116 protein-coding genes and 3 pseudogenes are annotated in these 115,343 nt (G+C 43.4%); 23 read left to right on the top strand and 96 right to left on the bottom strand.

Annotated elements, in window-relative coordinates; translation table 11 throughout:
• Positions 1 to 235: 235 nt before the first annotated feature.
• From H9659_RS07185 to H9659_RS07200, 4 genes are all read right to left on the bottom strand, one after another.
• On the bottom strand, positions 236 to 823 hold the full coding sequence (locus tag H9659_RS07185; RefSeq protein WP_191689261.1) for a histidine phosphatase family protein: 588 nt from the start codon (positions 821 to 823) through the stop codon (positions 236 to 238).
• Positions 824 to 909: 86 nt separating this feature from the next.
• On the bottom strand, positions 910 to 2,154 hold the full coding sequence (locus H9659_RS07190; protein WP_191689262.1) for an amidohydrolase family protein: 1,245 nt from the start codon (positions 2,152 to 2,154) through the stop codon (positions 910 to 912).
• A gap of 16 nt (positions 2,155 to 2,170) precedes the next feature.
• Positions 2,171 to 2,905 carry a peptide-methionine (S)-S-oxide reductase MsrA gene (msrA, locus tag H9659_RS07195; RefSeq protein WP_191689263.1) on the bottom strand — a complete coding sequence of 245 codons (735 nt, stop codon included), beginning with the start codon at positions 2,903 to 2,905 and terminating at the stop codon, positions 2,171 to 2,173.
• A 115-nt stretch (positions 2,906 to 3,020) separates the two neighbouring features.
• The gene (locus H9659_RS07200) at positions 3,021 to 3,995 is read right to left on the bottom strand and encodes an aromatic ring-hydroxylating oxygenase subunit alpha (protein WP_191689264.1); all 975 of its coding nucleotides are present in this window, start codon (positions 3,993 to 3,995) and stop codon (positions 3,021 to 3,023) included.
• Positions 3,996 to 4,177: 182 nt separating this feature from the next.
• Here H9659_RS07200 and H9659_RS07205 point away from each other — a divergent pair, with 182 nt between their 5' ends.
• Positions 4,178 to 5,533 (top strand): uracil-xanthine permease family protein, encoded by a 1,356-nt coding sequence (locus H9659_RS07205; protein WP_191689265.1) that lies wholly within the window; start codon positions 4,178 to 4,180, stop codon positions 5,531 to 5,533.
• Between the two features lie 140 nt (positions 5,534 to 5,673).
• On the opposite strand, the gene H9659_RS07210 is transcribed toward H9659_RS07205, so the two are convergent.
• The 27 genes from H9659_RS07210 to H9659_RS07340 all read right to left on the bottom strand — a co-directional run bounded on the left by H9659_RS07210 (position 5,674) and on the right by H9659_RS07340 (position 25,834).
• Positions 5,674 to 6,204: a hypothetical protein gene (locus H9659_RS07210; RefSeq protein WP_191689266.1), complete on the bottom strand. Its 531-nt coding sequence runs from the start codon at positions 6,202 to 6,204 to the stop codon at positions 5,674 to 5,676.
• Between the two features lie 11 nt (positions 6,205 to 6,215).
• The gene (locus tag H9659_RS07215; protein WP_225217714.1) at positions 6,216 to 7,685 is read right to left on the bottom strand and encodes an FAD-binding oxidoreductase; all 1,470 of its coding nucleotides are present in this window, start codon (positions 7,683 to 7,685) and stop codon (positions 6,216 to 6,218) included.
• 218 nt (positions 7,686 to 7,903) lie between these two features.
• Complete coding sequence (locus H9659_RS07220) at positions 7,904 to 8,323, bottom strand: GNAT family N-acetyltransferase (RefSeq protein WP_191689267.1); 420 nt, start codon at positions 8,321 to 8,323, stop codon at positions 7,904 to 7,906.
• 72 nt (positions 8,324 to 8,395) lie between these two features.
• Positions 8,396 to 8,851 (bottom strand): hypothetical protein, encoded by a 456-nt coding sequence (locus H9659_RS07225; RefSeq protein WP_191689268.1) that lies wholly within the window; start codon positions 8,849 to 8,851, stop codon positions 8,396 to 8,398.
• A 316-nt stretch (positions 8,852 to 9,167) separates the two neighbouring features.
• Positions 9,168 to 9,452, bottom strand: coding sequence for a hypothetical protein (locus H9659_RS07230; RefSeq protein ID WP_191689269.1), 285 nt, complete (start codon positions 9,450 to 9,452; stop codon positions 9,168 to 9,170).
• Positions 9,453 to 9,657: 205 nt separating this feature from the next.
• Positions 9,658 to 10,170, bottom strand: coding sequence for a GNAT family N-acetyltransferase (locus H9659_RS07235; RefSeq protein WP_191689270.1), 513 nt, complete (start codon positions 10,168 to 10,170; stop codon positions 9,658 to 9,660).
• A gap of 467 nt (positions 10,171 to 10,637) precedes the next feature.
• Entirely contained in the window at positions 10,638 to 11,288 is a 651-nt protein-coding gene (locus H9659_RS07240) for a DUF3885 domain-containing protein (protein WP_191689271.1), read from the bottom strand.
• Between the two features lie 29 nt (positions 11,289 to 11,317).
• Positions 11,318 to 11,863, bottom strand: coding sequence for a hypothetical protein (locus tag H9659_RS07245; RefSeq protein WP_191689272.1), 546 nt, complete (start codon positions 11,861 to 11,863; stop codon positions 11,318 to 11,320).
• A gap of 215 nt (positions 11,864 to 12,078) precedes the next feature.
• Positions 12,079 to 12,303, bottom strand: coding sequence for a hypothetical protein (locus tag H9659_RS07250; RefSeq protein WP_191689273.1), 225 nt, complete (start codon positions 12,301 to 12,303; stop codon positions 12,079 to 12,081).
• A 94-nt stretch (positions 12,304 to 12,397) separates the two neighbouring features.
• Positions 12,398 to 12,805 (bottom strand): hypothetical protein, encoded by a 408-nt coding sequence (locus H9659_RS07255; RefSeq protein ID WP_191689274.1) that lies wholly within the window; start codon positions 12,803 to 12,805, stop codon positions 12,398 to 12,400.
• 427 nt (positions 12,806 to 13,232) lie between these two features.
• Positions 13,233 to 13,577, bottom strand: coding sequence for a hypothetical protein (locus H9659_RS07260; protein WP_191689275.1), 345 nt, complete (start codon positions 13,575 to 13,577; stop codon positions 13,233 to 13,235).
• 54 nt (positions 13,578 to 13,631) lie between these two features.
• Positions 13,632 to 13,907, bottom strand: a complete 276-nt coding sequence (locus tag H9659_RS07265; RefSeq protein ID WP_191689276.1) for a hypothetical protein — start codon at positions 13,905 to 13,907, stop codon at positions 13,632 to 13,634.
• A gap of 66 nt (positions 13,908 to 13,973) precedes the next feature.
• On the bottom strand, positions 13,974 to 14,402 hold the full coding sequence (locus tag H9659_RS07270; protein ID WP_191689277.1) for a hypothetical protein: 429 nt from the start codon (positions 14,400 to 14,402) through the stop codon (positions 13,974 to 13,976).
• A gap of 173 nt (positions 14,403 to 14,575) precedes the next feature.
• A complete protein-coding gene (locus tag H9659_RS07275) occupies positions 14,576 to 14,941 on the bottom strand; it encodes a DUF5071 domain-containing protein (RefSeq protein WP_225217715.1) in 366 nt (121 codons plus the stop codon).
• 275 nt (positions 14,942 to 15,216) lie between these two features.
• On the bottom strand, positions 15,217 to 15,780 hold the full coding sequence (locus H9659_RS07280) for a GNAT family N-acetyltransferase (RefSeq protein WP_191689278.1): 564 nt from the start codon (positions 15,778 to 15,780) through the stop codon (positions 15,217 to 15,219).
• Between the two features lie 769 nt (positions 15,781 to 16,549).
• Positions 16,550 to 18,109, bottom strand: coding sequence for an AMP-binding protein (locus H9659_RS07285; protein WP_191689279.1), 1,560 nt, complete (start codon positions 18,107 to 18,109; stop codon positions 16,550 to 16,552).
• Entirely contained in the window at positions 18,096 to 18,980 is an 885-nt protein-coding gene (locus H9659_RS07290) for an SDR family NAD(P)-dependent oxidoreductase (RefSeq protein ID WP_191689280.1), read from the bottom strand. The genes H9659_RS07285 and H9659_RS07290 overlap by 14 nt, the downstream gene beginning before the upstream one ends.
• Before the next feature lie 152 nt (positions 18,981 to 19,132).
• Positions 19,133 to 20,002 carry a hypothetical protein gene (locus H9659_RS07295; RefSeq protein ID WP_225217716.1) on the bottom strand — a complete coding sequence of 290 codons (870 nt, stop codon included), beginning with the start codon at positions 20,000 to 20,002 and terminating at the stop codon, positions 19,133 to 19,135.
• A gap of 104 nt (positions 20,003 to 20,106) precedes the next feature.
• Positions 20,107 to 20,304 carry a hypothetical protein gene (locus H9659_RS07300; RefSeq protein WP_191689282.1) on the bottom strand — a complete coding sequence of 66 codons (198 nt, stop codon included), beginning with the start codon at positions 20,302 to 20,304 and terminating at the stop codon, positions 20,107 to 20,109.
• A 66-nt stretch (positions 20,305 to 20,370) separates the two neighbouring features.
• Positions 20,371 to 21,012, bottom strand: coding sequence for a hypothetical protein (locus H9659_RS07305; protein WP_191689283.1), 642 nt, complete (start codon positions 21,010 to 21,012; stop codon positions 20,371 to 20,373).
• Between the two features lie 332 nt (positions 21,013 to 21,344).
• Positions 21,345 to 21,551 carry a hypothetical protein gene (locus H9659_RS07310; RefSeq protein WP_191689284.1) on the bottom strand — a complete coding sequence of 69 codons (207 nt, stop codon included), beginning with the start codon at positions 21,549 to 21,551 and terminating at the stop codon, positions 21,345 to 21,347.
• 73 nt (positions 21,552 to 21,624) lie between these two features.
• Positions 21,625 to 22,065, bottom strand: a complete 441-nt coding sequence (locus H9659_RS07315; RefSeq protein ID WP_191689285.1) for an N-acetyltransferase — start codon at positions 22,063 to 22,065, stop codon at positions 21,625 to 21,627.
• Between the two features lie 248 nt (positions 22,066 to 22,313).
• On the bottom strand, positions 22,314 to 22,934 hold the full coding sequence (locus H9659_RS07320; RefSeq protein WP_191689286.1) for a hypothetical protein: 621 nt from the start codon (positions 22,932 to 22,934) through the stop codon (positions 22,314 to 22,316).
• Positions 22,912 to 23,427, bottom strand: a complete 516-nt coding sequence (locus H9659_RS07325) for an RNA polymerase sigma factor (protein ID WP_191689287.1) — start codon at positions 23,425 to 23,427, stop codon at positions 22,912 to 22,914. Before H9659_RS07325 ends, H9659_RS07320 begins: the two co-directional genes overlap by 23 nt.
• 185 nt (positions 23,428 to 23,612) lie before the next feature.
• Positions 23,613 to 24,578, bottom strand: coding sequence for a S66 family peptidase (locus tag H9659_RS07330; RefSeq protein ID WP_191689288.1), 966 nt, complete (start codon positions 24,576 to 24,578; stop codon positions 23,613 to 23,615).
• 111 nt (positions 24,579 to 24,689) lie between these two features.
• Entirely contained in the window at positions 24,690 to 25,421 is a 732-nt protein-coding gene (locus H9659_RS07335; RefSeq protein ID WP_191689289.1) for a MerR family transcriptional regulator, read from the bottom strand.
• A 95-nt stretch (positions 25,422 to 25,516) separates the two neighbouring features.
• Positions 25,517 to 25,834 (bottom strand): hypothetical protein, encoded by a 318-nt coding sequence (locus tag H9659_RS07340; protein WP_191689290.1) that lies wholly within the window; start codon positions 25,832 to 25,834, stop codon positions 25,517 to 25,519.
• 284 nt (positions 25,835 to 26,118) lie between these two features.
• On the opposite strand from H9659_RS07340, the gene H9659_RS07345 reads away from it, so the two are divergent.
• From H9659_RS07345 to H9659_RS07355, 3 genes are all read left to right on the top strand, one after another.
• Entirely contained in the window at positions 26,119 to 27,627 is a 1,509-nt protein-coding gene (locus H9659_RS07345; protein WP_318240706.1) for a diguanylate cyclase domain-containing protein, read from the top strand.
• 146 nt (positions 27,628 to 27,773) lie between these two features.
• Positions 27,774 to 28,769: a glycosyl hydrolase family 8 gene (locus tag H9659_RS07350; RefSeq protein WP_191689291.1), complete on the top strand. Its 996-nt coding sequence runs from the start codon at positions 27,774 to 27,776 to the stop codon at positions 28,767 to 28,769.
• A 95-nt stretch (positions 28,770 to 28,864) separates the two neighbouring features.
• Positions 28,865 to 30,460 carry an aspartate:alanine exchanger family transporter gene (locus tag H9659_RS07355; protein WP_191689292.1) on the top strand — a complete coding sequence of 532 codons (1,596 nt, stop codon included), beginning with the start codon at positions 28,865 to 28,867 and terminating at the stop codon, positions 30,458 to 30,460.
• 24 nt (positions 30,461 to 30,484) lie between these two features.
• Here H9659_RS07355 and H9659_RS07360 read toward each other — a convergent pair whose 3' ends face one another.
• From H9659_RS07360 to H9659_RS07385, 6 genes are all read right to left on the bottom strand, one after another.
• Positions 30,485 to 31,666, bottom strand: coding sequence for an MFS transporter (locus tag H9659_RS07360; protein WP_191689293.1), 1,182 nt, complete (start codon positions 31,664 to 31,666; stop codon positions 30,485 to 30,487).
• 129 nt (positions 31,667 to 31,795) lie between these two features.
• Positions 31,796 to 33,484 carry a DUF2207 domain-containing protein gene (locus tag H9659_RS07365; RefSeq protein WP_191689294.1) on the bottom strand — a complete coding sequence of 563 codons (1,689 nt, stop codon included), beginning with the start codon at positions 33,482 to 33,484 and terminating at the stop codon, positions 31,796 to 31,798.
• A 130-nt stretch (positions 33,485 to 33,614) separates the two neighbouring features.
• Entirely contained in the window at positions 33,615 to 34,985 is a 1,371-nt protein-coding gene (locus H9659_RS07370) for an MATE family efflux transporter (protein ID WP_191689295.1), read from the bottom strand.
• 68 nt (positions 34,986 to 35,053) lie between these two features.
• Entirely contained in the window at positions 35,054 to 35,710 is a 657-nt protein-coding gene (locus tag H9659_RS07375; RefSeq protein ID WP_191689296.1) for a helix-turn-helix transcriptional regulator, read from the bottom strand.
• A gap of 16 nt (positions 35,711 to 35,726) precedes the next feature.
• A complete protein-coding gene (locus H9659_RS07380; protein ID WP_191689297.1) occupies positions 35,727 to 36,389 on the bottom strand; it encodes an HAD family hydrolase in 663 nt (220 codons plus the stop codon).
• Between the two features lie 94 nt (positions 36,390 to 36,483).
• Positions 36,484 to 37,617, bottom strand: a complete 1,134-nt coding sequence (locus H9659_RS07385; protein ID WP_191689298.1) for an alcohol dehydrogenase catalytic domain-containing protein — start codon at positions 37,615 to 37,617, stop codon at positions 36,484 to 36,486.
• A gap of 151 nt (positions 37,618 to 37,768) precedes the next feature.
• Here H9659_RS07385 and H9659_RS07390 point away from each other — a divergent pair, with 151 nt between their 5' ends.
• On the top strand, positions 37,769 to 38,428 hold the full coding sequence (locus tag H9659_RS07390; protein WP_225217717.1) for an MOSC domain-containing protein: 660 nt from the start codon (positions 37,769 to 37,771) through the stop codon (positions 38,426 to 38,428).
• Positions 38,429 to 38,856: 428 nt separating this feature from the next.
• Here the strand turns inward: H9659_RS07390 and H9659_RS07395 are convergent, their stop codons facing one another.
• The 4 genes from H9659_RS07395 to H9659_RS07410 form a co-directional block, all read right to left on the bottom strand.
• Entirely contained in the window at positions 38,857 to 40,170 is a 1,314-nt protein-coding gene (locus H9659_RS07395) for an acetyl-CoA hydrolase/transferase family protein (protein ID WP_191689299.1), read from the bottom strand.
• A 114-nt stretch (positions 40,171 to 40,284) separates the two neighbouring features.
• Positions 40,285 to 42,903, bottom strand: a complete 2,619-nt coding sequence (locus H9659_RS07400) for a YfhO family protein (RefSeq protein ID WP_191689300.1) — start codon at positions 42,901 to 42,903, stop codon at positions 40,285 to 40,287.
• Positions 42,900 to 43,280: a GtrA family protein gene (locus H9659_RS07405; protein WP_191689301.1), complete on the bottom strand. Its 381-nt coding sequence runs from the start codon at positions 43,278 to 43,280 to the stop codon at positions 42,900 to 42,902. The genes H9659_RS07400 and H9659_RS07405 overlap by 4 nt, the downstream gene beginning before the upstream one ends.
• Complete coding sequence (locus tag H9659_RS07410) at positions 43,258 to 44,229, bottom strand: glycosyltransferase family 2 protein (RefSeq protein WP_225217718.1); 972 nt, start codon at positions 44,227 to 44,229, stop codon at positions 43,258 to 43,260. Before H9659_RS07410 ends, H9659_RS07405 begins: the two co-directional genes overlap by 23 nt.
• A 265-nt stretch (positions 44,230 to 44,494) precedes the next feature.
• Here H9659_RS07410 and yfkAB point away from each other — a divergent pair, with 265 nt between their 5' ends.
• The gene (gene yfkAB, locus H9659_RS07415; protein ID WP_191689302.1) at positions 44,495 to 45,607 is read left to right on the top strand and encodes a radical SAM/CxCxxxxC motif protein YfkAB; all 1,113 of its coding nucleotides are present in this window, start codon (positions 44,495 to 44,497) and stop codon (positions 45,605 to 45,607) included.
• 37 nt (positions 45,608 to 45,644) lie between these two features.
• Positions 45,645 to 47,006 (top strand): guanine deaminase, encoded by a 1,362-nt coding sequence (guaD, locus tag H9659_RS07420; RefSeq protein WP_191689303.1) that lies wholly within the window; start codon positions 45,645 to 45,647, stop codon positions 47,004 to 47,006.
• Between the two features lie 223 nt (positions 47,007 to 47,229).
• Here guaD and H9659_RS07425 read toward each other — a convergent pair whose 3' ends face one another.
• Positions 47,230 to 49,182, bottom strand: a complete 1,953-nt coding sequence (locus tag H9659_RS07425; protein ID WP_191689304.1) for a cation:proton antiporter — start codon at positions 49,180 to 49,182, stop codon at positions 47,230 to 47,232.
• Positions 49,183 to 49,451: 269 nt separating this feature from the next.
• Between H9659_RS07425 and H9659_RS07430 the strand changes: the two genes are divergently transcribed.
• The gene (locus H9659_RS07430) at positions 49,452 to 49,946 is read left to right on the top strand and encodes a DinB family protein (protein WP_191689305.1); all 495 of its coding nucleotides are present in this window, start codon (positions 49,452 to 49,454) and stop codon (positions 49,944 to 49,946) included.
• A 75-nt stretch (positions 49,947 to 50,021) separates the two neighbouring features.
• Here H9659_RS07430 and H9659_RS07435 read toward each other — a convergent pair whose 3' ends face one another.
• From H9659_RS07435 to H9659_RS07475, 11 genes and pseudogenes are all read right to left on the bottom strand, one after another.
• On the bottom strand, positions 50,022 to 51,146 hold the full coding sequence (locus H9659_RS07435; protein WP_191689306.1) for a DHHW family protein: 1,125 nt from the start codon (positions 51,144 to 51,146) through the stop codon (positions 50,022 to 50,024).
• 39 nt (positions 51,147 to 51,185) lie between these two features.
• Positions 51,186 to 52,610, bottom strand: coding sequence for an MBOAT family O-acyltransferase (locus tag H9659_RS07440; RefSeq protein WP_191689307.1), 1,425 nt, complete (start codon positions 52,608 to 52,610; stop codon positions 51,186 to 51,188).
• A gap of 110 nt (positions 52,611 to 52,720) precedes the next feature.
• Positions 52,721 to 53,072 (bottom strand): annotated as a pseudogene (locus tag H9659_RS15725) (transposase); the annotation flags it as partial.
• A 45-nt stretch (positions 53,073 to 53,117) separates the two neighbouring features.
• A pseudogene (locus H9659_RS15400) lies at positions 53,118 to 53,278 on the bottom strand (IS5/IS1182 family transposase); the annotation flags it as partial.
• Between the two features lie 181 nt (positions 53,279 to 53,459).
• Positions 53,460 to 54,005: a DUF4358 domain-containing protein gene (locus H9659_RS07445; RefSeq protein WP_191689308.1), complete on the bottom strand. Its 546-nt coding sequence runs from the start codon at positions 54,003 to 54,005 to the stop codon at positions 53,460 to 53,462.
• Between the two features lie 192 nt (positions 54,006 to 54,197).
• On the bottom strand, positions 54,198 to 55,037 hold the full coding sequence (locus tag H9659_RS07450; protein WP_191689309.1) for a MurR/RpiR family transcriptional regulator: 840 nt from the start codon (positions 55,035 to 55,037) through the stop codon (positions 54,198 to 54,200).
• Between the two features lie 20 nt (positions 55,038 to 55,057).
• A complete protein-coding gene (locus H9659_RS07455; protein WP_191689310.1) occupies positions 55,058 to 55,969 on the bottom strand; it encodes an ROK family protein in 912 nt (303 codons plus the stop codon).
• Positions 55,970 to 56,065: 96 nt separating this feature from the next.
• Entirely contained in the window at positions 56,066 to 57,565 is a 1,500-nt protein-coding gene (locus tag H9659_RS07460) for a sodium:solute symporter (protein WP_191689311.1), read from the bottom strand.
• Between the two features lie 81 nt (positions 57,566 to 57,646).
• Positions 57,647 to 58,519 carry an N-acetylneuraminate lyase gene (locus H9659_RS07465; protein WP_191689312.1) on the bottom strand — a complete coding sequence of 291 codons (873 nt, stop codon included), beginning with the start codon at positions 58,517 to 58,519 and terminating at the stop codon, positions 57,647 to 57,649.
• Between the two features lie 41 nt (positions 58,520 to 58,560).
• Positions 58,561 to 59,247, bottom strand: a complete 687-nt coding sequence (locus H9659_RS07470) for an N-acetylmannosamine-6-phosphate 2-epimerase (protein WP_191689313.1) — start codon at positions 59,245 to 59,247, stop codon at positions 58,561 to 58,563.
• 256 nt (positions 59,248 to 59,503) lie between these two features.
• Entirely contained in the window at positions 59,504 to 59,869 is a 366-nt protein-coding gene (locus H9659_RS07475; RefSeq protein ID WP_191689314.1) for a winged helix-turn-helix transcriptional regulator, read from the bottom strand.
• Between the two features lie 187 nt (positions 59,870 to 60,056).
• On the opposite strand from H9659_RS07475, the gene H9659_RS07480 reads away from it, so the two are divergent.
• The gene (locus H9659_RS07480; RefSeq protein WP_191689413.1) at positions 60,057 to 61,043 is read left to right on the top strand and encodes a Gfo/Idh/MocA family protein; all 987 of its coding nucleotides are present in this window, start codon (positions 60,057 to 60,059) and stop codon (positions 61,041 to 61,043) included.
• Positions 61,044 to 61,105: 62 nt separating this feature from the next.
• Here the strand turns inward: H9659_RS07480 and H9659_RS07485 are convergent, their stop codons facing one another.
• The 4 genes from H9659_RS07485 to hxlA form a co-directional block, all read right to left on the bottom strand.
• Complete coding sequence (locus H9659_RS07485; RefSeq protein ID WP_191689315.1) at positions 61,106 to 61,918, bottom strand: Cof-type HAD-IIB family hydrolase; 813 nt, start codon at positions 61,916 to 61,918, stop codon at positions 61,106 to 61,108.
• Between the two features lie 48 nt (positions 61,919 to 61,966).
• Entirely contained in the window at positions 61,967 to 62,584 is a 618-nt protein-coding gene (locus tag H9659_RS07490) for a cyclase family protein (protein WP_191689414.1), read from the bottom strand.
• A gap of 148 nt (positions 62,585 to 62,732) precedes the next feature.
• On the bottom strand, positions 62,733 to 63,287 hold the full coding sequence (gene hxlB, locus H9659_RS07495) for a 6-phospho-3-hexuloisomerase (protein ID WP_191689316.1): 555 nt from the start codon (positions 63,285 to 63,287) through the stop codon (positions 62,733 to 62,735).
• A gap of 1 nt (position 63,288) precedes the next feature.
• Positions 63,289 to 63,930, bottom strand: a complete 642-nt coding sequence (hxlA, locus tag H9659_RS07500; RefSeq protein ID WP_191689317.1) for a 3-hexulose-6-phosphate synthase — start codon at positions 63,928 to 63,930, stop codon at positions 63,289 to 63,291.
• 412 nt (positions 63,931 to 64,342) lie between these two features.
• Here hxlA and zwf point away from each other — a divergent pair, with 412 nt between their 5' ends.
• From zwf to gndA, 3 genes are read left to right on the top strand one after another with little or no spacing between them, the layout of a single operon-like run.
• A complete protein-coding gene (gene zwf / locus H9659_RS07505; protein ID WP_191689318.1) occupies positions 64,343 to 65,845 on the top strand; it encodes a glucose-6-phosphate dehydrogenase in 1,503 nt (500 codons plus the stop codon).
• Positions 65,846 to 65,880: 35 nt separating this feature from the next.
• The gene (locus H9659_RS07510) at positions 65,881 to 67,230 is read left to right on the top strand and encodes a glucose-6-phosphate isomerase (protein ID WP_191689319.1); all 1,350 of its coding nucleotides are present in this window, start codon (positions 65,881 to 65,883) and stop codon (positions 67,228 to 67,230) included.
• 20 nt (positions 67,231 to 67,250) lie between these two features.
• On the top strand, positions 67,251 to 68,666 hold the full coding sequence (gene gndA, locus H9659_RS07515) for an NADP-dependent phosphogluconate dehydrogenase (protein ID WP_191689320.1): 1,416 nt from the start codon (positions 67,251 to 67,253) through the stop codon (positions 68,664 to 68,666).
• 62 nt (positions 68,667 to 68,728) lie between these two features.
• Here gndA and H9659_RS07520 read toward each other — a convergent pair whose 3' ends face one another.
• From H9659_RS07520 to H9659_RS07540, 5 genes are all read right to left on the bottom strand, one after another.
• A complete protein-coding gene (locus H9659_RS07520; RefSeq protein ID WP_191689321.1) occupies positions 68,729 to 70,090 on the bottom strand; it encodes a dihydrolipoyl dehydrogenase family protein in 1,362 nt (453 codons plus the stop codon).
• Between the two features lie 251 nt (positions 70,091 to 70,341).
• Positions 70,342 to 71,730, bottom strand: coding sequence for a DHA2 family efflux MFS transporter permease subunit (locus tag H9659_RS07525; protein WP_191689322.1), 1,389 nt, complete (start codon positions 71,728 to 71,730; stop codon positions 70,342 to 70,344).
• Between the two features lie 5 nt (positions 71,731 to 71,735).
• Entirely contained in the window at positions 71,736 to 72,296 is a 561-nt protein-coding gene (locus H9659_RS07530) for a TetR/AcrR family transcriptional regulator (protein WP_191689323.1), read from the bottom strand.
• 156 nt (positions 72,297 to 72,452) lie between these two features.
• Complete coding sequence (locus H9659_RS07535) at positions 72,453 to 73,046, bottom strand: NADPH-dependent FMN reductase (protein ID WP_191689324.1); 594 nt, start codon at positions 73,044 to 73,046, stop codon at positions 72,453 to 72,455.
• A gap of 42 nt (positions 73,047 to 73,088) precedes the next feature.
• Positions 73,089 to 73,940: a VOC family protein gene (locus H9659_RS07540; protein WP_191689325.1), complete on the bottom strand. Its 852-nt coding sequence runs from the start codon at positions 73,938 to 73,940 to the stop codon at positions 73,089 to 73,091.
• Positions 73,941 to 74,139: 199 nt separating this feature from the next.
• On the opposite strand from H9659_RS07540, the gene H9659_RS07545 reads away from it, so the two are divergent.
• A complete protein-coding gene (locus H9659_RS07545; RefSeq protein WP_191689326.1) occupies positions 74,140 to 74,478 on the top strand; it encodes a winged helix-turn-helix transcriptional regulator in 339 nt (112 codons plus the stop codon).
• A 637-nt stretch (positions 74,479 to 75,115) separates the two neighbouring features.
• Here H9659_RS07545 and H9659_RS15405 read toward each other — a convergent pair.
• From H9659_RS15405 to H9659_RS07570, 6 genes and pseudogenes are all read right to left on the bottom strand, one after another.
• Positions 75,116 to 75,298 (bottom strand): annotated as a pseudogene (locus H9659_RS15405) (IS5/IS1182 family transposase); the annotation flags it as partial.
• Between the two features lie 422 nt (positions 75,299 to 75,720).
• Entirely contained in the window at positions 75,721 to 77,262 is a 1,542-nt protein-coding gene (locus H9659_RS07550; protein WP_191689327.1) for a BCCT family transporter, read from the bottom strand.
• A 323-nt stretch (positions 77,263 to 77,585) separates the two neighbouring features.
• Complete coding sequence (locus H9659_RS07555; RefSeq protein ID WP_191689328.1) at positions 77,586 to 78,326, bottom strand: class I SAM-dependent methyltransferase; 741 nt, start codon at positions 78,324 to 78,326, stop codon at positions 77,586 to 77,588.
• Positions 78,327 to 78,467: 141 nt separating this feature from the next.
• Positions 78,468 to 79,262 carry a YqhG family protein gene (locus H9659_RS07560; RefSeq protein ID WP_191689329.1) on the bottom strand — a complete coding sequence of 265 codons (795 nt, stop codon included), beginning with the start codon at positions 79,260 to 79,262 and terminating at the stop codon, positions 78,468 to 78,470.
• 25 nt (positions 79,263 to 79,287) lie between these two features.
• The gene (locus tag H9659_RS07565) at positions 79,288 to 80,808 is read right to left on the bottom strand and encodes a DEAD/DEAH box helicase (RefSeq protein WP_191689330.1); all 1,521 of its coding nucleotides are present in this window, start codon (positions 80,806 to 80,808) and stop codon (positions 79,288 to 79,290) included.
• A gap of 151 nt (positions 80,809 to 80,959) precedes the next feature.
• The gene (locus H9659_RS07570) at positions 80,960 to 82,627 is read right to left on the bottom strand and encodes a ribonuclease J (protein WP_191689331.1); all 1,668 of its coding nucleotides are present in this window, start codon (positions 82,625 to 82,627) and stop codon (positions 80,960 to 80,962) included.
• Positions 82,628 to 82,867: 240 nt separating this feature from the next.
• Here H9659_RS07570 and H9659_RS07575 point away from each other — a divergent pair, with 240 nt between their 5' ends.
• The gene (locus H9659_RS07575) at positions 82,868 to 84,382 is read left to right on the top strand and encodes an MDR family MFS transporter (protein ID WP_191689332.1); all 1,515 of its coding nucleotides are present in this window, start codon (positions 82,868 to 82,870) and stop codon (positions 84,380 to 84,382) included.
• Positions 84,383 to 84,503: 121 nt separating this feature from the next.
• Here the strand turns inward: H9659_RS07575 and H9659_RS07580 are convergent, their stop codons facing one another.
• From H9659_RS07580 to H9659_RS07615, 8 genes are all read right to left on the bottom strand, one after another.
• A complete protein-coding gene (locus H9659_RS07580) occupies positions 84,504 to 84,878 on the bottom strand; it encodes a hypothetical protein (RefSeq protein ID WP_191689333.1) in 375 nt (124 codons plus the stop codon).
• 102 nt (positions 84,879 to 84,980) lie between these two features.
• Positions 84,981 to 85,739 (bottom strand): DUF817 domain-containing protein, encoded by a 759-nt coding sequence (locus H9659_RS07585; protein ID WP_191689415.1) that lies wholly within the window; start codon positions 85,737 to 85,739, stop codon positions 84,981 to 84,983.
• A gap of 58 nt (positions 85,740 to 85,797) precedes the next feature.
• Complete coding sequence (locus H9659_RS07590; RefSeq protein ID WP_191689334.1) at positions 85,798 to 86,013, bottom strand: helix-turn-helix domain-containing protein; 216 nt, start codon at positions 86,011 to 86,013, stop codon at positions 85,798 to 85,800.
• A gap of 10 nt (positions 86,014 to 86,023) precedes the next feature.
• On the bottom strand, positions 86,024 to 86,503 hold the full coding sequence (locus tag H9659_RS07595; RefSeq protein ID WP_191689335.1) for a DUF2975 domain-containing protein: 480 nt from the start codon (positions 86,501 to 86,503) through the stop codon (positions 86,024 to 86,026).
• Between the two features lie 207 nt (positions 86,504 to 86,710).
• The gene (glpK, locus tag H9659_RS07600) at positions 86,711 to 88,204 is read right to left on the bottom strand and encodes a glycerol kinase GlpK (protein ID WP_191689336.1); all 1,494 of its coding nucleotides are present in this window, start codon (positions 88,202 to 88,204) and stop codon (positions 86,711 to 86,713) included.
• A gap of 27 nt (positions 88,205 to 88,231) precedes the next feature.
• On the bottom strand, positions 88,232 to 89,074 hold the full coding sequence (locus tag H9659_RS07605; RefSeq protein WP_191689337.1) for an MIP/aquaporin family protein: 843 nt from the start codon (positions 89,072 to 89,074) through the stop codon (positions 88,232 to 88,234).
• A 178-nt stretch (positions 89,075 to 89,252) separates the two neighbouring features.
• Positions 89,253 to 89,822, bottom strand: coding sequence for a glycerol-3-phosphate responsive antiterminator (locus H9659_RS07610; RefSeq protein ID WP_191689338.1), 570 nt, complete (start codon positions 89,820 to 89,822; stop codon positions 89,253 to 89,255).
• 45 nt (positions 89,823 to 89,867) lie between these two features.
• A complete protein-coding gene (locus tag H9659_RS07615) occupies positions 89,868 to 91,511 on the bottom strand; it encodes a glycerol-3-phosphate dehydrogenase/oxidase (protein WP_191689339.1) in 1,644 nt (547 codons plus the stop codon).
• A 380-nt stretch (positions 91,512 to 91,891) separates the two neighbouring features.
• Here H9659_RS07615 and H9659_RS07620 point away from each other — a divergent pair, with 380 nt between their 5' ends.
• The gene (locus H9659_RS07620; RefSeq protein WP_191689340.1) at positions 91,892 to 92,533 is read left to right on the top strand and encodes a metal-dependent hydrolase; all 642 of its coding nucleotides are present in this window, start codon (positions 91,892 to 91,894) and stop codon (positions 92,531 to 92,533) included.
• A gap of 62 nt (positions 92,534 to 92,595) precedes the next feature.
• Here H9659_RS07620 and H9659_RS07625 read toward each other — a convergent pair whose 3' ends face one another.
• From H9659_RS07625 to H9659_RS07670, 10 genes are all read right to left on the bottom strand, one after another.
• Positions 92,596 to 93,090 carry a hypothetical protein gene (locus H9659_RS07625; protein WP_191689341.1) on the bottom strand — a complete coding sequence of 165 codons (495 nt, stop codon included), beginning with the start codon at positions 93,088 to 93,090 and terminating at the stop codon, positions 92,596 to 92,598.
• Complete coding sequence (locus H9659_RS07630) at positions 93,080 to 93,295, bottom strand: helix-turn-helix transcriptional regulator (protein ID WP_191689342.1); 216 nt, start codon at positions 93,293 to 93,295, stop codon at positions 93,080 to 93,082. Before H9659_RS07630 ends, H9659_RS07625 begins: the two co-directional genes overlap by 11 nt.
• 134 nt (positions 93,296 to 93,429) lie before the next feature.
• Positions 93,430 to 93,780: a DoxX family protein gene (locus H9659_RS07635; protein ID WP_191689343.1), complete on the bottom strand. Its 351-nt coding sequence runs from the start codon at positions 93,778 to 93,780 to the stop codon at positions 93,430 to 93,432.
• Between the two features lie 152 nt (positions 93,781 to 93,932).
• Entirely contained in the window at positions 93,933 to 94,418 is a 486-nt protein-coding gene (locus H9659_RS07640) for a hypothetical protein (RefSeq protein WP_191689344.1), read from the bottom strand.
• 270 nt (positions 94,419 to 94,688) lie between these two features.
• Positions 94,689 to 95,375, bottom strand: coding sequence for a hypothetical protein (locus tag H9659_RS07645; protein ID WP_191689345.1), 687 nt, complete (start codon positions 95,373 to 95,375; stop codon positions 94,689 to 94,691).
• A 137-nt stretch (positions 95,376 to 95,512) separates the two neighbouring features.
• Positions 95,513 to 96,454: a phosphotransferase enzyme family protein gene (locus H9659_RS07650; RefSeq protein WP_191689346.1), complete on the bottom strand. Its 942-nt coding sequence runs from the start codon at positions 96,452 to 96,454 to the stop codon at positions 95,513 to 95,515.
• 30 nt (positions 96,455 to 96,484) lie between these two features.
• On the bottom strand, positions 96,485 to 97,234 hold the full coding sequence (locus tag H9659_RS07655) for a hypothetical protein (RefSeq protein ID WP_191689347.1): 750 nt from the start codon (positions 97,232 to 97,234) through the stop codon (positions 96,485 to 96,487).
• Positions 97,231 to 97,956: a hypothetical protein gene (locus H9659_RS07660; RefSeq protein WP_191689348.1), complete on the bottom strand. Its 726-nt coding sequence runs from the start codon at positions 97,954 to 97,956 to the stop codon at positions 97,231 to 97,233. Before H9659_RS07660 ends, H9659_RS07655 begins: the two co-directional genes overlap by 4 nt.
• 181 nt (positions 97,957 to 98,137) lie before the next feature.
• The gene (locus H9659_RS07665) at positions 98,138 to 98,533 is read right to left on the bottom strand and encodes an SET domain-containing protein (protein WP_191689349.1); all 396 of its coding nucleotides are present in this window, start codon (positions 98,531 to 98,533) and stop codon (positions 98,138 to 98,140) included.
• 119 nt (positions 98,534 to 98,652) lie between these two features.
• Positions 98,653 to 99,381, bottom strand: a complete 729-nt coding sequence (locus H9659_RS07670; RefSeq protein WP_191689350.1) for a DsbA family oxidoreductase — start codon at positions 99,379 to 99,381, stop codon at positions 98,653 to 98,655.
• Between the two features lie 211 nt (positions 99,382 to 99,592).
• Here H9659_RS07670 and H9659_RS07675 point away from each other — a divergent pair, with 211 nt between their 5' ends.
• Positions 99,593 to 100,246 carry an SDR family oxidoreductase gene (locus H9659_RS07675; RefSeq protein ID WP_191689351.1) on the top strand — a complete coding sequence of 218 codons (654 nt, stop codon included), beginning with the start codon at positions 99,593 to 99,595 and terminating at the stop codon, positions 100,244 to 100,246.
• 189 nt (positions 100,247 to 100,435) lie between these two features.
• On the opposite strand, the gene H9659_RS07680 is transcribed toward H9659_RS07675, so the two are convergent.
• Both H9659_RS07680 and H9659_RS07685 read right to left on the bottom strand, forming a co-directional pair.
• Entirely contained in the window at positions 100,436 to 101,197 is a 762-nt protein-coding gene (locus tag H9659_RS07680; RefSeq protein WP_191689352.1) for a glucose 1-dehydrogenase, read from the bottom strand.
• Between the two features lie 168 nt (positions 101,198 to 101,365).
• The gene (locus tag H9659_RS07685) at positions 101,366 to 102,274 is read right to left on the bottom strand and encodes a hypothetical protein (protein WP_191689353.1); all 909 of its coding nucleotides are present in this window, start codon (positions 102,272 to 102,274) and stop codon (positions 101,366 to 101,368) included.
• Between the two features lie 322 nt (positions 102,275 to 102,596).
• Here H9659_RS07685 and H9659_RS07690 point away from each other — a divergent pair, with 322 nt between their 5' ends.
• On the top strand, positions 102,597 to 102,899 hold the full coding sequence (locus H9659_RS07690) for a hypothetical protein (protein WP_191689354.1): 303 nt from the start codon (positions 102,597 to 102,599) through the stop codon (positions 102,897 to 102,899).
• A gap of 54 nt (positions 102,900 to 102,953) precedes the next feature.
• On the opposite strand, the gene H9659_RS07695 is transcribed toward H9659_RS07690, so the two are convergent.
• A complete protein-coding gene (locus tag H9659_RS07695) occupies positions 102,954 to 103,562 on the bottom strand; it encodes a nitroreductase family protein (RefSeq protein ID WP_191689416.1) in 609 nt (202 codons plus the stop codon).
• A 108-nt stretch (positions 103,563 to 103,670) separates the two neighbouring features.
• Positions 103,671 to 104,042: a hypothetical protein gene (locus tag H9659_RS07700; protein ID WP_191689355.1), complete on the bottom strand. Its 372-nt coding sequence runs from the start codon at positions 104,040 to 104,042 to the stop codon at positions 103,671 to 103,673.
• A 183-nt stretch (positions 104,043 to 104,225) separates the two neighbouring features.
• On the opposite strand from H9659_RS07700, the gene H9659_RS07705 reads away from it, so the two are divergent.
• Both H9659_RS07705 and H9659_RS07710 read left to right on the top strand, forming a co-directional pair.
• Entirely contained in the window at positions 104,226 to 104,894 is a 669-nt protein-coding gene (locus H9659_RS07705; protein ID WP_191689356.1) for a YoaK family protein, read from the top strand.
• A 133-nt stretch (positions 104,895 to 105,027) separates the two neighbouring features.
• Positions 105,028 to 105,912: a fructose bisphosphate aldolase gene (locus tag H9659_RS07710; protein ID WP_191689357.1), complete on the top strand. Its 885-nt coding sequence runs from the start codon at positions 105,028 to 105,030 to the stop codon at positions 105,910 to 105,912.
• A 138-nt stretch (positions 105,913 to 106,050) separates the two neighbouring features.
• Here H9659_RS07710 and H9659_RS07715 read toward each other — a convergent pair whose 3' ends face one another.
• The 5 genes from H9659_RS07715 to H9659_RS07735 form a co-directional block, all read right to left on the bottom strand.
• Positions 106,051 to 106,353, bottom strand: a complete 303-nt coding sequence (locus H9659_RS07715; RefSeq protein ID WP_191689358.1) for a DUF3784 domain-containing protein — start codon at positions 106,351 to 106,353, stop codon at positions 106,051 to 106,053.
• Between the two features lie 333 nt (positions 106,354 to 106,686).
• On the bottom strand, positions 106,687 to 106,989 hold the full coding sequence (locus H9659_RS07720) for a PTS sugar transporter subunit IIB (RefSeq protein WP_191689359.1): 303 nt from the start codon (positions 106,987 to 106,989) through the stop codon (positions 106,687 to 106,689).
• Positions 106,986 to 107,324 carry a PTS lactose/cellobiose transporter subunit IIA gene (locus tag H9659_RS07725; RefSeq protein ID WP_191689360.1) on the bottom strand — a complete coding sequence of 113 codons (339 nt, stop codon included), beginning with the start codon at positions 107,322 to 107,324 and terminating at the stop codon, positions 106,986 to 106,988. The genes H9659_RS07720 and H9659_RS07725 overlap by 4 nt, the downstream gene beginning before the upstream one ends.
• Positions 107,325 to 107,326: 2 nt before the next feature.
• The gene (locus tag H9659_RS07730; protein ID WP_191689361.1) at positions 107,327 to 108,616 is read right to left on the bottom strand and encodes a PTS sugar transporter subunit IIC; all 1,290 of its coding nucleotides are present in this window, start codon (positions 108,614 to 108,616) and stop codon (positions 107,327 to 107,329) included.
• A gap of 12 nt (positions 108,617 to 108,628) precedes the next feature.
• Complete coding sequence (locus tag H9659_RS07735; protein WP_191689362.1) at positions 108,629 to 109,930, bottom strand: 6-phospho-beta-glucosidase; 1,302 nt, start codon at positions 109,928 to 109,930, stop codon at positions 108,629 to 108,631.
• 278 nt (positions 109,931 to 110,208) lie between these two features.
• Between H9659_RS07735 and H9659_RS07740 the strand changes: the two genes are divergently transcribed.
• Both H9659_RS07740 and chbG read left to right on the top strand, forming a co-directional pair.
• Positions 110,209 to 110,937 (top strand): GntR family transcriptional regulator, encoded by a 729-nt coding sequence (locus H9659_RS07740; protein ID WP_191689363.1) that lies wholly within the window; start codon positions 110,209 to 110,211, stop codon positions 110,935 to 110,937.
• Between the two features lie 28 nt (positions 110,938 to 110,965).
• On the top strand, positions 110,966 to 111,673 hold the full coding sequence (gene chbG / locus H9659_RS07745) for a chitin disaccharide deacetylase (protein ID WP_191689364.1): 708 nt from the start codon (positions 110,966 to 110,968) through the stop codon (positions 111,671 to 111,673).
• A 136-nt stretch (positions 111,674 to 111,809) separates the two neighbouring features.
• Here the strand turns inward: chbG and H9659_RS07750 are convergent, their stop codons facing one another.
• On the bottom strand, positions 111,810 to 112,790 hold the full coding sequence (locus H9659_RS07750) for an NAD-dependent epimerase/dehydratase family protein (RefSeq protein ID WP_191689365.1): 981 nt from the start codon (positions 112,788 to 112,790) through the stop codon (positions 111,810 to 111,812).
• Between the two features lie 401 nt (positions 112,791 to 113,191).
• On the opposite strand from H9659_RS07750, the gene H9659_RS07755 reads away from it, so the two are divergent.
• Together H9659_RS07755 and H9659_RS07760 are read left to right on the top strand one after the other, a co-directional pair.
• Positions 113,192 to 114,088, top strand: a complete 897-nt coding sequence (locus tag H9659_RS07755) for a PucR family transcriptional regulator (protein WP_191689366.1) — start codon at positions 113,192 to 113,194, stop codon at positions 114,086 to 114,088.
• 109 nt (positions 114,089 to 114,197) lie between these two features.
• A complete protein-coding gene (locus H9659_RS07760; RefSeq protein WP_191689367.1) occupies positions 114,198 to 115,295 on the top strand; it encodes an ABC transporter ATP-binding protein in 1,098 nt (365 codons plus the stop codon).
• The last annotated feature ends 48 nt before the right edge of the window (positions 115,296 to 115,343 follow it).

The raw sequence follows: 115,343 nt of genomic DNA on the forward strand, positions 1-115,343 counted from the left end.
CCTCCCTTGAATTGTGTCCCGTTATCGAGAAATCCCGCTAGGTGTCGGACAAATCCCTCTGGGTGATGGAGAAACGCTGCCCAGTGTCTGGGAAATCTCTCTGCATGACCGACAAATCCCGCTGCTTGTCGGACAAATTTCACTTAACGACAAACAAACACTCCCTACTGATCGAGAACACCTCCCATAGTATCCACGCACACAAAAAAACCGGCTGCCCGAAGGCATGCCGGTTTCAAGATTTCATCTCATGTAAATGATTTATACAATTGAACAACTCGCAAACGTTTTCGTCCTCACCGATTTTCACAATCGTCAACGACGTATTCCCGAGCGGTTCTTCGTACGTCGTTCCAGGCAATAACTCAGACAATAACCGTTTGATGAAACCGCCATGACTGACTGCAAGCACTCGGCCATCGGGATAACGCCGCTGCATCTCTTGTATGAACGACATTCCTCGGGTGATCACACTATCATGCGACTCCCCTTGTAAATCCAGCTGCTTCCAATCGGGACCCCACTTCGCCAAACGATCGGCTTCCGTCGTCCCTTCGATTAATCCGCCAGCACGTTCACGCAGCCGCGTGTCTTCAATCACTTCGGCATGTGTCATCTGCCGACCGATCAGTTCTGCCGTCCGTTTCGCACGCTGCCAAGGGCTCGTATAAATGGCATCCCACGTATCTGCAGCGAATCGCTCTGCTGCACGTTCCGCCATCATAATTCCTTCTTCGTCCAACGGAATATCCGTACTCCCTTGTGCTCGTCCTTGTTTGTTCCAGGCAGTCACCCCATGGCGTACAAATCCAACTGTCGTCATCCAAGCAGCCTCCTTTTCAAACATTGTAATGGTATTACTTTACCACATATACGGCAGCTTTCAAAACAATCTAACAATATACCCTTCTATTCGACAGTGCGGTTCATGGATTGTTCGACAATCACTCTGCCTGCTTTAATCACGTAGTTCGCAATCGGCTGGTCTTGAATCACATCACTCAATTTCAGCGAATCGAACACAACCAAGTCCGCCTTCTTCCCCTCAGCAATCCCGTAAGTCTCTTCAATACCTAGACACTTCGCTGCATTGTACGTAATCATGTCGAGGACGGCCCGCTGCTGTTCTGCAGATCCCATGAATTGTGTCTCCGCAAGCAGATACCCGATCAGCAGTAAGTTCGCATTGCCGAACGGCGTAAAAGCATTGCGGATATTATTCGAAGCAAACGCCACATTCACCCCATGCTCCAGCATCTGCCGCACGGGCGCCATCCCACGCCGTACATTCTTCTCATCATTCCGGCCATTCAAATACACGTCCGTTGCAGGAAGCGGCATGATTGTAATTCCCGCATGTGCAATCTTTGCAAATAACAGAGACGCCTCTTCAAGGTCAAGCGATCCAAGTGTCGTCACATGACCGAGCGTCACACGACCTTGCATCCCCCGTTCTATCGTCAGGTCGCAAATCCGATCCGTCAGCAAGTATCGAGGATCTTCCGTATGATCGGCGAAATCCACGTGCAAGTCGAGCGGCAACTCATGCTTTTTCGCTAAGTCAAAGACCAATTCCAAATGGCGAATGGAATCTTCCAGCGTCTTTTCATTGTAAGGGCAGCCTCCGACAACATCTGCCCCCATAAGAATGCCCTCTTCCATCCGTTCGAGCGTCCCTTCGGATTTCAAGATGCCTTCTTGGGGGAAGACAACAATTTGCAAATCGATTTTATCCTTATAGACTTCTTTCAATTCAAGCAACACTTCCACGCCCATCAGTTTTTCAATATGATCGACGTCGGGATGAGCACGCATCACCGTTGTTCCTTTAGCAATCGCCCACTTCAGCACTTTCTCAGAACGCGCATACACGTCTTCATACGTGTATTCCGCTTTCAGTTCACCGGTATTTTTAATCGCCTCTTCAAGAGTTCCAGAAACATTCGGTTTCCGTTCCTCTAAAAATGCTTTGTCCGGATGGATATGCCCTTCAACCAAGCCTGGCAGTACAACCCTGCCCTTACAGTCAATTTCGCGATCCGCGCCAGCAGATAATCCCGATCCGATTTTTCGGATGACCCCTTCCTCCATCCAAATATCCTGCAAATCCTGATCATCCCGGATCCTAGCATTTCTAATCAGCAACGTCTTCATCCTGCATTCCCCTCCATCAGTTCGTCTCTTCATCTTCTTTCGGCTCGCTCAACCGCTTCACAACCTCTTCATCCCGGATAATCGGTTGGATCTTAATATCATCCAACACATGTAAATTGATATGACAATACCCGTTCGGATTCTTCACTAAATAGTCTTGGTGGAACTCTTCCGCTTCATAGAAATTATCTAGAGGTGCTGCTTCCGTTGCAATAGCCTTTTTATAGAACTGCTGTTCATCTTTCACAGCTTCTTTCACAACTTCCGCATCCGCTTCATTTGTATAATAAATCCCGGAACGATAATGGACGCCAACATCATTCCCTTGCTTATCTTTCGTTGTCGGATCAATCACTTGAAACAGATGATCAATGAGTGTTTCCAACGAAATCCGGTCCGGATCATACGTGACTTCCACGGTTTCCGCGAATTTCTCATCGCCTTTGATAACCTCTTCATACGTCGGATGTTCTCCTGTTCCGTTCGCATACCCGGAAACTGTATCCTGCACTCCGTAAAGCCTTGCAAAATACGCTTCCACGCCCCAGAAACAGCCGCCTGCAAAGTAAATTTTGTGTAACTCGCTATCGTCATAATTCAAGTGTTCGTTAATATTGGTCACATCATCTTTCAATACGTAGCCATCTTCCGGTTCGGGCTGAGTACTCGGTCTACCCGCATTGGCACCGCAAGAAGCTAGCAAGAAAACTGCACAGACCCATGAAACCAATACCGACTGTCGTTTCAGCATAACATCCCTCCTTTTCTATCGTTCTCCTTTGGTATATCATAGCGGATATTCTTTCTATCAGTTTATCACACAACTCAAAAAAGCTATCCAGAACGGATAGCTTTTCACAAACCTATTAAGCTGTACCTAGAGTGACTCCGCATTTTTTTAAATATTGACGATACGCGATGCTCACACGATCCGAAACAAGTGACAATTCCACTTGCAAATCGAGTGGCAGTTCTTCAGGTTTCTGGTTTTGGACGATTGGTTTATCTTGAGCGAATATCAAGTCCTGGAACTCGATAATCTCTTCATCCGTCTGCCCCGTATCGTAGTTGAATGACAATATACCATATGCGACAGAATGCGTCTCTGACATCGGACGCACCGTCAGCAGGATTGTCATCAATGTATCATTCTCAGCATCCCGTTTCGTAAATCGTACCGTGAGCGGACGTACAATCTCATACGTATAGTAGACGTATTTTGCCACTCCCGTTCCGTCTGCATCCGGTTGGAAAATCCGGATTTCATCGGAATACATTCTTCCATCCACTTCATTCATCTTGTACGGTTCAATTTCACGATGTGCCTCTTCACCGAGAAAGCCTTGGTGAACGACAGCTAGATGACCGACATCCAAGAAGTTTTCTATGATCCTTGGAGGAAGGGCCTCCACTTCCTGTGGACCCCAGATGACATTTCTCCATTCATCCGACTCCATTTCTGGATACTTAAAGAACTCCGGTTCATTTCCAGCAAGATTCACCCAGATGAGTCCATATTTTTCGACACAAGAATAGGTGATGGCCTTCGCTTTTTTCGGAATCGATTTTCCTTCAGGTAACTGAGGGATTTTCACACAATCCCCTTCATCTTCATATTCCCACCCATGATATGGGCACACAAGACAATCGTTTTTCACTTCACCGAGTGATAGTGCAGCTCCTCTATGTATACACAAGTCCTTAAATGCATGGACGCCTTTACTATTGCGGAAAATTGCCAGTCTTTCTCCCATTAGAACAATTTGAATCGGCGCTTCTTGGACATCTTGAGATCGACAAGCAACGAGCCACTCTTCTTGTAACGCAGTATCTTTCAACATGGGTAGATCCCCTTCCATTCTCTTGGTTACCCTAATTGTACGAAAGGATTCTGCTTTGGTCAACCCAAAACACGAACCAATGTAAAACAAAATTTTAAAACGTTCGCATTTTGACTGTACAAAAACAATTTAATTCTTTATACTCCTTCTATACCTTAACAAAAACGAACTAAGGAGTGTTCATGTTGTCCAAGAAACGCCCAGATGGTCTGCTCATCGGTGTTGATGAGAAAGTTAGTTATCCAAAAGCGATTGCACTAGGATTACAGCACGTACTCGCGATGGATTTGTATATTGCGCCCATTATCGTAGCGGGCTTGCTCTCGTTGAGTACTGAAAATACTTCATTCTTTGTTCAGATGTGTTTCCTCGCAACTGGACTTGCAACGCTCATACAAACCGGCTTCGGTTTGAAACTGCCAGTTGTTCAAGGTCCTTCATATGTACCGATTGGTGCAATTGCCGCAATTGGCGGTAAACTGGGACTTGGAGCCATTGCAGGAAGCCTCATTCCTGGCGCGATCATGATTGCACTCCTCGGTTATCCTTTGAAAGTATTCGCAAAAACCGTCCGTAAAATTGTTCCGCCAATCGTTGGAGGAACGGTCATCATCATCGTAGGTATCGCGTTAATGCCTGTTGGCTTGAATAACATCTACTTTGCCGAAGGGACTATTGGTCAAAACGTAGCCATCGCTTCAGTCTCTGCAGGTGTCCTTGTAACATGTATGGTTCTAGGTAAGCGTTTGCCACGATTCGGCTCATTTTTCCGACTCGTCTCTGTCATTCTAGCGATCGTTGCCGGATCGATTGCCGCAAGTTTCTTCTATCCGATTGACTTCACGCCGGTTAAAGAAGCTGCCTGGTTCTCACTTCCGACATTATTACCATTCGGAAAACCCGTATTCGATATGGGCGCCATCCTCACGATGATGCTTGTGTACTTGATCATCCTGCTTGAAACAACTGGAACGTGGTTCGTTGTTTCGACGATTACAGAAGAGGAATTGGATGAAAAACGTTTGAACCGAGCATCGTTCGGTGAAGGGCTTGGCTGTTTCGTCGGATCCCTATTCGGAAGTACGCCACTCACTGGTTATTCATCGAACGCAGGACTCCTCGCAATTACTGGAGTCGGAAGCCGCATGGTGATCATGGCGAGCGGTTTCATCCTTGTATTACTTGGGTTCATCCCCAAATTGTCTGCAATCATTATTTGTATCCCGGAATCCGTCATTAACGGGATTTTCGGTATCGTCTGTGTGGCAATCGTCACGAATGGGATGAAAATCATCCAGCCGATCATTATCGACGATCGCAACATGATTGTCATCGGCGTTCCGATCTTGCTGACGATCGCGGTTACCGTGCTTCCAAAAGAAGTACTCGCAACTGTCCCGAACTGGGCGAACTATCTCCTCTCTTCAGGAATTTCAGTAGGTGCATTGGCGACCGTGATTTTGAACTTGGTCATTCCTGTGGATAAAAACTTAGGACAAAATCCGCCGTTATCCAGATCGGTGGAAGAAGTAAAATAAAAATGCTATAAACAATTCCCCATAGAAAAAGACCGCTAATGAGACTATTAGCGGTCTTTTGCACGTACTTATGAGATTCCATTTAAGAAACTTTCAGTTCCATCATGCAGAAAGAGTCGAATGCGGCATTCAACAGGCCGTTACACTTTTTTTGTCAAACTCCACTTCCCTCTTCTGATGAATTCCCACAAGCTGCACATCAACAACAAGAAACCAAAAATAGTGAGAAAGACAACTGGCGAAATGATTTTAAGAAAACTAAAGCCGATCATCATGAAACCGACAATCAAATAATGATGAACCGCGTGTAAATGGTACGTTTCCTGCTCAGTATGCCATGCACGAAAGTAACCTTGTAATAAGCCAAGGATTACTTGCAAGGGCAGCACCATATAAGGAAGACTTTCATATGAATTCTTGATACAGCCAATCAGTACGTATGCCATTCCCATGCCTGCATACACAACGAATATATATGAGCGTTCCTTATTCTTTTTCGACTGAAATGTCCGATACCCCCAAGCCGCCGCGAAAGAGAATGCCGCAAAGAACCAGGCAAATAACGTAAACGTCAAAGAGACTTGCTTCAGCCAAATAATATAGTACGGGAAAATGACAACCTGTCCCACCGTGACAACAAGCGGCAGATACCGTGCACTTTTGGAATTCATGCTGTGCTCCTTCACTTTACGTAATACTCGTAGAACATATTTTGAAAGATGTTATTTGGATCTCTTCGTAATTTTTCTTCCTTAAACTTTTCCCACTCAGGGTACGAACTCCTGAATTGATCTTTTGTTTGATAACGGTAGTAAGGCAAGTAATAGGTCCCGCCATGCTCAAGAGTTAAGTCAGTCCAAGTCCGGATGAGTGATTCTGCGTTGGCAACCTGTTCTTCCTTTACTCCATGCTGGATCAATACAACCAAACCTAACATGTCCTCTTTGGCATAATTCAGTGTGGTGAAGTCGTCTTTGGCCGCATATCGCACCGTTATATTATGAAGTTTGAAATCATCTTTGCTGTCGTTGGCTGGAATCACTTGCCTTAAATCATGCAGATAGGCTTCAAAGGCATCCACCGGAACAAAAAACTCTTGCAACACTTCCACCCGCCCCGGCTTTGTGTACTCCATAAATGTCGACTCGGAGCGCATCACATTATTCCGGGTAATTTCGTTTCCTTCAAGAGAAGCAAGATAGTGCTTTTGAGTTCCCCAAAACACATTTTCAAAAGCCCCACCGAGTCGGCCCACATCTAGTGCCAGCTTACTCAGTTTGACGCCTTGCTCTTTTTTGAGCGCCGTATTAGGATCCTGTTTATCTGTAGAGTCGTAATTGACAACTACCATTTCGTCGAGGAAAGATGCGGGCGCAACGCTCACTCTGGCATAGTGCATCGCTGTATTTCGCTGTTTCAATAACCGTTTGAAATAGGATGCATACTCATTTGATTTCAACTGTTCTGTATGGATCGTGTAGAGGTCATTTTCCGTCAATTCCAACGTCACATCTAAAATCACGCCAAACAATCCGTATCCGCCAAACACATACTTCATCCATTCATCGGGGTCTTCCCTCGTTATGGTCTTCATGTCACCTGAAGGGGTTAGTAGCGTCATTTCCTTTACGGTTTCCGCCATTGGGCCAAAACGGATATCCCGCCCGTGCGCATTAACCGACAGGGAACCGCCTATCGTAAAAATGGATTGCGATTGAGTCACTTTCAAAGCGAATCCATGCGGTTGAATGGCCTCTTGGACGTCCTCCCACGTTGCTCCTGCCTCTACACGAATCGTCTTCTGCCGTTCATCTATCTCAAGTATCCGGTTGAAAGTTCGCATATCCAGTACGACACCATCTTTATAATACGTATGGCCACCTTGCGAATGCTGTAATCCAGCAACCGAGATCTTCTGTCCATTCCGATTTGCTTCTTTAACAATCCTCTGCAAATCATTTCGGTTTTCCGCTTTGACAACTCGTTCCACGCGCTCAGGAAGAAGCCCGGGATAATCGGTAACTAAACTGCCTTGAGAGAGCCCATATTTCCTTTTCTCAATCGGAATATTCCATAAGACGATGGCTACAAAAACAACAACTAGACTCCCCAAAAACCATGGTTTTTTGAGCAGTTCCGATATGATTTGCATAGTAGCCCCCTTTATAGACAACTTGTAGATTTGAGTGGTTTTAATTTCATTATACATTGCAGCAACAGAAAGGAAGCTACTATTCTTTGTGCAGTAAAAAAGGACACCACTACTTTAAAGGCATGGTGTCTTTGGTTTATATGTAAAGTGTACAGACTATATAGTTCTATTTATTGAACAAATAATTTTTCTTAAAAAATCCCACTCACTAACTTAAATCATTCCTGATATGTTTTTCTAAACCCGTAAAAAGGACGATAGCCCAAGTTTTCGTAGTAAGTCTGTGAGCCGCTGGTGGCCAGTAGTTCTACGCGTGTGTCCGGGTACATGTCATGGACATATTGAAGTAATGTCGTGCCGATTCCTAACCCCCGGTATCTTTTATCAATCAGCAGTTCACAAATAAAAAGGCTGACAGCCGTATCCGTATGCCCTCTAATAAATCCTACTATTTCGTTATGCTGCGCTCTAACTATAAACGCGATAGTTGAGTTCTCCCACGCAATTCTTGTCTTCCTGCAATTTCGGGATAGTGTGTGCCACCCTTCCACTTCGTTCAATTTTTGTATATCGGTAAAATCACTATGTACATATGGCTCAATGGACATTATGGTGCCGTCTCTTAAGGTAACTTCCATGCTTACTTCCCCCTTAGCACTCAGCGTCCCGACCTATCTCCAGAACTTTCTCCTTGATGAAACATAAAGATTTCAATACCGATAAAAACTCGTGCCATTTGGCAACACTTTCTTGATAACTGCAATGTCTCGATCCATAACATTTGGTAGGAAAACTTCTGTCCCCCAATGTCCCGAGTGAAATACAGCCAGCTGATCCTTAAATAAATTAACTGTAAACCACTTAAGATGTCCATCACTATTAATATGGTAAGTCACTAGATAATCTGCTATAGCTGGCGTTAGCTCAGTTTGAAAAATTGTCAAATTCGGTTCTTTTCTCATGTTAGAAAGATGAGCAGCACAAGACGTAAGCCCATCAATCGTTTCAACTTCATCATCCCAGCAATGGATTTCTACCTTGTTAGATTGCTTTAGAAAGAATGACACTAACGATGTCCAGTAGTCATAATTTTTCTCAGGTGGTTCAGGAAAATCTGAATCGAGATCCGTATAAGTCGGTACATTAATGATCACATTACGATTCATGTCAATCCTCCAGTCAGTCTGCTTGTTTGACAACTTTTTAAATGGCAATTAAAATCTCCCTATTTTCATCGTGGCCACTTCTCGGTAACTCCCTAATAACGGGCAAAAAGAGGAGTATCAGTAGAGCCCCTATGTAGATCAATATCTCGGCTATTTGCTGTTCGCCGCTCCCTAACCAGCTAACAGAAGAAAGACTATATAACTAACTACATTCGTAATGATGTTCAGTTTTGTATTTATCAAAATGAGCTCCCTTCAACGAGTAGCTGTTGACTTTCTAATACGTGAATTCTGTGATATGCACACTTCAGGGCGTTTAACCGCCAAACTCAAATCCGAACGCAACAAACAAGAACATGGCTAGTTCAATGGCCCCCAAGACAAGCACTATGAGCGGAATCACTTTTTTAGATTCGTCTTCAAATACGGCACCTAGCGTCCCGGTCACTAAAAAGATCGGCCCAACAAGTATGCTTGAGATTAGTATGACCACGATTCCCAAAAGAGGGCTCGTGAAGATTAGAGTGATAACCGTAATGATTTGAATGATGAAGATTATAAACATGGCAAATGCGATTCTACCGGCTATTGTGCTGGGCATGAAATCCTCCTCGATTTTCTAATTGTTTTCCTGAGTTCTTGAGAAAGCAGAATCCTTCTTCTCTTATGATGAGCAAGTTGTGCTTAACAGTAAAATCACATTAAGAAATTACGGTACAACAGGCACTCTTTCTTCATTTAAGATAAAGAACAAACTCAGGATGTGTATGCGATGCTCAAGTAAAAATACATAGAAAGCTCCCTATCTACAAAGACACTCTATACTGGATTAACGCTGTATCAGCGCCTAAATAATACTCGCTACCCATCCTGCTGACTTCAAGAAAGCCCAGATTTTCCAACATTTTTCGTGATCGCCTATTGGTTTCGTGGGTTTCCGCAGTGAAAACTGTGATCCCTAAATGCATGGACGCATACTCCATCATCCGTCTGCTTGCGCTATATCCAATTCCCATGCCCCATAATTCACTGTCACCAATGGCAATGCCGAGTTCCGCTGAATGATTTTCAATATGGGCCAAGTCTGCATATCCAATCAGTTGATGATCCAGTTCGATTCCCATGCGAAGGAAATCATCAGCTGTCTGATTGACACAACGTAACCACCAGGAATGCAATTCTGGCTCCTTCCGATTTCGCTTCCATTCGTTAGCAGTGCAAAAAGTAACGTCCTTGCTCCATTTTAGAACATATGCAAAGTCTTCTTTCGTTATTGGTCTGATTTGTACACGGTCATCAACTTCAGTTGCAGGAATCATCGTTTACCTCCGTCTGCTCTGTTGTTCATCATATCTTGTAACCGTTTCTTCTAGAATTGGCCGCGTTTGAAGCAAATTACCATAACGGTTCGTCCTTGCCGCTCAATTTGATTTTTGAAAGGAGAAACGGAACAAATAGAAGACTCAAGTATCCTAACGTAAATAGTCTTTGTGTCTCGGCAGATACGTATTGTCGGTGACCGCAGTTACCACATTCTTTTCCCCTCTTTGAAAAACCAAGTGCAAGAACGTCTTTAACCTTCCACTTGTAATTACAATTTGCGCAGCGTGCCATATAATCCCCTTCCTACTTTTAAAGCATCTGTGTATGAAACAATTGAACAGTCTACTATGTTCAGCTGAAGACAACCGACTTGTAGTGGCGTAACAATCAGCATTGCCTGTTACACACTTTTACGTATCTTTCTGTAAAAGAAATAGTTCAACAAACGCGATTGTCCAATCATCTATCCCGAACAAGAGAACACTTTATCAATCTCCGCACGATCATAATCCAAAATCCAGTCATTGAACTCCTCATACACCGAGTGTATTACCCCCGGTTCCGTTCCAAGCACATCACAGCCTCTATCGTCGTAGACATAGTAGATCGTCCCTTTCGTTTCATTCACAAAATAGACGGGATAGTGGATAGAGGGTCTTTTACCCATATCCTGATTGCAGATCGCCTTCAGCAGTGCAGCATACCGAAAATCCGAACGACGGCATCTAAGACTGAACCGGTGGGTCCGGTAGATGCCGTCTTCATCATCTTCAGGATAGACGAAAGGACGGTTCTCGTGCTGCAGATGGCGCAAGACCGAGGTCGTATTTACATACTTCGTAAAGACATTCAACTTCCGCTGCAACGCATACCCTTTTCCTAAATCGTGGGCGTCAGCTACAAGATAGAGCACATCTTGAGGCGCATGCAGCGCTTCGAATAAATCGATTGCACGCCGATACACTCCTTGTAAATACCGTGGATTTTCATGAATACTGACAGTGCTCTCATCCACACCGAGTTCGAACCGGATGCTCGCATCCCAAGAGTAAAACAGAGGCGAACGGAGCTCCAATCCCGGAAAATTCTTCAACATAAAATCATTCAGCTTCATTCATCGCACCTCTTTCAAGAATTAGCCTCTCAGACCACTCGTACCCTTGCAGAAAAACTGGCGACAAACACCAATTCCGCCGCCAGTAGGACAATCATCAAAAAGCTTGCAGCAGACGGTACGGTAAAGAAGAGAACGCAGGTTATAACCATCAGGATAAGCAACAGTCCAGGCACCTTTTCAAGACTCCCCACTTCCGGAAAAGCGGCATTCTCCTTACTTCGTACCGCCTCGAGCACTTCATGGAGAATATAAAAAACCATTGCCATTCCTACAACAGCAAGCAGAGTAAGAATTAGCGCTGTCATCGTGTTCACGCCGCCTGACAGCGGAATCGTCCGAATCGAATGTCCGGTGCCATTGAGTACAGCGAATCCGACACTATGGAGCACCATCACCAGTACGTAAGCCAATAACCATCGCAATCCAGGAATCTCCGCCTTCAACTGATGGATCCCAATATAGATCAGCAAATATCCTGCAGCATTCGTGACATAGTAAAACACACCCGTGTCCAACAGCTGCAGATTCGTCTTCACAAAAACGAGCACTATTCCGAGAATGAACAGATTCATTGGCTCTCCCCCTATTCCTCCACCCAATACTCCGTGCAGTCCTGACTGCGTTGCGTAAACCGATAATCGATCCAAGCCTGCGGATCAATGCAAACGTTCCATAGACAATCTGTAGGATTGCATTCACTTAGTTCTCTGAATACCACTATTTGCAACAAAAAAATCCACAGGCGCTTACAGAATAATCAGCTACCATTTCTCCTAAGTTGAAAACACTATCCGCGTAATTGGTAGCTCTCGACCAACTTTTTCATACTGAACAGCACCATTCCGATAAGAAGAGCAGCAAACAGCAGCGCCGATATGCTTCCTTCCCCGAACATGGAATAGAGTACGACATCGAACGAAGGGAGGGCTGTTGCATTTAAGACAGGCAACCCTATGGCAGTTGCTAAAAGGCCGATTACAAACAGAGACATATTACGAAATCTTTTTATCATATGAACACATCCTTTCCACAATTTCACCATAATATCTCAGGTTAAATAACACTATTTTCAGACATTTGTTAATAGATTGAACGGCAGACATGTGTTATTGATTGAATCTCCATTTGAATTTCCTGAACAGCCAGCTGCATAGACCGAAAATGATGCCGGCGGCTGTGAAGAATGCAGTAACAAGTGCGGATTGTTCCGAAAACAGCGCATGACTGCCGAAAGGTGCGAAGATTAGAAGTACTGGCAGGAATGAGACCAGAAGACATGCAACGGGAAAGAGAAAGAGTGCATTATGCTTGAAGCGGCGCGCAAGAAGGTAGACCACGGTAAAATAGACAGGAATCATGATCGAAAAAAACGCACTGCCCCAAAAGACAACCGTTCCTAATTCAGCTCCAATCGATTCGCGCCACAACAGCCGCAGCATCATGCTATACGACAGCAGTCCGCCGAGAAACGCCAGAATAGGCGTCAAAACTATGTAAATTGCTGTAATTGCCATGCTCTTCCCTCCTCTATTGTTTAAAAGCCTCCCTATAGTCAAAGACTTCTGTTATTACTGCCATCTGAATGCTGTCCATTCTTTTTCAACGTTGTATTGATGTTTATCAGAGCCATTAGAATGAACCCCAACATAATAAACGTAACGATTTCTCCAGTAAAAAAAGAGACAATTCCTAAAATCAAAGCATAAACCGAGTACCATTTATTCTCCATATATCTTTCTCTCCTTGCTCTATGGATATTTGAAAAAATTATCTCATCACTAACTAAAAATTTACTTTTATTAGGTTTTTCTAAAGCAGAATAGTTTGGAGTTACCAACGTGCTGCTAACTTCTCTTTAGTTCGGTTAGCGCATTTAAAATAGACTGTGATGATCTTTTGCTAAAACTCGTTCCCCACGAGACACTATATATCCACTATTCTTCACTTCCCGACATACTTTCCTGCATTCACAGCTTTCCGATATTTCCCGTCTTCCTCGACAGCAATCACTTCCTCGGACACTAATCCAGGTATGGCATAATACTTCGTCCCTTTCCGATACTTGTTCGAAAAGTTCCCTTGGTACTTCCCTTCTCGATCAGAGAAGGCTGTTACCTCTCCAACCTCTTCTCCGACGTCCGTCACATACTCATCGACAACTTCGTACTGATCGCCTTTCCAGACAACAAAATGGCTGTTCCAGTCAGCACTGGAAGCTGAACAGGCTGCTAGCAGGAGAAGACCTGAGAAAAGAATCATTGAGTAAAAAGTACACTTCGATTTCATTACATTCCCTCCAGTTCGAATCCGGCTCCTCAATCGCAGACCATAGGATACTAGTCAAGAAATTATTGCAAAAAGAAAATACAGAATCGCGACCACCATATACAGATGCCACATCTTCACATGCAGAGATGCGAGCTTTGCAGCCAGCCACTCATGTCTGATCAGTCGTCTTGCAGAAAACAGCAGACAGATAACAACTAGCAGAATTCCCACTTTCAAAGGTGTGCTACCGTCCATTCGCTTGATCCAAGGAACAGCCAGCAGAATCCAAAGAGAGGCGAGCAGGAATGTGTAGTCTTTCAGCCCCTTGTATTCGTCAGAAGAGTTCATACCGCACCTCCTTGTCTTGCCAGTTACTTCACTGATCTTCCTGATTTTCAGTACAGGCTGTTTACGTCATCTAAATAGCTTTTTTACCAGTTCCACTACTACGAAATGCACAAGGGCACCGACTGCACCGTAGAGAGCCATAACAGGGATGGAGAACATATCACCGAACAGGACGGCACTAAGAAGACCGGCGATACTACCAGCCCCCGTGTAAAGAAGGCTCTTGATCCACCGGGGGCTTTGTTTTGTTCTGACACTAGAATCGATATACAAGGAAACTGGAAAGGCTCCGAGAGCAAAAAACGGCAGCGAATAAAGCGCTGTTACGAAGACGGTCGGACCGAATCCCCAGGAGTCGTCATACATTGCCATTGAATATAACGCCAGACAAGCACCGAAAAGAACGGGGGAGAGAAAGACCGCAAGCACATAGATCGCTAAGCGGTCGAAAACTCGTTTATAGGCTGTTGGAGATTCGTGATTGTGCAAGCTCACTAAATTCCACCTCCCAAGAGTTTCAATGTTTTTTTAAAAATTAGGTAGCAGTTTCTATCTCCGCTCTTCTTTTATGAAGTTAATATCCTTACAGCATAGTTAAATAATAACAACCCTATTCTTTCACAATCTTGTTCCATTAATGCGCCCGCTGGTTGAAGAAATAGCTTATATTACAGCGTCTCTAAAATCTCTTTGGCAATTTCATCAAGTTCTTCCCCGTGCTCATTTTGTGTAGGATTTTCGACAACTCTTGCTAAATACTCTTTAAACTGAATTTTTGACTCTGCCGGCAATTCAATTACTAAAAAGTGTAGAATATACCACTTCCAATTATCATCATCAGAATATAAAACATCTTGCACATGGGGAACAATCTCTTCTGGGAAGGTCAAAAGTATTTTCAACACACTTGGTGCCACTGGCCAATTTATATCTTGAATCCACTCGAGTAAACCTGGCAACAATTGTACTATTTTATCTCTACTCATTTTGCTAATCATTTCCACACGCTCAGTATCATGCTTATGTCTAGGCAAAAGATCTTTAACACCTTCGATATGTATCACTTCCTCAGATTTTCATGTATGTCTCAAAACTTTTTCTTGATTTTTATAGCACCAACTTAGCCAATAATTAAAGGGATCGCTAATCCTTGTTAAAGAACTTGTACGCATGTTGATGTGGAAGCAATCTTCAAACTTGTCACTATTTAATATCCATTTTCAATACTTACTTGGAATTCACTCTAACTAAATGGCCTTTATGTAGATCATGCTAATACCTTCTTTTAGAATCGCGCCTTTTTAATCAATTAGCTTTTGCATTCTGTTTGTAAATACCATTTTAAGAAGACTTCTTTTTTTACAACGTTTAATATACAAGGGGAACCAACATCAGATTCTAGTTTCTTATGTTCATCTAAATACTCATTTTGGACTTCAATCTTCATAAATGGGAGCTTTTCTTGGGATTTAATAGATCGTATATTAGAAATTTTAGCGCCCGCAAACACATAGTCCAAATTCAATTCCGTAAATGCTTTATATAAGATTTCTTTTTTTGCTAATAAATTATAGCCTTGTCCCCAATATGGACGCCCTAACCAAGTACCGATATGACTAGTTTTATTGGTATTATCAATGTCCTTTAGTGTTATTACCCCAATTAAATTTCCGCTTTCATCAAGGATAACTCTTGAATACTGCTTTCCCAGTTTCTCTTGTTCCTGAATAAACTTGATAAAACCTACAGTTCCTTCAAGTGAAGTTTGATCATCAGTAAGCCCTAATGCGTCTTTTACTTGAGGTGCTGACGAAAGTAATGACATTGATTTCGCAAAAAACTCACTATGTGGAACTAATGAAATTCCGGACATACATATCCCCCCAAAACACTATTAATAATTGAATCCCTATCAAACACATTGGCCTATCGAAGAGTAAATCTTATTCCAAGACTGCACTCTTCCAAAGCCTAAAGGGCTTTTCAATATTCAACTACATTTAACCATTGGCCATCAGGACCAATAGTTATATGAGAAATCTGATTTGATTCAAATACTTTATAAATATCTATATTTTTCTTATTTATGTCATTTAATAGCTTGGAGACGTCAGTTTCAGAGAATATTAAGAAATCTATTGTTGAAGATTTTAAGTAAAAATCAAAAATATAATGTTTATTTACATCTTTCATATACCCTAAAAAACCTATAGTTCTAGGGAAAATATGTAATAAAGGTAAGGGGAATTTCTTTAAAGTAATAAAATCGTTAGACAATCGATTAAGAAGCTCATTATCCCATTCAGGATGATTGCATAAATAAAGCATTCTTTCTTGAAAACCCTATTAAATACATCAATGAACTCTTGCTCACCGATTTCCTAGTCAAGTAATATTTGTCTTACTTTTGGAATGCTATCCATAAGACTCATCCCCTTGTCAGCTAAAGATATTTGTATAAGTTCGTTTACATCGTAGCACTTATTCAACAACTGCTCCCAATTGCATTAATCATTTCTATCTGGTCTCATTACCAGCACGATACCTGCTATTGCACTTAATGTACAGCGCATGCGTAAGAAACAAACATGAACGTTTAAACAATCATGTTTGTTTGTTGCATACCTCTTTCTAAAACTACTTTACAAACTGACACAGCCAGTCGTCATTGCTCGTAACCTTTTCTTATCCGTTTTCCCTAAGGAGGTGTACGGAATGCTACTAAGGATTATCACTTTTTTAGGCATTTGATATCGGGCAGCCCTGCCAGTTAACCAATTGTTGAAGGATTCACTTGTTAACTCATCGTTGACCGGCTCTATAAATGCACATAACCGTTGGCCGAATCTATCGTCTTCTATCCCGATGACCGCCACGTCTTTTACTAAGGGATGGATCCTTATGAGTTGCTCCAGCTCAATTGGATAGACATTTTCTCCAGCCGATACAATCATGTCATCTGTCCTACCGCACAAATACCACAAGCCATGCTGGTCTTTGTACCCCAAGTCTCCAGTGCTGATCCAACGTGATTCCTTATTTTTCATCGACCATTTGTTCTTCACATAAAACTGCCCGATTTTTCCAACCACTACTTCCTTTTTCTTTTCATCCAGTATCTTCAGCCGACTGCCCTGAATCACCCTGCCGATTGTACACCTAGATATTGATAATTCCTCTGGAGTCGCAATACAGTTCAGACCCGATTCCGAAGTCCCATATAGATTGAACAGAACCTGACCAAGTTTCTCTTCGATGCATTGAACAAGCTTTGGATGCAATGTTGCTCCCCCGGATGCAATACATTTCAACGAAGTTAAACCACCATCGCATTGTGTTAAGAGTTTTTCAATCATCAAAGGAACCACCGTAATCACTTCTATTTCGTGTGTACGAATAAGAGTACACACTTTTTCTGCTGAGAACCCTTTACTCAGAATTACTGTCTTCCCTAACGCTAAAAAGGAAAGCAGAATGGCGATTCCATATCCGTGATAAACGGGAGTGGCAATCATTACATTTTTGCGTTCTGTAAGCTTCAGTTTCGTCACCATAGTCAAAAATGGTTGGACATAATTGAAAAGCGATGGTTGATGAATCACTTTTTTCGGTTTCCCGGTTGTGCCGCTGGTCAAAAGTACAATTTTTCCGGCTGACGTTCTTTTCACTTTACTGGCGACGAAGGATTCGCTACATGTCATATGATTGATGGCATGCAAGTCATCATGAAAGCTCAAAATCTTCGGATTCCGATAAACAGAATTATCCACTAGCCCACTTACTACCTGATCATAAATGAGTAGGTCGAATGCATGGTGTTTCAGTAATTCATCAAAATGGCTGCTGCCCATTTCCGTATTCAATAAATAGATATCTGCCCCTAAACGGGCTACAGAAAAGATGGCTTTGACGACGGAGGATTGATTTTGACAAAGGAACGCAACCTTTTTGGTTTTATCGATCGCGTAAGTTTGTTGTAGATGAAATGCGAGAATATCGCATTGCTTGCAGAGTTGCGAGTAACTGATCGACTCCTGATCATCTACTATCGCAATTTTGTCTCCATGGAACTTTTCTGCGAGTTCCAATAAAGTCATAATATTTACCCCATGCTTCGCAACCGACGAGGCGAATCCAACAGCCCCCATCGGCGACAGCAATTTCATCTCTTTCAACAGGTGAGTTAAATTACGAACCTGCATGTCGATCCCTTCTTCCGCTCATCTTCTGCATTCCAATTTCTATTGTTCTCCGGAAAAGTACGGAGGACAATTGTCCGAATGGCAGCCACCAAGGCCTATACAGTTTGCGTTTCGTATACATGGACTTGCAAATGATTATTGCTACATGTTTCGGACACATCGCCGGCATCCGGTCATATGCCGCTGTCGGTCGGATCATGTCCGTCTTTACTAATGGAAGATAGATTGAAGTTGTCGATACACCATTTCGCTGCAATTCAATTGCGACGGAACGCAACCAGTTGTCGAACGCCGCTTTAGAAGCTTGATATGCAGCCCATCCGGGAAAAGGGATTAACAAGGAATTGATGGTAGATACGTTGATGACCTGCCCATTGTTTTTCTCTAATAATGGAATGAACGACAATACCATTTTGACAGGCGCAAAGTAGTTGATCGCCATGGTTCTTTCAAAATCATGATACCTGTCCAGTGACTCATAAATTGACCGATGGATGGACAATCCCGCGTTACTGACCATGATATCCAGCCCGCCAGGCAGCGATTGAATCAGGTCTATCAGCCCTCCCAACTCATCATCCACTCGCAGGTCGGCTGTAAAGACCGTAACAGTCGCCCTGTTCTTTTCAATTTCCTCTTGGATACGCAGCAGGTTTTCTTTGCGCCGAGCGACCAATATCAAATGGACAGGAAGATCTTGCAACAGATACGCAACTTGCTCGCCTATCCCCGAACTCGCTCCTGTAATCAGAATCGTCTTCCCACGTAACTCCTGCGCCAGTTTAGTAAAGTTGAAACGAACAGGCTTAAATAAAAGCTTCTCGATGAAACTATAGCGATGAACTGAACGCGTTTCTTTCTCTCCAATCATGGGGTTCCTTCCTTTTTAGATACGGTGATAAGTGATATAGATATTAGGGGGATTCTGACATAAGGGATACCAACTATTCATCTCATAGCCTATCCCGTTACTAAGTAGATGCCGAGTGAGCTATTCTTGTTCACTGCTCCGTAAACTTCTCGTCAATCAGCATATCCTGCTTTATACAAGTACAGCTCATTGCCATCTAAAAACAGTAGCTGGTTCTCTCGGTTGCTCACTTCTAGAGGAATGACCGGTGTTCCATCCGGTTTGATCAGTTCCAGTTTCCGGACAGTTTCATAGCGGTTGCCTCGTCGCTCCAGTTCCATAAGAATACTTCCTTCCCTCCTGTGATGGACGACCATCTTGTCACGATTCACAGCGAATGAAGTGAAATCGAGGTCATCCAGTTCATAATACGAGGATGCTTCGTCTTTTCGTATCCCCACCATGCCTTCTATGCTGAAGAAAAAATATATGTCATCGTCTGGATTACTATTTAGGGCTAGGCACTCGAAAATGTAATAAGTCGTATCTCCTTCAAGGGAATCCAACTTGTTGCCTTCTGCATCCCATCCAACAAGACCGCTGCTGCCAATCGGCTCATCCCAACCGTAGTTGCCGCATGTTCCCTCGTCAAAGTATCCTGTCCAAATCTCCTGGTTCTTGGTTACATGGACATGCATAATTCCATCACCTAAACAAAAGGAACGAACCAGTCGGCCATTTCTATCATACACGCGTGCATTTTCTTCTATATTCTCTGCGCTATGGTAATAGGAACGGGCACCGACGAGCAATATATGATCTTCATCAATAGGCTGGACAAAATGATAATTCCACGTTTCTCCTGGCAACTCGATCACCGTTTTCTGTCCATCTTTCAAGTGAATCACATGGTAGTTATAGGGTTCTTCCGTGATAGTTGCAGGAAATCGATCATTTATTAGCGGAGGCTGTTCTTCCATCAGCAGAACGAACACGTCATTATCATGACCGATGGCAATGGAAAGCGGTATGGCGTTCTTCAATTCCTCCTGCAAATTACCAATCGGTGTTACGGGAATTTTATGTAGAAGATTCAAATTCAATGCACCAACTTTCGTATAAAAAATTTAAAAGCATACTTCAAGCACTAGCACACCTTTTCTTTCTTTTCTTCGATTTTCATTTTAACTTTTACAAATATCCCCATGATTAAAATAATAATGCCTATGATTCCCCCTATGAACTCAGTAATATAAAAATCCGAATCTCGTATAAAGCGAATAATAAATCCTCCACCAAAGATTATTGTCATTGAAATGCCAAGGCTAATTAATAAACTCTTCATCGTTTCGCTCCCTCAAACACTACCCAATATAAGGGTCCGATTTCTGAAATTAAGTTCTCTTTTCATTTAAAAATCTTTCCACCATTCATCATCTAAAATCACTCCATTTTCTGCGATATACTCCATAACAACAGAACCATGTTGTAATTCAGCTTCACTTTTCAACAAAGTCACGAACTCATTAATAATTTTTTCGTCTTCATCACTCTTTTTTCTAGGCACTCTAATACGGATAGTAGGCTCAACATCGAAATCTTTGTAATTTCTAGGATTATTAGGATCGATACCAAATTCATTTCCTATTTTGTCATCAAAGAAAACGTAGAGATCAGTTGAATCTTCAAGGTTCTCCTCGATAAAAAGGCTTATTTCCTTCTCTAAATCCTTGGCCCATTTTTCCGCAATATAAGTATCAACCATGTGATTCTTTTCATCATCATAATAAACTAAAAATTGCGTTTCAGTAACTGTATCCCTGACTTTGGCGGCATATTCAAATCCAAAGTTCCCCATATTATCAAACAACGTGTCATATATCACAAAATTGCTATTAAAATTATCCTTTAAATATTTTTCAGCTTGAACTTTTACCTCTTCCTCTTTGTCCTTATCCGGTTTCATACTTTGAATAAAGGAAAATACAAGTACAGCAATACCAAATATAATTACTCCCAAAACAATAAGTGTAATTTTAAAAAATTTGTACACATAACCCCTCTTCCCGTATTTCTTGAATGCTCATCTGCTATTTAGATTTATAATAATCATTTAAGACATCCATAATTCGCTTAATATGTCATCCAATTAGATGGCCCGATTGAAACGCACCCCTAATTCATTAAATGTACCAGTTGGTTAATAGGCACCTTACTTGAAAGTATTTCTGAAACTTCATTAAAGCCCTCCGTGAGTTCATTTGAGTGGATGTTATGGATACTCATCTTGAGATTGAACTCTTGACTCTACCGGCAATTCTATTACTATAGCTTCTCAACATCTCTTAATGGACTTTGCCTATCAATCGTGTTTAACCTAAATACTCAGGCAACAGACTGCTCTTTTCTCTTGTACCAGTAAAACCAAGAAAAAAAGATGAGTAAAGAAATTGCAGGGAGACACGCAGGGATAATTCTTGGCACTTCAGTGAACTGGGTAAGACAAATTTGCACAAAGACGTTGGGCACCATAAGAATCAGCCACATTTTGACTGCCTTGTTCTTAAAACTCAATTCAATCTGATTACTCATCTTTTAGACCCCTTTATATGTCAATAAGTCCTATGTTAACAATTCAGCAGGAACGTGCTCCCAATCCTGAATATTAAGAAATATAAGATGAACCGTTCCACTCCATCAAGTACTCTCTCTGCTCAGTTTGCTCATCCGTTAACTCTTCTTTGATTACAAAGCTGTTCTTCTTGTAAAAGCGTATGGCGGATAGATTCTCTTTATACACTTTCAATTGAATCGTGCTTTTTCGTTCCTTTTCAAAATCCAGTAACTGCTTACCCGCCCCCTTGTTCTGGCATTCTGTATCAATGAAGAGGGCAGCCAAATAATTGTCAACCATTGAAATGAAACCGATAACTTTTGAGTGGGTAGTTAGGACATGCGTTTCTGACATCGGGATATACTTTTCTCTCATATCCATGATTTGCGACTCCCAATAATCGGCATCGATGAAATGGTGAGCTTGCAACGATCCTTCATACCAAATGGCAACCAAGGCATCCATATCAGATTCTTCAAAAACTCTTATCATAGTAGACCTTCTTTCCATAGAAGCGTTTTCAGTATGCTAGATCTTTTCAAAAACACCGTTGACCAGTAATTCACTTTCAACATTAAACTTCATGTAAAGGCCATCTAAAAGCCTAAATATCCTTTCTAAATTATAACACTTATTTGTCAATTATCTATCTTTTCCCATAAATTAAAATCATTCTATTGCCGAGACAAACAGGAAAAAGACGGAATTCTCCATATACCGGAAATTCCGTCTGACATGACTTATTCAATATATTGACCCGTGCTATAGCGAATGCCGTCTTCCCCCGTATATTTCCGTGGAGCCGTTTTTTCCATTGTGTACGTGAAGCCGTTTTTCCCTGGTACCTTGATTTCATAGAAGTTTTTCTTCTTTTTGACGGTGTAGTTCTGGTATTCGCCTTCTTGCAATGTCATCTTTGCTAGTTTTGCTTGATGGTCTGCTGCAGCTTCTCTGATTTCTGATTCGCTCATACCGGAACCCATGAACGATAATCCTATATCCATGTTTTGAAAAACATGCAGGGTACCTCCATCGAAATACAGGTAATAGGAAGTCAGGTCATTTGAACTTTCCTGCTTCATCGCCACGTGGTTCCATGATTTGGTGACATCTTTTGCGAAAAAGCCCAAGCTGTGAGAGTCCGGCTTGCTAATCATAATGGTGACACCTGACATGACGGTGATAAGTAGGAGTAGGGAGATGAGTGCAGGTTTCCATTGCAGTGGGGATCGCTTTTTCCGCTTGTTTTTTTGTTGGAATATCGTTGCATGCATGCTTTCTTTTTGTTCATGGGTCGGGTGGAACGGCTCACTGAGTGTTTCCAGTTTTTCGATCATCTCATCGTCGGTATAGGGTTTCATGGCTCATGCCTCCTTTCTCCAGTTCTTTTTTGAACGCGGCTATCGCCCGTTTGAGACTCATTTTCACTTTTCCTTCCGAGCTGTCCAGGATTGCAGCTGCGTCTTTCGTGGAGAATCCATGTATATGCCTTAGCAGGATCACTTGCTGGTAGCTTTTTTTCAGCTTACGAAGCGCTTCGTAGAACTGTGTTTCCTGCGCATTGAGCAGTGCCGTCTCTTGCGTGGACGGGTGACTGCCGAAGATGTGGAACTCCTTGTCGAGATAGTGTGTCAGGGGATGCTTTTTTCTATAGTGATTCAGCGTTGTCGTGTAAGCAATCCGGAAGATCCACGTTTTCACTGCTGACCGGCCGTCGAACTGATGGCCTTTCTCTACAACTTTCACAAATGTTTCTTGAGTCAGCTCCTCTGCGATATGCCGATTGCGCACTTGCATCAGAATGTAGCTATACACTGCGTCGGCATAGTCCTCAAACCATTGTTCTGCAGACATCCTATCACCTCTCTTCTATCTACTTAGACACCGACTGTTGGAATCGGTAACGGTTTTGTCAGTCATTATTTCACACAGCGCTGAAAGATTTCCCGGGAAGTTGAAAAGTCCGCGCTTCCTATCTATATAAATGAAAACCACGCAAAAAAAGCACTGCTTTAAGCAATGCCAGGTTGAACGAGAGATTAGAACACTTTCAATTCAATGGTACAATCTCTACTATCTAAAACTGCCTCTCCACCAATCGGGAAGGTGAACATCGGCTGAGTATGACCGAAATCCACGTCATAGAGAACGGGAATGTGTTGGAGCATCGGATGTTTTCCTAGGATATAGCGGATGTGCTCATCAGAAACATTGGATTCCCGTTGAAAACGTCCGATTACGAGTCCGCGGATGCTGCCCGCCACTTGCAGTAAGGAAGTCAAATCCCGCGCAAACGTCTCAGGTATGGTCATATCATCATCTTCTATAAATAAAATTGAATCCCTCAATTCAGGCATGTACTCAGTTCCCTGCAACAAATTAAGCGTACATAAATTCGCTCCAAAGACGCGACCTGTTGCCATTCCCTCGTTATAGACTTTCCATTTTGTCGGTTCAAACGTTCGATTTTCCTGATCCATATACCACGAATCATCACTCCACTGCTCAGAAGGTGTGAGCCCAAAACGTACATCTTGCATGAGACATCTTTTGAAGAACTCCGTCTGCCATTCTCGGCCAATGTCCATCGAAAAACTTGAAAAATGAGGTCCGGAATACGTGACCATCCCTGTTTTGGTAGTAATTGCTGTTGCAATCGCGGTGATGTCACTGTATCCACAAAACACTTTCGGATTCTTTCCGATCAAATCATAATCCAAATACGGCAGCAGCTCATTACTATTAAACCCGCCAATGACGGTCAAAATCCCTTTGACAGCGGAATCTCTGAACGCCTCATGAATATCCTCGACTCGGTGTTCAATGGAAGCGGAGTGGTGAAGATCCGATTCAAACGTATACTTACCGAACGTCACTTTGAATCCAAGGGTTTCCAGTCGTTCTGTAGCGCTCTTCACTCCAACTTCAGACAATATCGCACCACTCCGACTCGGTGCGACAATACGAATCTCATCACCCATCTGTAATTTTGCAGGGACGTTCATCAGATCACTACCTTTCCATCCAGTGTCGAACTATTTAGATTCATTAATCATAAGACAACGAATTGAAGAGGTCAATCTAAAAAAGGCGCCTTTTAAAAGCACCTGTTTTAGTTAGTTTTTTGTTTGCGTGAACTCTTTCATCGCATCGCGCATGAAACAAGCTAATCCCTGACCAAACTGGTCGATGTTCGTTTTGAAACGTTCATCTGCCATATACATCTCCCCGAGTCCTGCGAATGCATCCAGTGAGTACGTGCCAATCGTGTTCAAGAACTGATACCATTCACCGATCGTTGCTTGAGCTTCCTCAGAATCCGCTGGGAGATGTCGTACTTCGGCAAGCCGTCTGTAGATCTCATTCATCTTTTCCTGATTTTCACTTCCGAACTGGTTCATTTTCTTTGTTGTTTCATCGACAATCTCTTCTCCCCATCGATCTTTTGCTTCCTGTTCGTAAGGATTTCCGCTAAAATCGAATCCTTTGAATCGTTCTTCGTGTGACATTGTCACTTCACCCTTTCCTTCCTTTATCGTTCGTTCAATCGTCTTAATCATGTCGTCAAGTTGCGTTCGCTTCCGATGGAGCATCTGTCGTTGACTTTCCAATGCTTCCAGTCGATTGAATGACGGATTCCTCAGTATTTCCTTGATTTGTTTCAGTGAAAAACCGATGGCCCTGTAATACAGGATCTGCTGGAGCTCAGAAAGATTTCCATCCGAATATATGCGATATCCCGCTTCAGTTGTTACTGCTGGCTTCAATAATCCTATCTCATCGTAGTGATGCAGCGTTCGGACACTCACACCTGATAGTGCTGCTACTTCTTTCACTCTCATGACCATCCTCCTTTCATATCTTCAGTGTAAGGCCTGACGTAACGTAAGAGTCAACAAAAAATAGACTGCTTCTTGAATAGAAGCAGCCAGCCTAATCCGATTCACATACCTACGTACAAAAAGCCAAGTCCCACTAAAACGGATAGAGTTAAAAGTAACCTGCCGACGAGCGCCTTCCGTTGCATAAGACTGATTGCTAAACCAACCACAGCGCTGATTCCTAGTGCGGCAGCGATTGACTTTCTTATCGTTTCACCTTCAGGGAACGAAGTGAACGTTATGTAAGCAATGATAAGCCCAAGCACAGTATTCAGAACGCGGATCCCTAAATTCAAGTTGAATTGCTTCGTATACATCAGTCCTTGAAGAAGTAGACCCGCTGCACCGAGAGCGATGAAAATGATCAATAAAATTCCCACGTGAACACTCCTTTCCTTGTGTAGCTAGCTGACTCTCTCTTATCCTTCTTTCCCGATAGCGTCAGATGACTAACATTATCACCCTATTTCACTAATTGTCCTTAAAATAAACTGACAACCTCTGTCTCGACATGGTAATATAGTCTTAATTCTACCACTTGGAGGGGTTCGTTATCGCCCGTATTCATAGTCTTCGGACCCGTCTTTCTATTATATTTGTAATCTTCTCGTTTCTCGCCATCTCTTTGCTCAGTTTGATAATTGGACAACGTGCTGTTAAACAGGTGGAACAGGAAATTGGGGGATCTCTCGGTGAAACTGCTCATCTGATGGCGGACAAACTCGATCATTATATGTGGTCCCGTTATGGGGAAACACAAATTCTTGCCAATTTGAACGAACTTCAGCATCCCGAGAAGCCCGAAAAAATCAGCATCCTGATCAATCAGCTAAAAGATACATTTCCAACCTTCTCCTGGATTGGGTATACCGATCCAAAAGGGACTGTTTTAGCATCCTCAAACGATATTTTAAAAGGTGTTGATATTTCAGAACGTCCTGTCTACAAAAACGCACTGGAACAACCTTTCATCGGGGATGTACACGAAGCTGTATTACTTGCTGACCTGCTCCCTAATCCGTCTGGTGAGCAGATGAAATTCGTCGATATCAGTACCCCCGTCAAAAATAGCGATGGAGATTTAGTAGGGGTATTGGCTGCGCATCTTAGTTGGGACTGGTTAAAAGAAGTGAGAACTTCAATGGAGGAAACACTAAGCAATCGGAAAGAAGTTGAATTTTTCATCGTCAGTCCTTTGAAATCCGATATTGTGTTAGGGCCTGAACAAATGCTTGGAATGGAACTCCAAACAACTAGCATAGAGCTTGCGGGTCAAGGACAGAATGGCTGGACACGCGAAAAATGGGCAGATGGCAAAGAATATTTAACAGGCTACGTCACAGCTGCCGGCTACGAAGAATACCCTGGTCTGGGGTGGACCATTCTCGTACGGCAACCTGTGGAAGAGGCATACGCACCGGTTCGGGAGCTTATGCGCTACTTCATTCTCACAGGTGTGATTTTAGTCATTCTTGCCGCTTTCGTCGGTCGGATCCTCGCAGGCTGGATGACCCGCCCACTGAAACGTATTACTCAAGTTGCTGACCGGCTGCGTGCAGGTGAAAACGTGGAAATCCCGGAGTACAAGGGGATCTCCGAAATCGAAATCCTGTCCGATTCCCTTCAGAAACTCGTTACAGATCTCACTACAACGGAATCCGCTTTGCATATGGCCCAGAACAAAGCTCAGCACGATCGGCTCACTGGACTTCCCAACCGTTATGGGCTTGACGTCTTTTTGGAAGAAACAGAGACGGAAAAGCAAGTTGTCACCATTCTGTTTTTAGACTTGGATGGTTTCAAAAACGTGAACGATACTTTCGGACATGCTGCAGGAGATCAGCTGCTGAAGCTCGTTGCAGAACGATTGCAAACACTTGTCTCCCCTGGTGAACTGGTCGCGAGAATCGGCGGCGATGAGTTTGTCGTTGTATTATCAGAAGAACGAGATCCCGTAACGAACGGACTCTCAGTTGGAAATCGCGTCATTCAAACCATCAACGAACCATTCCAACTGAAGGAAGGAGTCGTTTCAGTTGGCTGCAGCGTCGGCTCGGCTGTGTGGCGCTCGGGAGAAGATGATATCCGTGACGTGATCCGCCAAGCAGACGAAGCGCTCTACCAAGCGAAACGATCCGGTAAAAATCGCGTCGTCACGAATGATTCTGTTTAACTACTCACTCGAGCAGGGCAGCAAGAGCTGTCCTGCTCTTTGCACATTAGAAGCCGGATGAAGGAGATGGGACGTTGAAGCGAATGGGAACTTGGAAGCTTACCGGAGCTATATTGCTATTCATGATCGGAGGAGGTTTGTATTGGATGTGGACAGTATATGATTCCCCAGAACGCCCAGCTACAGAATCTTTCGTCCGGTCCCATTTACTGCAGCAGGACGGTTTCATCAGAACCAACATCACTGATCGTGCTGATGAATACTTGTCGGAATCGATGGGTCTCTGGATGCTTTATGTTGTCGTGGCCAACGAAAAAAAGTCATTTGAAACTCAAGTCACAACGTTACGTAACGAATTTCTAACTGACGACCATCTCGTCACCTGGCAAATCATCAGAGGTAACCACGCTTCTGCAAACGCGCTGATCGATGATATCCGGATCATCCAAGCCCTTTATATGGCTGCAGAAAAATGGGATGAACCCGCGTATGAATTACTAGCCGATCAAATGAGTGATTCCATTTCACGTCATCAAACAAGTCAAGGAATTCTCACGGATTTCGTTGAAACAGATAGCAAGAAAGCAGGTACGGAGTTAACACTGAGCTATATTGTTCCTCAAGCTCTCGACCTTATGGCTCTGCGTGGTGAATTGCCACAATCCATCTATCAAAATACGCGAAAAGTGTTAATGGAAGCCCCTCTTTCACCCGAGGGGTTTTTCCCGAAGCAGTATTCGATACGAACCGATAGCTATATATATGATGCAGACGTGAATCTGATCGATCAATTATATACGGGGTATCATCGGGCGGTCTGGAATGGCGATGTGTCTGCACTCGTTTCGTTTACTAAACGTGCTTTTAAAGAAGGTGATAACAAGCTTTACGGTCGTTATGACAGCAAAACAGGAAAACCGTCCGTCTCCTATGAAAGTGCATCTGTCTATGCGCTCGCTGTCATGATGTCTCGTGAAGCAAATGAGCACGAGTTTGCCGATCAGCTTCTCAAACACATGGAACAGCTCGCTGTCCAAAATCGTGAGTCCCCTTATTATGGGGGGTATATCGACCTGGACACGAAGGATACTCATTCGTTCGATAACTTACTTGCGTTGTTGGCGAAGCAGCAATCGGAATAGCCCGTGCTATTGAAGAGAATATCCGAGTAAAATCACTGCACTCATCAGGTTCATTGCCTTATACTTAGGGTAGATTGTTTCATAGAGGTGATTGGATGGAATTATTGCGCTCGTTACTCGACGAACCCCTGATCTTATTATTCGTTATTTTATTTTTAGGCTCCTGGTTCGGTTCGTGGTCGATTAAAGGTCTGAACTTAGGCGCTGCCGGAGTTTTGCTCGTGGCTATGGTGTTTGGACATTTCGGTTTTGCGATTTCTCCGGTCATCCAGAATTTCGGACTGAGTTTATTCATCGTAGGAATCGGATTGCAAGCTGGCCCTAAGTTCTTTCGCATGTTGCGCTCCAGCGGCTTGATCTTTGGCATTTTATCGTTTCTGATCATCCTCTTTGCCGTCGCAACGACGATTCTTGTTGCGAAAGGGCTCCATCTCGATCCAGCATTGAGCGTCGGATTAATGACAGGAGCGCTTACGAGTACACCAGGCTTGGCTGCAGCCTTGCAGGCAACGCATGATCCTCTTGCATCAGTCGGTTATGGGATTGCCTATCCATTCGGTGTTCTAGCTGTCGTTCTATTCGTCCAGTTGCTGCCACGTATCGGGAAGATCGACTTGCAAAAAGACTTGGATGAGACGGCTAATCCAATCCGGACGGCAGGTTCTCCCGTGCTCGCTACGCTTGAAGTGACGAACCCCATGCTTCACAAAAGCAGTTTGAGCGAGTTGAATTTCGCACCCTATGACGCAGTTGTCAGTCGGGTCATCCGTGACGGTCATACGATGATTGCGCTTGGTGATACGATTTTACTGAATGGAGACTATTTAGTTGTCGTCGGGAACGAAACGAAGCTCGATGGGCTGATTGCCTACATCGGCAAGCCTGTGGATACGGAACTGGAAAATCCGGATAATGTCCATCTTCGCAAAGTGGCCGTGGATTCCGATGAGGTCATCGGGAAAACGCTGAAAGAACTCCGATTACGTAAAGATCACGGGACGACAGTAACCCGCATCACACGTGAAGGAATTGAACTGACTCAAAATCCGAATTTGCCATTGATCCGCGGAGACGTGTTGACAATTGTCAGTACGGAACAGCGGCTCGACGAAGTCGAAGAACTTTTCACCCGCAAGAAACTCACTATTACGAACTTGGATATCTTCTCAATTAGTGTGACGCTGCTGCTTGGCGTATTGCTCGGAATGGTGCCGATACCTCTTCCTGGGCTCGGCACCATTCAGTTAGGCACGGCGGGAGGACCGCTTTTTGTTGCGCTGATCATCGGGCATTTCGGGAAGCTCGGCCCAATTCACGTCCGCTATTACGGCCCGTCCAATCACGTCATCCGTGAGCTCGGTCTAGTGCTGTTCCTCGCCGGAGCTGGGACAACAGCCGGTTCCGGAATTGTCGAAGTCATTCAGACCGAAGGCGTGAAGCTGATATTTGGCGGTGTTCTGATAACTCTGGTCCCGATATTCGTCGGCTATTTCGCGGCACGGAAACTGTTGAAACTAAGTGTCGTCCACTCTCTAGGCGGACTATCAGGAGGTATGACGAGCACACCTGCACTTGGTGCTTTGAATCAGCTCATCGACTCAGAAGACCCTGCGATCGCCTATGCAGCAGCGTATCCATTCGCGCTGATACTCGTTGCGATTGCCTCACAATTGATTGTATTCTTTTTATAGAAAAAGACCCTGTACATCAGCCGCTTACAACGGCTGGTGTATAGGGTCTTTTGTTGCGTCAGGTCTGCGCATCCATACGAATGCAAGTACCGCTCCTCCGATGAGTACAATCGTTGCGAAGTAAAATGGATAGTCCAGGTCAATATCGAACAGAATACCTCCGACTATCGGGCCGATCATATTCCCAATGCTCGTGAACATGGAGTTCATCCCGCCGACAAACCCTTGTTCATTCCCCGCGATTTTAGACAAGTACGAAGTCGCCGCCGGACGGATCAAGTCAAATCCTACAAACACGACAATCGTAACTGCTAACACAGCAAAGTAGGAACTCACTATGGTCATCATACCAACTAAGACAGCAGACAAAACGAGACACAGGTAAATGAGCTTCTTTTCGCCCATCCGTTTTGCGAGTCGGTCAAATAGGACAACTTGTGCAATTGCACCGACAATCCCGCTTCCTGTAATCACGATGGCAATATCAGCTGGTGTGAATGCGAATTTGTGATCGACAAACAGACTGAAAATGGACTCAAACGATGCAAGTCCGAATGACAACACAAAAATCAGGACGAATGCGATGAAGTATATCGGTGCAAAAATCCTTTTGAATCCTGGTTTTTGCGTGTTCATCGTCTCTTCATATTGACGTTCAGGTTCACGTAACATGATCAGAGAAAAGATAGCGGCAAAGAGAGCCAGACCCGCTGCGAAGAAAAATGGGACCCGAGTACCGAGTGTCGCGAGAAATCCTCCGATTCCCGGTCCGAGGATGAACCCGGTGGAAATCGCTGCCGACATGTAACCAAGCGCCTTCGCACGGGTTTCGTTCGTAGTAATATCTGCGATGAAAGCCGTGACTGCCGGCATGATGAAGGCTGCACTCACCCCTCCGACAATCCGGGATGCAAACAGGACAGACAGTGATTGGCCGACAGCAAACAGCAGTTCCGAGGCACTGAACATGACCAGTCCGATGACAATCATTTTTTTCCGTCCAATGGAATCCACCCAACGCCCCGACAATGGAGATGCGACAAGCTGTGCAACTGCAAAGAATGCAACTAAATAGCCGACTATTTTCCCAGACAAGTGCAATTCATTCATTAACGTGGGCATGACGGGAATCACGAGTCCAATACCTAAGAACGCAATGAGTAAATTTGTTAATAACAACCATAGTGTAATAGATGATTTCTTCATATATTCCGCTCCTACAACCAGTATCGACCTTAAAATAAGTTATTTCCTCATCTTATCATGGTTGTTTGGGGTTACAAAGCGAATTGTCTAAAAGAATCTTGCGAGTGTGACCATTCCTTGTCGCAAGGGTTAAAACGCTCCTGCACCTCCGCCACCGCCACCGACTCCACCTCCGCCGGACGATGCAGAGGACGAGGATGTATTGGAGGCCGCGACTGCACTATCCGCACGGTTCAATTGCGAATAGGCGTATGTTCCAATCGGGAAATAATACATGATTGGAGGCACGTACCCGCGTTCATAGGACGATTCCGGTTCAACCAATTGTTTTTCATCCATAGTTTTTGTCCCAATCCCGAAAATCACAGCACGCTTTTGCTCGTCATCCAGCTGGTCACTCAAATCAGCAGCTGATACCTCAGGCAGCCGTTTCCGGAAAGCATCCCATTGGTGCTGGATTCCATGTCCTTTCACTGTTTTTGGAGCGTATAACAACCCAAACAGGACAAGTAGTAAGCTTGGGAAAACGGAAAACAATAGCCACATCGGCTGATCGTAGATTCCGAAAATAATCATCGGTGGAACGAGCAAGAAACCTATTAGCACAGATAGGATACGCACTCCCTTTGCTCCTCCTTTCAAATCATGTCCATCGATTTCTTCCTTGATGGATTTCTCCCAAGCACTTTGCAGCGTATTATACTTTTCAACTTCTTGCCGAACTGATAATTTATCTCCTTCTAATGTATTCAAATCTTTATAGGAAAACGTTTCGCCATCACCAAACCCATCGAATAGCCACTCGATGAGCAAGCGCTCGTGCTCATGTTGCGTATCCCGGCTTATGACGCGGAATGCCTCTTCTCCTTGTTTTTCAATATTCCCTTTTCGAAGTAGATCCAATAACGCCGTTGTTTGGACTTGTGTACTTTGCACATGAGGCACAGCATATCTCAGCGTTGCCGGCAGACTCATAACTTCTTCAGGAACGAAATAGGCTTCCGGATAGTGAAGATCGGCTTGCATTTTCCGTTGACGTTGTAAACGTAACGCATACCCACCAATCAGCAGCAGCAACGCGACTGCCCCTCCCACAATATATGGCGCTGCCAGCCCGGACAAGTTGTGCATTTTGTCGTAACGGGCTTGAGCGGTTGCGAGATTTTCTTTCTCTCTCTTCAATTCGGGGCGGATTTCTTTGTCATTTGCGACAGCAGCACTGCCAAACAAGGATGCAGGATATCCAACCCTGACGTCCGCATTCGTCCCAGCAGACACTTCTCCGAGCTTAAACACGACATTTCCCTCTTCATCGGTCTTTCCAACTCCACGAGCTGCATTGTATCCCATAGCAATTACATCATCCGTCGCTTGTGGAGGGCGAACGGTAATCATTACGTTTTCAAAATCAGTTTCGTTGCGATCGTCGAAAAATGGCCAGTAAAATTGAGCCATGTCTGTATACTTCTCTACCCCGTCTACTATCGTGTAGGTTAGTTCGATAACAACAGTCTCGTCTTTTGACTTCCTATGAATTTTATAACTGCCATCTTCACCTTCGATTTTCAAGGACTTACCATTTTCTTCAGCACGGAGATCACGGATGTCGCTTCCTTCTTTCGGGTATAGATCTCGGCTGATTCCATTGAAAGTACCATCAAATTCATACGTAAACTGTTCCTTCACCTGGACATTCCCGTCATTTTCAAGTTGGGCATCAATCTTAAACTCTTTAATCGTAAAGTCATCTGCAAATGCTGGAACCGGATAGGCAAGTAATAATACGAACATCACCATGCTTATCAACACTTTTTTCACGTCCATCACTCCCTTCATTCTATTACGAAATACCCCCGTTATAGTTTCAAATTTCGCTATATTGTTTCCTCTTCCCTAAAATACGCCAATTTAAAAGCGTCCCATCCATTTCAGGATAGAACGCTCAACATTATTCACCAACTTGAATGACCTGTCTGGAAACTCTTCTTCCTAGAAACCATGCAAGCATCAGAGTAAGCGTGTCCGCTACCGGAATCGCCATGATGACAGCTAACGCCGGAGCCACCGGTATGGAAAGCCATTGAACTAGAAATGGCATGGCAAAAACAAGCGGTATGATGACAAGCACTTGTCGGAATCCTGCAATGAGAAGCGATTGACCTTCTCTTCCTGTTACTTGAAGCAATGTAATCATCGTGTAGGTGATGCCGACGAATGGGAACGTGATGAACACCATTTTCATCATTTTAAGGGCTTCTTTTTGTAAGCTCTCATTTGTCGAGAATACTTCTACAATGGCTGAACCCGCCAGGAAACAGATGACTGCAGCGACTACACCGTATCCTATGCTCAGCAAAATCGTTTTCACTGCGGTTGAACGTTGTTTTTCTGTATTTCCACTGCCGTTGAAGTAAGCAAGAATCGATTGCACCGATTGGGTCAGTCCGATAATCGGCATGAGCAGCAACATATACACTTTGTTAGCGATATTCCAACTTCCGATCTGTGAGCTGCCTGCCCATGTCAGAAGCTGATGATTCACTAAAAATGCTGTCACCCCAGCGAGAGACTGCAGGACGGTTTGAACGGATCCGATCTTCACCAGACTCCAAGTGATCGTAACTATCTGTTTCATCGGTTGCGCACGATAGGTGAACCAATAACCTTTCCTTTTCATCCAGCCAATTGCAAGCGTTGCACATACAACTTCACTAATAAGTGTTCCAAGTGCAATCCCCAAAATCCCGAGCCCGAAACCGAAAGTCAGTACCGCGTTTGCAACTAGATTGATGGCAACAGACAGCGAGACTATGAACATTTCCGTTTTAGGATGTCCAAATGCACGAACGACACTGGTCAGTAAATAACCGAGCGAGCTAAAGATATTACTCATGAGGATCACTCGCATATAGATCATCGCGAGTGCTAAAACTTCCCCATTTGCACCCATCTTCCTAAGAACCGGTTCCAGGAAAAACCAGAAAACGATGGAGATTGCCGTGTTTAAAACAAGTGTCATTACGAATCCGGTTTGCACATGGGAATCGAGTGCGATTCGGTCTTCCTTTCCAAGTAACGAGGAAACCATGATTGCTGTAGAAATCGCAAAAAGCGATTGGATTGCTACGAAAACACCTAACAACGGTGATACTAATCCCATTGCAGTAAGCGCACTTTCACTCGCATTACCAAGGTGTCCAGCAAATGCAGTATCCACAATGCCTGTCATGAGCTCGACGATAAGTGACAAAATTGCAGGTAATGAGAATATAAAAATCAGCCGATTGACCGAATAACGAGTATAAATGGATTCTTCCATTTTGCATCCCTCCATACCCTTAGTCTATCCGCTAAATCGGTCACCTATTGTCTTATTTGAAAAACTGATTACTCACGAATATCAAGAACTGATTTCATAGTATGATATGGTTCAAAATCACGTTCAAACTCCTGTTCCAACATTTCAAATTCCGTGATGTTTGCGAGTGGAAGCAAGCAGTACTCATCATCATAAGCATATAAATGGAGGCCATCGTTGCGAAGTACGTAGCTAATAGGTGCAACCGTTTTGACTACCCCCTCTACGGTCAGCTTCACGTATTGCTCTGTATCAAAACACGTATTTATTGCAGTAAATACAGCATCCTTCATCGAGACTGGTTCGTCTACGACATCTACTACGAAGTATTCCGAAGCATCTTGTTCCAATAGATGGATGAAGTCAGGTTCAATTAGCGCTAGCTTTGAAAGGATACTTGTCATTTTATCCTCATGGGAAATCTGATCGAATAGAGACAACGCAAAAATGACTGTCTGCAAGTCTTCTTTTGTAAAGAAACTGCGAGACAGCTTATAGGATGGTTCCATATAAATCCCACCGTCATTACCTTGCTTTGTATACACTGGAATCCCTTGAACAGACAGCCGATCGATATCCCGCTGAATCGTTTTTACACTCACTTCAAATGTTTCAGCTAGTTCGCGATGTGTCGTTTTTTTCGTTTTCAGCAAGTAGAGCAGGATTTCCAACTGTCGACTCTTCAAGTGCATGTCCTCCTATTCACTTCTCAAGTAATGCATAATCGAAGTCAGCAAATGATCCGATCAGCTGTCCCTTTTCGTGGAATGATAACGAACGAGTGACATCGTTCGGGATGATTAAACAATGCACACCTGCGCTTATTGCTGCAATCGATCCATTGTAGGAGTCCTCTACTGCAATCGCTTCGTCTGCAGTAACACCTAGACGTTCCAATGCCACGTTGTAAATGGCTGGGTTCGGCTTCACTTCTTCAACATCCTCTGCTGAAACGATGATAGGGAAGTATTCCAGCAAGCCGTATTGCTTCAAGAACCCTTCAATCCAAGTCAATCTCGAACTGCTCGCAACTGCCAGCAGCATCCCACGCTGTTTCAGCTGTTTGACTGTATCTAAAAAACCATCACGCAATGCGAGTTGTTCTCGAATCGTTTCAAAACGCAAATTGACTTGGTCATGAAAAATAGTTCGGTCCATAGGGACTTCGAGCGACTGGTCAATGAAGTCGAATAATGCGCCGTCCGTTGACCCTACCACTTTCACGAATTCCTCCAACGTCAAATTGAATCCATGCTGCTCCTTCAAAATTTCTTGATAAATATCAAACCAAGCTGATTCTGTATCTATAATCGTTCCATCAAAATCGAATATGACTGCCTTCTTCACACGTGTTCCCCATTTCATATACGTTCTCTATCACCTGTCCTCATTATAGGGGGTCGGGGCCAATTGGTCGAACAAAAAAAGTGCGATGCATCCGCATCGCACGTTCTGTGACTTAAGGCTGGAATATAACTTTAATGCAGCCATCCTCTTTCTTATCGAATATGGAATAGGCATCTGCTGCATCTTCCAGTTTCACTTTGTGTGTAATGATATCTGTTGGGTCAAACTCGTTTGCTTCGATTTTCTTGTAGAGTTCAGGCATCAGGTGGATGACTGGCGCTTGCCCCATTTTAAGGGAGACATTTCTAGTGAAAAAATCACCTAACGGAAAGTTATTAGCATCTGTTGCATAGACACCTGTCAATTGGACTGTACCAAACTTCCGCACAACTTCCGAAGCGGTCACGATCGGGCTGATCGTTCCAAATTGGTTATCTCCACTCGAACCGAATTCTTCAGCTGGCTGAACAGTTCCATCCATTCCAACACAGTCAATGACAACATCAGCTCCGCCTTTTGTCTCTTCGTGCAGCAATTTACCGATTTCATCATGTTCCTTGAAGTTATACGTTTCCACTTTGTTTGTTTTCTTAGCATGTTGCAAACGATAGTCAACATGATCTACTGCAATGACACGCTTGGCGCCTTTCATCCAGGCAAATTTCTGAGCCATTAAACCAATTGGACCTGAGCCTAGGATGATTGCTGTATCACCTTTTTTCAATCCACTATGGATAACACTCCAGTAAGCTGTAGGGATGACATCTGAAAGCAGTGCGATTTGTTCATCTTTCAACTCGCTATTTTCCGGAACTTTGAAGGATGTGAAATCTGCATATGGAACTCGTAAATACTCTGCCTGACCACCAGGGTAATTCCCGTTCTGCTCACCAAAACCGAACAGGCCGCCAACTTCGCCATGCGGATTAGAAGTGTCACATTGGCTCTCCATCTGGTGCTGGCAGAAGAAACACTCCCCGCATCCAATATTGAATGGTATCACGACACGGTCGCCTTTCTTTAACGTTTTCACATCAGATCCTACCTCTTCGACAATTCCCATAGGCTCATGGCCTACTACATAGTCTTGTTCCGGCTGAATCCCACCGTGATAGAGGTGCAAATCCGATCCGCAAATTCCGCTCGTAGTAATCCGGATGATTGCATCACGATTGTCTTGTATCCCCGGCGTCTTCACTTCTTTTGTCACCATCGACTCTTTTCCTTGAAACGTCACTGCTTTCATACGGTCACATCCTTTTTCAAAGTTGTTTAGTATCTACCCTTCCCTCATATTCGTAAACTGAGTTGAAGAGAGAGAAAATATCCTTATTGCCCTCGAAATATTCCCATTGTTTGCTATACTTGAAAAAACAATTATGAAAGCAGGGATTTGGATGACTACACACATGCAGATGAGGACTCTCGCAATAGGGACACCTCAAAAGATTGACACTGCAAAAGGAAAAGAGCTGATTACCGGTATCTGCAAACAAACGATGGAAGAAGCATTTTTATCTTTCGATGGATTCCATCAAGATGACGTAGCGGATAAAAAACACCACGGCGGACCAGATCGTGCAGTGTGTATGTATCCTCATGAACATTACGCCCAGTGGAATGACGAATTTGAATGTACGCTTCCGCCTGCTGCGTTCGGTGAAAATATTACAGCCTCCGGAATGACAGAAGCCGAAGTCTGTATTGGAGATATCTATACAATTGGAAAGACAGTCATACAGGTGACGCAAGGGAGGATACCGTGCAGTACGATTGATCAGCGGCTCGGATATCCTGTGATGAAAAACATGATCAAGACCGGATTCACAGGCTACTTATGCCGTGTTCTCGTAGAAGGTATGGTTCGGTCAGATGATCAGATAGCGGTACACACAAAAGATCCCCTTGGAGTCACCGTGCTTGAAGCGAATACGATCTACTTCCATAACCCGAAAAACATAGAAGGAATCCGTCGTGTGCTGGCGATTGAAGCACTTGCAGACGATTGGCGTAAAAAGTTCGAGAAACGTTTAGAAATAGCACTTACGACCAGTTGATATTGGATGTGGACACTAGATGGATAGAGTGGTTTAGGTGCAACCTTCTTTACGTATGAGTGGAATCAATAAAACAGGAGCCCCCATAGATAGTGGAGGCTCCTGTTTTCGTTGCGGTTCTTCAATAGAAGTGCTTCGCAACTGCGAAGCATTCCTTTTTAAGTGGTTCAGTGCTTGATTGGTCGCGTGTTGGTTTAGAGTGAGCATTTGTTATTGCTCCGCGGGCTACTGAAAGGGGAATGCCGCTTTGCGTTTATGCGCTTTATTGAGAAGTTGAGCGCTTTCACCAGGGTTATGATCATTTCTAGATATTTATGAGCGCTTTTACGTGTTTATGATTTTTGAAGTTTATGAGCGCTTTCGCAGGTTTATGATCATTTCTACAGGTTTATGAGCGCTTTTCAGCATTTATGAGCACTTCCCCTAGTTTATGAGCGCTCAACTAGTTCTGAAGCTGCGTGTTCTTCTGCAGCAGGCAATATTCCAGCTGCAATCGCTTCGCTTCGAAGCTCGTCCCGGAATTTAGGGTGCGCAATGGCAATCAAAGCTTCTGCACGTTCGCGGAGCGACTTGCCATGCAACTTAGCAATCCCGTATTCGGTCACGATGCAATCCACTTCGTTTTTAGAGGTCGTCACAACTGAACCCGGTGCCAGATTCAATTTAATGCGGGACATGGAATCATTTTTCAATGTCGAGTACATGCAGATGAACCCTTTCCCATTTTTAGCTAATTGTGCGCCGCGTGCGAAGTCTGCTTGTCCGCCTGTGGATGAATAATAGTTTCCGGCAATCGTTTCAGAAGCACATTGACCATATAAGTCCACTTCTGTCGTCGCATTGATGGATACAATATTGTCCTCTTTTGCGATTTCATATGGATCATTCACGACACTGACTGGTAAAAATTCAACGCTTGGATTGTTGTGCAGGAACTCATAGAGTCGCTGTGTCCCAAATGCAAATGTCGTCACGATTTTCCCTTGATGTGTAGATTTATTCATACCTGTTACAGCACCTGACGCAACGAGGTCAACGATTCCATCCGTCAACATTTCAGTATGGATCCCTAAATCACGATGATCTCTCAGCATGCTCATCACAGCGTTCGGAACCGCTCCAATTCCTACTTGCAGCGTGTCCCCATTTTGAATTTCGGACGTGATATAACTTGCAATTTTTTTATCCTTTTCACTGCTAACCGGACACTTCTCCTCGGTCAGTAGTGCATCGTGTTCCACATAGCCGGCGATCTGGCTCATGTGCACTTGGTTTTTCCCGAATGTGCGCGGCATGTGCTGGTTCACTTCGAGGATGAAAGGAATCTTGCCGATGAACTCTGAGACATAATCCGCTTGTGTTCCGAGGGAAAAGTATCCATGCTCATCGGGTAAAGATGCAACCGCCATGACGACTGGACGTTTCAATGTGTCCCGTAACAACCGAGGTACTTCGTTGAAGACATTCGGAACGAGATCGACAGCCCCGCTTCGAAACGCATGTCGGGTTGCACCGCTCAAAAAGTAAGACGTGTGCGACAAATGACCTTTCATTTCTCCGCGAATATAAGCCCGCTCACGCAAAGCTAGCATTTGGTGGACAGTTACGTGATCCAATTGTTCATAATTCGCTTCTAACAAATCCAGTAATAAGTGAGGTTCCCCATTTGCTATTGGAATAATGATATCTGTGCCAGGTTGCATTAACGCCATCAATTCTTGCTCGCTCAAATGTTTCGTCATGGTTAAATTAACAGCTCCAGTTCATATGATGCTTCGATTATATCGCAGACTGAGCGCTCGCTCAACAGAGAGCTCTCCGAGGCATTTGTTTGAGATGAAAACAAACCTTCCGCCTCAATGAGCGAAAGGTTTGCTCCTAATTCCTTTAACTAACCAGACGATCGTGCTTACTAATGCTAGCAAACTAATCCATAGCGATATCACGAAATAAGGAGGTCGATACGTCATTTCAATCGTATTCGGACCCGGTTCAATCGGAATTGCCGTAAATGCGTAATTCGCTTTTTGAACAGACACGTTTTCCCCATTCACTTTCGCCCTCCATCCCTTTTCAAATGGGATCGGCATCACAGCGAATGTGTCTCCGTTAGAATTATCCAGCTGAACGTCAGCATGTTCCCCTTTCCATTCAACGGTGGCGCCAGAAGTCTGTTCGTCCTCCCGCTCAGCTTTTTCAAGAGTCGTATAATCCTCGGCGTAAAGCGCTAAATCACTGAATGTATATGTCCCTTCAGGCACTCGAATTCGAATGGTTTCTTCAGAAGGAATACGGATCGTTATGTCATTGACACGTGTACGATAAATCGAATCCGTCCGTTTACGTGTTGTTTTATACTCATTCACCTTAAGATGGAATCCTATGTCTGCTGTTGAGCGTTCCAAGTTAAATGACACATAGGTGTCCTCTTTCAACAGACGGACATCCGAAACTTTCAAATCGACGCCGCCATTCTTTCCAGTAACGACAAGCTCGTCATTTTCATATTCAGCTCGGACAGGTTGAATGGTAACCTTATCTATCAAATTCTCCGCACTTGGAGCCGTCTCCGAAGTATCATTCCATTCATCTAAAATCACTCCATCTAACATCGCGTGCTCACGAACGATAGCGGGACTATCCCCTAACTCTTCTTCTGTATAGATCCGATTCGTCGTCCGCACAAATGGCAGACGATGATTGCTTTCAAACGCTTTGAATTCACCATTTTGTGCAACTTCTTCGAAACCGTACGGAATCGGATTCCCCTTATCTGAACGGATTGCATAGACTCCGTTCAATAAGCTATAAAGATTTGCACGTCCGCCGAATCCAGCATAGCGGCTGACACTTTCCCTTCCCATATCGATGGATAGGTCATCTAAGTAAAAATGCAGCAAGTGCTGATTTAATATACTCGAGTAAATGCTAGTCCCTAAAAAATTCTGGACAATCGGGGTATTATTACGTGTCCCGATCATCCATTCAATTCGGGCAAGCGGATCCTCTTCACCTTCCGTCAACTGCTGAACCAGTTCTCGTGATGCGCTCCCATTGTAGGCATCGCTTGTGAAAAAGGACTGCGGAATCCCTTGTCCTTGAACTTGCTCCACTTGAGGGTGATTGCCTGTCAACTTTTCTTCTTGGTATAAATTCACCGTGATTAGACTGAAAGCGATTATTCCCGTCCACAATGCAATATTCCAATGTTTGAATTGGCGTACGGCAGCTAAAATCACTAATGCGCAAGTAATTAGCGCCATCACAACTAAACTATCGGCATAGAGACTCGGCTTTCCTTCCAACTCCATAGTGGAAAAAAGAATGTAAACGGCGATAGTACCAACTGCCGCAATCCCTGCATGCTTCAGCTGGATTTCCCTCCAATTTTGCAGTGTAACTGCCACTAGTCCCCCTGCAGCTAACATAAGCATATGCTCCCAACGGAATTGCGGCGCTGAAAATCCGTTAAAGACACTTCCCACTGCAGGAGACGCATGCAACACGGCTAACATAACGGTCATAATTGCAAATAACCGATATCCTCGCTGCTTATACAACGGATATAGGAATAGGCAGATGACGGCAAATGCAGGTAAAACGACCATCTTACCGTCGGATAGAATGTTTTCCGTCATCTCAAAAAGAGGGATTTCTCCTTCAAACGGTGGTCTGAAGTTATTCAAATACCCATAAACTGCCGGGACAAAAAATGGGCTGCTTATTGCAGCACCAAGCAAGCCGCCCATAAGAAACTGACCGATTTGCTGCCTTTTGTTCCCTTCGTTCTTGGTCAATGGGATGAACCAGCGAAAAACTATGTAGATGAATGCCAGAAGGAAGTTAATATAGGCAAAATAGAAATTATCCACCATACTGAGCACCACCGCTGCGATAAACCATCCAGGTTTTCCGTATCGCATGATTCGCTCTGCCCCGATGAGCAATAATGGCAAAAATAACATGGCATCTGCAAAAAATTCCCAATACGTCACATGCCGGAAATACAGAATACTAATCCCATAAATGACGGCCGCGATATAGGAGAACTGCGTTTTCAAGCCAATTATACGGAAGAAAACCGTAGTGATGAGCAAAATCACTGTCAAACGGATCATACTGACAAACACAGTAACATCCGCCCAATATTGAAGTTCAGGTGATGACAGTATGCCCATCCATTCCAAAATCATCGTGATCGCCGCAGTTGCCAGAAAAACAAGTGACGTAGAAAAATAATAACCAAGCTGAGAAAACGTTCCTCCCCCTAAACCGAATCGTTCCGAGTAAAAGAAATTCCCTTCAAGCATCGATTCATATAGGAAGTGTTTGAAGGGGATCATTTGTGATAACCCATCATTCGGACCTACCACATAACGCCCTTGCATCCATTCCGATAGCATGAACCCATGTGCAGCTGCAGCGGTTAGTGCGCTCACTAGAATGAGCCCGATCCAACTCTTTTTCGTCATCATGCCGCTTTCAGCACCTTTCCAGTCACAACAAATGTAACAGGTACTGTAACAATTAATGCCGCAAGCGGCGCAATACTACTGTTCACATGCAACCCATCCACTAGTATATATAGCAATACGGCAGTCACTGCAATGTTGACAAGTTGCGTCAATGGATACATCAAGAACTTTTTTAACGTCGGTTTCACTTTGTATGTCACATAACTATTCAAAAAAAATGAAATGATCATGCTCAAGATAACTGCACTGAAATGCGAGATCATATAAGCCAGACCAAGCCCTTTCAGTCCAGCCAAGTAAAACCCGTAGTAAGTTGCTGTATTAATAACGCCAACGATGGCGAATGTTATGAATTCACGAACTTCGAATTTTGGCATGAGTGACTGGTTTTCCTTTCACCGCAGCACTCGTCCGTCGAACAAGATAATGCGGTCGTTTTTTCGTTTCATTATAAATCCGCCCAACGTATTCCCCTATGATACCAAGAGATAACAACTGGACACCTCCGAGAAATAGGACGGCTGAAATGATTGTAAAATATCCTGGAACGTCTACACCATTTCGAATAATCCCGACCAATGATATCGCTATATACGAAATTGCTAGAAACAGACTGAATAATCCTGCATAAAAACAAAGACGCAACGGCTTCGTATTGAACGACACGATGCCATCGACCGCATAATTTAACAGTTGTTTAAAAGACCACTTCGTCTCGCCGTGCTGTCGTGTCACATTTTCATAACTAATCGTCTTCTGTTCCAGCCCAATCCAAGAATACAGCCCTTTGGAAAAACGATTTCCTTCACTGAGCTGCAACAAAGAATCGACTGCGCGACGGCTTAGCAATCGGAAATCCCCTTCACCATCATGTAACTCGACGTCGATCGTTTTGTTCACTCCCCAATAATAAGCACGCGACAGTAAGGATCGAATGGGAGAATCCCCTTTCCGATTCCGTTTCGCTATGACCTGATCATACCCCTCTTCATATCCCCGGATCAGTTGGGGGATCAATTCCGGGGGATGCTGCAAATCGGCATCCATCAGGATCACTGCATCCCCTTTTGCATATTCAAGACCTGCTAAAATGGCAGCCTCCTTCCCGAAGTTACGGGTAAAAGATATATATTCAACCTCTGGATAATCAATAATTGCATCACGGATTTCATCCATTGTTTTATCGTCACTTCCATCATCAACAAATAACACTTCATAAGGGTATCCACCCAACGCCATTGTCTCACTCAATGCTTTCATCATAGTATGGATATTACCTTCTTCGTTGTAGGAAGGGATTACAAATGAAATGAACAATTGTTTCATTCCGAGCACCTGCTTTCTGAATTTGTGCCAACGACTCTTTTTTCCATACCCGTTTTCTATGGAAATATCACTTTTCATGTACGAGAGATAAATTTCGGAATGATTAGAAATTTCAAACCGGAGTGATCGGATAACTGGAAGCAATCGTTTCTCCATCTCCTTCTTGAATTTTCAACGTGTTCTGCGAATTCCCCCTCTTATTGCAACCATTACACATTCAGCGCATACTTATCTATGTTCATTTTAGAAGACAGGAGTTTTACATATGATTTCAACTAATGACCTAATTTCACAAGACCCTTGGGAAGCTTATTTAGACGTGGATACCCACGGACGCCAAGTTCTTTCCAGCATTGAATTTACGACGACCTACTTATGCAATATGCGCTGTGAACACTGTGCGGTTGGCTATATGCTTCAACCAAAAGATCCCGATGCGCTTCCGATAGAGTTGCTGATCCAGCGACTCGAGGAAATTCCCTATTTACGCACCATCAGTTTAACAGGTGGTGAGCCGATGTTTTCTAAACGGTCGGTGGAACAATACGTCCTGCCTCTCCTTAAATATGCACATGAGCGCGGTATTCGTACCCAGATGAATTCCAACTTGACGATGCCTCTTGAGCGTTATGAAATGATTGCTCCATATCTCGATGTTCTTCATATTTCGCATAACTGGGGAACTGTTGAAGATTTCGCTGAGGGGGGATTCGCAAATATGGAACGCGTCCCTTCTTTTGAACGTCGCGCAGACCAATTCAAACGGATGATTGAAAACAGCCGTGCATTGGCAGACTTAGGGGTAATGGTATCTGCGGAAACGATGTTGAATCGTAGAACGCTCCCTCATTTACAAAAAATCCATGAGCAAGTTGTCCACGAAATGAAGTGTGCACGCCACGAAATCCACCCGATGTATCCAAGCGACTTCGCTTCAACGCTAGAAGTCCTTTCGTTGGAGGAAACCCGTTCGGCGATACAAGAAATCCTTCAATTCCGGGATACATCCACTTGGATGCTGTTTGGAACGCTGCCTTTCTATTCTTGTAGCTCGAATGGTGCAGATCAGGAACTGCTGGCTAAGCTTCAGGCAAGCCCTAATGTCTCCGTCCGAAATGATCCAGATGGTCGTTCCCGCTTGAACGTTAATATTTTCACTGGAGATGTCATTGTGACTGACTTTGGCGATGTGCCGCCACTTGGGAATATTCAACATGGCAACCTTCCGGACATGTATGATGCGTGGCAACAGCATCCGCTTGCGAAATCTGTCAGCTGTCATTGCCCTGCTGTCCGTTGTCTCGGGCCGAATTTACTTGTCAAGAATGCTTACTATGAGGACGTAGACTTTACAACCAGGAAATCCGTAATGGTATAATAGTCTCTATCAACTAAAACAAGGGGATGAAACGTTTATGTATACAAAAGTTTTTTTAGCAACTGCCTTTACAAGTAAGTCACCGAAAGAGGTGGATGTATTGAAAGACTGCCTGTTCTGTATTGACGGGGAGGGGTTGATCGAACGCATCGTACACCCTGAGCACGCAGATTACGAAAAAGTCCTCGATGAATATATACATACAGATGTGTTCCAGAAGATTGAGGCAGGTTCCTATTTGCTTCCTGGTTTCGTCGACTTGCACGTTCATGCTTCTCAGTGGGCCCAAGCAGGAACAGCACTCGATATCCCACTCCATGATTGGTTAAGTACGTATACATTCCCTTCTGAAGCAAAATTTGCAGATCTCGATTATGCGAAAACAGTTTACGAAGACGTGGTCAGTACACTTCTCGCAAATGGCACCACTACTGCACTTTACTTTGCGACAGTTCACAAAGATGCGAGTGTTTTGCTCGCTGACATTTGTGCTAAGCGAGGTCAACGCGGTCTAGTCGGCAAAGTCGTCATGGATCTCGTTCAAGAATGTCCTGATTATTACCGCGATGCGGATACCCAGACTGCTTTGCAAGATACCGAGGAATTCATCCTCCAAGTGAAGGAGATTGCCAAGACTACGAAACAAGGGGTCTATCCCGTTGTCACTCCAAGGTTCATTCCTACATGTACGGAAGAAGTGCTAGCAGGTCTTGGCGCGCTTGCAGCTAAGTATGATACACACATCCAGTCCCATTGCAGTGAAAGCGATTGGGCTCATCAGCACGTCCAGCAGCGGTTCGGAAAAAATGACGCACAAGCGCTCAATGATTTTGGATTACTGCAGGACAAGTCTGTCATGGCTCATTGCAACTTCCTTTCCGATGAAGATGCCAAGTTGTTCGCCGAAACCGGCAGTGCGATTGCCCATTGTCCAGTTTCAAACGCATATTTTGCAAATAGCGTGATCCCAGTTGCTCGATTTGCTGAGATGGGCGTCGATATCGGACTTGGTTCAGATCTCTCAGGTGGATTTTCTCCAAGTCTTTACGATAACTCACGTCAAGCTGTCATGTCTTCCCGCATGTTGGAAGATGGCGTAAATCCAAGTGTACCTGCTGATGAACGAGGAGTGAACGATTCCCGCATTACGATTGCAGAAGCGTTCCATATGGTAACGGCTGGTGGCGGAGCAAGTCTGAGTCTGCCGATCGGTCGTCTGGAAGAAGGTTATGCTTGGGACGTTCAGCGTGTCGATACAACCATCCCATCTTCCAGGCTTCCGATATTTGACCCGAACGAACCTTTACTCGATGTTTTGCAGAAGATCATGTATCTTGCACGTCCCGAAAACATCCGTGAAGTATGGGTCCAGGGAGAGCGGGTCCACTCCCGGAACTGAACCTATTGAACGGATCTATCCATACTAATGAATCGAATTATCGTTACACGGATATCATTTCCTAGCGATTCGTCCTTTGTTCCATATTAAGAAGGATATATGTTTAATCACAACTGTTCACTTTTAATTACATTCAGTCCGGTTTACCGGATTTTTGAAAAAGGACTGTCCAGAAGTCAGTGTACCCTGACTTCTGTGACAGTCCTTTTTCTTTTCTATACGATCAATCCTGTATTTGTATGCTGCTTTCGATGGCTAACAGGTTTTCTCGATATTGTCTCATCTCCGCTCTCGAAATCTCCCCTTTTTCAAATGCAGTCTGGATGTAATTCCTTTCAGTATGAAGGGCGAAATCTATCCATTCGTGCAAATGATGTGCGGCTTCTCTCGGTAGTCCGTAACCGCCCATTCTTTCATAATTCAATAGGAAGGCTTCGATAAGCTCAGGTGAATATTGACCTTCTTCGAGTGCTTTCAAATTCTCCGTTATGAAATGACTGTTGCTTTGCAAGAGAATCATCCGCTGTTCTTTGCGCTGTTCTGAAGTGAGCGGCGTCAAACGCATTCCTTGAAAATGTCTTTTCAGAAGTCTGCTATAGAAGGAATTAAATCCGTACTTTTTTTCTTTCGTCAGTTTATAAAGTCTCTTGTTCAACCTTCTGAGAACCGGGAACGCCAGTTGGATACGGATCCGACGCTGTTTTACTAACTCCAGTGTGTTCTCCATCTGCCATTCCAAAATGAGCTGACGCAATTTGCGCTCGCCGTTGTTCATTTCCTTTAAATTACTGAGCGAGAAAATCCGATCGTTGTACATCTTAATCACTTTACCTATCGTTCTCTTGTTCTCAGCTGTCCTATGTTTTCTTAATTCATTTTTCACTTCTCTCAACATCCCGATTTCCCACTTCGGATCATGCTGATGCGAAAACCCTTCCACTTTCGGCGCAAACAGATGCAAGGTGAAGTTAGCCAGCAGCAAGGTCGTTAAAATAACGCCCGCAGCGATGAACAATAACAGATCACGTCCCTCGAACGGGGTGCCATCGCTTAGAAACAACGGAAGCGACAACACACTGACTAATGTAATGGTTCCCCTCACTCCAGAAACTGTATAGAGTAGCGTATCCTTGATTTTTCTTTTGCTCACGTGTTCGGAATTTTTCTGGAAATTATTGAATAGGAGAATCCACATGAACCTCAATCCGAGCAATGCGATGGTTATTGCAAAAATATAGCCAAGCAACGTGATAATTTCAAGATGCTGGTCATTTAAAATCGTCTGCAAAATACTTGGAATCTGGGTTCCAAGCAACACGAAAACTAGTCCATTCAAGCTGAATGTTATGACTGACCACGTATTTTTTGACAATAAATTCAGCTGTGCAATTTCGACATTCAGCTTCTTATAGCTGAGTGAATGGACAATTCCCCCACTCACTACCGCTAAGATTCCATTGACTCCCACTTTCTCTGCAATAACAAAAATGAGGAATGGCAAGAGAACTTCCATGAGGATGAACGACGTGCTATTTTCAATCCCCAGTTCGCGAAGTCTTCTCATCAGGGCGATTTTCAGGAAACTCAACACTGCACCGAGTAAAATACCGCCGATCGAGATGATGATAAAAGTAGTACTTGCATGGAACAACGAAAATGTTCCAGTCATGAGAGCCGCCACCGCAAATTGGAAGGAAACAAGTCCAGAAGCATCGTTGATGAGAGACTCCCCTTCGAGCGTGTGCATGATCTTATGAGGTACTTTCACTTTTTCTGCAAGAGCACCGACTGCAACTGCATCTGTAGGCGCAAGTGCGGCTGCGAGGGCAAATGCGGCCGCTAATGGTAAGGTTGGCAGCAACAAGTGGATGAATCCGCCAAGCAACCCGACAGTAACAAAGACGAGCCCGATTGAAAGGGACAAAATCGATTTACGTTCTCGCCATATCGCTTTTTTGTCCACATTCACACCATCGTTGAACAATAGCGGGGCTATGAACAGTAACAAGAACAATTCCGGACTTAACTCCAATGAATGATTGGTCAATGGAATGGCTAATGCAATCCCCAAGACGATCTGAATGAGGGGAATCGCAATGGTCGGTAAAAAACGATTTAAAATATTGGAAAGAAAAACTGCGCTCAGCATGAGCAATATAACTTCAAAAATCTCCATTTCTTCACCTTCTTCTATGGTTACATCACATATATATCTGGAAGTTCTCAGTATGTTCCATACTCTATATAGTGCGTTTCTATTGAAATATTCTAAAAAAAACACATAATCCTAACTTTCACCTTGATAATTATACGTTAAACTAATCCTTTTGGACACTATAAAGCAAGAGGTACTCATGCTTTTCTCCCTTCTGAAAACATGGATGAAGGTTTATTTTTCCAATCGGAATGGTATAAATAGGTATAGAGTTCATAAGGAGTGAGTCGATGAAAGTGAATGAGGAAGCACGTACGAAGTTATTGGAAACAGTGGACGGTCTCAGTGATGAAGAGCTGAACTGGAAAGCCTCCGAAGATGAGTGGTCCGTACGTCAAGTTCTGGAGCATCTCTATTTGATGGAAGGCGGCGTGACAAAGACGATCCAGTCACAACTGACAAAAGAGGAAACTCATGAAACCGCCGGCAAACCAATCGAGCGGACAGTCGACCGATCGACTAAAGTGGACGCTCCTGACTTTGCAAAACCAGGCGATTCCTTTGCTACCGCCGCAGAATTGAAAGACAAACTGAAGGCATCCCATACCTCGCTTCAACAACTTGAAGATTCGGTTCCCACCGAACAGCTGAAGGCTAGATCCTATCCACACCCTGTCTTCGGTGACATGAGCCTGGACCAATGGATTCCGTTCGTTGGATACCATGAGTTACGGCATATTGAACAGATCGAAGAAGTAAAAGAAGCGATGATTGCTGCACACTAACTGTTGGATCGCACTATGGAACCATAGAAAGGCTGAGACGTCTCAACAACGTCTCAGCCTTTCTTCTGCATTTTTTTACTGGCGCAGCCATATCAAGTTCTGGTCTTCTGCAAAATTAGCGATATTGTAAACAACTAAGACGTTTTGAATTCCTTTCTCTTTCACAACCTGTGCCATGTTGCGATGATCATATCGCAAATCGACCATATAGATCTCTTCGAAATGATTCGCCAGAAAAGGTACTAACGCATGCGCGTATGAGTCTTTGATGATCATCAGTTTACGTCCATTTTGTACATTGGAATGGATGGTCACAGCGCGATGATTGCCGCCTAAAAAAAACGAATACTGATCACGCTTTTCAAGAAACTCCCATGCATACAGCGACTCCATTTTCGATTGTCCATCATCAATGTCGACATTATAAGATACGTTGAACTTGGGCACGTACACGTCGATTTCATCTGCAGTAATTGAAGGGTCATTTGCCTTCGCGTCATACGTCCCCCTGAAGTTCTCAGAAACAGTTTGAATGGTAAATTCATTTGATGAAAACGGCTCCATACCCATCTTCTCTATCGCTGAGCGGTAAGCTGTATACGCCCCATGTGTCGTCCAATGATGGTCCGTACGGTAATAGATCGGCTGATCTTTTTCCGCTTTTAATGCAGAGGATACATCTATCCACCCGATCTCCCCTTTCACTTGTTCTTCAACACGTTGAATCGCGGCTGTTTCACTAGCGGTTTGTGCGAATTTCGGCAACTTTTCAGGATACAATTCGATAGAGGTCGGTGCAAGAAGTCCATACACTGAAACGCCTTTCGTCTTCTCCAGAAAACGCGAGATACTCTCACTATTGGCATCGAGCTGCTCTGAAGGGGTTTCGAACTTCTCGAACAAATACCCATCTCCCCCAAAATACACGCCATTATTATCCTTCTTCAAAACCGCTTTTTGAGCAGATGCTTTAACGCTTGTCCAAAACCGTTTATGGACGAACTGATCACTCAGGTACGTTTCTACATCCTTTGAAAACTCTCCTGATATAATCTTGTCCAACGACAATTCGGGGAATTGCATCAGCGGACGATTTTCCGCCTGTGAAAACGGCTCGTCCTCCGCAAGTAGATTCATACAAGCAATTCCACCAACAAAAACGGCAAACACGCCAATCATGATCGCATTCAATCGCTTCACTTATCTTCCCCCCCTGCCTTGATCGAATTGATGAATCTATTAAAATCGGAAGTAAAGGAACGGATTAAATGCATCATCGACTAAATATGCAGTCGAACAGGTTAGAATCACGATGAAAAAGACCACCTGTAAACCTGTCTGAACCCATTCCTTTTGCATGATTTCACTACGTTCGATACACCGGTTCCACAGTTGGGTAAACAACGGAGTGGATAAAAGTGCTGCCATGCACAACAACACTGCATTCGTATAGAGGTCATACAGAAAAGCTGTGTCGTAGAGCGGGCGTCCTCCCAAACCGACCATCACTTGCGCATAGCGGATCCCTTCGCCAATATCTTCAAAGACGAACAGAACCCAGCTGAACAAGATGACGAGTAGTAAATAACCATGTTGGATAACACGCGGGAGCTTTTCCAGCCATTTGAGCAGACCTGCGCGTTCGAGTCCGATCAGTACACCGAAATACAATCCCCACAATACAAAATTCCAACTCGCTCCATGCCATAATCCCGTTAGTCCCCAGACGACGAACAAATTTCGATAGAGCACAAACTGACCTTTCCGATTCCCGCCTAGCGGAATGTAGACGTAATCCCGGAACCAGGAGCCGAGTGAAATATGCCAGCGTCTCCAAAATTCAGAAGCATTCTTCGCGATGTATGGATAATTGAAGTTTTTCGGGAAGCTGAACCCAAACATCTTTCCAAGGCCAATCGCCATGTCCGAATAACCACTGAAGTCGAAGTAAATCTGGAACGCAAATGCAATGATTCCGAGCCATGCAGCAAATACAGTGAGGTCTGAAATACCCTGACTTTCAACGCTCGCCCACAGTTGACCAATCGTATTGGCGATCAGTGCCTTCTTACCAAGTCCGATGATGAATATCCGAACGCCATCTGCAAATTGACCGAGTTGAAACGTCCGATTCATCAGTTCTTGCTCGATCATTTCGTAGCGTACGATAGGACCTGCAATCAGTTGCGGGAATAAGGAGACATAGAGCGCAAATGTCATGATATTCTTTTGAGGACGCACAGTCCCCCGATAGACATCGATCGCGTAGGACATCGTTTGGAACGTGTAAAACGAAATACCGATGGGTAACGGCAGATCCATTGGTTCGATTCCTGTACCCATAATGGAATTGATACTTTCAATGAGAAAGTCAGCGTACTTAAAAAACGATAACACCGCCAGATTCACAATAAGTGAGGAAACAAGCCCCAGTTTTGCATAGAGTGGCCGGTGTTCCCGATACCGGCCGATGATACGACCGTGTATGTAATCTGTCAGTGCAGAAAAGATCATTAGCATGATGTAGATCGGTTCGCCCCACGCATAGAAAAACAAGCTGACACCTAACAGTACGAGGTTTCTCAGTATGCGCGGACTGATGTAATAGAATATAAGTGCGAGAGGCAAAAAGAAAAATAGAAATGTCAAACTACTGAATACCAACCGCGACACACCTCCCAAACCAATTAGAAAAAGGCACAAAATGTTTTTCACACTGTGGACTAACTCCAGAAATCATGGGGCTTGCCTACAGTGTTTTTTTACAATGGATTTCACACTGAAAAGTTGATTTCCGTTCCGGGCGGACGCTTTCCGGGGGGCTTGCCCTCAGCCTCCTCGTCGCTTTGCTCCTGCGGGGTCTTCGCGCTGCGCTGATCCCCCAGGAGTCGCCGCCCTGCACTCCAATCAACTAAGTGTCCCGCAGGACCGCGATACCCACATGCAATTTCCATGACAGGTGGACGCAAGGTCCAGTTGGCGAGCTTCTTCAAATTTTGGGCAACAAAAGAAACATCGCCTGCATAGACAAATTTTTAAGTCCCCCTCGTGATTCTCCATCGCATACCATGCTTTTCCCCTGGCATCGGCAAAGACATGTTCAACCGACTCTTTGCGTTTCTCATATCATTCTTTGATGGTCTGACGCATGGATCGAATACCAAAGGTCTATTGGAGGAATGTCATTTTAATGAGTACACTGAATCTATGCTTGGTCTCACAAATAGTGAATATTGATCTTCAACCAATGGATAAATGAAGCAAAAACTAATTGTTGCATCTAATTTACGAACCAGATTGTCTTGCGGAACTACCTGTTCGATCGTAAGCATTTCCTTCACCTTATTTGATAGTTGGGAGATCCCGTTGATTTCCGCCCTGAACGGAAATCAACGGCATGTACTCCTTCATTCTCAGAGTCAACGATGCAAAAAGACAAAAAGGGTGAAAATCAAATCGATTCACACCCCTTTTGTCTACAGTCTGAAAACACAAACTGTGTCTTTTCCTTTGTTAGAAGCTATCGTTGAATGCTTTCTCGATTGCTTCCGGATTTTCATATGTCACATACAAAAGGAAGTTCCCTTTTGTGACGATTTTGTTGTCCTTCACTTTCTCATATTGGTCAAGTAAGTATTGCTCCCAAGTTTGAACTTGAGCTGCCAATTCGTTTTCAAGTGAAGCCTTCAGTTCACTGACTTGTTTTTCGTCTTTTGCTTCCAATAAGATGATTTCATCTGATTTGACACTCATGAGCGCAGCAATTACTGTCCCATTCTCAAGTGATTCTGGATTCAGTTTCATTTTCTCGATCCAAATATCCGCTGCAGAATTCTCATCTTCGGTCTCGGTTAAATCCACTTCTTGATAGACTTGACTCATTTCCTCTACACCATCAGCCTTCAAGTCTGTCGCAACTTGGTCCTTGATGTTTGAAATGATATCTGTAAATTCCACTTCAGTGGCCTCGTCATTATTCGATTCATCTGCATTCTGATTGCCGCAAGCCGCCATCAGGACTGCCATGAATACTACTAAGATTCCCGCTAACTTCTTCATAAAATCCCCTCACTTCACTAAATGTGTGTTTCCATTAGGAGTAGTCGGATGACCTTCTAAAAAGTTTCATGTTCGTTCAAGAAAGCGAAAACATGAGAGAAATGTCCCAACCAACGCAATCTAGACACGGCCTCGTCAAACACCATAATTATAATCAGTTATCAAGCGTAGATAAGCGAGCAAAGATCTTGTTCAATATAGTTTTGTCGAGATGTTTGCAGAAATTTGGGTGCGGATCTCTTCCGCTCTTTCTACATTCCCGACTGCCAATCCTGTGCAGAGGACATCGATTAAAAACAATTGAGCGATTTTCGATACTAATGACCCGCTGTCCAGTGGGTTTTCTTTCGCTGCACCGAGGAGTATATGATCTGCATATTGGCTTAATGGTGACTTCAAATAGTTCGTCAACACAATGATTGTGGCACCTTTTTCTTTTGCGATTTTCACTGAATCAACGATATCCTTTGTACCACCCGATATGCTAATTGCGATAACGACACTGTCTGCGTCGAGCGAAGAAGCCAGCATCACCTGAAAATGCGGATCGATGACAGCTGTCGCTTGCCGGCCGATCCTCATCAACCTGCTTTGCATATCGAGTCCTGCAATCCCCGATGACCCGACGCCAAAGATGACAATATTGTCTTTCTGTTTCAACACATCTATCGTACGTTGCAATTCCTTTTCATCCACTATCCCTGCGGAGTCTTCTACAGCCCTTACCATGTTCGTCCGGATTTTATCCAGATAGGTGCCGTGCTCAGCTACAGTTGCATCCGTCGCAAGCTCTTGGGCGTAGGAATACTTAAAGTCTTGAAATCCTTTAAACCCGAGCTTCCTGAAAAAACGTAGCACTGTCGCTTCTGCTGCACCACTGGCCTCACACAATTCTGTAAGAGATAAATAGATGACGTGAGCCTCATTCGCAGTTAAATATGTGTAAATCTTATGCTCGGACTTCGTAAACTCAGGTTTGTATTGCTCCATGAGCACAGACGGCTTCATGCCTTTCAGCGGTCCCGTTTGCATATCAGATGTTCTCCTTTCCCTTAGTCGTCCTGGACAGGGTTGTTGTTTAAAAAGTGGCGTACTGCTCCCAACAGATTCGCATCATTCCCTCTTTCCGCCAGTACTACAGTCAACTCTTTTTTGTGGTTCGGCATGAGCTTCGATTCGAGAGACGTTTGAATCGCTTCTTGCAATAATTCCCCTTGCGCTGAAATTCCTCCACCAATCACTACCACTGAAGGATTTAAAATCAGGACGAGTGAGGCTAATCCTGTTGTCAAATCGTCCATCCATTTTTCAAATATAACAATCGCTTCGTCATTTCCAGATCGGATCATGTCAAAAAATGCAGGCAGCTCCACCTCACCAAACTGTTGCTGAACAGCAGCAGCTAACGCAGCACTGGATGCATATCGCTCATAACACCCTGCTTGTGTACATGTACACATTTTCCCTCCAGGATGCAAAATCATATGTCCGATTTCACCTCCGGAAAATGTAGCCCCTCTATATAACCTTCCGTTGATGAACAACGCACCACCGATCCCTGTTCCGAGTGTTACGGTCAAAAAGTCTTTGACGTTGCGAGCGGCGCCTACCCATTGCTCACCTAGTGCTGTACAGTTCACGTCGTTATCCATCGTAGCCGGCACATTGAATTTTGTCGTCACTTGCTCACACACATTCATCCCTGAATAGCCAGGAATCGTGTCCGTTGCATAGATAATCGATCCATTCTCTGCATCTACTTGCCCCGCTGAACTAATCGCCACTCCATCCAGTTTTTCTACTGTTTGCATCTCTTCGCAAATCATCAGGATTTTTTCCATCAGATGCGAACCGCCCTTCTCGGCTTCTGTTGGATACGCTTTCGGGTTCGTCAACTCACCATACTCATTTGAAATTGCTGTTTTTATCGATGTGCCGCCAATATCGATCGCTCCAATGTGCATACCAATTCCCCTCTCCACCTATTCCATTTACTATATCATTTCAAAAGGAAGAGGACAGCACCTAACATACGGCGCTGTCCTCCCTTTCTCTCCTTATTAGCCTTTTGGCTGATCGTAATACGTAAGATGTGCCGAAGCGTCTTCCGCCTTACTCTTGCCTTTGAACAGCAAGCTGAACAAGTAACCGAATACGAGTGATGAGACAAGGTTAATAAGCGAATACGCCCATAACGTCGTGTCTGTGAAATAAGAGACATAGATGGCGATCATGGTCGTGACAATGAACCCTGCAATGGCGCCTTTTGTGTTCGCGCGTTTTGTGAGGACACCAAGTGTGAATGTACCACCGATAATACCGAGTACAAGACCCATCAAACCGTTGAACCATTCATATGCAGAACTTACGTTGGAATATGCGAGAACGATTGCAAAGACGATCGACAGGACTCCAACAACGATACTGACGATTTTAGCGATTTGCGTTCCTTTTTCATCGGACATATCGGGACGCAGAACCTTTTGGATATCCAACGTCCAACTGGTCGCGACACTGTTCAAACCTGTAGAGAGCGTCGATTGACCTGCCGCAAAGAGTCCAGCGATGAGTAATCCTGAAATCCCTGCAGGTAACTCCGTGACGATGAAATTCGCAAAGATAAGATCTTTAGCACCATCCGGCATAGCGCCGCCTGCCTGCTTATAAAACACGTACAATGACGTACCGATAAAGAAGAACAACGTTGCGGTACCAAGAGAGAGCACACCATTCAGGATGGTCATTTTGTTCATCTGCTTCAAATCCGTCGTAGTCAAATAGCGTTGGACCATGTCTTGACTGGAAATATACGAGAATAATGTAGATAATCCTGCTCCAAGGAAGATGATGAACAAGCTATCATTGAAAATATTCGGGTCGAAAATGACAGCTTCACTAAAGAATTTGTTATCTTGGACACCGACTTTCATAATTTCCGGAAGACCGCCTTTAATGGAAAGAACAAGCACGACAAGAGCAAAAACCCCTCCTCCGATCAGCACAATTCCTTGGATGAAGTCTGTCCACAGTACGGACTTGATCCCGCCAATTGACGAGTAGATGGTTGCGATGACACCCATGAATAGGATGATCATGACAGTATGGATACCAGTCACCGCGGACAACGCAAGCGCTGGCAAGTACATGATAATCGACATCCGCCCGACTTGGTAGATGATGAAAAGAGAACTTCCCATAATCCGTAAACCTTTGCCAAACCGTCTTTCCAAATATTCATAAGCGGTATCGATGTTAAGATTGCGATACACCGGCAAGAAGAAGTAGATTGCTACCGGTACAGCGATGAACAATCCAATTTGTCCTGCCCAGAGCTGCCAGTTTCCTAGATACGAGTTTCCTGCAAGTGATAAGAACGAAATCGGAGAGAGCAACGTCGCAAAAAGACTGACGGATGTCACCCACCACGGGATACTGCCATCTCCTTTAAAGAACTCTTTCCCTTTCATTTCCTTCTTAGCAACCGCGATTCCGATATATAAAATGAAGAGCAAATAAGCAATTAGAATTACATAATCGATTACAGCAAACTTTCCGTCCATCCCTTTTCCCCCTATCATCTCTTGTTCAGCAGTAAGCGCTTACTTATATAATAGAAGACTTTCGAAAAAGTCTTCTATTCATCACTTGCTCAAAAACTTCGCTGCGAGTTCTTGTGCCACTTTCACTTTGTCTGCCGATAGCTGTTTCATTGGCTTGCGGCAAACTCCCGCTTCCACGCCTTGTGTTTTCAACATCTCTTTAATCGTCTGATAAAGGCCGTTAGCAAGAATTCCTGAAATCAAATCATTCGTCACTTTTTGGAGTTCACGTGCTTCTTCAATTTTGCCTTCTTGAGCAAGTTGGAAAATAGAGCGTGCTCGTGCACCGTTGACGTTGAACGTACTGCCGATTGCACCGTCCACATTTAAAACAGCTGCAGATAACAACATTTCGTCAAATCCTGAATAGATCAGTTTCTCTGGATACGCATGACGTAAACGCTCGAGCAGATAGAAATCAGGTGCTGTGAATTTTACGCCGATGATCTTCTCATTTTCAAACAACTCACCAAATTGTTCCAGACTCATGTTGACACCTGTTAAAGCAGGAATCGAATAGATGATCATCGTGTTATCGACACTATTAATAATCGTGTTGTAGTAGTCTTTAATCTCTTCGAAATCGAACTTATAGTAGAACGGTGTGACGGCAGATAGAGAATCATACCCTAGATCTGTTGCGAATTGAGCGAGTTCGACAGCTTCATCGATGTTCAGTGAACCGACTTGAGCGATCAGTTTCACTTGGTCCCCTGCTTCGTCTTTGACAATTTCAAAGATCCGCTTTTTGTTTTCAGTTGAGATCAGGAAGTTCTCTCCTGTGCTTCCGTTGACATATAGACCGTCTACTTTAGAAACATCGATATTGTGACGAACTAACTGGCGTAATCCTTTTTCATGAATGTTACCCTGCTCGTCAAATGCACACATTAGTGCTGTAAAAATACCTTTCATTCTAATCCGCTCCTCTTTTTGGGATATTTGTTGGGAATCTCTTATTTGTTTTGAATGGCAGCTGCAAATTTTTCAGTGATTTTCATAGGACGTGTAATGGCGCTTCCTACGACAACTGCATGAGCACCGAGTTCAATTGCCAATCTCGCTTTTTCAGGAGTATCAAAGTTTCCTTCGGCGATGACCGGCACGTTCACTTTCTCAACGAGTTGCTTCACAAGTGCTAACGGGTTCACGTCTTGTGAATAAGGTGTGTAACCTGCTAATGTCGGAGCGACAATATCTGCTCCCGCTTCAACTGCAAGGATGCCTTCTTCCAAAGTCGACACATCTGCCATGAATAGTTGCTCAGGAAATGCTTGTTTTGCTTGGCTGAGAAGTTGTGGAAACGTTTGGTTTCCAGGTCTCATCCGATTCGTCCCGTCGAGTGCGATGATGTCGACGCCTTCTTCAGCCAAGGCAGAGATTTCTGTGAACGTTGGGGTGATGAATACCGCCTCGTCCGGAAAGTCCTTCTTAATAATCCCGATGATAGGGAGATCGACTTCTTGTTTAATGGCTTGGATATCTTCTACGGAATTTGCACGGATGCCAACCGCTCCGCCTTGTTTTGCGGCAAGCGCCATTTTACTCATGATGAATGAGCTGTGCAACGGCTCATCCTCCAATGCCTGGCAAGAGACAATGAGGGAATGTTGTAATCGGTTTAGTAAATCTAGGCTGTTCATGGATAGTCTCCTTGCTGATTGACGTTAAACGAGAATTTGACCAGTATCTTTTTTACCGCTAAGTAGAAAGCGTTTTCAATCTATTGGCACTATATCATTCATGAAAGTTAACTGTCAAACATTTTTATTTAATGATTAACAATCCGTCATTATGATAACGTTGGGACTGTCAGACTGCTTTTTTCGTACAAAAAAAGAGGCTGGTTTTGCCCCAGCCTCATCATTTTTAGCCAATTGACCAAATAATCGTTGAAAATCAGTTTCCCATCTGTTCTTCTTCGTCATGGGTATGTAAATTGGTTGCAATATAGGTTTTTCCCCATTCATACATCGCATCTAAAATCGGCATGAGCGTTCTTCCTTGTTCAGTTAGAGAGTACTCCACTTTTGGAGGAACGACTGGATAGACTTCGCGATGGACGATTAAATGCTCTTCAAGTTCGCGCAATTGGTTGACGAGCATACGTTGCGTAATTCCAGGCATCAGAGTCTTTAATTCACCAAATCGCTTTGTTCCTTCTTTTCCTAAATGCCAGAGGACTAACATTTTCCATTTCCCCCCGATAATCGATAGCGTTAATTCCTTCTCACAATTAAAAGATTTCTCACCTAAATTTGGCACGTTATCCCTCCTGAAGCTTATAATCACCTATAGTATACTTTTTAGCACTATGTATACGTTAATATGGTAGTTTGAATTGCAATTCGTACACATTATAATGGGACTATCCCCATTCGTAAATCTTCTCGTTCGTCATCATAATTTATGGAAACGACAGGGTTTCATACTACAAAACAGAGGTGAAATGATGGTTAGAATCGGTTTAGTCGGCACGAACTGGATTACAGAACGATTGTTGGATAGCGCGGCCCACGTGGATAACCTCAGCGTTGCTGCTGTTTACTCAAGAACAAGTGCACGCGCAGAGGAGTTTGCTAGTAAACATGGAATTCCACATCAGTTTACAACTATCGAGGAAATGGCTGCTAGCGACAAAATTGACGCGGTGTATATTGCTACGCCGAACTCTTTTCATGCACCACAAGCCATTCTTTTCTTACAAAATGGTAAACACGTATTATGTGAGAAACCGCTCGCAGCCAATTCAAATGAAGTTCAACGTATGTTTGAAACTGCAAAGAAGCATAACGTTCTTTTAATGGAGGCTATGAAATCTACCCTCCTTCCAAATTTCAAAGTGATCCAAGATAACATTCACAAACTGGGACCCATTCGAAAATACTTTGCAAGCTTCTGTCAATATTCTTCACGATATGATCAATATAAAGAAGGAACCGTCTTAAATGCGTTCAATCCAAAATTTGCGAATGGTGCATTGATGGACCTCGGCGTCTATTGTTTATACCCTTTGATTGCTCTGTTCGGAGAACCCCTTGAGGTAAAAGCCACGGGCACACTCCTAGAATCCGGTGTAGATAGTTCGGGAAGTGTTACATTGAAATATGAAGAAAAAGATGCGGTGTTGATGTACTCTAAAGTTTCAAATTCCGCATTGCCATGGGAAATCCAAGGGGAAAAGGGTACGATGTTGATAACGAAAGTGTCATCTCCTGAACATGTTGAAATCCATTATCACGATGGTAGGATCGAATCGCTTACCGTTGAAATGCCTTATCCATCGATGTACTACGAAATTCGAGAGTTTGTAGATTTGATCGAACAAGGCAAAAACGAATCGGACGTGAACACCTATTTCAATTCGTTTACGACCATGAAAGTGGCAGACGCCATCCGGAAAAATATCGGATTGGAATTCCCAAGTGATCTACATTAACAAAAACAAGGCTTGGACTAACTGTTCGCAGAGTCCAAGCCTTGTCGTATGATTACGGACATTTATTTAATTGTTGAAGCGGGTTCCAATATAAACTTCTCAAGCGTATGGAGTACACCTTCATCATTGTTGGTCTTAGTGATATAATCAGCGACACTTTTCAATGCCTCAACTCCATTTCCCATTGCTACACCTAAACCGGCTGTCGTAATGAGTTCAAAATCATTATGGTTATCGCCTATTCCAATTATTTCAGACTGCTGGATTCCAAGTTGTTTTGCTAAGTAAAGTAACGCAGTCCCTTTATTCGCTTCAGGGTCCGTGACTTCCAAGTAATTCGGTTTGGATTTCGCAATATGTGCTTCCGAACCGAATTCTCGGTGTAACTCGATTTGCAAGCCTTCCAAATACATTGGTTCTCCAATGAACAACACTTTTGTGAATCCCCTGTCCGTAAGGCTGCTTAAATCGTCCACGACAGTATAGGACACGTTGCTTTCCCTTGCATAGTTCTGAATCTCTTCATTGTCTTCATCTACATAGACAATATCGTCTTGGTACACTTGAATGTGCACCTGATGCTTTTCTGAAAACTCAATGAGCCGTTCTGAGATCTTTTTAGAGACTGGTCGTTCGAACCAAATCTTTTTCTCATCTACGTCTTTGATGACTGCCCCTTGGTACGTGATGAGCGGGACATTCAAGTTCAGCTGTTGGGCAAACTTTTTTGCAGAAGGAAACATGCGCCCCGTCGCGAGTGTTACTATTACGCCGCTTTCAACTACCTGACGTATCGCAGTGATTGTATGAGGCGTAATCTCCAATTGATCCGTCAATAGTGTTCCATCGAGGTCGATCGCTACTAATTTATACATAAAACTTCTCCTTTACCACTTAACGAATTCCTAAAATCTCCAAATTCTTCATTGAAGACCTTCAAACAATAACACCCTTGCTGGAGATGCGTCCGTACCTACTAACTTAAGAGGAGCTGCAACCATGAAGTAGTCCCCTTGTTCCACTTCTTTCAACCGAAGTCCTTCAATGATAATGATGTCACTTGCAAATAACGTTTTGTGAGTCGGATGTCCTTCTTGGCTTCTTTCAATTCCAAGCGCATCGATTCCGATTCCGCGTATGCCAATTTCAGCGAGATACTCCGCACCATCAGCCGCCAAGTAAACGAAGTCAAAATCAAATTGTTCTTCAAAAGAGTTCTTTGTCTTCAATAAAACAAAATCGTTCTTCTCAAGGTTGAATCCTTCCAAGTCTGCTTTTGTAACTCCGGACCCGACAGTTGTTACATCGATCACTTTACATGGTCCGACAAGATTGGTTAGCGGAAGCGTCTCAAAGGTATCACCTTCTACAACCATATGAAGCGGTGCATCAATGTGAGTACCCGTGTGCACATCCAATTCCAAGCGCGTTTCTGTAACGTAGCCATTGGTCACCCGTTTCAATTCAGGCTGCTTTTCCGGCTTGTTTTTATAGACCGTCATTCCCTCATAAATTGAACTCGTTACATCATACATTTTCATCATTAACGACCACCCATTCATTATTAGATTCTATACAAACTATACCGTCTCCCTTGCACATTCGCCATCTACCTGTTTTAAGGAACCCCATTTTCAGATGAAAAAGCCTGAGTCACCATAGTAATCAGGCTCAGGCTGTTCAACACTTCTATTCTAAATTCGCGTGACGACCGTACATAATATCAGAGTGCGAGTCACTTTTCTCCATCACACACAAAATGAGACCATCGTAGAACAAGAGTAGCGCTTGTTCAAACAGTGAGCCCATTGGCTGAATGGATATTCCACTTGCGCTATGTGCTTTCGATTGAGCAGGAATTTCGATTGTATGATCCGCCAACTTTCCTATTGTTGAGGACGGATTGGTTGTAACAGCTGCAATCGTTGCGCCGATGCTTTTAGCTTTCTCTGTCATCGCAACCAAGCTACCCGTTTCGCCCGATCCAGTGCCTACAATGAAGAGATCCTCGGCTTCCAAGTTAGGAGTTACGGTTTCGCCTACAACGTATGCTTCAAGGCCGATATGCATCATACGCATCACAAATGCTTTGGCCATAAAACCAGAACGTCCTCCACCTGCTACGAAAATCTTATTCGCGTGAAGAATGGTGTCGGCTAAGTTTTCAGTGTCTCCGTCATTCATAAGTGAGAGGGTACGTTTCAGTTCATCCAGTATTTCCTGTGTGTAGGCAGTTGCGTTCATATTATACGAACGCGCCTTGTTCGATCATCTGTTTGATTTGTTGCGCTGCTGCTTTCTTATCTTCTTTGCCAGTGATTCCGCCACCTACAATAATGAGATCCGGTTGAGCTTGGATCACTTGTGGAAGTGTTTCTAGCTTAATCCCACCGGCGATTGCCGTTTTTGCATTTTTTACAACGCTCTTTATCGTACGGAGGTCTTCAAATGAATCTTTTCCTTCCGCTTGGAGATCATACCCTGTGTGGACACAAATGTAATCTGCACCCAACTGATCGAGCTCTGCAGCACGTGTTTTAATATCTTTGACTGCAATCATATCAACCAAAATCTGCTTACCAAGTTTTTTAGCTTCTTCGACAGCGCCGCGAATGGACGAATCTTCTGCTTGAGCAAGAATGGTTACGATATCCGCTCCAGCTTCAGAAGCATTCCCAACTTCATATCCTGCTGCGTCCATGATTTTCACATCTGCGAGAACTTCCAAATCAGGAAAGGCCGCTTTGACTTCTTTCACTGCAGCGAGTCCTTCTTTGTTGATAACTGGAGTTCCGATTTCTACGATATCGATAAATTCTCCAACTTCTTTAACGACTTGGATTGCTCCCGGGATGTCGACAAGATCCAATGCTAATTGTAATTTCATATATTTGTTCTCCTTTTATATGTTTTTTCAGTGCTCACTCAGTGTAAATCTATAGTTATCCTTTGAGAAGTACGCACTTTAAAATCACATACTGACAAGGAGTATACTGTCTGAATGGATTTATATAGAAGGATTCCTTTCCACTTCATAAAAGAGAAGACAGTTTGCATATGAATTTTAAAACTAAGATTATCGTCATTTTCCAAAAGTAACTATACTGCAAATCCATGAAAAACCTTTAAATGATGAACGCTTACTTCTGTTCTGAGTATTCGTCATTCTTCACAGTATACTTTTTTGAACTATTTGTTTTAAAACTGCGTACTTACATTTCTCACGCGGTACTCTTATACTAAGTACTGGTGTATTTTTAAATACCGGGATTACTATTCACCCATTGGAGGGGAAACCTATGCAATTCAATAATTTCTCTTCACAAACTGAAGAGCACAGCGAACGAAATGCGCAAGGGATGACAGTTGTTTTGTTTGGCGCTACAGGTGATTTGGCCAAGCGAAAGTTATTTCCTGCATTATATAATTTGTATGTCGAGAACAAAATGCCAAAAGCTTTTTCAGTTATTGGACTGGGACGTACCCCATACACCGATGATGTTTTTCAGACAAAGGTGGAACAATCACTACGGACATACTCAAGAGGGAACGTTGAAGACGAAGGGTTACAACCATTTCTAAACTCCTTCAGATACTGTACATTCGACGCAACAGAGATAACGTCTTATAAAAAGTTGAACGAACTCATCGGACAACGGGAACGTGAATTGGCTATCCCTGAAAACCGCTTATTCTACTTGTCCGTTGCTCCAAGTCTGATCGATGTCATTACCTCTAATCTCAATACAAGTGGCATCATTCAAACCTCTGGATGGAAACGGCTTATTGTAGAAAAACCTTTCGGAAGTGATTTAGCATCTGCCCGCGATTTAAACGAAAAGTTACGGACCGCGTTCCATGAAGACGAAATCTATAGAATCGATCATTACCTCGGGAAGCCGATGGTCCAAAATCTGGAGACGTTGATCCTCGTCAATCCTGTATTGGATTCGTTATTCAATCACAAACTGATAGCGAATGTGCAGATTACTGCCAGCGAAACGGTTGGCGTCGAAACTCGTGCTCCTTATTACGACAAGGCGGGCGCAATTCGCGACATGGTGCAAAACCATATGCTCCAACTCGTCATGATGACCGCACTCCATCTGCCTAAAAAGGCTCAACCTGAGGAAATCCGTACAAAAAAAGTGGAAATCATGGAAGCCTTGCGTCCGATTCATGAGGAAAACTTACAAACCGACCTGATTCGTGCACAATACGATAAGGGGGAGATCTTCGGCATCGACGTTCCTGCTTATCGCGAAGAACCGGGTGTCCCGAACTCATCCATGAATGATACGTATATCGCTGCCCGCTTATTTATCGACAACGAGTTTTGGAAAGGGATTCCTTTCTATATACGGACCGGTAAACGGTTGGATAAAAAATCGACACGCATCGTCTTTGAATTCAAGGAACGTCCGACGCTAATGGAAGACTATCATCCTGAAGGACTGGCTCCGAATCTGTTGATCCTTGAAATCAGTCCGAATGAAAGCATTTCGTTACAGGTGAACATGAAAGACCCTTCTACAAATCGTTTCCAACCGTCCACAATCACGTTCACTACAAATTCAAGCAATCAGCCAGAAGCTTACGAACTTCTACTGCATGACGCCATGCTCGGCAATGCAACCTTCTTTGCCAATTGGAAAGAAGTCGAGTTGTCTTGGCAATGGATTCAGCCATTACTGGAAGCGTTCGAAGAAAATCGTTTACCGTTAGTCTCGTATGCCGCCGGCTCAACGGGACCGAAAGAAGCAAAACAGTTACTTGCAAAAGATCACGTCAACTGGTGGTAATGAGACCGCCTTTCACATAAAAGGAGATACAGCACATGTCAGTTACATTTGAATATACAAACGCAATGTCGTTCATGAAAAGTACGGAGATGGATAATTTCAGTGAATTTGTAAAGCAGGCACATAACCAAATCCACGGCCAGCGTGGTCCTGGATCGGATTATCTTGGATGGGTGAATTGGCCGATCGAGTATGATAGAGAAGAGTTCGAACGAGTGAAATCGGCTGCTTCCAGGATTCAACACCAATCGGATGCACTGATTGTCATCGGGATCGGCGGTTCGTATCTTGGCTCCAAGGCTGCGATCGAAGCCCTTTCGCATACATTCCATAACCAAATGGCGGGCAATACTGAAGTGTATTTCGCAGGACAGAATATCAGCTCCATCTATATCGAACACCTTCTGCAAGTATTAGAAGGAAAGGATATTTCCATCAATGTCATTTCTAAATCAGGGACAACGACTGAACCTGCATTGGCTTTCCGGATTTTCCGTGAATTCATGGAGAAAAAATACGGGGAGGAAGAAGCACGCAAAAGAATTTACGTGACGACGGACAAAACAGATGGCGCGCTTCGCAAGCTCGCGACCGAGGAAGGATATGAGACCTTCGTCATTCCTGAAGATATCGGAGGACGTTACTCAGTACTTACACCCGTAGGCTTACTTCCAATCGCTGTTGCAGGTCTTGATATTGACCAGATGATGGCGGGTGCTAAAGCCGCTTACTATGAGTATAATAATCCTGATCTTGCGACAAACGGGAGCTATCAATACGCTGCGGTTCGAAATATCTTCAACAGCAAAGGAAAATCCATTGAGTTATTAGTGACCTACGAACCGGGTCTCCATTATGTTGCAGAATGGTGGAAGCAACTTTTCGGAGAAAGTGAAGGAAAAGACGTAAAAGGTCTCTTCCCTGCTTCAGTCAACTTCACGACGGATTTACATTCCATGGGACAATACGTTCAAGAAGGTCGTCGGTTATTCATCGAAACCGTGTTGCAAATCAAGAAATCGCCAGTTGAACGGACAATCCAAGCGGATGCTACCAACATTGATGGGTTGAATTTCTTATCGGGAAAAACGATGGACGAAGTGAACAAAATGGCGGCACTCGGTACGACTCTTGCACATATTGATGGAGACGTTCCGAACTTGCTGATCGAGTTGGACGAGTTAAATGCATACACATTTGGGGAGCTCGTCTATTTCTTTGAAAAAGCGTGCGCTATCAGCGGGACGTTACTTGGCGTGAATCCGTTTGACCAGCCAGGGGTTGAAGCATACAAGAAGAACATGTTTGCGCTGCTTGGCAAAGAGGGATTCGAGGATGAAAAGAAGCAACTGGAAGAACGGTTAACGGAGATTACTAGTTACTGAATTCAGAACGGAGGATGACTATGAGCAATCAGCAAATCGGTGTAATCGGACTTGGCGTCATGGGATTGAACTTGGCGTTGAACATGGAGAGTAAAGGATTCCCTGTAGCGGTCTATGACTACTGGACAGATCGGACGGACGAATTCATTGCCAATGAAGCAAAAGGAAAAAACATTATCGGGGCTTCCACTCTTGAGCAATTTGTCGCGTCGATTGCAGCCCCACGCAAAATTTTGATGATGGTGAAAGCCGGCGAGACGACAGATTCTGTCATCCAATCCCTCCTTCCACACCTAACAACGGGCGATATTTTAATTGATGGCGGCAATACATTTTTTGAAGATACGAATCGTCGGACTGCCGAGTTAAAAGCGTCAGGTATCCATTTCATCGGTACAGGCGTCTCAGGCGGCGAAGAAGGTGCAAGATTGGGCCCTTCCCTTATGCCAGGAGGACCGAAAGAAGCGTATGAACAAGTTAAACCGATCCTGGATGCCATTTCAGCGAAAGTCGATAGCACGCCATGCAGTGCCCACATGGGCCCTGAAGGAGCTGGCCATTATGTGAAGATGGTACATAACGGAATTGAATACGGGGATATGCAACTGATTTCCGAAGCCTATTTCATCATGAAGCACGCTCTCGGGTTGACGTCTGCAGAATTGCATGACACATTCGCAGAGTGGAACAAAGGCGAACTGAATAGTTACTTGATCGAAATCACTTCCGAGATTTTTGGGAAGGTGGACGAAGAGACGGGTAATCCGCTGCTAGACCAGATTTTAGACAAAGCCGGACAAAAAGGGACAGGCAAGTGGACAAGCCAAAATGCATTGGACTTAGGGATTTCACTCCCAATCGTGACGGAATCCGTCTTTGCACGGTTCATTTCTTCTATTAAAGAAGAACGTGTTGCTGCGAGCCAATGCTTGACAGGTCCCGAAGCAAAACCATTTGCGGGGGATCGCAATGAGATGATTGAAGCAATCCGAAAAGCTCTGTATATGAGTAAGATTTGTTCGTATGCCCAAGGTTTCGCTCAAATGCGTGCCGCATCCGTACAGTACGGGTGGGACATTCCATATGGGGAAGTTGCGATGATTTTCCGTGGAGGTTGCATTATCCGTGCGCAGTTCCTACAAAATATCAAGGATGCATTCGATAAGAATCCGGAGTTGCCGAACTTGTTGGTAGACCCTTATTTCACGAAAATTGTTGGCGAGTATCAGTCATCACTTCGTGAAGTACTTGCCTTAGCGATCAAACAAGGCGTTCCGACTCCTGCATTCTCTAGTGCACTTGCTTATTATGATAGTTACCGGACAGCGACGCTGCCGGCTAACCTGATACAAGCGCAACGGGATTATTTCGGTGCGCATACGTATGAGCGCATCGATAAAGATGGATCGTTCCATACAGATTGGTCGAAGAAATAATTTTAAGTATGTAGGATCCCCCCGCCATTCAAATGGAATGGCGGGGGGATCCTTTTAGTGTTTCAATCGACCTCATTCAACATGGATCCAATATCGGAAGCAGCTGTAGGATAAGCGAAAATCGTTTTCTTCATGTCTTCAAAAGTTAACTCCAGGCGAATGGCTGTGGAGAAATGATTGATGAGATCATCTGCATTTCCGCCTAAAATATGTGCACCCAGGACGGTTCCTTTCTCGGCATCCGTAATGAGCTTGAAGGCAGCTGCTTGCTCGTTTGTCCTTTTAAACGTAAACCAATCCGATATTTCCCGGTACGTCACTTTGGTTTTTTGAGTGGACTTTCTTGCCTCTTCTTCTGTCAACCCGACAGAACCGATTTTCGGGACTGTAAATGCAACAGATGGGACAACCGGATATTCAATAGGCGTACTGTTGCCATGCAATAGATTTCGGATGACTGCATCTGAATCCCTTGAAGAGATCGGAGTCAATGGCGGCGCTGAGGTTTCGGCTGCATCTCCCGCAGCGTAAACGTCAGGATTACTGACGCTTTGCAAGTATTCATTGACATGCACGCCCCCTTTTTCTCCAAGATCGACATTCCCTTTTGCAGGATCGATATCGAGCGCAGGCGCGCGTCCCAATCCATGGACAACTAAGTCGCCTGTAAAGGTTTGCTTTGCGCCGTCTTTTTCAGCTGTTACCGTATACGTTTTTCCGTTCTTTTCAATAGATTCGACGCGCGTATTCAGGTGGATTTTCATGCCTACCTGCTGAGAACGTTTTACAAGAAGATCTACTAAATCCGGATCGAATTGTTCAAGAGGACGTTCCCCGCCATGGATCACTTCCACTTCTGCACCAGCACGTGCTGCGAGATGTGCGAATTCCATCGAGATATACCCGCCGCCTGCAAAGAGAATCTTCTTCGGCATCTCTTCAAGATCGAGGAAATCATCACTGTGAATCATTAACTCCTCGCCTTTGAGTCCTAATTTCACAGGTTGTGCTCCCGTCGCGATAACGATTTTCTTTCCGGTAAGCACGTCCTCACCTATTCTTATTTGAGTTTTCGACTGGAATTTTGCATGGCCATGATAACAATCAATCCCGAGCTCCTTAAATTTCTTTTCGGTGTTTTCAGGAATGGACTCCGTAAACGTTTTCTTAAACGCCATCAACTCTTTCCAATCAATTCGTGTATCTCCCGAGAGTCCTTTTCCTGTCATCCTCTCCTTCCAATCCATCCATTCCGCTGCTCCTACTAACACTTTTTTCGGATCACACCCCCGCTGGGAACATGTTCCGCCATATGTACGACTTTCAACAATGGCCACCGTCCAACCCGCTTTTTTACAAGCTTGAGCAGTACTCGATCCTGCTGTTCCAGTGCCGATTACAATCACATCATAGTTTTTCTTCAAACCTGGATTCCTCCTTCTTCATACTTTCGTAAAATTTGGCTGTTCAGGTTACAAAGCCATTATCCTATTCATCTTCGTCCGACAAGCCATCTTTCCATAAAACATAGATACTACTTCATTTACCCAGGTTCAATTGTTCTAATCTCAAAGGTTAATTTGACTATGAAAGATTTTGGACGCAAAAAAGCTGATTCCGCCTAATTAGCAGAACCAGCTTTTCTCAACGATCCAATTCGATCGGTGTGCAAGTATTATTGCGTTTTCTTCAAGAAGAGAGACAGCACCACATTCATGACAGCCAGCACTAAACTGAACGTAAATACCATAGAAGTACCTGCCGCGGTAGCCGCCATTAAGGTTGCACCCTCCGCTAAAGCTGCTACTTGTTTAGCAGATAGTATTGAAATCATAATGGCGATTCCGACAGCCCCTGATACTTGCTGTGAGGTTTGGGTAACCGCAATGCCATCCGGATAGAGCCGTTTCGGTAAGGCATTCAACGTATTCGTCTGAACCGCTCCGATCGTCATACCTACGCCAAGCATCATCACGATATGTGTAACAACCATCATCCACAAAGCTGTTTCTGTTCCATATTGAGAATAGAGGGCATATCCTGCCACTACGAGCAGCGTTCCTGGTGTAATGATTGCACGCGGGCCATACCGGTCGAATAAGCGTCCAATCGGAGGAGCCAGAATGCAATTCAACAAACTTCCCGGCAGCAAGACCAGTCCTGTTGCAAAAGCCGAAATGATGAGTACCACTTGCATATACATCGGTAAAACCACGAGCATGGAAAGCATACTGAAGAACGTAATACTATTCATAGTGAAACCTATTACAAATTGGGGATGTTTGAAAACTTGCAAGTTCAGCATCGGTGATTCGAGCTTCATCTGTCGGACAACGAATAATACGAGTGCAACAAGTCCGATGACGATTGTTCCGATTACCGTCATACTTCCCCATCCATAGTCCCCGCTGCTGCTAAATCCGTACACCAACCCACCGAAACCAAGAGTGGATAAGATGACTGATAGACTGTCGATTCGAGTTTCCCGAACTTCATTTACATTCGGGATGAAGATGTACCCGAATACTAAAGAAAACAGCAGTACCGGTAACGTAACTCCAAAAATCCAATGCCACGAGAGTGTATCCAGGATCAGTCCTGCGAGGGTAGGCCCTAGTGTAGGTCCAGCCAGGATCACCAGACCCATGATTCCCATAGCGCCTCCGCGTTCGTTCGGCGGATAAATCGTGAAAATCACATTTTGTGTCAACGGTAACACGATGGCAAGGCCTGCTGCCTGAATGACACGTGCAATGATCAGGACACTAAAGACAGGCGCAACTGCAGCAGTACCCGTTCCTATTATCGATAAAGTCAGCGATGCGATGAAAAGCTGACGTGTTGTAAATTTTTGCATCAGATTCCCTGTAATCGGAACAAGTATTCCGAGCGTCAAGAAGTAGCCTGTAGCCAGCCATTGAATTGCAGTTGTACTTACTTGAAAAATGTGGCTGAGTTCGCCTAGCGCAATATTCAAGGCGGTCTCGCTGAACAACCCGACAAACCCTGCCGTGAATAACGCCAACATGATAAATCCTCTTTTAATTTCTCGTTCCTTCACCATACTTTTTAAAACTCCTTCATCAATTGAGGTATGACGTTCGATATCGTTTGTAAAGGGAGAGAAGAGTTTTGCGCACGACACAGGAGCAATCCGCCTTCTATGGATGCAGTCAAGAACAATGCAACGGAGGACGCACGATCACTTGAAAAACCGTCTTCAAGTAATTTGGCACAGAAGATGGATTCGATTTGTTCATAAAGCGCTCTGCAAGCTTCACGAGCAGGTTCGCTAAGCAGAGACATCTCACTTACGATACTGCTGAACGTATATCCCGCAATCGTTCCATCCCGATCCAAATCGCTGATCATCTCGCCAATAACCGCACGCGCTGCCGCTTCTGTAGAAGCAGTGCCGTGAAAGACCAATTCAATATCTCTAGTGAGCGTCTGGTTGAGCGAATGTAAACATGCAATGAGCAACTCTTCCTTACCTGCTGGAAAATGGTGATAGAGTGCTCCCTTCGTAATTCCGCAAGCTTGCAGCAATTCGTTCAACCCTACGGATTTGTAGCCTCTCTGCTGAAAAAGCGTTGTCGCCGTTTCAATCATTCGTGTTTTTGTATCCACAATTCTCTTCCTTCCTTCGACATACCAACCGGTCTGTATTACTATAGCAGAACTTTCCCGAATGATGTAAGTGTTTTTTTAGATGAATACCTAAAAAAGCTCCGAGCGGAATGCTCAGAGCTTACTTGTATGTTTTCATTGATCGGATTTTAAATGTTATCTCAATGTTTTTAATGCGCCGCTCCAAGCAATTACCTGATCGAGCATTAAGTTCACATTATCTAAATGTAGTTCTTGCGGCTTCAATACAGATCCGTTTTCAAAGTCCGTAAAGAGAGAGAGCGTAGGATGGGTGCGCACATCTGCAATCATGAGTTCTCCCATGATACCTCGCAAATGTTCTGCTGCTCGAGCACCTCCTGTTGAACCATAACTCACAATTCCCGCGGCTTTGTTATTCCATGCCTCACGCGCAAAATCCAAAGCATTTTTCAGCGCTCCTGAAATACTATGATTGTACTCCGCGACAACAAATACAAAGCCATCCAAACTAGCAAGCTTGTCATTCCAAGCCGTAATTCCCGGCTCCGTCCCATCAGTTGTCCCTAAGAACGGCAATTGGAATTCAGCGATATCGATGATTTCATAATTGGCATCTCCCCGTTTGTCTGCAATCCCTTTCACCCATTCCCCAACTTGCGGGCTAACTCGACCTTCACGCGTACTCCCTAAGATAATTCCGATATTCATTGTATTCATGTTGTTTTCCTCCTTGTTTTTTTTAGTGAGTATTCTTGTAAAAAAACCCATTTCCTTGACACCATCCTATTCTTTCTTCTTTAGCCAGCCTGCTTATACCTCTAATACGATTCGATTTCCTGAAGGATCGGATGTGATATAGCGACGGTCTTCTTCCTTCACATTTCCGCCAATGCGGTTAATATTCTTGATGGTTTCCAATCGCACATCTTCATCAGGTAAAACGAGCGTAAAGGATTGCAGACCTACACTATTATGAGATGGCGCCGGAGCTCCCTCCCCATTCCATATGTTGACTGCTATATGATGGTGGTATTTCCCGGAAGAAAGGAACAATGCCTGCCTGCCGTACCGGTTAACGACATCGAGTCCTAACCCATTCACGTAGAACTCTTCAGTTTCCACTAATTCAGAAACGTGTAAATGGATATGCCCCATCACCGTTCCTTCCGGCATTCCTTGCCATGACGATTCGGTACTGGAAGCCGATAGCAAGTCATCAAAATCAAGAGGATCTACTGTCATCTTCACTTCTTCCGCTTCCCAGCTCCATTCAGAAGGAGATCGATCGATATAGATCTCAATACCGTTACCATCTATGTCATTGAGGTATAGTGCTTCACTGACAAGATGATCGGATGATGCTAACGGAATACCTTGTTTGGATAGATGAACAACGAGATCTGCTAAATCCGATCTCTGCGGTAAAAGAATTGCAAAGTGATACAATCCTGTAGTTCTACCTTGCTTAGGCACCGCATTTTCCGGCTGCACCAAAGACAAGATACTGGTTTTTCCATCCGCAGTCAGCTTCACGGATGAAGGAGTTTGCTCCAAGATATCGAAACCAAGAATGTCTTGGTAGAAAGATATTGACTGCTTCAGGTTTTTCACTTTAATTTGGACGTGACCAACAAATGTTGTGGGTTTTGTATGGAAATTCATCATAATCCTCCTATCATTTTTGTATTCAGTGGTTCATAAATTTTCGACACAACGCATGCTGCTACAATCTCCTTTTATAATCTAGTTACTTTATGTAACCAACTATATATCAGTAATAAAGTATTGTCAAGTGCATTTGTTTTATAATGTAAGAAGAATGAAGTTCGTGTTATACTGGGAGTAGAGAGGTGTATATACCATGAAATATTCGACCATATGTCCAAAATTCGAAAAAGCCATTTCCCTCCTGAGTCAAAGATGGACGGGGCTAGTCATTTACCAACTATTATTAGGGACTCAACGGTTTAGCGAGATTCAGTCAGCTGTCGGAATCAGCGGAAAGGTCTTATCTGATCGTTTGAAAGATTTGGAAAGCCAAGGAATTGTTAAACGGGAAGTATTTCCTGAAACTCCTGTGATTATTGAATACTCCTTAACCGAAAAAGGACACGCCATGGCACCTGTTTTAAAAGAAATCGAAAACTGGTCGCAACATTGGGTAACCTCAGAAGAGGACGCATCCCACGAGCTTGACTAGAATTGGCAAAGAGAGCTTGCTACATAGCATGCTCTCTTTTTTCATGAAATAACTCCCCTACACTCTATTTATTTTCAAATGTAATTCCACGATTCATCATGGTGTTTGCATTACTTGACTGCTCCATATGTTGCCTTCCACCACTCTCCATACACCACAGCAGTACTAATTGAATGCACAAACTCAAGAAAAAACGCATTGCTAAAGAGCATTTCGCCAAACTGTAGACAAAAGTGTAGGGGATCAATTTGATTCCCTCCTTTTGTCTTTTTTGCATCGTTGACTCTGAAAATGAAAGCTAACAGGCCGTTGATCTCCGTTCCGGACGGGCGCTTTCCGGGGGCTTGCCCTCAGCCAATCGAACGACGAAGAGTTCGATTTGCCGTATTTTAGTGAACTTCGCTAAAATTAAGGCATCATTAATCCTCCTCGCTTTGCTCAGTCCGGTTTTTTTTGAAAACACGTGCTCCTAACGCTTCGCTTTTACTCGCAAAAGCCGTTCTTCGTTACGGCTTTCGCTGATCCCCAGGAGTCGCCGTCCTGCACTTCAATCAACTGAATCTCCCATGAGACATTCACATCTTACAAGCAAAGAATTCAGTTGGCGGGCTCTTTGTCCATCGCATAGTACGCGATGGATACCCCAAAATGTGCTTTGTGTATTGAATTTATTGAGTACAACAATATCTATGCTAGGTCTCCCGTATATCGAATACAGTTTTTCAACCAATGGATAAATGAAGTAAAAATCACTAGCTGCATCTAATTTACGAACCAGATGGTCTTGCGGAACTACCTGTTCAATCGCACGCAGCTCCATCTGTCCCCGTTCATCACCTCATTCGATAGTTGGGAGATCCTGTTGATTGTAGCGGAGAGCGGTGACTCCGGAGGGATCAGCAAAAGCGAAGCGTTAGGAGCACGTGTTTTCGAAGACCCTGGACTGAGCAACGCGAGGAAGATGAGTGCTGCCTTAATTTCAGCAAAGTTCGCTAATATACGGCTAATCGAACTCTTCGTGGTTCGATTGGCTGAGAGCAAGCCCCTCGGAAAGCGTCCGCTCGCAGCGGAAATCAGCTTTTCATTGTTTATTCCGTTGAAAAATAAAAAAGACTGTAGGCAAACCCCATGATTTCTGGAGTTTGTCTACAGTCTGACGCATTGCTAAAGAGCAATGCGCGTTTCGTTGTTCTATATTCTTCACGATGTAAGTTCTGTTACAAAATCCGATAGTAACAGAAACTACTCTTTTTCAACAATCCCCTGTTCGATCGCAAGCACTTTTGCCACTTTCGGTGCGTACCATACCACGAGAATCAAAAGGAACGATACTGGAACTGCGGCAATGACGACAAATGACTGCAAAGCGCCGATTCCTCCGCCGCCGATTTTAATGAGGATCGTGGCGATTGTGGCCATGATGACCGCCCAAAATACACGAACGACTTTTGGTGGGTTTCCGTCGCCCGTCACGGCCATGGAAATCGAATACGACATGGAGTCCACTGTCGTCACTACAAATAGTGTCGTCAAAATCAAGAAAACAGTAGGCATGATGAATCCTAGCGGCATTTGTTCCGCTATGGCGATAATTGCACTCGGCAATCCGCCTTCGTTCAATGGACCGCTGACTGAACCTGTATTGTTCAACTCGTAGAAAATACCCGTTCCGCCAAGTACCGTGAACCAAAAGTTTGTAATGACAGGTGCTATAACAGCAACCACTAAAAAGATTTCACGGATTTTTCTTCCATTGGAGATTCTTGCAACGAATAATGCCACCAACGGGCCGAATCCTATGAACCATCCGAAGAAGAAGAGCATCCAGCTTCCTAGCCATGCCTCATCCCCGCGGAATGTACTGATACTCACGAAATCACTGACATACGTACCAAAGGAAGACATGAACGTGTTGACGATGAACAGACCCGGACCGAATACGATCAGGAAGACGGCAATTATCGCCACTAAGTTCACGTTCAGTTTACTTAAGAATTGTATCCCCTTCTCGATACCTGTAAGGGTGGACACGAGAACAACTCCTGTCAAAATAACGATGACCGAAAGCTGCGTTACGAATGTATCCGGTATGCCGAAGATCGCACTGACTCCATAGCTGACTTGCAACCCGAGAAAACCGATCGGCCCAATCGTACCAGCGGCAGCACCTATGATACAAAATACATCGGCTGCCGTACCCCATTTGCTCGTTAAAATTCTCTCTTTTAAAATCGGATACAAAAGGGTTCTCGGTTTCAACGGCATCCCCTTATGCTTATGCGCATAGATCAAAATGATGGAACTGATCGCACCGTAGACAGACCATGCGGTGAAGCCCCATGACATGTAACTTTGAGCCAATGCAGGCCCAATCGCTTCAACTGTCCCGCCTTCTATCCCTTTATGCATGGGAGGCACGTCCAGAAAATAATACATAGGCTCTGCCGCCGCCCAAAAGACACCGCCCGCGCCTAAGCCCGTCGTCAAAATGACGGCCACCCATTTGAAATAAGACATCTCAGGCTTCTTTGCATCGCCCAGACGGACTTTGCCATACTTTGAAAACGCCAAAACCGCACCTACTGCAAAAGTGGCCATCATGAGAAATTGCCAATACGCCCCAAAGTAGCGAATGGATAAATCGAATCCCTTATTCACAAAGTTGCTGACCTGGTCCACTTTAAAAATCGAAAACAGCACGAATGCCATTAAAATGCCACCACTCCATAGAAATACAGGCCAATCAATCTTCCGACGAATAATCTTCCAAAAGTCGTTCGTCATAATTCTCCTCCAATATTCGTTTTGCTTTCACATCTATAATGTATTTCCGAGACAATCACAGTTACAGCTTAACCTTCTTCCCCTCTACTTCTTCATCAGCACCTGCAAAAAAAAAAAGCAACACGATTTGAATTCGTGTTGCATGTCTCATACAAAAACTCATAGTACAGGATATATCCTGCCTTCCCACATGTCAACACATGCCCATATTTTTCTAATATGGTGAAAGGTCAGTCATCAGATTTACTTCGGTTTTAACTATGCTTGGATTTGAATCAATAATAAAAAAAGGGCGCCTTCATGGCACCCTTTTTAATATACGATTATCCTGTTTTCTTCACCTTCACCCGATACGACAAACACTCATGTAATGCCACTCGCTCATGATAGCGCCATTCTTCAAAATCCATCGCACCGCCTGGAAAAATTCCGACGATGCTTAAACCGGCCTTTTCGCACAGTCCACCAATTTCCTCCAGAGAATAACAGCGTAGGGACTGCGTGACCTTATCCTCTGGATGATCTGGATGCCACCAAGTATCCAACAGAGAACGTGACCCTTCATCATAATGATATACACGATATGCTGCGTCCACCGTCATCTCTCGGCCATCCACCTGCTGCCAGTACCGTGGCTGATAGATGTCGATCAATGCACAGCCATCCTTTTTCATCCAATTACGAATCTGTTGCAAGAGAAGAAGCTGATCCTCATCTGATCCGATTCCGAAACCATCAAAGTAACTTACAACATCAAATGTCTCTGGCAATTCAAACGTATAGAAATCACCACAATAACTCGTCACCAGTCCATCAGAACGTTCTCTAGCAAACTCCACTAACTCAGGCACCAACTCGAGTGTGGTCATCTGGATTCCTTGTTCCGCCAATATTTTCGCAACATCTCCTCTTCCCGCTCCAATGTCGAGCATCACTCGAAAAGGCTTTCCGACTTGCTCCTTTACTTCGTGAGCGAACTCGGCATATGCATCTTCCATATCTACATTCTGATTCATCCACTCAAATTGCTTCCGATAAAAGGGTTCTACCCATGATTGTGTCATTTAGATTCCTCCTGTAATTTTTTCGTTTACAGAGAAGAATTCAAGTACAATTGCGTCATGGTCAACCCTCCCTTTACTAGTTAAAAACGATTATACAGTATTTTCTGATTAAATACTATACCAAATAGGAATCTGAGGGATTTACAGGAGGGGTGTCTTCAAATAGAACAACCCGCCATTAATGATTTCAATCTTAATGGTTGTTTCATATTGTTCCTCAATCGCTTTTTTCTCCAACGCGTAACTTTCAGGCACATCCTCCACGCCATTGTAGAAGTAATCCAACACACGCAAATCTCTCACTTGCCGTTGTTTCGCCTCTTCAACCCATGTATGATCATCCTGATTCACGACATTTCCCATCACATCCTCCAGACGATCCAAAGCTCTCATTGGAGGTATGTTATACGGTAAATAGTACGTATTCGCAGCTACGGACGGTCCCAATTCCAGTTTCCGGACAGACTCTTGAAACCCGTCGATCACCGCACCATTCATCAAATTCATCCCTAACGAATACAACATCTCTTTCGTTCGGTCACTTGAATACGTAATTTTATAATTCACACCGAGCCACGGGGTCAACGTGCTTTGACTTGTCTGATTCAGGCCTGGCATTTCATACAATTGAACAAAGGCTCCTTGTTCTTTCGTCACTTGAAACAGCTGATGAAGCCGGGGAGAACCGAAGTGGATCCGCTCTCCTGCCAAAGACGCTGAGAACTGGCTAGGATTTGTGATCATCGTCAACTTAGCCGGATTAGGCTCTACACCGCCACTCTCTACATAGCTCCAGTAAAACGGACGATTCATAATGCGTTTATCCATGTCAATCGTCAGCTGAACCGTCAAATGATCGGAGCTTTCGTCAAGCACTGTACAATTGTTTTCACGGAAAAACCGTTGGATGTACTGATGAATTTCTTGCTGGCGCATAGATACCCTCCTTTTACTGAACCTTTTAAGAAATCGACCGCTTGCTGTCCGTTAAGATATGATCCAATTCTCCGACCACTTTTTCAAAGACACCTATCTTCCGCTCCAGCAATTCCACCATTTTGTCTTCTACTGTCTGCTGGACCGCTAAATTATAAATGTGGACGTCCTCTGTCTGTCCAAGTCTGTGCACACGGCCGATCCGCTGCTCGAGCTTCATCGGATTCCAAGGTAAGTCGTAATTGATGACATGATGGCAAAATTGTAGGTTGATCCCTTCACTTCCGGATTCGGTCGCAATCAGCACTTGTGCGTTGCCTTGGAATAATTGTTTCATCCACTCTCGTTTATTTTTACTGAATTTCCCGTTGAACAGTACACTTGAGATTCCTTTCGCGTGTAAAACCGCTTGTAAATAAGCTTGTGTCGCTCGATATTCTGTAAAGATGATGACTTTATCATCCGCTTTTTGAATAAGGTCCAAAGCTTTTTTCGCCTTTGAATGGATATCCAGCTCCGTCAGTTTCAACAAAATCTCTTCTATTTGAAATCGAACTTCAGGCTGGATCAATGTTTGATGTAATTTCTCTAACGTCAACACCGCAGCCAGTTGACTGCTGCACATTTCGCGCTGAAGGGTGAGCAGCGTAAACGAATCGGAAACAGGTAACTTCGAAATCAGCGTATAGACAGCTCGTTCTTGTTCCGTATAGTCCAGTGGCATTATTTGTACGAGTCGATTTGTCCATTCAATCCCTGTCTCGTGCCGGATATTCCGCACCATCACTTGTTGGATCAGTTCCTTCAAAAATTCATCTTCTTCGACATGGTGTTTGCTTGCGGAAAACACACTCTGAAAGGTTTCCAAGTTTCCTAAGTGGCCCGGCTTCAATAATGAAATCAAGTTAAACAGTTCGAACACATCATTCTGTATCGGCGTTGCAGTTAACAGCAGGCAAAACTTTTTCTTCAATTGCTGAACGAACTCATAGTTTTTCGTCTTAGGGTTCTTCAGCTTATGGGCTTCATCGATAATGACCAAATCGTATTCTTGTTGAACAATCATCTCTTTATGGGGACTCCGCTTCGCCATATCGATACTCGTCACCACAATCGGACAGTGATCTAGATTGTATTTTTTATTGTAAGCAATCGCAGGAATATGAAACTTCTGATTCAGCTCGGCAATCCATTGATTCGTTAATGAAGCGGGTGCTAATATAAGCGCTTTTTTCACGAGACCTCTAATGAGATATTCTTTTAACACGAGTCCTGCTTCTATGGTTTTCCCAAGTCCTACTTCATCGGCTAAAATGGCTTTTCCATTCATGCGTTCAATCACCGTCTCCGCTGCTTCTAACTGGTGCGCGTACGGCGTCAGATTCGGTAAATGCTTTGGAGACTGGAGACCGTGGAATTCCGGAATCAGTTTCGCTCTTTCCATGTCATAACACATCTGATAGAGTGTCCAATTATCCCAATCTTTGCGATTCTCGAGACGTTCCAATAATCCTTCTTTCCACTCTGTCGACCGCTCAATTCGCATATCTATCCCCTCATTCGGCAATGTCTTTTAAATTAGCATGCCCAAAGAATAGTTGTTTTATGTATAGAGTGATTTAGGTAGTGCTATAAAAGAAGAGCCGACGAGTATTCATCCGGCTCTTCCTCCCTGACACCTATTGCTTTTCCTTTACTTAGATTTCGATAACGTATACTAAAATCATCGGCCTTCTCTTCGTCCGTTCGAACAAAAGCGTTTCTACGGATTTTTTAATCTGCTGTCTCATAACTGTTCCATCGCTGCCTGGACTGCCTTTGAAATTGTCTACAGCCAGACGGACTGTATCATTCACTTCGTCGATCAATTCTTTAGCATCCGGTTTGTACACGAAACCTCTCGAAATGGTATCGGGCTCTGACAATAGGCGTCCCGTTTCTTTACTGACCGTGACTAGAATTACAAGCATCCCTTCTTCCGAAAGCAGTCTTCGATCGCGAAGCACCACATTCCCTACATCTCCGACTCCTAACCCATCGACAAACACTCTACCTGCCTTCACTTTGCGTGTCTGTCTGGCAGATTCACCGTCAAAATCCACTACATCTCCATTTTTTATGATGAATATGTTTTCATGTTCCACCCCGACAGACTCGGCTAATTGCCTGTGCTTATAAAGCATTCGGTATTCGCCATGGATGGGGATGAAGTATTTCGGTTTCATGAGAGTCAGCATCAGCTTCAGTTCTTCCTGACGAGCATGTCCGGATACATGCATCCCCTCTTCCGAGCCATAGATCACATTCGCTTTCAGCATAAATAACTGATCAATAATGCGGGAGACATTCGTTTCATTTCCTGGAATTGGCGAGGAAGCTAAAATGACCGTGTCACCCGGATGCACTTCTGCGTGTCTTGAATTTGAACTTGCCAGACGGGACAATGCTGCAAGGGGTTCCCCTTGACTGCCTGTGCAAAGAATAGCGACATTGCGGGGATCCATTCTTTTCATCTGATAAGGCTCGATGATCATGCCATCCGGAATATCTAAATGGCCAAGTTCAGAGGCTACTTTCACGACGTTCAACATACTTCTGCCGAGCAGGACTAAGTTACGTCCCGTTTTTTCCGCCGCGTCCACTACTTGCTGAACTCGGTGAACGTTCGATGCGAATGTGGAGATGAAAACTTTCTGGTGCGCTTTCCGGAATGCATCCTCAATATGGCTTCCGACCGCCATTTCAGAAGGATTAAAACCGGGGCGTTCAGCATTTGTACTCTCAGATAGCAATACTAATACACCACTTTCTCCGATTTTCGCCATCTTATGAATGTCTGGCGGCTCGTTGTTCACAGGAGTCAGGTCAAATTTGAAATCCCCCGTGTGGACGACTCTGCCGATGGGTGTATCGAATACAACTCCTACACAATCGGGAATGCTGTGGTTGGTTCTGAAAAACGTAATGTTCACGGAACCAAACGATAGGTTGGAGGCATCATCAATGAGATGCATTTCAGTCGTACGCAACAAACCATGTTCTTTTAGTTTGATTTCAATTAGGCCCAGAGTCAGATCCGTTGCATATACAGGAAGATTCAACTGTTTTAAAAAGTAGGGAATGCCTCCGATATGATCTTCGTGACCATGAGTGATGATCAAAGCCCGGACATTGTCTTTGTTCTCCTGCAAAAACGAAATGTCCTGGATGATCAAGTCAATTCCAAGCAAACTTTCATCAGGAAATTTCGAACCACAATCAATGACGAAGATGTCTTGTTCATATTGCACAACATACATATTTTTCCCTATTTCATTGATACCGCCTAAAGCAAAAATGGACAATCCCTTTTCAATGGTCTGCATAACTACCTCTCCCAACACTTCATGAATAACGGTAGTATGCGCTCGCGATGCTATATTTATGAATAATTGTACATTTTCAGTGAACAGTTCTAATTTCCTTGATTTCAAAAGTTGACGCTTTGATGAATTCCGGATCAAACTTCAAAACTTCCTAGATGTCAATCGGAAAGAATAATGGTACTATTGGAAAGTTCAAAAACAGGAATTTTTGCGGGTACGTGATAATTAGGAGGAATTGGAATGGAAGAAAAAAGAACGCTAAGACTTGTACTCGCTGGTATCCTTCTCGGCATTTTAATGTCAGCGATGGATAACACAATTGTCGCGACTGCATTAGGTTCGATTTTAGGAGATTTAGGCGGCGTCGACAGTTATGTCTGGATTACTTCAGCATACGCAGTCGCTGTCCTTGCGGGGATGCCGATTTTCGGTAAACTCTCGGATATGTTTGGACGGAAACGCTTTTTCATGTTCGGAATTATTGTTTTCATGGTAGGTTCTGCTCTTTGTGGTGTGGCACAATCCGTTCCGCAATTAGCCGTTTTCCGGGCGATTCAAGGGATAGGTGGCGGTGCACTTTTACCGATCGCTTTTACAATCGTCTTTGATGTGTTCCCTCCTGAAAAGCGCGGAAAAATGACGGGTCTATTAGGGGCTGTTTTCGGTGCATCCAGCGTCATCGGTCCATTGCTCGGCGCTTGGATTACGGAATCCATCAGTTGGCATTGGGTGTTCTACGTCAATATACCAATCGGTTTAGTATCGTTATTGCTCATCGCCCGTTTTTATAAAGAGAGTACGAAACCTGTTAAGCAGGCAATCGACTGGCTCGGGGCAATTTCACTCGTTCTTGCTGTGGTCAGCCTCATGTTCGGTCTTGAATTCGGCGGAAAAGAATTTGCTTGGTCTTCTTGGCAAAGCATTTCCTTGTTTAGCATTTTCGCGATCTTTTTCCTCGTCTTCATATGGGCGGAAACCCGAGCGAAAGAGCCGATCATTTCGTTCTGGATGTTCAAAAACCGTCTGTTTGCCTCATCGCAAATACTCGCGTTTCTCTACGGCGCAACATTCATTTGCTTGACGATTTTCATTCCGATTTTTGTCCAGGCTGTATACGGTGGATCGGCTACAAATGCAGGAATCGTTCTCATGCCGATGCTTCTGGGTACTGTAGTAGGGAGTGCACTTGGCGGTATTCTTCAAACAAAAACGTCATATCGTAAAATCATGGTCATTTCTGTCATCGCCTATTCAATCGGAATGATTTTGATGAGCACGATCACTCCAGAAACGTCACGGACGATCTTATCGATTTACATGATATTTGTCGGATTCGGTGTCGGTTTTTCCTTTTCCTTACTGCCGGCAGCTTCAGTCCACAAGATGGATTTCAGGTACCGTGGCTCTGCCAACTCAACGAACTCATTTTTCCGTTCGTTCGGATTGGCACTCGGGATTACGATTTTCGGTGCGATTCAGACAAAGTTATTGGCAAGCGGACTCACTTCCGGTTTTGCAAAACTTCCTGGTGATGCAGCTGGTGGTATAGAGTCGTTTGGAAATATTCAAAACGTATTTCTTCCCGAAACGCGCAAAACGATTCCACCTAATATTCTAGAGGTGATCACAAACGCCATGTCCGAGTCGATCTCTTCAACATTTTTCTGGGCACTCATTCCAGTAGCGATTTCAATCATTGCTGTATTCTATATGGGACCTGAACGGTTGGAAGTTCCGAGTAAGTCAAAGAAATAAATAAAAAGATGCATCGACGGTTTCTCCAATCGATGCATCTTTTTTTGACGTTCATCCCCTTGTATGGGAGCATTCGGACGATAGTTCCTAATTCAACAATGTTCCGGTCAGCAACTCGGGATCATTCTTCCTCTTCTTCTCCATACTCATGCTCTCCCATATAGATAATACCAAGCGCATGATCAATACGGATTGGCCATTCATACGGAACGGATAGCCGAACAGAGACTCCTCTCCAGAAGTCGCTGGAATCCTTTTCAAATTCTTTGAAGTCCTTCAACAAGTCTTTGTAAGAGGAGCCATCGAACTGGATATTCATCTCTTGGAGACGCATAAAGGCAATGTGGCGAATCTCAAGATCTGCTGCTTTTTCCATCTCTTCTTCTGTCGCTTCTTCGAGGATTACCCCAACTGGCGGCATCGCTGCATAAATATTATCTACGCCCTCTTCCGGCTCTTGAACTTTACTCACATCTTTGTCTTTTCTTCCTAACATCCGCTCAACTCCTTCGCAATTTTGTCTAGTATATAGGAACCTCTTGGTCGTCGTAAACAAAATGCATATGGTGTACATGACAGGTCCCTATTCTTAATCTTATCAGACAGCTTTTGAAGATTTCACTTGTTTCAGCGTGGCGACAATGAGAAAGCTAACGATTACAAGTAATAACCACGAACTCACTTTACCGAGATGAACCAAACTCCATGTGTCCGTTTGGTTCGGATATTGCCAGGCACCGAAAAACGTTGCGATATTTTCTGCCACCCATATGAAAAATCCAATGAGTGTAAAAGAGAGTGCAATCGGCATCCTATAACGGCTCCCGTTCACTTCGTAAGTCACCCACGAACGCCAAAAGACAACTACTACTAGTCCGGATAGCCACCAGCGAATATCGATCCAGAAATGATGCGTAAAGACGTTCAAATAGATGGCAGCTGCAAGAGGAACGACCACTACGAACGGCGGCCACTTTACCAGTCGGACATCCAGCCGTCTCCATGCCTGGCATAGATAACTCGCAACACTGGCATACATGAATCCGCTATAAAGAGGCACGCCAAGAATCTTCATATAACCTTCTTCTGGATACGACCACGATCCCATATTCACCTTGAAGATTTCAAGAGCCAGTCCGATCAGATGAAACAGAGTAATGACTTTGAGTTCATCTTTCGTTTCAAGACCAGAACGAACCATCCACCATTGCATAAGTAAGAATATGAGAAGCAACCAATCATACCTCGGCAGCCATGGCAGTGGAATAACTTGCGTCAACGCCAGCGAGCCGAAAATGACGACCGGAAACAAGCACGACAACGCTTGCTCCCAGCCGAAAACAATCAGTTGTGTCATGAATCTTTTTAATCGTTTAAAATGGAAAGCATCAGGAGACACGACTTCTTTCCAATCATTAGCCATCTTGCTCACTACGGTACTCCAAAATGTCTCCTGGCTGACAGTCAAGCGCCTTACAAATCCCTTCCAGCGTTGAAAATCGAATGGCTTTTGCTTTCCCATTTTTCAATATGGACAGATTCGCCATCGTAATCCCCACTTTCTCGGACAACTCCGTAACGCTCATCTTTCTTTTTGCGAGCATGACATCGATATTAATAATAATTGACATAGCGTTCACCTCAGACCGTCAAGTCATTTTCAGATTTTATGTCGATTGCGTTCTGCAGCAATTTCTGCAGAACCGCCGCAAAAACAGCAATCACTATGCTCCCGAAGATAATACCTAAGCCGATAACGATGATTCCTGGCGCATCATCCGCATCTCCCATCAAGAAAAGCAGCGGCATGAAGAACACATAGAGCGCTCCTATTGAGACTGCACACAATTTAATCTTTTTCAACACACTGACGGAAGCCTCCGAAAATGCCGTGTTCCTGTCGATATAAGTTAAAAGTTTCATCGTCTGATAAAGGGCAGTGAAGTAAATGAGAGCCGATACATACAGCCCTACTAAAAAAGGATATTGTAAAAACGACCATGTTGGAGCGAGTTCTGCAAAGAATTCTGCGATTTGCGGTACGACAAAAATGCAGAGGGCAAGGATCGGCAATGCCATAATTACAAGCGTCACCTTTAAAAATAACGTTTCGCGTTTCATGGAAAACACCTCTTTGTTTATTATAAGTTTTATAGTACATTAGAATTTATCGATTATCAATAAATAATTAACCATTATCGATAATATTCGTCTTATAATGACGATTTTGATATAAAAAGGCTCCTCACTCAGAAAAAAAATATGCTAGTTATCAGGGATATATAGAACAAAAAAACAGCCGGAAGATTCTCCGACTGCTTGCCCCAATTATTTAAATACCGTTGCTGCTTTCACTGCTTTCTGCCATCCGCTATACAGCTGATCTCGTTCTTCTTGCTCCATCTCAGGCGTAAATGAGCGATCTAATGACCAATGAGCAGCGATTTCAGAACAGTCTTTCCAGAAACCGACCGCAAGTCCTGCTAAATATGCAGCGCCAAGTGCTGTTGTTTCGTTAGTAGAAGGGCGCTCAACTGGTACATCCAATAGATCAGACTGGAACTGCATAAGGAGATTATTCTCGACAGCACCGCCATCCACTCTTAACGTTTTCAACGAAATGCCTGAATCAATTTCCATGACATCCAACACGTCTTTAGTTTGGTATGCGAGTGACTCTAATGTTGCCCGAACAAAATGTTCTTTCGTTGTGCCGCGTGTTATACCAAATACAGCACCACGTACATCGCTGTCCCAATATGGAGTTCCGAGACCTACAAAGGCGGGTACCACATATACCCCGTCTGCCGATTCCACTTTTGAAGCGTACTGTTCACTGTCTGAAGAATGGCGGAACATCCGCAGTCCATCACGCAGCCATTGGATGGCTGAACCTGCAACAAAAATACTTCCTTCTAAGGCATATTGCACTTTCCCATCGATACCCCAAGCGATTGTCGTCAGCAGACCGTGATCTGATTTAACCGCTTTGTCTCCCGTATTCATTAACATGAAGCAGCCGGTGCCATATGTGTTTTTCACCATTCCTGTCTCAAAACAGGCTTGTCCGAACAAAGCAGCCTGCTGATCCCCAGCGATTCCCGCAATCGGTACAGCATGTCCGAAAAATTGTTCAGGATCTGTATGTGTATAGATTTCTGAAGAGGGCCGCACATCCGGCAGCATTGAGGCTGGGATACCTAGAATCTCTAAAAGTTCTTCATCCCATTTCAATTCGTGAATATTATACATTAACGTTCTGGACGCGTTCGAATAATCCGTTACGTGCGTAGTCCCTCCAGACAGTTTCCAAACAATCCACGAATCAATTGTTCCGAATAACAGGTCCCCGTTTTCTGCTTTCTCTCTAGCCCCTTCTACATTGTCTAAAATCCATTTAACTTTTGTTCCGGAAAAATAAGCATCAATGAGTAATCCAGTCTTTTCTCTGAAAATTTCGTTGTAACCGCTTTCTTTCAACTCTTCACAAATTTCTGCAGTTTGACGTGATTGCCAGACAATCGCATTGTAAATCGGATCTCCTGTATGCTTGTCCCATACTACTGTCGTTTCCCGTTGGTTCGTAATGCCGATACCTTCAATCTGTTCTGCTGAAATATTCTTTTCGGACAGAACGCCAGCGATTACGGAAAGTATAGAGCTCCAAATCCCATCAGCATTGTGTTCAACCCAGCCTGATTTCGGAAAGTGCTGTGTGAATTCCTGTTGCGCAGAGTGAAAGATTTTCCCCTTTTTATCAAACAAAATCGCTCGTGAACTAGTAGTGCCTTGGTCTAATGCCATAATATATTTTCCTGTCATTGTCTACTCCTCCAATACTTTCAATCCTTAAAACTTGTGTGTTGCATGGCTCGTTGACGTTTCGACTTGCTCTGAGATTGTCTCTTTACGTATTGAATACTGGGCCGCTACTAATAATGCAAGCACGACAGCACCGACTATCCAGAATGCGATACTATTTTCTGCAAGAAAGAATTGCTTATAAAATAGCGCACCCATCGTTCCTCCTAAGATTGGTCCCACGACCGGAACCCATGCATAGCGCCAGCCGGAAGATCCTTTTTTAGGAATCGGCAAGAAAAAGTGTGCAATTCTTGGTCCCAGATCCCGTGCCGGATTAATAGCATAACCTGTCGTACCGCCAAGGGACAGCCCGATAGCGATGATCAGCGCACCGACAATAAGGGGATTGAGTCCTTCAGTGAATTCGTTAGCGCCGATTGATAATAACCCTAGTACTAAAATGAACGTTCCGATGACTTCACTCGTTAGGTTGGATAGTGGATGCCGAATCGCTGGAGTTGTTGCAAATACATCCCGTTTTGCAATTGGATCCTCCGTCTCTTTCCAATGCGGCAAGTATTGAAAATACACCAATACAGCTCCAAGTATCGCACCAATCATTTGTGCAAGTATGTACATCGGCACATCTGCCCAAGGGAAATCTCCTATCGCTGCAAATCCAATCGTCACAGCTGGATTCAAATGGGCACCACTCGCTTGACCGACTGCATAAACGCCAAGTGCAACTGCTAGTCCCCAGCCTACTGTAATCACAATCCAACCAGAACCTTCCGCTTTCGATTTCTTTAGAGCGACGCCGCCGACTACACCGCCGCCGAACAAAATCAAAATCATCGTCCCGATTAACTCTCCCGCAAATGGAGTCATACAATTCTCCTCCTACTTAAATGTAATGACAAGGATGATTGAGAGAAGCGCACAAAAAAAGTCCACAATTAAAATCTTGCTGGATGCAAGATTTCAACTGTGGACTCCTCAACTCAACCACGTCTTATGAACTTGTCCCCAAGTATAAAGCGGTTTCATCGGTCTGTCAACAATAGATTCAGAAAGTTCTCTTTTCCTCAAATAACTTCCATAGTTCACGATCAGAGGTCGTAACTGCAACAGCACCCGCGTCCAGCGCATCTTTAATATGTTTTTCAGTACGGATGAGGCCTCCGTTAATAATCGGAATTCCTGTACGTTCATAGACTTCTTCTATCAGTTCAGGAATCACACCAGGTAGCATTTCTATGAAATCAGGCTGGGTCTGCTCAATCAAAGAATAACTCTTTTCCAATGCAATCGTATCAAGTAAAAACATTCGTTGAATGGCAAGGATGTTTTTGGCTTTTGCTTTCATAATCATATTGGAACGAGTGGAAATAATACCTGCAGGACGAATGTCATTACACAAAAAGTCTGCAGCGAAATTATCCGTTTTCAATCCTTGAATAAGATCCGCATGAATGATGAGTTTTTTACATCTCTTATCGGCTTCATGCTTCACTGTTTTCAAATTACTAATATGCACTTCCAGTAACACGACATACTCGAACGGACTGTCCAGCATTTGCTCAAACTGTTTTAACGTACGAGCAGCGGGTAGAATTTTTTGATTGTGAAAAGGCATTTTTTGTGACCCCCCGTCTATCAGTAGAGTTCTATGATATCTCAATTAGACAACTGAAGTCGCTTTTTTCATCTCATTATCCAATTCTTTCTCATAGTCCTGCTGTTCTGTATCCGACCAATTGAAAATCCGAGCCATTTCGTTCAGTACATCTTCCTTTGCATCCACAACATTTTTTATATTGAAATAGAGATCGCCTGTCCTACGAATGAAAAAGTCCGTTGGTTTCACGACCATCTCCTTTTCAATCGCATAGCGCAGTTTCACATATAGAATCCGGGGCATCACTTGGTTTTCATCGTATGGAATCATAAAGACTTCATCGACATTCGTGCCATATAACGCAGCTAAATGTCTGCTTTCTCTCTCAGTAAATCCTAGCAGTTCCCCTCTTTTCACCGCTTGGTCCATATACCGATTATAATTCACAGATCCGCCGAAATCGCCTCCAGAGATGGGAATCTTTGTCGTACTGCAACGACTGAACGTCAATCCTTTTTCTTGCTGCAGAAGCTGCGCAATCTTATTGACCACGGTTTCTGCCATTTTGCGGTAGCCAGTCAGTTTTCCGCCCGCGATGGTAATTAACCCCCGTTCCGACTCCCAAATTTCATCTTTCCGTGAAATCTCAGAAGGATTCTTTCCGTCTTCATGGATAAGTGGACGTACTCCCGCCCAACTCGATTCCACGTCTTTTTCAGATACTGAGACTTCCGGGAACATGTAGTGGATGGCATCTAAAATATACGTACGATCTTCTTCAGTTATTTGCATTTCTTTTGGATCCCCCTCAAAAAAGGTATCCGTCGTCCCGACATAGGCTTTTCCATCACGTGGTACCGCAAAAATCATGCGCTTGTCGGGTGTGTCAAAGTAGATTGCCTGATGCAGTGGAAATACACTTTGGTCGAACACTAAGTGGACCCCTTTTGAAAGGATAAGTTGTTTTCCATTGGAATGCCCATCAATTTCTTTCACTTCATCTACCCATGGACCTGCAGCATTGATCACTTTTAAAGCGTGAATGGTTGCCACTTCTCCAGTCAGCATATCTCGCACTTGTACGCCTTCTATTTTGTTGGACTCATCATATAGGAACGATTCCGCTTTTGCATAATTGACAAGTGTTGCACCTTTCGAAGCCGCGGCTTTTGCCACTTCAATTGTGAGACGCGCATCGTCCGTACGGTACTCAACGTAATATCCACTTCCTTGCAGCCCCTCTCTCTTAATGAGTGGAGCTTTTTGAATCGTCTGATCCAAGTTCAGCATCTTCCTTCTCTCCGAGCGTTTCACACCTGCTAGAAAGTCATACACTTTTAATCCAAGAGCTGTGGAATAAGGTCCGAACGTTCCTCCTTTATGGAACGGCAGCAACATCCATTCAGGAGTTGTTACATGCGGTCCATTCTCATACACAATCGCACGTTCTTTTCCGAGCTCCGCCACTTCCTTGATTTCAAATTGCTTTAAATATCGCAGTCCTCCGTGCACTAATTTTGTAGAACGACTCGATGTACCTGAAGCAAAGTCTTGCATTTCAACTAGCGCCGTTTTCATCCCCCGAGTTGCTGCATCTAATGCAATTCCTGCTCCTGTAATCCCCCCACCGATTACTACTACGTCAAACTGATCTGTATTCAACTTGCTGAAAAGTTCGTTTCGATTCAATGCTGAAAATGTTGTCATCTGTCTCGTCTCCTCTTCGTATACGAGTTTAAACAACAAAAAGAGACCTCAAGAAAATAATCGCATGATCTGCAATTATTTCTTGAGGTCTCTCAGTAGCTCAAACCCGATATATTAACTTGTTAATAAGTATAGCACAGTTAAAAGAAAATACAAAACACCTGAATTGAAGATTCCCGATCCATTCCATATCGATTCTGTCCGTCTTAAGCATTCCCCTTTTCTTCATCAAACTAAGCTTTCGAATAATCTTCCATGAATCACTCCACATTCCCCTGGATTCTTTCTGATAATCGTATATACTAGAAAAGCATCTCCACAGAATATACGTTCTACTATTTTCTCGGAGTTTCAAAACTTACAGCTAAAGAGGGTTTCAGATGAAAGGAAGTTCACACTTAGGTATTGGCATTGCGGTTGGCGCAATCGCTGGATACATCACTCATCCAGACGTTATGACTGTTGCGATTTGTGCAGGAATAGGCGGTGTGTCTGGAGTTGCACCAGATTTAGATACAAACGGTCTGGCAAGCAATTCTATTACTTTATCGAAGAAAGTAAGTAAAGTATTAATGGAGACTGCGGGGATCGGGATTTTACTCACGCTCATTTATCAGGTGATGACTCAAGGGATGAGCAACGAGATCTACATATACGGCGGGATGGGTCTCGCCCTCCTGATCGTCTCCCGGCTCATTACGCAAAGACGGATGCTGACAATCACAGGAGTTCTTGTCCTGTTGCTTGGATTTGTGTTGGACCAATCCCTCGGCATTTTACTTGCAGGCAGTTATATTGTTTTCGCTTCATTTTTACCTCACCGTTCTTATACGCATTCCCTACTCGGCGTTTTGTTCTACGCAGCGGTTTTAAAGTATTTGGATATGGAATGGCCAATAGAAGGGATGTTTGCAGCGGGAATGGCGGGCTACATCAGTCATTTAGTGGCGGATATGAAAGTACTTCCTGTGAATCGCAGAGGTGTGAAATGGTTTGCGCCGTTGTGGAAGCAGGAATTTTAGGGAACATGAAAAAACGAGTATCCGGTTATCGGCATACTCGTTTTTTCATATTCTTATTTTCATCATACAGAAGATACAAAGTTACGGATCGTTCGGTAAAAAATCCAGTATTGCCCTGCTGCCACGAGCAAAATCCCTACGATCATCCATGTTCTACTGATTGGAAACATCATATAGACGCCAGCCATGATCGGTAACATCCAAGCAAAATACGTGTACACTTTTTGAGTCGCTCGTTTCGTTACATCTTGAAACAGTTCATCGTCCTCCAAATACTCTTGCGGCTTCAAGCTTGTCATTGATATTTTGTGTTGGGGCATACTCCTATTGTGTTTCGCAATTCGCAGACAGAACAATAATAAATAGAGGACTGTGCTGACAAGCATCCCCACCAAGAAAATGCTTGAGCTCTCATTTAAATTGATCTCAAACTCAAATCCACCGTGGGGGAACGTATTCATCGTTGCAGCATATCCAACCAATACGACGAAACCCATAATAATAAAAATTCCAGCCATCTGCCATAGTGGATACGTAAACCTCATATCATTCTTCACTTACACCCTCTCCTTCCAGCCAAAAGATTTCATTGATATCACAGTCAAGCGCCTTTGCCAATTTCAGTGATAGTGTTACAGAAGGCGAAAACTCTCCTTTTTCGATGAACCCGATCGTCTGTCTCGTGACACCGACTTGCTTCGCCAATTCTATTTGCGTGCAACTGTGACGTGCCCGCAGTTCCTTCAATCTATTCTTCAGCATTGCGACACCTCTTTCTTCTAATGTACACTATACTTAACATTATGTATAGTATTCTTAACATAAATTTTTATAAAATATAAAAAACACTCAAATTGACAGGGCAACTGAGTGTTTTCAAGTAAAGGATTATTAAATTATTTTCGAACCTTAAGTACCCACCAAATGAGCACAACTTGTAAAGGAAGCCGAATCCACAACGCCGCTGGAGGCAAATCGAAGTTCTCTGGCGTCAGTGCCATATAGACGTTGACCGGGAACACGACCACTAAAAAGATGGCAATCAATACGCCCGCTCTTTCTCGTGTCGGCTTCAGGAACAATCCAAGTGCCAACAAGATTTCCACGACACCTGAAATGTAGACAATTGCCTTCCGGAAAGGCACCCATTCCGGCATAGCCTGAATGAAAAATGGTTCTAACAGGAAGTGTCCAATTCCTGCGCCAGCGAAGAACAGACAAAATGCGTATAGAGCGATTGTTTTCATTGAAAAAACTCCTAACTTTGTCGCGATGGGTTTATGCATGTAATTGCTATCCTTTTGCTCATCACGAGATACGTGTGTGATCATAATTTTCGGATTCCGCTCATAAATCTTGACCGTGCCTCACTTTAATCTCTCCAACAGTTACCCAATTTTCATTCTCCTACCCTAAACAGTTCCCCGTCCACGTTTTCCGGAAACGTGTTCGTCACAGTCACAGTGAAAACCGGTCCGCTTGTAAACGTCACATACACATCTTCCAATTCCAACACGATCGATGTCAGAAATTCCTGTTCTTCATCCTTGAATCCATACACGACCATACTTTGAACAGATGCATTCTCCAGGTGAATCGAAGAGCTCACGATTACAGGCTCCCGAAAGCCTTCCACCCGTTGAAATTGGGAGAGTGTGTCAGTATCATGGGTCTCGTCAATCAGCAATTCATCATCGCCTTCTTCTGTTTCCCGCCAAGAGAGAATCCAATATGTTTTTTGATTAGGATCTGATTTGGATTGAAAATGCAGAACGGGTTCCGAGCAGAGATATTCCCACCCATCTCCTTTTTGGTAAGCCGCAATCTGCTCAACTAGAACTGTTTTCAATTTCATTCCTCGGATAGACTGCATACGTTGTTCCATTCCCTTGCTCCTCCTCTACTGGTTAAAATTCTCTCTTAAGATATTTCTCCAATATCTATTAGATCCAACTCTTCATCCGTGAGTTGAAACTTCCTTTGTTTCGCGATATTCTCTAGTTTTAAATACTCAACGTACAGTCCCGGCAGCTGCTACCGTACAAAAAAATCTTCTTCCAGCATGTACAGCTACTGAATTTCCTTAGTTATTGATGAAAAAGAAAAGCGATTTATTATTCAATTAGTATCTGGGAATAAGCACTACATTGCTACGCTACTTTTCCAAGATTTTTTCAATTATCATGCTCATACGCTCCGTACCATAAGCACCTGTTGTGAGAATATTACTATCAAGCCAATAACTCTCCAAAAAAGAGGATCCATCTTGCAAATGAATTCTCAAAAACACACGATTATTCCCTTCAATCTCATCACTGACCTTGTCATAGCCTATATACTCCAAAGATAGATAATCTTCGACGAAGGATTTTATTTGTTCTTCATTCAGCTCAGCCAAGTATGAATTGTCTATCTCACTCTCCAAGATAATACCTATCACTTTCCCTTCAATATCATACAAATCTCCGATGGTGTCGGCAGCCTCATTATCTCTTACTTGAAACACTCGATCCTCCGCAATCACCCTGAAGTCCGATCGATATCCAACTGCCTCATAGACTTCTGTGCCTACAGGCAAATAGGTAGCATCTCCATTTCGAATCTTATGGTTCGAACACGCGTGATCCGCCATCATATAGTTCACTTCGCCCACTTTACTGCCCTTCTCCAAAGCGTGATCCTCTGAAATGCCTTCGATATCCCCAGCATATTTAACATCATTCAGCTTTACAACATCTGCCCATTCAATGATTCCGTCCGGACATCCCCTAAAAACATTCACTGCTGAACAGCCTGAACTTAGTAAGCCCAATATGACTCCCATGATTAATATGCGTTTCAATAGTCGATCCCCCCTTTGGCTAAGAGCTCCTCCTTTTTTCTTGCACGCGTATTCTAGAAGGAAATAATTAAAGAATGTAAGAAAAGGTATGAAAAACAGCAAAACTGCATCCCTAAACGACCAAATATCCCATCAATCTATGCTTCCCTTAATATATCAAGCGTTTCTTGCACAAACTCATTTCTCTTTTGTTCATCATCTAAAGACACTCCAGCTTCGACTCGATCAAAGCGAAACGCCCGTATGACTGATTTTAATATCGGCAAGAGCACTCGTTCACTCTCTATGAATGGCCGTTCGGCAGTATAGGATGCAAGGAATAATAGAGATCGTTCCTGTTCGGTTAAATTCCCTTCATAAGGCGCATGCCATGCATGGTATACAGCCACTGCAACGGCTTCATTCAAATACACTTCGTTCCCCGCAAGATTAAAATCGAAAATGCCTAATTTCCCATTCTCTTCTTGCACCATATTGTAATAGCAAAAATCCCCTTGAACAGCCCCTTGAGGTAGTTCTGCCCAAGCTCTTTGCAAGACTTTCCGATATCCAAGATATAGCGATTCGATCGTTGCATACAAAGGATGGCTTTGATAATAATCTCTAAACTCGAAAAAACTTAATTCGTTTTCATCATAATCCCCAAGATTTTCAGTCGCATTGCCCCCAAACAAACTCCATGAAGTAGCTGTAGTGAAAGGCGATTTGAGTTGCATTGAAACATTATGCTGTTCGCCTAACAAACTACCCAACTCATAAAACAACGCATCTGTCATACAGGTCAGTTCCTGCCCAGTTAGTACTCGTTCCAGAGTGAAAACGAAACATTCCTGTTCAGTTACATAACAACCGTCTCTATTTTTCAGATACCGAGCGACATGCATATTATTTTCGTGAAGAAGTTGAGCATATTGACAGCAAGCCTCCCAATAGGAGAGCTCTGCACGTTCCCCTTTCAGCAAATAATTCGAATTCGATTTCACTCTAGCTAACACTTTTTCACTTGTCCGTAAACGATCTACTTCTACAGGGTCTATATCATACTTTTTACAGATCGCTGAAATTTGTTCTGTATACATCCTGTCCTCCTAAACGACTGTTTTAAGTTATTATTCCAATTCATTTTCTTCAATCCTCATCATTATCTGAACGTTGCTTGCCCCATAGGAATAGTTCGAACTCTCAAAGAGTACTTCTTGTGAGACCGATTTCCCCTTGTCATCCAGTACATTCCATACGAATTCAAATTGCATAGCTTGTGATGAATAACTATTGAACCCCAGAGATGTCCCTATATCTTCTAACTGGATCGAGGAATTCAGCACTTCCTGCCAGGTGGCAGGAAGCGGCATCGCACCGAACGACTCTTTAGCTAACGTTATTTCATTGGACAATTGAATTCTAGGGAAATAATAATGTTTTCCGTCTGCCACTCCATAATCTCTCCGACGGATCATATAGGCATTCAATTCCTCCGCAGCACTCTCAGGATCAATATTCCAAGTCAGGAAATAAGAAGATGGATCAGCATAGTCAATCATCCACATCCTCGGCTCCCCACTCGATTCCAAACTGGTCATCTCCCATTTCCGCTTGACCCAAATCCAAAAACTCATCCCATAATCCCCATCTTCTGAAACGAAAGGAACTGCTACGTGACGACTGTCTGCGTGAATGACTTTTTGAATCCTGTCAACTTTGTCCCGAGCTCCATACTCCTCCAACGAACTGTTCATCTCCTTGAGAAGTTCACGATTATCAGGAAATGCAGCTGGCGGAGAATAATTCCACCATAAAAAGACTGCAAACAGGACACTTATTAACGAAATCCATATCCATAAGTTATGGCGCTTTCTCAATTCTCCTCATCCTCCTCAATAAATGATTGAGTCGAACGGAAGTAAAGGGTTTGAGTCGGAGTTTGAATGAGCAATCCCTTCCCATCCTTTTCTACAAAACTGGTTGAACGGACGCCACTTCCCCATTTCGGTTTTGCATCCTTCAATAAGTATGGAAATCGTTCATATGCTGCTTTTTCGTTCAAAAACATATCCTCATACCAAGCTTCATCGTAAATCTCTGATGATTGCAGTTTATGAAGTTCTGATTTCAATGTCTCAACTTTCAAGGTAGCCTCTCCATTTCCAGTCGGATGAATGGAGAGGATCGATGCTGCTTTTACATCCGATACAAACGTTGCTGCATGATCTGTCGGATAAAAAGAATGGCCGATCGCACTTCCGAGGAGTAGGCTGAGTAAGATGATATAATTAGATCCAAACCCTAACCAAGCAAATTTACGATACCGCTCCCAACGTCCGGTTTTTCTTTTCAAAATGAAATATAAAATCCATACACCTAGCGGTAACACTGCAATCTGAATGGCTGTAGAAGCTATCTCCCAAGTGATTGAAAACGAAAACAGACCGAGTATCACCACAAATAGTGCTTTCCACCCTACCTGTTGCTCCGGATTTTTCTTATACATTCTATAGGCAAGGTAAGCGATTATCCCCCATGCGAATATAGTAAAAAGTACAGACAATAAATTGAATGAAGCATATTGAATGATTTCACTCACTCCTCTCCTCTGTAGGAAAACTGTTCGCTCTCAAAACTATAATTCAATTCAGTTAATTCACTATATGCTTATGATACACTATCTGGAAATCGTCAGGGAGCCCTTCATCGAAATTTCTCCACGCAAAAAGCCATCTACACGTACTATGTAAATGGCTTTTCGTCTTCTTTTCTATCAGTGCTTAATCTTCTGTCGGTGCATAATCTTGGTTGAACCAAAGTTGCTCCTGATCGTCCACTTCACCATTGTAGTTGATGAAGATTTCTTCGCCGGCTTTAATCGCTTTATGGGCAAAGAAGTCGAATGTCTGGTTATCGAAATTGATGTCATACCAGGCATTCGGTTCGTAGGAATGATTGAACAGCATGCCATATCCTAACAAAATTGCGGAGTGATTCACTCCATACTCAAAAGCATAATCTCCAAGGATTGTTTTCTCAATATGAGCATGCTGCTCGTTTGGATAAGAAATGATCGGAGCTGCATGCAGCATCTGACCTTTTTCGATATCACATGTAGCAAATACACCTCTATTGAACTCGCCATCACTTATTTTGGAAGTTTTCACTTCAATCATTTATTCGCCTTCTCACTTTTAGAATTTCATGCTCCACTATACCATGGACAGAGGCACTACCGGGCATATCAATGTCATTTCATGTAATCAACCCGAAACGCCGATAGGTAAACGAACTCTCAGCTCTTATCGGTTGGTACCGCACAGCTGTCATCCGTACATGTAGCATCTGCTCCATTATCCGGTGACAGGTTTTCAAAAGCGGATACAGACTGTTCTTCTTCCAAGACTTTTTCGAGCGCTTGTAAAAATGCTTCTGGTGGCTGTGCACCTGAAATCGCATACTTTCTATTGAATACAAAGAATGGTACGCCTGTTACCCCTAACAGTTTTGCTTCTTCGATGTCTGCTCGTACTTCATCGGCATACGCTTCCGGGTTACTCGCAACAGCAAGCGCTTCTTCTTTGGATAAACCAGCTTCAACCGCAAGTTCAACTAGTACCACTTCGTTGCCCACGTCTTTCGATTCTGTGAAGTTTGCATACAACAGCTTCTCTGCCAGTACAGCATCTTTGCCGTGAACTTTTGCAAACTTCGTCATCCGGTGGGCGTCAAACGTATTCGTCGGTTTCATCGTATCGAAATTGAACTCCAGCCCCACTTCTTTCGCTTGTTGCGCGATAGACGCCGTCATTTGTTTCGCTTTTTCAGCACCGCCAAACTTGGCTCCCATACTCTCATAGAAGTTCTGTCCGCTATACTTCGCAGAATCCGGATCTAATTGGAAACTTTTGAACTCGATTTCTATGCGGTCTTTCCCTCTGATTTCATCCAACGCGACTTCCAACTTACGCTTTCCGATGTAACAGAACGGGCATACGAAATCCGACCAAATTTCAATTTTCATGTGTGTTCTCCCCTTTTCGTTAATAGACCTTTAATGAGACCACTATACCATTCGATATTCTGGAAACGAATTAGTTAGCTTGAGCTAATGTTTTCGGGCCCATGTTACCTTTCAGATAAACCGGGTATTCATATGATTAGATAACACTTTTCTCGCAGTTCCAGTGGGGCACGGGAAATTTTAATAATGAAACTAAGAAAGGTTGGATATTGTGAAAGTACTAGTTATTGGAGCAAATGGACAAATCGGTAAGCAGCTTGTTTCATTGATTCAAGAGAGTGATTCGTTGAAAGCCAAAGCGATGATACGGAAACAAGAACAGGCCTCTTATTTCGAAGAACTCGGAGCTGAGACAGTTTTAGTGGATTTGGAAGATGACACGAAAAAAATTGCAGAAGCGGCTGAAGGTGTAGATGCGATTGTGTTCGCAGCTGGATCCGGACCGAAAACAGGTCCCGACAAAACGATGCTGATCGACTTGGATGGCGCAGTGAAGTCAATTGAAGCAGCGAAACAGGCGAACGTGAAGCGTTTTGTCTTAATCAGCTCTTATGATACGTCGCGTGAAGCGATTCAAGAAGCGGATTCCTCATTCGCCCCTTATGTTGCGGCGAAACATTATGCGGATGATTGGCTGCGCAGAACGGATTTAGACTACACGATTGTGCATCCGGGTATGTTAACGAACGACGACGGCACTGGTAAAATCGAAGCGGCAGAGAAAGTCGAAGCGAACAAAGTACCGCGAGATGACATCGCTCAAGTTCTTCTTGCTTGCTTGGAAGACAAGTCGACAATCGGAAAAGAGTTTCAAGTGATTGCAGGCGACACACCGGTGAAAGAAGCAGTTGCTTCATTGAAATAACGACATCGAATAACCGTACTCCGACTTCAACTACGGAGTACGGCTATTTTGTCTGTTACAAATAATGAATTCACTCAGTGAACTATAAAGTCCTCGGCAATTATTTTTTATCGCAACCATAGTAGATTGACGCACATCTGTCCTCATAGAGGTACGTCACTTCTTTTATTTTCATCCTATCATGGTAATTTACTTTGCAGTTTGACCGCCATCTACTGCTAAATTGACTCCCGTGATATAAGACGATTTGTCTGAGCAAAGCCATAAAGCTGCTTGCGCTTGTTCTTCAGGCCGTCCCATTCTTCCAAGTGGAATGTCGTTTTCCACATATTTCGCCTGGTCCGGAACTTCTTTCGCCCATGCTTCCACAGCTGGGGTTAATGTCATACCGGGGCAAATCGAATTCACCCGAATTCCCTTTTTCGCATATTCCAAAGCTACCGATTTCGTCAGTCCGTTAACTGCCCACTTGGCTGCGCTATAAGTAGCTAGGTTTTCCGATCCGATAAGACCGGAAGTTGAGGCCGTATTGACAATCGCTCCTCCACCTGAAGCCAACATAGCAGGAATTTGATGTTTCAACGAATAGTACAAGCTCGATTGTGTAATTTGAATACACCGATCCCAGTCAGCCGTTTTCGTTTCTGCTATCGGCATGGATGGTGCACCAATCCCCGCATTATTATGTGCCCAATCCAGACGGCCATAATGAGCAACTGTCTGCTCCACGAGTTCTTTGACATCTTGTTCTTCGGCAACGTTACAGCGCAAGAAAATCGCCTCTCCGCCAGCATCTACAATTTGCTGCACCGTTTCGTTACCCGCATCTTCATTAATGTCTGAGACGACCACCTTTGCTCCTTCTTCCGCAAAAGCGAGCGCGCTAGCTCTTCCTAATCCACTTCCAGCTGCCGTAACAATCCCTACTTTGTCTTTCATTAAATTCCCCATATTCCATCCCCCTTTATATTCATTCATTCTAAATATTCTATATTTTCAGCAGGAAACCCTTCTTTTAACTTTAAATCATTCCAATATGGATAAAAGATATTATCATGTGGCCAATGTAACATCGAACATTTTAAAAGGAACGAGAACATTATGATTTCCCTAATAGAATTAGTTTGATTCTTTCTCTGACGGACCTTTGCTATCCAGTTGTCTTTTGTTCTTTGCTACGAGTTTTTCGAAATAGGAAAGCTCTGAAGGATCTTGTGGCTCCTTTGCAGTGTAAGGTAACTGATCTTCTTTTTGTTCAGGTATAACCATTGGATCCATCTTCTCTTGTTCGTTAGAGTGATAGGATTTTTCCACCTCATTAAGAGCCGTTACTTCATCTTCAAGAATTGTTGGTCGGCTAGTTGAATCGGGTAATTCAAGATCAAGTGGTGAAGCAGTCTCCTCTTTTTCCGTACTCACAAGATTTTGCCCTTCTTGAAGTATCGGATTATTAAGTATGTCATTCAATGTAGCGAACCACCATTTCAACTCATTCAAAAGCTTCTCGTATTCAGGACTGTTCGTTCCTAACTCCATGAATTTGTCTTTCACGAAATTGACTTGGTAGAAAGGATTGGATTCGTTCCGAATTTGAATGACCAGTGCTAACGTGTGCACTTTATTAGATGTATGATCTTTCGGAATATCGTTAGTAATTTTTTCTTGTATATATTCCAACATCGGGATATTTGTGGTCGTGTACGACATATTAAGAACTTCAGAATTCTCCACTATTGAAATGGCTTCCAATTCAAGGTACCGATAATTGTATTGTGCGTAAGTCATGTTCACTTTTGGCTGATTTGCCGGCATTCCAAGGTCGTCCAATGCGCGCCAACAAAAAATCTGACGTGATTCATTATGTAGTGTAATTCTTGTTAACGCATCGCTTGAAACACATGTAATCGTACTTTCCTCATCACCTGTTAATGATTGGATACACCTTAATTTCTCTCTCTGTTCAGCCAGTCTGCGCTCCTCTAAAGTATTCGCTTTAGCGAAAAACGGAATCGCTAAAACTAGAAGCATACATCCACTTACTCCCCCTATCCATCCCGCTCCTTTAAATAAGGTAAGAGCTAAGAAGGTAAAACCAACAAGGGGAGTGAGACAACCAAGACAACCTAATAAATTGGATAATTTAGTAGATATAGGTTCCATCCTCCTTTAATGATTGGTACACTAATTGTAGACGAATAATTCTGATACGTTGCCAGTGATAGTTTAGTTTCATTAGTAGTGGAAACCCGATTGCTGACTCTAGTTTTCGTAGTGATTTGTTAAAAATCTTTTGATGTTCAAAAAAAGAAAAGCTTCCATCTGTAACAACTGAAAAATAGGAGGAAAAACAATGCCCATTTTGTTGACGATTGGTGCTTTCATTCTCGTGTTGTTTGGTTTCAATAAGGTCATGGGGTATGGAAGAGGGAATATTACAATGGAATTGGATGGCCGGTATACGAATCTTACCGAGCAGGCAAATGCTGTAACTGCAGAGCTTAAGAAACAAGGTAAACACGCAGAGTATATAGGAAATGGTCGTTACTTGGTTGACGGGCTATCTTATGTTGTCCACAAACGCGCTGTTGCAATGGCAGGAGTCCCTTTGGAGCGGACCATACTGGTACCTGAAAAAAGTGAAAACAGACGCTAGTTAAAAATGCCAGGTACTCACCGATTTCGTGAATTCCTGGCACTTTTCAAAACCTCAGATAAATTTCACTTTCTCCTCAATTGCAATACGAGTTGTTGAATACGATGGCGCATTTTCTTTTCCGATTGTAATAAGAACGATCGGAAAATATCGTTCCTCTAAGTTGAAGCGCTCCATGAACTTCACTTTGTCAAACCCGCCCATGGGTCCTGTTGCATAGCCTCGCTCTTTCGCAATGAGCATAAATTGCATGGCAGCGAGACCAGAATCGAACGTCGCCATATTGATACGGGACTGTTCCGATGCATGTGGATACGCTTTGAGCGCATTGCCAACCAGTACTGCTTTGGTTGCGTCATCCACAAAACCCGCATCCGACATACTGTCATAGACTGGATCGATGTTTCTGTAAAATTCTTTATCTCCCAGAACGGCAATGACTGCAGACGCAGTTTCGATCTGCTCCTGGTTATACGCAATCTTCCTTAACTCTTTGCGTTCTTCATCGTCCAGGAAAACTAAGAACTCCCATGGTTGCAGATTACTAGTAGAAGGCGCAAGTGTCGCTTGCTCGAGCATTTCAAGAATCTCTTCTTTTTCAATGGTAAAGTCAGGATCGTATTTTCTCACTGAACGGCGTTCTTCAATAATGGCAGAAATCATGTTAGACAAGTGAACTCCTCCTATTGGTCAAAAAGAACTTTTAATTCATACACTAGCAGCATACTTATAGTAAGTTAAATCGTCAAGTGTCTTGAGGAGATGAAAGGCTCATGACACATCATCGCTTGAAGGAAGGATATGCATACTCTCTAACAGTGCCCTCGCATCCTGATTTAAATAGGTGAGTGTATCTTCTCTGCTCACTAACCCCGCATGTTCTTTCACGATCGACTTAAAAGACCGGATGTTAAAGTGAACAGCATACTCATTGATGGCATGAATGACCTTAATCTCCACTTGAGTCAATCGCTTTCCATCTGAGTTCAAGACAAATTCAAATAGATCTTGTGCATTGCGCTGGAGATGATGTTTGTTTGCTTTCACCACATCAATATTATCCTCCATATACCTTCTAGCAGTTATGAAGTCCAATTCATCCACGCATTGATTGATCAGTTTAAACAATTCATGAGAATTCATACGACCACTCCTTTACTTTACCAACCCTTACCAATATACCACCATATCACTAGGTATAGGTACTCATTCCAAATTTAAAGAATACCATGGGGATGCGGGGAACTTCAGAATAACTCTCTCCATTTCGGGTATCTCAACGATATACGTATTTATTACGGTTCGTTATGTGGGAAGGGGTTCCAAATGGATAGAGATCAGCTGCACACGAAACGGATTACAAGTCTTTTAACAATCTGTGCTGCATTTTTAATGGGCTTTATCGATGCCTATACATTCATGGAGTTGGACCATGTTTTCGTGAGTGCCCAGACAGGAAACATGGTGACGTTCGGAGTCAAATTATTCACAGGTCATCCTTATGATGCCTTGGCGAACATGATCGCTTTCTTCGGTTTCATGTGTGGTGCCTTTTTAGGAGAAGTCCTTTTAGCCCGCTTGAGGCTCCCCGGGTTGCGGAGATATCGCCTGTTCCTGTATGTCCAAGCACTCCTTCTTCTAGGGCTGGCACTATTTCAAACCAAACTTGAATTGTCTGTTATGGTCTTTGTATTAGGATTACTCTCAGGCTATGCACTGACAACGTTCAGAAAAATCGGATCCACTCCCGTCAATAATGGAATCATGACCGGAAATGCACGTAATATGATGAACAGCTTGTACCTGATTCTCTTCGAAAAAGACGCTCAGGCAAAAAAAGATATGATCCATCTTTTCATCGGCATTATCACATTCGTAGCAGGGGTTGGTGCGAGTGCATCCGTCAGTGTTTGGGACCCCTCGGCTATTCTGTGGATTGCTTTCGGGATTGTCTGTTTTTCAATCGTTGCGCTCTTTTTCTATAAGTGGACGTAAACTGGCTCTAGTCTGGTTTGATGGCGTGAACGGAGTTACTCATGATAGAGTGATTAGTAATAAGGCTGATTTGGCAGTCCCATCTTTATGATTTTTTCAGGAAGTTACACACTATGGATAAGGAGTGAGTGGAATGAATGAAAAACAATTGGATAAGGTGAAAAACGGAAAAGGGTTCATCGCGGCGCTCGACCAAAGTGGCGGAAGTACCCCTAAAGCACTCGCAGCATACGGCGTGAACGAAGATGCGTATTCAAACGAGGACGAGATGTTTACATTAGTGCATGATATGAGAACGCGGATCATTACCTCCCCTGCATTTGACGCACAACACATATTGGGTGCGATTCTGTTTGAACAAACGATGGATCGCGAAATCGACGGAATGTACACGGCTGATTATTTAGCTGAAAAGAAAGGGATTGCTCCTTTTCTTAAAATTGACAAAGGACTAGCGGAAGAAGCAAACGGAGTCCAACTCATGAAACCGATCACCGATTTGGATGAAACCTTGAAACGAGCAAACGAACGCCATATTTTCGGGACAAAAATGCGCTCCGTCATTAAAGAGCCAAACGAAGAAGGCATCAAAGCAGTTGTCGATCAGCAATTCGAGGTAGCCAAACAAATTATCGCTGCTGGACTTGTTCCGATTATCGAACCCGAAGTGGACATTCACAGCGGAAACAAACCCGCTTGTGAACAACTATTGAAAGATGAACTCCTGAACCACTTGGATCAGCTGAAGGATGACGAGAATGTCATGTTGAAACTTACGATTCCTACTGAGGCGAACTTGTACAGGGAACTTATCCAGCACCCTAGAGTGGTACGAGTTGTTGCGCTATCAGGCGGCTACTCGACAACGATTGCAAATGAAAAACTGAAAGAGAATGAAGGGTTGATCGCCAGTTTCTCAAGAGCTCTGAGCCAGGACTTGAATGCCAGCCAAACAGATGAAGAGTTCAACAGTGCTCTTGAAAAAGCGGTTCACTCGATTTACGAAGCCTCCATTTAAGTGAAAAGCCTGTGCTCGCCCGTTCTTTTGGGTCTGGCACAGGCTTTTGTAATTTTTGCTTTGTGTATTCATACGAAAATGAAAAACAATACGAGTTGATTTCTATATGTTTAAATGAAACAAACAAAATCAGGAAAACTATTTACTTAATTTATAAATTCTAAATACAAGTAGGATCATTCCTAATACAATTAATATAGAAAACACTCGCGCTGTAACTAACCCTGCCACTCTAATACCTATTGGCAAAATAAGAATAAGTCCCCCACTAACCATAAGAAAAAAACCTATTGCATTTGCTAACTTATTTTTATCTCCCTTAAATGTGCTCTCATTGAAACCTGCAATGAGTGTGAAGTCTCGTTTTTTCCATATTAGGTAACTAAAAAGGAAAAGAAGCGTACTAGTAAAAAAACAAGCTATCATTGGACCTATATTCATATTCGGAACACCTGACTCTTCTTCATAATTCGGCTATAGCAGTTGAGTAACATACAAGAATATATTGCTATTTATAGCGATTGATAATCAATCTTTATACTATAGCAATAATACTCATATAGTTCCTCCCTAACCGTAAAAAACCCGCACCAGCTGAGTTCAGCAATGTGCGGGTCGTTTTAACTTGAGGTGAATCGTTTTCCAATTTAAACAAGTATTATATCCATGTCGATTTACTCTATCTATAGAATTGATGCAGGCCGTGCATGAATTCTCCGTTAAGCTACTCCCAACTATTTGTACTCTCATTTAACTTCTCTTAATTCTATCAACTTATCCTTTTAACGCGATCGCTTGATCCAATACTTTATCCCCTTGCATCAGTCCATACGCTAGCTGGTTGATAATATCGACTTTGACGCCTAGTGGTTCCAATTGTTGTTTAATCTTTTTTTCTAAATATCTTACTTGTGGGCCAATCAAGACAACATCGAGGTTATCCAGGTTATTTTTCAATTGTGATTCAGCGACTGCACTGACTTCCAAGTCCAGGCTGCGTTCTTCTGCTGCTTTTTTCATTTTGTTTACTAACATGGAGGTAGACATTCCTGCAGAGCACACTAGAATAATTTTCATCGTTTTCCCTCCTCAATCGATTTCATCTTTTCGTACATATCAATCATCTCATTCGCCAACTCTTTCACTGTCATCGCTGTCATCAGATGATCTTGCGCATGAATCAGAATGACAGTTACGGTATTGACTTCTCCATTGGCTTCAGCTGTCAATAGCTTCGTTTGCTCATGATGGGCTAACGTGAATTCCTCATTCGCTTCTTCTATCTTTCTGCGCGCTTCTTCAAATTCATAGTTTTTCGCTAGCGCTATCGCTTCCATTGAACTGGAGCGGGCGTTTCCAGCATGCAAAATGATGGAAAACGAGAGCATCTGAATTTCTTCTACTGTTTGCATACTTATTCTCTCCCTGCCTGTTGTTTTAAAGCTCTAACTCCTACCATAACAAATGGGATGTAGATGGCTACGGCTATCGCGAAGTTCACTAGTTGTAATACAATTCCACGCCAGCTTCCTCCTGTAACCAAATATCCACTTAAAATAGGCGGTGTCGTCCAAGGTATAATGGCAACTGTCTTTGGCACCAATCCCGTAGCTAAAGCGAAATAGGATATGATCGTCAACGTTACCGGAACGAGGATGAACGGAATCAGCATTGCCGGATTCAATACGATTGGTAAACCAAAAATTACAGGCTCGTTAATATTGAATAACGACGCAGGTGCTGAAAGTTTTCCGACTTCCCGGTATGGGTGATTTTTCTCTTTTCGAATCACAATGAAGATTGCTGCAATCAGTGCAATAGTCGTACCGGAACCTCCCATGAAGACAAAGGAATCCAAGAATGGCTTAGTAACCGTATAAGGTACATCAAATGCAGAGACACCGCTACTGAACAATTCCAAGTTTTCTTGAATTAAAGGAAGGTACAATGGCTCCATTACAGATCCAATAATATTGGTCCCATGCAGTCCGAAGAACCATAATAAATGATTTAAGAAAGCAATTAAAATTGCGGCTGGCAATGTATTACCGAGTCCTTGCAATGGTTCTTGGATGACTTGAAAGATCACTTCAAATATACTAATTTCAGCAAAAACCGTCATTAACGCTTGGAAGCAGCCGACTATAATTAAAATAATCGTCGCAGGAATTAAAGCTTGAAATGAACGAGCTACTCCTTCTGGAACACCTTCAGGCATTTTAATGGTCCATCTTGATTTTACTAGAATCCGGAATAATTCTGTCAAGCTAAGTGCAAGTACGATTCCGACAAATAATCCTTGCGACCCGAGCCATGCAAAGTTCAAGCCCCAATCTTCCGTTACCGGAACGAGCATGATGTAAGATGCAGCCGATATCAGACCCGCGGATAAGCCATCCACTTCATAGGATTTGGCAAGATTATACGCGATTGAAAAGGCGACTAAGAGCCCTAAGACAGCAAAGGTCCCGTTCCATATACTGCCCCCAACCGCTTGCCAGTTCCCTTCACCTAACAAGCCATTCATCCATTCAACAAAACTGAACGAGCCTAGCGGCGGAAAGTTATTGATCAGAATCGCAAACGATCCGACGATAATCAGCGGCATGATTGCGACGAATCCATCACGGATTGCAACAAGATGACGCTGAGCTCCGATTTTCCCAGCAATTTCAATGAACTTTTCCATGAACCTACCTTTCATTTCTCTTCCCCCTTAAAATTGTGGTAAATGCTCTTTATGTGCTTCCAACAACTCATCCAACAAGATTTTACTTCCCTTTTCATCTCGTACTAATGGGTTCATAATCATTGCAGTATAAGCATCATTGTAGTTGCCGGAGATTCCAGCCTTAATGACGAGCTCTTCAAATGCCTTCATCTCGTAAATAACACCTTTTACTACTGGTGGCAGTGGCCCTACTGAAATCGGCTCCGGTCCATTTTTTGTAATGATACTATTCACTTCAACCACAGCATCAGTTGGTAAATCCGTGATCGCCCCGTTGTTAAAGGTGTTGACGGTTTGAATGTCTTTCCTATCATTATAAATGGAATCCATTAAGCTGCAGGCAACGTCACTATAAAACGCACCCCCTCGTTCTTCCAGCTCTTTAGGTTTATCTTGCAATTCCGGGTTTTTGTAGAGGTCAAACAGAGATTTCTCCAACTCTTGGACTTTTTCTGCACGTGTCCCATTCTCTTCAAATGCCTTGATATCTTTGGTAAGAACATCTTTTGTTTGGAAGTAATATTGGTGATAAGGATTCGGTAACAGTTTCGTTGAATCGATAAATGTACTGGACCAACCTAGATTGACGATATTCGCTGGAGAATAATCCAACCCTTTCTTTAGCTTTTCCAATACTTCTTCTGTACGATCTTGACCATTGACCGTCACTTTTCTACCGAAGACAAAATGGTTCATGCCGATGAATTCAATTTCCACATCATCTGGTGAAACATTAAGAATCTCAGCTGTGGAGTGGCGCATGTTGAACGGGATATTACAAACACCGATCACTTTCTTGTGGTCAGAATGCTTCAACAAGGCTTCCGTGATCATTCCAGCGGGGTTTGTAAAGTTGATCATCCAGGCTTCAGGACATAGATCATGGATATCTGCAGCCAGCTCCATCATGACAGGAATCGTCCGGAATGCTTTGAAAATGCCTCCTGCTCCGTTTGTTTCTTGACCTATGAATCCGTGACTTAACGGAATGCGTTCATCTTTTTCCCTAGCTTGCAGGCCACCGACACGGATTTGTGTGGAAACAAAATCCGCTCCTACTAATGCCTTTTTTCTATCCAATGTCCAAGTTAGTTGTATCGGCTTACCTGACTTCAAAATCATTCTTTTGGAAAGCTCCCCAACAATCTGCAGCTTCTCTTTCCCCTCCTCTATATCAACCAATACAATCTCCGTTACCGGAAAAGAGTGATGGCGCCGTATGATCCCCTCAATGATTTCAGGAGTATAACTGGACCCCCCACCGATGATGACAATTTTTAAATTCATTTTATAAGACTCCTTTACTTCAATATGTGAAAGCGGTTTCAAATACTGGCATTTATAAATTCCGAGAACTAGTTAGTACTGAACTGCACCTAGCACCCTATAAAACTATTCTTGTTTTTCAGTACCTTTGTAATTCTTAAAAATAATGTATCATACATTTAAATAATTGTATATAACAATAAATCAAAATACTTTATTTGTAGTATCATATGAGAATCATTTGTTATTATTCCATTATTCTTGTACACTTTAGACATTATTACTGAAGGAGCATTGCAATGGACAAAAACCAGGCACTTCATGCATATATAAAAGAAGATCTACTCCATCGGATAAAATCAGGTACTTACAAAGTTGGCGATAGAATTCCTACCGAGCTGGAATTGTGCAAAGATTTCAACGTAAGCAGAACAACTGTGAGGACTGCATTGAAACAGCTCACAATGGAAGGTTATCTCGTCAGAAAACAAGGCAATGGCACTTTTGTCGCTGAACAAAAAGTGAAGCAAACTCTTTCTCATACGGTTGAACGATACAGCGATCAAATTGCAGTTCAAGGAAAAAAAGCAGAGATTTCACTCGTAAGCATTCAAGTGATTCCTGCTACTGAATTGCTAAAAAATATTCTAAATGTATCTATCGATGATCCTATCCAATGCATTGAGAGAGTCCGAAAAGCAAACGGAGAACCTACTCAATACGAGGTCGCTTACATTCCGTGGAAAGCAGCTCCGGGTATTACAAAAGAACACGCTGAATCTTCTTTATATGAAACTCTGAAAAATAGTTATCACATACAAATTGCCAAGACTACAGAACATGTAGAAATTATATTCCCGGATGAACGGATCGCTCAACACTTGCAATACAAAAAAGGACTCCCGTGCTTCTACATCGAAACGGTAGCTGAAGACGTGAATGGGAATGTATTTGAATACTCTCGTTCTTACTTTCGAGGGGATAAGACAAACTTCGTGATAAGTCGCAATTACTTAGCAGAGGAATAACGATTGGAACAAAAAGGGGGGATTACGGTTGAAAGTCCTTTTTAATGCGGACGATTTCGGACTTACTAAAGGCGTCACAGACGGCATTATCCAAGCACATACAAACGGTGTTGTTCAGTCTACGACACTCATGATGAACGGACTTGCAACGGATTACGCCGTTGCAAAGGCAAAGATGCTCCCATCCTTACAAGTAGGCATTCATCTCGTGCTTACGTATGGTAAGCCATTGAGCGATGATGTACCGACATTACTGAACGAGCAGGGTTCCTTTAAATATACAAATACTTTTAAACAAATGGAGCCTCCAAATATAGAGGAAGTGGAGAAAGAATGGCGCACTCAACTCGATGCGTTCCTTGCTACCGGTCTGCCACTTCACCATATTGACAGTCATCATCATGTGCATGGCTGGCCAGTATTAAAGGAAGTCGTTCTTGCTCTTTCCAAAGACTATGACGTGCCTGTACGTTATACAGACTCGTTGAAGGATTACCCCGCTGTTCTTTTAACCGAGAATCTCTATCTGGATTTTTATGGGGATGGCATCCATAAAGATGTTTTCAAAAGTTTGGAGCTTTACAAAGGGAATTCGGTTGAAGTAATGACGCATCCAGCAATTGTGGACGATGATTTGAGAACGGTAAGCTCTTATTTAGATGCACGAGAAGAGGAGCTTTCACTTTTATGTCATCTTGAAATCCCGGATTGGGTAGACTTAGAGATTGGGACCTGATTTATTTTTACGTTTTGTAACCAAAAAAGGCTGCAACTATCCCCGAAGGAGAACGGGGTCGGTTGCAGTCTTCTTTTTTCTGATCCTTCTTCTACGTTCCAATTGCTTACTAGTAAAAGATGGTTAACGAAAAAGGTCATTTCACTTCTTTTGCACAAACAGCCAATGTCTTTCTAATTTCAGCCCGAACGTCGTCTTCCTGATATCTCAAAACCGGCATCGTCTCTTGCGGATCAATGAAAGCATCACGATTCTGCATTTCGATCTGTTTTCCCATATGGATCGCATGCTCTTTCCCTTTTGCTGCAACCGCTTCATCCATTTTTTCAGAAGAGGGTTTCAATTGGTCCAAGGCAGCTGTTTCAATCGTCGTATCTGTTTGTCCGAGACTTTCTGCAATCATTTTGTAGAACTCTTCGTACTTCATATTGATCCCAGAGATGGCATACGTCGCGCGGTGCTCCCCATGTTCCAAGGCACCGACTGCCGCTTCCGCCACTTGCTTCGTGGTCACCATTGCAGTCCCGCCGGCAGGAACTTTCACTACATCCATCCCTTGAACCCGGGGGAAGAAGCTTTTCCAAAGCGGCGTCCTCTGTGGCATCGTTCCAAATATGTACGGCAGTCGAAGCGACATGACATCCATCGCTCCTTCACCTTCCATGAACGCGATTTCTTCCTGCAGCAATCTCGTTTTGACATAAGGCTGCTCCTGCAAATTCAGATCAGGCCACATGCTTGCAGTCTCCGTATGATACGACCCGAAAATTACGAACTTCGTCATGCCCGACTTCCGTGCCAAGTGCGCAAGCCTTTGTGTCGGCAAGACATTGTTTTCATAATAGAATCTCATAGCAGGTGCTTTAGGAAGTGTCCGCTCATCCAAACCAGCAGCATACACAAACGCATCTTTTCCTTGCAATATATCCATTACTTGCTCATCTGTCATCTTGTTGATATCTCCGAGATATCGATCCTTCACTTGTTCGGGCAATACCTCAGCCATGACTTCTTCATTGCGTGCAATTGTAGACACTTCGTAGCCCTTGTTAAGTAATTCATGGACGGTTTCAAGCCCTAGCAAACCGGTTCCACCTAACACAAATACTTTTTCCATTCCGTATCACTCCCTTTTTCAAAATGCTCAAGTATTCTACCCTAATAGTAAGTGACGCAATCTAATTGCTGAATAGCGTACCAAAATAAAACGAGTGAAAAAAATCCCTTAATTGCTGAGATTGTACTGTTCCTGACCTAGTTCCCTTTATTACGTAGCTACGTTGACATCTGGACGTATTTTCAAACCAATATTTTCTTCCACATTAAGAACCATTGAATAGAACTTGTAGCTGGAAGTTGGTTTATAATGCAATGCGGAACTGCGCGTTCCATTCAAGCGTTCTACACTAATTTCACACTCTTATGTTCTTTCGCTTCTCTCACACCTCTGCTACTATGAATAAATACAAGGTATTAAACTCAAAAATTCCGTAAATTATAGAAGGAGCTAGATCCGATATGTATTTAAATCTATCCACCCTCTTTCCTTCCTTTCAGATTTTCTCAAACAAACCAGACCATCATTCTCACGATGTATTTATCTTTAAAGATAAAACTTCATCCAATTGGATATCGATTAATAAAAAAGAAGTCTCCACCCGCGATTACGCATTATTAACAGCTGTTTTTGATGAGTTTGAAATACCTCATAAATCATCTGGAGATTCTGAACAAATTGAGTGGATTCGCTACTTGGATGGTTATGGATCCGCACCAATAAAGGAAGTTCTAGAAATTCGTACACTTCATCTTTCCTTTCCGAATGATCGTTGGAAAATGGATTCGTTAAGAGAAGCTGTTGAAGCCTTTTTTGGAGATGAGGTGATTTTACTGTGCCGCACAAATACTCTTGCATTGCTCATAGAAAAGAAATCATCATATCGTTATGGAATAGAAGATTTCACTTCATTCGTTGCTATTCTTGAAAGTGATTTCTTTATGAAGCCGAAACTATTTGTCGGCAAGTTCCACAGCTCAGATTCAGAATACCCAGCAAAAATCAACGCTGAATCATTTTATTTTTCAAAAGGATTGAATATATTACCTACAGAACAGATATATACAATGGAGAAAGTATTTCCATATTTACTGATTGAATCCCTTTCAACGACTATGAAAAATACAATTACTAATGAGATACTGGGTCCCATAGAACAGGACATGGAAATATTGAAGACGATTCGTTATTTTTTCGAAAGTGGATTCAATGGTTCTATCACTTCCGAAAAACTCCACATTCATCGGAATACACTTAATTACCGTCTAACAAAGTTTCAAGATATTACAGGTATTTCTGTTCGCAATTTCGACGGAGCCTTAGTTGGTTACTTCGCTAGTTTACTATCAGTAAAGTAAGATTCAATGTGCACAACTTCAAACGTCAGATTATTGTGCATACTGTACATACCCAATTCACTTATTGAAAGGTATCCTAATATTAACTACACAACTAGGGGTGAAGGATATGGGAGAGTTAGTTCTTAAGAATATATATAAAGTTTACGAAGATGACGCAATCGCAGTTTCAGACTTCAATTTGAAAGTTGAAGATAAAGAATTCATCGTTCTTGTAGGTCCATCAGGTTGCGGAAAATCGACAACATTACGTATGATAGCCGGGCTAGAAGAAATTACGGACGGCCAGATGCTTATTGATGGAAAGGTGATGAATGATGTAGCTCCGAAAGATCGTGACATTGCCATGGTATTCCAAAACTATGCGCTATACCCTCACATGTCTGTATACGATAATATGGCCTTCGGTCTGAAATTGAGAAAGTTTTCGAAAGATGAAATTGAGAAGCGTGTTAAAAACGCAGCAACTATTCTAGGATTGGAAGAGCACTTAACACGGAAGCCCAAAGCTCTATCTGGTGGTCAGCGACAACGTGTAGCACTAGGACGTGCCATTGTTCGAGATGCTGGTTTGTTCCTAATGGATGAGCCATTGTCAAACTTGGATGCCAAACTAAGAGTCCAGATGCGTGCAGAAATAACAAAATTACATAAGCGGTTAGAAACTACTACCGTCTATGTAACACACGACCAGACAGAAGCAATGACGATGGCTACACGTTTAGTAGTTATGAAAGATGGATTCATCCAACAGATCGGTACACCTAAGGAAGTGTACGAGAATCCAGAAAATGTATTTGTTGGTGGGTTCATAGGTTCTCCAGCAATGAATTTCTTTGAAGGGCAAGTTGTTGATGGGAATTTTGTAGTTGGAGAAACGGTTATAAAGATACCAGAGAGGAAACTAGCATTACTCAGAGAGCAGGATGAAATAAACAAACCGATCACTCTCGGAGTTAGACCCGAGCATATTTATGAACAAGCTGATTTGCTAAAAGCCTTCCCAGACTCCCATGTTAACGTTCAAGTAGACGTCGCAGAATTAACAGGGGCAGAGCTGATGGTCTATTCCTCCATAGGTACACACCCATTCGTTGCACGTCTGGGTGCGGATACAGATTTGCAATCTGGTCAGAATGTGACGCTAGCCATTGATATGAATCGCGTACATTTCTTTAATGCTGAGACTGAAAAGCGCATTAGATAGTTTATGTACTATCCATAGTAACAAAAGAACTCCACATTCTATTTCGAT

It is taken from the genome of Sporosarcina gallistercoris, assembly GCF_014836415.1.
GTDB classification, from domain to species: Bacteria; Bacillota; Bacilli; order Bacillales_A; family Planococcaceae; genus Sporosarcina; species Sporosarcina gallistercoris.

Coding starts and splice junctions, on each gene's coding strand:
- H9659_RS07185 (WP_191689261.1), bottom strand. CDS start 823: ATGACGACAGTTGGATTTGTACGCCATGGGGTGACTGCCTGGAACAAA.
- H9659_RS07190 (WP_191689262.1), bottom strand. CDS start 2,154: ATGAAGACGTTGCTGATTAGAAATGCTAGGATCCGGGATGATCAGGAT.
- msrA (WP_191689263.1), bottom strand. CDS start 2,905: ATGCTGAAACGACAGTCGGTATTGGTTTCATGGGTCTGTGCAGTTTTC.
- H9659_RS07200 (WP_191689264.1), bottom strand. CDS start 3,995: ATGTTGAAAGATACTGCGTTACAAGAAGAGTGGCTCGTTGCTTGTCGA.
- H9659_RS07205 (WP_191689265.1), top strand. CDS start 4,178: ATGTTGTCCAAGAAACGCCCAGATGGTCTGCTCATCGGTGTTGATGAG.
- H9659_RS07210 (WP_191689266.1), bottom strand. CDS start 6,204: ATGAATTCCAAAAGTGCACGGTATCTGCCGCTTGTTGTCACGGTGGGA.
- H9659_RS07215 (WP_225217714.1), bottom strand. CDS start 7,685: ATGCAAATCATATCGGAACTGCTCAAAAAACCATGGTTTTTGGGGAGT.
- H9659_RS07220 (WP_191689267.1), bottom strand. CDS start 8,323: ATGGAAGTTACCTTAAGAGACGGCACCATAATGTCCATTGAGCCATAT.
- H9659_RS07225 (WP_191689268.1), bottom strand. CDS start 8,851: ATGAATCGTAATGTGATCATTAATGTACCGACTTATACGGATCTCGAT.
- H9659_RS07230 (WP_191689269.1), bottom strand. CDS start 9,452: ATGCCCAGCACAATAGCCGGTAGAATCGCATTTGCCATGTTTATAATC.
- H9659_RS07235 (WP_191689270.1), bottom strand. CDS start 10,170: ATGATTCCTGCAACTGAAGTTGATGACCGTGTACAAATCAGACCAATA.
- H9659_RS07240 (WP_191689271.1), bottom strand. CDS start 11,288: ATGAAGCTGAATGATTTTATGTTGAAGAATTTTCCGGGATTGGAGCTC.
- H9659_RS07245 (WP_191689272.1), bottom strand. CDS start 11,863: ATGAATCTGTTCATTCTCGGAATAGTGCTCGTTTTTGTGAAGACGAAT.
- H9659_RS07250 (WP_191689273.1), bottom strand. CDS start 12,303: ATGATAAAAAGATTTCGTAATATGTCTCTGTTTGTAATCGGCCTTTTA.
- H9659_RS07255 (WP_191689274.1), bottom strand. CDS start 12,805: ATGGCAATTACAGCAATTTACATAGTTTTGACGCCTATTCTGGCGTTT.
- H9659_RS07260 (WP_191689275.1), bottom strand. CDS start 13,577: ATGAAATCGAAGTGTACTTTTTACTCAATGATTCTTTTCTCAGGTCTT.
- H9659_RS07265 (WP_191689276.1), bottom strand. CDS start 13,907: ATGAACTCTTCTGACGAATACAAGGGGCTGAAAGACTACACATTCCTG.
- H9659_RS07280 (WP_191689278.1), bottom strand. CDS start 15,780: ATGTCCGGAATTTCATTAGTTCCACATAGTGAGTTTTTTGCGAAATCA.
- H9659_RS07285 (WP_191689279.1), bottom strand. CDS start 18,109: ATGCAGGTTCGTAATTTAACTCACCTGTTGAAAGAGATGAAATTGCTG.
- H9659_RS07290 (WP_191689280.1), bottom strand. CDS start 18,980: ATGATTGGAGAGAAAGAAACGCGTTCAGTTCATCGCTATAGTTTCATC.
- H9659_RS07300 (WP_191689282.1), bottom strand. CDS start 20,304: ATGAAGAGTTTATTAATTAGCCTTGGCATTTCAATGACAATAATCTTT.
- H9659_RS07310 (WP_191689284.1), bottom strand. CDS start 21,551: ATGAGTAATCAGATTGAATTGAGTTTTAAGAACAAGGCAGTCAAAATG.
- H9659_RS07315 (WP_191689285.1), bottom strand. CDS start 22,065: ATGATAAGAGTTTTTGAAGAATCTGATATGGATGCCTTGGTTGCCATT.
- H9659_RS07320 (WP_191689286.1), bottom strand. CDS start 22,934: ATGAAACCCTATACCGACGATGAGATGATCGAAAAACTGGAAACACTC.
- H9659_RS07325 (WP_191689287.1), bottom strand. CDS start 23,427: ATGTCTGCAGAACAATGGTTTGAGGACTATGCCGACGCAGTGTATAGC.
- H9659_RS07330 (WP_191689288.1), bottom strand. CDS start 24,578: ATGAACGTCCCTGCAAAATTACAGATGGGTGATGAGATTCGTATTGTC.
- H9659_RS07335 (WP_191689289.1), bottom strand. CDS start 25,421: ATGGTCATGAGAGTGAAAGAAGTAGCAGCACTATCAGGTGTGAGTGTC.
- H9659_RS07350 (WP_191689291.1), top strand. CDS start 27,774: ATGTGGACAGTATATGATTCCCCAGAACGCCCAGCTACAGAATCTTTC.
- H9659_RS07355 (WP_191689292.1), top strand. CDS start 28,865: ATGGAATTATTGCGCTCGTTACTCGACGAACCCCTGATCTTATTATTC.
- H9659_RS07360 (WP_191689293.1), bottom strand. CDS start 31,666: ATGAAGAAATCATCTATTACACTATGGTTGTTATTAACAAATTTACTC.
- H9659_RS07370 (WP_191689295.1), bottom strand. CDS start 34,985: ATGGAAGAATCCATTTATACTCGTTATTCGGTCAATCGGCTGATTTTT.
- H9659_RS07380 (WP_191689297.1), bottom strand. CDS start 36,389: ATGAAATGGGGAACACGTGTGAAGAAGGCAGTCATATTCGATTTTGAT.
- H9659_RS07385 (WP_191689298.1), bottom strand. CDS start 37,617: ATGAAAGCAGTGACGTTTCAAGGAAAAGAGTCGATGGTGACAAAAGAA.
- H9659_RS07390 (WP_225217717.1), top strand. CDS start 37,769: ATGACTACACACATGCAGATGAGGACTCTCGCAATAGGGACACCTCAA.
- H9659_RS07395 (WP_191689299.1), bottom strand. CDS start 40,170: ATGACGAAACATTTGAGCGAGCAAGAATTGATGGCGTTAATGCAACCT.
- H9659_RS07400 (WP_191689300.1), bottom strand. CDS start 42,903: ATGATGACGAAAAAGAGTTGGATCGGGCTCATTCTAGTGAGCGCACTA.
- H9659_RS07405 (WP_191689301.1), bottom strand. CDS start 43,280: ATGCCAAAATTCGAAGTTCGTGAATTCATAACATTCGCCATCGTTGGC.
- H9659_RS07410 (WP_225217718.1), bottom strand. CDS start 44,229: ATGAAACAATTGTTCATTTCATTTGTAATCCCTTCCTACAACGAAGAA.
- yfkAB (WP_191689302.1), top strand. CDS start 44,495: ATGATTTCAACTAATGACCTAATTTCACAAGACCCTTGGGAAGCTTAT.
- guaD (WP_191689303.1), top strand. CDS start 45,645: ATGTATACAAAAGTTTTTTTAGCAACTGCCTTTACAAGTAAGTCACCG.
- H9659_RS07425 (WP_191689304.1), bottom strand. CDS start 49,182: ATGGAGATTTTTGAAGTTATATTGCTCATGCTGAGCGCAGTTTTTCTT.
- H9659_RS07430 (WP_191689305.1), top strand. CDS start 49,452: ATGAAAGTGAATGAGGAAGCACGTACGAAGTTATTGGAAACAGTGGAC.
- H9659_RS07445 (WP_191689308.1), bottom strand. CDS start 54,005: ATGAAGAAGTTAGCGGGAATCTTAGTAGTATTCATGGCAGTCCTGATG.
- H9659_RS07450 (WP_191689309.1), bottom strand. CDS start 55,037: ATGCAAACGGGACCGCTGAAAGGCATGAAGCCGTCTGTGCTCATGGAG.
- H9659_RS07455 (WP_191689310.1), bottom strand. CDS start 55,969: ATGCACATTGGAGCGATCGATATTGGCGGCACATCGATAAAAACAGCA.
- H9659_RS07460 (WP_191689311.1), bottom strand. CDS start 57,565: ATGGACGGAAAGTTTGCTGTAATCGATTATGTAATTCTAATTGCTTAT.
- H9659_RS07465 (WP_191689312.1), bottom strand. CDS start 58,519: ATGAAAGGTATTTTTACAGCACTAATGTGTGCATTTGACGAGCAGGGT.
- H9659_RS07470 (WP_191689313.1), bottom strand. CDS start 59,247: ATGAACAGCCTAGATTTACTAAACCGATTACAACATTCCCTCATTGTC.
- H9659_RS07480 (WP_191689413.1), top strand. CDS start 60,057: ATGGTTAGAATCGGTTTAGTCGGCACGAACTGGATTACAGAACGATTG.
- H9659_RS07485 (WP_191689315.1), bottom strand. CDS start 61,918: ATGTATAAATTAGTAGCGATCGACCTCGATGGAACACTATTGACGGAT.
- H9659_RS07490 (WP_191689414.1), bottom strand. CDS start 62,584: ATGAAAATGTATGATGTAACGAGTTCAATTTATGAGGGAATGACGGTC.
- hxlB (WP_191689316.1), bottom strand. CDS start 63,287: ATGAACGCAACTGCCTACACACAGGAAATACTGGATGAACTGAAACGT.
- hxlA (WP_191689317.1), bottom strand. CDS start 63,930: ATGAAATTACAATTAGCATTGGATCTTGTCGACATCCCGGGAGCAATC.
- zwf (WP_191689318.1), top strand. CDS start 64,343: ATGCAATTCAATAATTTCTCTTCACAAACTGAAGAGCACAGCGAACGA.
- H9659_RS07510 (WP_191689319.1), top strand. CDS start 65,881: ATGTCAGTTACATTTGAATATACAAACGCAATGTCGTTCATGAAAAGT.
- gndA (WP_191689320.1), top strand. CDS start 67,251: ATGAGCAATCAGCAAATCGGTGTAATCGGACTTGGCGTCATGGGATTG.
- H9659_RS07525 (WP_191689322.1), bottom strand. CDS start 71,730: ATGGTGAAGGAACGAGAAATTAAAAGAGGATTTATCATGTTGGCGTTA.
- H9659_RS07535 (WP_191689324.1), bottom strand. CDS start 73,046: ATGGGTTTTTTTACAAGAATACTCACTAAAAAAAACAAGGAGGAAAAC.
- H9659_RS07540 (WP_191689325.1), bottom strand. CDS start 73,940: ATGAATTTCCATACAAAACCCACAACATTTGTTGGTCACGTCCAAATT.
- H9659_RS07545 (WP_191689326.1), top strand. CDS start 74,140: ATGAAATATTCGACCATATGTCCAAAATTCGAAAAAGCCATTTCCCTC.
- H9659_RS07550 (WP_191689327.1), bottom strand. CDS start 77,262: ATGACGAACGACTTTTGGAAGATTATTCGTCGGAAGATTGATTGGCCT.
- H9659_RS07555 (WP_191689328.1), bottom strand. CDS start 78,326: ATGACACAATCATGGGTAGAACCCTTTTATCGGAAGCAATTTGAGTGG.
- H9659_RS07560 (WP_191689329.1), bottom strand. CDS start 79,262: ATGCGCCAGCAAGAAATTCATCAGTACATCCAACGGTTTTTCCGTGAA.
- H9659_RS07565 (WP_191689330.1), bottom strand. CDS start 80,808: ATGCGAATTGAGCGGTCGACAGAGTGGAAAGAAGGATTATTGGAACGT.
- H9659_RS07570 (WP_191689331.1), bottom strand. CDS start 82,627: ATGCAGACCATTGAAAAGGGATTGTCCATTTTTGCTTTAGGCGGTATC.
- H9659_RS07575 (WP_191689332.1), top strand. CDS start 82,868: ATGGAAGAAAAAAGAACGCTAAGACTTGTACTCGCTGGTATCCTTCTC.
- H9659_RS07580 (WP_191689333.1), bottom strand. CDS start 84,878: ATGTTAGGAAGAAAAGACAAAGATGTGAGTAAAGTTCAAGAGCCGGAA.
- H9659_RS07585 (WP_191689415.1), bottom strand. CDS start 85,739: ATGACACAACTGATTGTTTTCGGCTGGGAGCAAGCGTTGTCGTGCTTG.
- H9659_RS07590 (WP_191689334.1), bottom strand. CDS start 86,013: ATGTCAATTATTATTAATATCGATGTCATGCTCGCAAAAAGAAAGATG.
- H9659_RS07595 (WP_191689335.1), bottom strand. CDS start 86,503: ATGAAACGCGAAACGTTATTTTTAAAGGTGACGCTTGTAATTATGGCA.
- glpK (WP_191689336.1), bottom strand. CDS start 88,204: ATGACAGGAAAATATATTATGGCATTAGACCAAGGCACTACTAGTTCA.
- H9659_RS07605 (WP_191689337.1), bottom strand. CDS start 89,074: ATGACTCCATTTGCGGGAGAGTTAATCGGGACGATGATTTTGATTTTG.
- H9659_RS07610 (WP_191689338.1), bottom strand. CDS start 89,822: ATGCCTTTTCACAATCAAAAAATTCTACCCGCTGCTCGTACGTTAAAA.
- H9659_RS07615 (WP_191689339.1), bottom strand. CDS start 91,511: ATGACAACATTTTCAGCATTGAATCGAAACGAACTTTTCAGCAAGTTG.
- H9659_RS07620 (WP_191689340.1), top strand. CDS start 91,892: ATGAAAGGAAGTTCACACTTAGGTATTGGCATTGCGGTTGGCGCAATC.
- H9659_RS07630 (WP_191689342.1), bottom strand. CDS start 93,295: ATGCTGAAGAATAGATTGAAGGAACTGCGGGCACGTCACAGTTGCACG.
- H9659_RS07635 (WP_191689343.1), bottom strand. CDS start 93,780: ATGAAAACAATCGCTCTATACGCATTTTGTCTGTTCTTCGCTGGCGCA.
- H9659_RS07640 (WP_191689344.1), bottom strand. CDS start 94,418: ATGGAACAACGTATGCAGTCTATCCGAGGAATGAAATTGAAAACAGTT.
- H9659_RS07650 (WP_191689346.1), bottom strand. CDS start 96,454: ATGTATACAGAACAAATTTCAGCGATCTGTAAAAAGTATGATATAGAC.
- H9659_RS07665 (WP_191689349.1), bottom strand. CDS start 98,533: ATGATTGAAGTGAAAACTTCCAAAATAAGTGATGGCGAGTTCAATAGA.
- H9659_RS07670 (WP_191689350.1), bottom strand. CDS start 99,381: ATGAAAATTGAAATTTGGTCGGATTTCGTATGCCCGTTCTGTTACATC.
- H9659_RS07680 (WP_191689352.1), bottom strand. CDS start 101,197: ATGGGGAATTTAATGAAAGACAAAGTAGGGATTGTTACGGCAGCTGGA.
- H9659_RS07685 (WP_191689353.1), bottom strand. CDS start 102,274: ATGCTTCTAGTTTTAGCGATTCCGTTTTTCGCTAAAGCGAATACTTTA.
- H9659_RS07690 (WP_191689354.1), top strand. CDS start 102,597: ATGCCCATTTTGTTGACGATTGGTGCTTTCATTCTCGTGTTGTTTGGT.
- H9659_RS07695 (WP_191689416.1), bottom strand. CDS start 103,562: ATGATTTCTGCCATTATTGAAGAACGCCGTTCAGTGAGAAAATACGAT.
- H9659_RS07700 (WP_191689355.1), bottom strand. CDS start 104,042: ATGAATTCTCATGAATTGTTTAAACTGATCAATCAATGCGTGGATGAA.
- H9659_RS07705 (WP_191689356.1), top strand. CDS start 104,226: ATGGATAGAGATCAGCTGCACACGAAACGGATTACAAGTCTTTTAACA.
- H9659_RS07710 (WP_191689357.1), top strand. CDS start 105,028: ATGAATGAAAAACAATTGGATAAGGTGAAAAACGGAAAAGGGTTCATC.
- H9659_RS07715 (WP_191689358.1), bottom strand. CDS start 106,353: ATGAATATAGGTCCAATGATAGCTTGTTTTTTTACTAGTACGCTTCTT.
- H9659_RS07720 (WP_191689359.1), bottom strand. CDS start 106,989: ATGAAAATTATTCTAGTGTGCTCTGCAGGAATGTCTACCTCCATGTTA.
- H9659_RS07725 (WP_191689360.1), bottom strand. CDS start 107,324: ATGCAAACAGTAGAAGAAATTCAGATGCTCTCGTTTTCCATCATTTTG.
- H9659_RS07730 (WP_191689361.1), bottom strand. CDS start 108,616: ATGAAAGGTAGGTTCATGGAAAAGTTCATTGAAATTGCTGGGAAAATC.
- H9659_RS07735 (WP_191689362.1), bottom strand. CDS start 109,930: ATGAATTTAAAAATTGTCATCATCGGTGGGGGGTCCAGTTATACTCCT.
- H9659_RS07740 (WP_191689363.1), top strand. CDS start 110,209: ATGGACAAAAACCAGGCACTTCATGCATATATAAAAGAAGATCTACTC.
- H9659_RS07750 (WP_191689365.1), bottom strand. CDS start 112,790: ATGGAAAAAGTATTTGTGTTAGGTGGAACCGGTTTGCTAGGGCTTGAA.
- H9659_RS07755 (WP_191689366.1), top strand. CDS start 113,192: ATGTATTTAAATCTATCCACCCTCTTTCCTTCCTTTCAGATTTTCTCA.
- H9659_RS07760 (WP_191689367.1), top strand. CDS start 114,198: ATGGGAGAGTTAGTTCTTAAGAATATATATAAAGTTTACGAAGATGAC.